The organism is Methylomarinovum tepidoasis, from assembly GCF_030294985.1.
GTDB lineage: Bacteria > Pseudomonadota > Gammaproteobacteria > Methylococcales > Methylothermaceae > Methylohalobius > Methylohalobius tepidoasis.
Genome location: NZ_AP024718.1, coordinates 1,279,527 through 1,389,792 on the forward strand (window position 1 = coordinate 1,279,527; position 110,266 = coordinate 1,389,792).

At 65.2% G+C, this 110,266-nt stretch carries 112 protein-coding genes and 2 pseudogenes (2 of these 114 only partly in view); 46 read left to right on the top strand and 68 right to left on the bottom strand.

All coding sequences use genetic code 11. The features are described from left to right. The 10 genes from ccmI to fchA form a co-directional block, all read right to left on the bottom strand. Window positions 1–1,066 carry the 5' portion of a c-type cytochrome biogenesis protein CcmI gene (ccmI, locus tag MIN45_RS06490; protein ID WP_286291079.1) on the bottom strand. The gene continues 143 nt to the left of window position 1, outside the view, so the window shows 1,066 of its 1,209 coding nt (coding positions 1–1,066); it begins with the start codon at window positions 1,064–1,066; the stop codon falls past the left edge of the window. Next, window positions 1,063–1,524 (bottom strand): cytochrome c-type biogenesis protein, encoded by a 462-nt coding sequence (locus MIN45_RS06495; protein WP_286291080.1) that lies wholly within the window; start codon window positions 1,522–1,524, stop codon window positions 1,063–1,065. The genes ccmI and MIN45_RS06495 overlap by 4 nt, the downstream gene beginning before the upstream one ends. Further along, window positions 1,521–2,048: a DsbE family thiol:disulfide interchange protein gene (locus MIN45_RS06500; protein WP_286291081.1), complete on the bottom strand. Its 528-nt coding sequence runs from the start codon at window positions 2,046–2,048 to the stop codon at window positions 1,521–1,523. The genes MIN45_RS06495 and MIN45_RS06500 overlap by 4 nt, the downstream gene beginning before the upstream one ends. Before the next feature lie 2 nt (window positions 2,049–2,050). Next, the gene (locus MIN45_RS06505) at window positions 2,051–4,015 is read right to left on the bottom strand and encodes a heme lyase CcmF/NrfE family subunit (RefSeq protein WP_286291082.1); all 1,965 of its coding nucleotides are present in this window, start codon (window positions 4,013–4,015) and stop codon (window positions 2,051–2,053) included. Next, a complete protein-coding gene (gene ccmE / locus MIN45_RS06510) occupies window positions 4,012–4,473 on the bottom strand; it encodes a cytochrome c maturation protein CcmE (protein WP_286291083.1) in 462 nt (153 codons plus the stop codon). Before ccmE ends, MIN45_RS06505 begins: the two co-directional genes overlap by 4 nt. Further along, window positions 4,470–4,637 carry a heme exporter protein CcmD gene (gene ccmD / locus MIN45_RS06515; protein WP_286291084.1) on the bottom strand — a complete coding sequence of 56 codons (168 nt, stop codon included), beginning with the start codon at window positions 4,635–4,637 and terminating at the stop codon, window positions 4,470–4,472. Before ccmD ends, ccmE begins: the two co-directional genes overlap by 4 nt. Further along, on the bottom strand, window positions 4,634–5,410 hold the full coding sequence (locus MIN45_RS06520) for a heme ABC transporter permease (RefSeq protein ID WP_286291085.1): 777 nt from the start codon (window positions 5,408–5,410) through the stop codon (window positions 4,634–4,636). Before MIN45_RS06520 ends, ccmD begins: the two co-directional genes overlap by 4 nt. A gap of 73 nt (window positions 5,411–5,483) precedes the next feature. Further along, window positions 5,484–6,125, bottom strand: a complete 642-nt coding sequence (locus MIN45_RS06525) for a cupredoxin domain-containing protein (protein WP_286291086.1) — start codon at window positions 6,123–6,125, stop codon at window positions 5,484–5,486. Between the two features lie 122 nt (window positions 6,126–6,247). Continuing rightward, window positions 6,248–7,903 carry a multicopper oxidase domain-containing protein gene (locus MIN45_RS06530; RefSeq protein WP_286291087.1) on the bottom strand — a complete coding sequence of 552 codons (1,656 nt, stop codon included), beginning with the start codon at window positions 7,901–7,903 and terminating at the stop codon, window positions 6,248–6,250. Then, window positions 7,900–8,511: a methenyltetrahydrofolate cyclohydrolase gene (gene fchA, locus MIN45_RS06535; protein ID WP_286291088.1), complete on the bottom strand. Its 612-nt coding sequence runs from the start codon at window positions 8,509–8,511 to the stop codon at window positions 7,900–7,902. The genes MIN45_RS06530 and fchA overlap by 4 nt, the downstream gene beginning before the upstream one ends. A gap of 77 nt (window positions 8,512–8,588) precedes the next feature. On the opposite strand from fchA, the gene MIN45_RS06540 reads away from it, so the two are divergent. The 5 genes from MIN45_RS06540 (at window position 8,589) to MIN45_RS06560 (ending at window position 13,624) form a co-directional block, all read left to right on the top strand. Then, a complete protein-coding gene (locus MIN45_RS06540) occupies window positions 8,589–9,452 on the top strand; it encodes an NADP-dependent methylenetetrahydromethanopterin/methylenetetrahydrofolate dehydrogenase (protein ID WP_286291089.1) in 864 nt (287 codons plus the stop codon). Window positions 9,453–9,599: 147 nt separating this feature from the next. Then, window positions 9,600–9,767 (top strand): hypothetical protein, encoded by a 168-nt coding sequence (locus tag MIN45_RS06545; RefSeq protein ID WP_286291090.1) that lies wholly within the window; start codon window positions 9,600–9,602, stop codon window positions 9,765–9,767. Then, window positions 9,764–10,063, top strand: a complete 300-nt coding sequence (locus MIN45_RS06550) for a c-type cytochrome (RefSeq protein ID WP_286291091.1) — start codon at window positions 9,764–9,766, stop codon at window positions 10,061–10,063. Before MIN45_RS06545 ends, MIN45_RS06550 begins: the two co-directional genes overlap by 4 nt. Window positions 10,064–10,119: 56 nt before the next feature. Then, on the top strand, window positions 10,120–12,486 hold the full coding sequence (locus MIN45_RS06555) for a hypothetical protein (protein ID WP_286291092.1): 2,367 nt from the start codon (window positions 10,120–10,122) through the stop codon (window positions 12,484–12,486). Window positions 12,487–12,538: 52 nt separating this feature from the next. Continuing rightward, window positions 12,539–13,624, top strand: coding sequence for a peptidylprolyl isomerase (locus MIN45_RS06560; RefSeq protein WP_286291093.1), 1,086 nt, complete (start codon window positions 12,539–12,541; stop codon window positions 13,622–13,624). Here MIN45_RS06560 and MIN45_RS06565 read toward each other — a convergent pair. Continuing rightward, window positions 13,609–14,655: an AI-2E family transporter gene (locus tag MIN45_RS06565; protein WP_286291094.1), complete on the bottom strand. Its 1,047-nt coding sequence runs from the start codon at window positions 14,653–14,655 to the stop codon at window positions 13,609–13,611. The genes MIN45_RS06560 and MIN45_RS06565 overlap by 16 nt on opposite strands. Before the next feature lie 26 nt (window positions 14,656–14,681). Here MIN45_RS06565 and MIN45_RS06570 point away from each other — a divergent pair, with 26 nt between their 5' ends. Continuing rightward, the gene (locus MIN45_RS06570; protein WP_286291096.1) at window positions 14,682–15,137 is read left to right on the top strand and encodes a hypothetical protein; all 456 of its coding nucleotides are present in this window, start codon (window positions 14,682–14,684) and stop codon (window positions 15,135–15,137) included. A gap of 16 nt (window positions 15,138–15,153) precedes the next feature. After that, entirely contained in the window at window positions 15,154–15,759 is a 606-nt protein-coding gene (locus MIN45_RS06575; protein WP_286291097.1) for a hypothetical protein, read from the top strand. Between the two features lie 8 nt (window positions 15,760–15,767). Here the strand turns inward: MIN45_RS06575 and MIN45_RS06580 are convergent, their stop codons facing one another. Genes MIN45_RS06580 through MIN45_RS06625 form a run of 10 tightly spaced genes read right to left on the bottom strand, consistent with a single transcriptional unit; the run spans window position 15,768 to window position 24,711 of the window. After that, window positions 15,768–17,912: a cation:dicarboxylate symporter family transporter gene (locus MIN45_RS06580; protein WP_286291098.1), complete on the bottom strand. Its 2,145-nt coding sequence runs from the start codon at window positions 17,910–17,912 to the stop codon at window positions 15,768–15,770. Between the two features lie 5 nt (window positions 17,913–17,917). Next, a complete protein-coding gene (locus MIN45_RS06585; protein WP_286291099.1) occupies window positions 17,918–18,064 on the bottom strand; it encodes a hypothetical protein in 147 nt (48 codons plus the stop codon). Beyond that, window positions 18,061–19,161 carry a histidinol-phosphate transaminase gene (gene hisC, locus MIN45_RS06590; protein WP_286291102.1) on the bottom strand — a complete coding sequence of 367 codons (1,101 nt, stop codon included), beginning with the start codon at window positions 19,159–19,161 and terminating at the stop codon, window positions 18,061–18,063. The genes MIN45_RS06585 and hisC overlap by 4 nt, the downstream gene beginning before the upstream one ends. After that, on the bottom strand, window positions 19,151–20,464 hold the full coding sequence (gene hisD, locus MIN45_RS06595; protein WP_286294138.1) for a histidinol dehydrogenase: 1,314 nt from the start codon (window positions 20,462–20,464) through the stop codon (window positions 19,151–19,153). Before hisD ends, hisC begins: the two co-directional genes overlap by 11 nt. Beyond that, a complete protein-coding gene (hisG, locus tag MIN45_RS06600) occupies window positions 20,461–21,096 on the bottom strand; it encodes an ATP phosphoribosyltransferase (RefSeq protein ID WP_286291103.1) in 636 nt (211 codons plus the stop codon). The genes hisD and hisG overlap by 4 nt, the downstream gene beginning before the upstream one ends. 7 nt (window positions 21,097–21,103) lie before the next feature. After that, a complete protein-coding gene (gene murA, locus MIN45_RS06605) occupies window positions 21,104–22,357 on the bottom strand; it encodes a UDP-N-acetylglucosamine 1-carboxyvinyltransferase (RefSeq protein WP_286291104.1) in 1,254 nt (417 codons plus the stop codon). Then, entirely contained in the window at window positions 22,350–22,652 is a 303-nt protein-coding gene (locus MIN45_RS06610) for an STAS domain-containing protein (protein ID WP_286291105.1), read from the bottom strand. The genes murA and MIN45_RS06610 overlap by 8 nt, the downstream gene beginning before the upstream one ends. Then, complete coding sequence (mlaD, locus tag MIN45_RS06615; RefSeq protein WP_286291106.1) at window positions 22,652–23,125, bottom strand: outer membrane lipid asymmetry maintenance protein MlaD; 474 nt, start codon at window positions 23,123–23,125, stop codon at window positions 22,652–22,654. Before mlaD ends, MIN45_RS06610 begins: the two co-directional genes overlap by 1 nt. A 6-nt stretch (window positions 23,126–23,131) precedes the next feature. Beyond that, window positions 23,132–23,911: a lipid asymmetry maintenance ABC transporter permease subunit MlaE gene (gene mlaE, locus MIN45_RS06620; protein ID WP_286291107.1), complete on the bottom strand. Its 780-nt coding sequence runs from the start codon at window positions 23,909–23,911 to the stop codon at window positions 23,132–23,134. Further along, window positions 23,905–24,711, bottom strand: a complete 807-nt coding sequence (locus MIN45_RS06625) for an ABC transporter ATP-binding protein (protein ID WP_286291109.1) — start codon at window positions 24,709–24,711, stop codon at window positions 23,905–23,907. The genes mlaE and MIN45_RS06625 overlap by 7 nt, the downstream gene beginning before the upstream one ends. 48 nt (window positions 24,712–24,759) lie before the next feature. Between MIN45_RS06625 and MIN45_RS06630 the strand changes: the two genes are divergently transcribed. Together MIN45_RS06630 and panD are read left to right on the top strand one after the other, a co-directional pair. Further along, window positions 24,760–25,344 carry a sugar transferase gene (locus tag MIN45_RS06630; protein ID WP_286291111.1) on the top strand — a complete coding sequence of 195 codons (585 nt, stop codon included), beginning with the start codon at window positions 24,760–24,762 and terminating at the stop codon, window positions 25,342–25,344. A 55-nt stretch (window positions 25,345–25,399) separates the two neighbouring features. After that, window positions 25,400–25,780: an aspartate 1-decarboxylase gene (gene panD / locus MIN45_RS06635; RefSeq protein WP_286291112.1), complete on the top strand. Its 381-nt coding sequence runs from the start codon at window positions 25,400–25,402 to the stop codon at window positions 25,778–25,780. Between the two features lie 12 nt (window positions 25,781–25,792). Here the strand turns inward: panD and MIN45_RS06640 are convergent, their stop codons facing one another. The 3 genes from MIN45_RS06640 to ccmA all read right to left on the bottom strand — a co-directional run bounded on the left by MIN45_RS06640 (window position 25,793) and on the right by ccmA (window position 27,674). Next, a complete protein-coding gene (locus tag MIN45_RS06640) occupies window positions 25,793–26,695 on the bottom strand; it encodes a bile acid:sodium symporter family protein (protein WP_286291113.1) in 903 nt (300 codons plus the stop codon). Then, window positions 26,692–26,907: a DUF2905 domain-containing protein gene (locus MIN45_RS06645; protein ID WP_286291115.1), complete on the bottom strand. Its 216-nt coding sequence runs from the start codon at window positions 26,905–26,907 to the stop codon at window positions 26,692–26,694. Before MIN45_RS06645 ends, MIN45_RS06640 begins: the two co-directional genes overlap by 4 nt. A 137-nt stretch (window positions 26,908–27,044) precedes the next feature. Continuing rightward, window positions 27,045–27,674 (bottom strand): cytochrome c biogenesis heme-transporting ATPase CcmA, encoded by a 630-nt coding sequence (gene ccmA, locus MIN45_RS06650; RefSeq protein WP_286291117.1) that lies wholly within the window; start codon window positions 27,672–27,674, stop codon window positions 27,045–27,047. Window positions 27,675–27,727: 53 nt separating this feature from the next. Here ccmA and MIN45_RS06655 point away from each other — a divergent pair, with 53 nt between their 5' ends. Continuing rightward, entirely contained in the window at window positions 27,728–28,702 is a 975-nt protein-coding gene (locus MIN45_RS06655; protein WP_286291118.1) for an ABC transporter substrate-binding protein, read from the top strand. After that, a complete protein-coding gene (locus MIN45_RS06660; protein ID WP_286291120.1) occupies window positions 28,699–32,097 on the top strand; it encodes an EAL domain-containing protein in 3,399 nt (1,132 codons plus the stop codon). The genes MIN45_RS06655 and MIN45_RS06660 overlap by 4 nt, the downstream gene beginning before the upstream one ends. Here MIN45_RS06660 and MIN45_RS06665 read toward each other — a convergent pair. Beyond that, window positions 31,994–33,103, bottom strand: a complete 1,110-nt coding sequence (locus tag MIN45_RS06665) for a quinone-dependent dihydroorotate dehydrogenase (RefSeq protein WP_286291122.1) — start codon at window positions 33,101–33,103, stop codon at window positions 31,994–31,996. The genes MIN45_RS06660 and MIN45_RS06665 overlap by 104 nt on opposite strands. 52 nt (window positions 33,104–33,155) lie before the next feature. Between MIN45_RS06665 and MIN45_RS06670 the strand changes: the two genes are divergently transcribed. Then, window positions 33,156–33,593, top strand: coding sequence for a DUF29 domain-containing protein (locus MIN45_RS06670; protein ID WP_286291123.1), 438 nt, complete (start codon window positions 33,156–33,158; stop codon window positions 33,591–33,593). A gap of 3 nt (window positions 33,594–33,596) precedes the next feature. Here MIN45_RS06670 and MIN45_RS06675 read toward each other — a convergent pair whose 3' ends face one another. Genes MIN45_RS06675 through MIN45_RS06685 form a run of 3 tightly spaced genes read right to left on the bottom strand, consistent with a single transcriptional unit; the run spans window position 33,597 to window position 36,222 of the window. Beyond that, window positions 33,597–34,265 (bottom strand): (5-formylfuran-3-yl)methyl phosphate synthase, encoded by a 669-nt coding sequence (locus MIN45_RS06675; RefSeq protein WP_286291124.1) that lies wholly within the window; start codon window positions 34,263–34,265, stop codon window positions 33,597–33,599. Then, complete coding sequence (locus MIN45_RS06680; protein WP_286291125.1) at window positions 34,262–34,825, bottom strand: DUF447 domain-containing protein; 564 nt, start codon at window positions 34,823–34,825, stop codon at window positions 34,262–34,264. Before MIN45_RS06680 ends, MIN45_RS06675 begins: the two co-directional genes overlap by 4 nt. Beyond that, the gene (locus MIN45_RS06685; protein WP_286291126.1) at window positions 34,822–36,222 is read right to left on the bottom strand and encodes a DUF6513 domain-containing protein; all 1,401 of its coding nucleotides are present in this window, start codon (window positions 36,220–36,222) and stop codon (window positions 34,822–34,824) included. The genes MIN45_RS06680 and MIN45_RS06685 overlap by 4 nt, the downstream gene beginning before the upstream one ends. On the opposite strand from MIN45_RS06685, the gene MIN45_RS06690 reads away from it, so the two are divergent. The 5 genes from MIN45_RS06690 (at window position 36,202) to MIN45_RS06710 (ending at window position 39,322) form a co-directional block, all read left to right on the top strand. Next, window positions 36,202–36,696, top strand: a complete 495-nt coding sequence (locus MIN45_RS06690; RefSeq protein WP_286291127.1) for a putative toxin-antitoxin system toxin component, PIN family — start codon at window positions 36,202–36,204, stop codon at window positions 36,694–36,696. The genes MIN45_RS06685 and MIN45_RS06690 overlap by 21 nt on opposite strands. A gap of 4 nt (window positions 36,697–36,700) precedes the next feature. Continuing rightward, window positions 36,701–36,919, top strand: coding sequence for a toxin-antitoxin system HicB family antitoxin (locus MIN45_RS06695; RefSeq protein WP_286291128.1), 219 nt, complete (start codon window positions 36,701–36,703; stop codon window positions 36,917–36,919). Beyond that, window positions 36,916–37,752: a dihydropteroate synthase gene (gene folP / locus MIN45_RS06700; RefSeq protein WP_286291129.1), complete on the top strand. Its 837-nt coding sequence runs from the start codon at window positions 36,916–36,918 to the stop codon at window positions 37,750–37,752. Before MIN45_RS06695 ends, folP begins: the two co-directional genes overlap by 4 nt. Window positions 37,753–37,913: 161 nt before the next feature. Continuing rightward, window positions 37,914–38,903: an IS481 family transposase gene (locus MIN45_RS06705; RefSeq protein ID WP_286291131.1), complete on the top strand. Its 990-nt coding sequence runs from the start codon at window positions 37,914–37,916 to the stop codon at window positions 38,901–38,903. A gap of 38 nt (window positions 38,904–38,941) precedes the next feature. Next, window positions 38,942–39,322: a 4a-hydroxytetrahydrobiopterin dehydratase gene (locus MIN45_RS06710; RefSeq protein WP_286291132.1), complete on the top strand. Its 381-nt coding sequence runs from the start codon at window positions 38,942–38,944 to the stop codon at window positions 39,320–39,322. A 9-nt stretch (window positions 39,323–39,331) separates the two neighbouring features. On the opposite strand, the gene cysS is transcribed toward MIN45_RS06710, so the two are convergent. Beyond that, entirely contained in the window at window positions 39,332–40,711 is a 1,380-nt protein-coding gene (gene cysS, locus MIN45_RS06715; RefSeq protein WP_286291133.1) for a cysteine--tRNA ligase, read from the bottom strand. After that, window positions 40,705–42,102: a glutamate--tRNA ligase gene (gene gltX, locus MIN45_RS06720; RefSeq protein WP_286291134.1), complete on the bottom strand. Its 1,398-nt coding sequence runs from the start codon at window positions 42,100–42,102 to the stop codon at window positions 40,705–40,707. The genes cysS and gltX overlap by 7 nt, the downstream gene beginning before the upstream one ends. A gap of 205 nt (window positions 42,103–42,307) precedes the next feature. On the opposite strand from gltX, the gene MIN45_RS06725 reads away from it, so the two are divergent. Both MIN45_RS06725 and MIN45_RS06730 read left to right on the top strand, forming a co-directional pair. Further along, a complete protein-coding gene (locus MIN45_RS06725) occupies window positions 42,308–42,445 on the top strand; it encodes a hypothetical protein (RefSeq protein ID WP_286291135.1) in 138 nt (45 codons plus the stop codon). Window positions 42,446–42,580: 135 nt separating this feature from the next. Then, window positions 42,581–42,907 carry a DUF2782 domain-containing protein gene (locus tag MIN45_RS06730; protein ID WP_286291136.1) on the top strand — a complete coding sequence of 109 codons (327 nt, stop codon included), beginning with the start codon at window positions 42,581–42,583 and terminating at the stop codon, window positions 42,905–42,907. Window positions 42,908–42,911: 4 nt separating this feature from the next. On the opposite strand, the gene MIN45_RS06735 is transcribed toward MIN45_RS06730, so the two are convergent. Genes MIN45_RS06735 through MIN45_RS06750 form a run of 4 tightly spaced genes read right to left on the bottom strand, consistent with a single transcriptional unit; the run spans window position 42,912 to window position 48,181 of the window. Next, complete coding sequence (locus tag MIN45_RS06735) at window positions 42,912–43,343, bottom strand: YcgN family cysteine cluster protein (RefSeq protein WP_286291138.1); 432 nt, start codon at window positions 43,341–43,343, stop codon at window positions 42,912–42,914. 4 nt (window positions 43,344–43,347) lie between these two features. After that, a complete protein-coding gene (locus MIN45_RS06740) occupies window positions 43,348–44,103 on the bottom strand; it encodes a rhomboid family intramembrane serine protease (RefSeq protein WP_286291139.1) in 756 nt (251 codons plus the stop codon). 56 nt (window positions 44,104–44,159) lie between these two features. Next, window positions 44,160–45,341 (bottom strand): 2-oxoglutarate dehydrogenase complex dihydrolipoyllysine-residue succinyltransferase, encoded by a 1,182-nt coding sequence (odhB, locus tag MIN45_RS06745; RefSeq protein WP_286291141.1) that lies wholly within the window; start codon window positions 45,339–45,341, stop codon window positions 44,160–44,162. Beyond that, the gene (locus tag MIN45_RS06750) at window positions 45,341–48,181 is read right to left on the bottom strand and encodes a 2-oxoglutarate dehydrogenase E1 component (RefSeq protein ID WP_286291143.1); all 2,841 of its coding nucleotides are present in this window, start codon (window positions 48,179–48,181) and stop codon (window positions 45,341–45,343) included. The genes odhB and MIN45_RS06750 overlap by 1 nt, the downstream gene beginning before the upstream one ends. 164 nt (window positions 48,182–48,345) lie before the next feature. Between MIN45_RS06750 and lptF the strand changes: the two genes are divergently transcribed. Both lptF and lptG read left to right on the top strand, forming a co-directional pair. After that, entirely contained in the window at window positions 48,346–49,470 is a 1,125-nt protein-coding gene (lptF, locus tag MIN45_RS06755; RefSeq protein WP_286291145.1) for an LPS export ABC transporter permease LptF, read from the top strand. Continuing rightward, complete coding sequence (lptG, locus tag MIN45_RS06760; protein ID WP_286291146.1) at window positions 49,470–50,540, top strand: LPS export ABC transporter permease LptG; 1,071 nt, start codon at window positions 49,470–49,472, stop codon at window positions 50,538–50,540. The genes lptF and lptG overlap by 1 nt, the downstream gene beginning before the upstream one ends. On the opposite strand, the gene MIN45_RS06765 is transcribed toward lptG, so the two are convergent. After that, complete coding sequence (locus MIN45_RS06765; RefSeq protein ID WP_286291148.1) at window positions 50,525–51,403, bottom strand: metallophosphoesterase family protein; 879 nt, start codon at window positions 51,401–51,403, stop codon at window positions 50,525–50,527. The genes lptG and MIN45_RS06765 overlap by 16 nt on opposite strands. 24 nt (window positions 51,404–51,427) lie before the next feature. Between MIN45_RS06765 and MIN45_RS06770 the strand changes: the two genes are divergently transcribed. Continuing rightward, complete coding sequence (locus MIN45_RS06770) at window positions 51,428–52,327, top strand: hypothetical protein (protein ID WP_286291150.1); 900 nt, start codon at window positions 51,428–51,430, stop codon at window positions 52,325–52,327. Here the strand turns inward: MIN45_RS06770 and MIN45_RS06775 are convergent. The 4 genes from MIN45_RS06775 to csx2 form a co-directional block, all read right to left on the bottom strand. After that, complete coding sequence (locus MIN45_RS06775) at window positions 52,324–53,298, bottom strand: sulfotransferase family protein (RefSeq protein ID WP_286291151.1); 975 nt, start codon at window positions 53,296–53,298, stop codon at window positions 52,324–52,326. The genes MIN45_RS06770 and MIN45_RS06775 overlap by 4 nt on opposite strands. Beyond that, entirely contained in the window at window positions 53,291–54,070 is a 780-nt protein-coding gene (locus MIN45_RS06780) for an aspartyl/asparaginyl beta-hydroxylase domain-containing protein (RefSeq protein ID WP_286291153.1), read from the bottom strand. Before MIN45_RS06780 ends, MIN45_RS06775 begins: the two co-directional genes overlap by 8 nt. Window positions 54,071–54,392: 322 nt before the next feature. Then, entirely contained in the window at window positions 54,393–55,418 is a 1,026-nt protein-coding gene (locus MIN45_RS06785; RefSeq protein WP_286291155.1) for an IS481 family transposase, read from the bottom strand. 410 nt (window positions 55,419–55,828) lie between these two features. After that, window positions 55,829–56,983 carry a TIGR02221 family CRISPR-associated protein gene (csx2, locus tag MIN45_RS06790; RefSeq protein WP_286291156.1) on the bottom strand — a complete coding sequence of 385 codons (1,155 nt, stop codon included), beginning with the start codon at window positions 56,981–56,983 and terminating at the stop codon, window positions 55,829–55,831. Window positions 56,984–57,040: 57 nt separating this feature from the next. Between csx2 and MIN45_RS06795 the strand changes: the two genes are divergently transcribed. After that, the gene (locus MIN45_RS06795) at window positions 57,041–57,610 is read left to right on the top strand and encodes a Uma2 family endonuclease (RefSeq protein ID WP_286294139.1); all 570 of its coding nucleotides are present in this window, start codon (window positions 57,041–57,043) and stop codon (window positions 57,608–57,610) included. 12 nt (window positions 57,611–57,622) lie between these two features. Here the strand turns inward: MIN45_RS06795 and MIN45_RS06800 are convergent, their stop codons facing one another. The 7 genes from MIN45_RS06800 to cas10 all read right to left on the bottom strand — a co-directional run bounded on the left by MIN45_RS06800 (window position 57,623) and on the right by cas10 (window position 65,098). Further along, a complete protein-coding gene (locus MIN45_RS06800; protein ID WP_286291157.1) occupies window positions 57,623–59,278 on the bottom strand; it encodes an RAMP superfamily CRISPR-associated protein in 1,656 nt (551 codons plus the stop codon). Beyond that, window positions 59,275–60,162 carry a type III-A CRISPR-associated RAMP protein Csm4 gene (csm4, locus tag MIN45_RS06805; RefSeq protein WP_286291158.1) on the bottom strand — a complete coding sequence of 296 codons (888 nt, stop codon included), beginning with the start codon at window positions 60,160–60,162 and terminating at the stop codon, window positions 59,275–59,277. Before csm4 ends, MIN45_RS06800 begins: the two co-directional genes overlap by 4 nt. 112 nt (window positions 60,163–60,274) lie before the next feature. After that, a complete protein-coding gene (locus MIN45_RS06810) occupies window positions 60,275–60,667 on the bottom strand; it encodes a type II toxin-antitoxin system VapC family toxin (protein ID WP_286291160.1) in 393 nt (130 codons plus the stop codon). Continuing rightward, on the bottom strand, window positions 60,664–60,897 hold the full coding sequence (locus tag MIN45_RS06815; protein ID WP_286291162.1) for a DUF2281 domain-containing protein: 234 nt from the start codon (window positions 60,895–60,897) through the stop codon (window positions 60,664–60,666). The genes MIN45_RS06810 and MIN45_RS06815 overlap by 4 nt, the downstream gene beginning before the upstream one ends. An 11-nt stretch (window positions 60,898–60,908) precedes the next feature. Then, window positions 60,909–61,625 (bottom strand): type III-A CRISPR-associated RAMP protein Csm3, encoded by a 717-nt coding sequence (gene csm3, locus MIN45_RS06820; RefSeq protein ID WP_286291163.1) that lies wholly within the window; start codon window positions 61,623–61,625, stop codon window positions 60,909–60,911. Between the two features lie 381 nt (window positions 61,626–62,006). Next, window positions 62,007–62,441 (bottom strand): type III-A CRISPR-associated protein Csm2, encoded by a 435-nt coding sequence (gene csm2, locus MIN45_RS06825; protein WP_286291164.1) that lies wholly within the window; start codon window positions 62,439–62,441, stop codon window positions 62,007–62,009. Window positions 62,442–62,452: 11 nt separating this feature from the next. Next, window positions 62,453–65,098, bottom strand: coding sequence for a type III-A CRISPR-associated protein Cas10/Csm1 (gene cas10, locus MIN45_RS06830; RefSeq protein ID WP_286291165.1), 2,646 nt, complete (start codon window positions 65,096–65,098; stop codon window positions 62,453–62,455). Between the two features lie 114 nt (window positions 65,099–65,212). Here cas10 and MIN45_RS06835 point away from each other — a divergent pair, with 114 nt between their 5' ends. Together MIN45_RS06835 and MIN45_RS06840 are read left to right on the top strand one after the other, a co-directional pair. Beyond that, a complete protein-coding gene (locus MIN45_RS06835) occupies window positions 65,213–65,506 on the top strand; it encodes a type II toxin-antitoxin system Phd/YefM family antitoxin (protein WP_286291166.1) in 294 nt (97 codons plus the stop codon). Further along, complete coding sequence (locus MIN45_RS06840; protein WP_286291167.1) at window positions 65,503–65,898, top strand: type II toxin-antitoxin system VapC family toxin; 396 nt, start codon at window positions 65,503–65,505, stop codon at window positions 65,896–65,898. Before MIN45_RS06835 ends, MIN45_RS06840 begins: the two co-directional genes overlap by 4 nt. Window positions 65,899–65,939: 41 nt before the next feature. Here MIN45_RS06840 and csx16 read toward each other — a convergent pair whose 3' ends face one another. Together csx16 and csm6 are read right to left on the bottom strand one after the other, a co-directional pair. Then, on the bottom strand, window positions 65,940–66,266 hold the full coding sequence (gene csx16 / locus MIN45_RS06845; RefSeq protein WP_286291168.1) for a CRISPR-associated protein Csx16: 327 nt from the start codon (window positions 66,264–66,266) through the stop codon (window positions 65,940–65,942). Between the two features lie 31 nt (window positions 66,267–66,297). Next, window positions 66,298–67,482, bottom strand: coding sequence for a CRISPR-associated ring nuclease Csm6 (gene csm6, locus MIN45_RS06850; protein ID WP_286291169.1), 1,185 nt, complete (start codon window positions 67,480–67,482; stop codon window positions 66,298–66,300). A 142-nt stretch (window positions 67,483–67,624) separates the two neighbouring features. Here csm6 and MIN45_RS06855 point away from each other — a divergent pair, with 142 nt between their 5' ends. The 10 genes from MIN45_RS06855 to MIN45_RS06900 all read left to right on the top strand — a co-directional run bounded on the left by MIN45_RS06855 (window position 67,625) and on the right by MIN45_RS06900 (window position 75,171). Beyond that, window positions 67,625–68,248 (top strand): dual OB domain-containing protein, encoded by a 624-nt coding sequence (locus tag MIN45_RS06855; protein ID WP_286291170.1) that lies wholly within the window; start codon window positions 67,625–67,627, stop codon window positions 68,246–68,248. Further along, window positions 68,245–68,835, top strand: a complete 591-nt coding sequence (locus tag MIN45_RS06860; protein WP_286291171.1) for a DUF488 domain-containing protein — start codon at window positions 68,245–68,247, stop codon at window positions 68,833–68,835. Before MIN45_RS06855 ends, MIN45_RS06860 begins: the two co-directional genes overlap by 4 nt. Continuing rightward, window positions 68,832–69,266 (top strand): DUF488 domain-containing protein, encoded by a 435-nt coding sequence (locus MIN45_RS06865; protein WP_286291172.1) that lies wholly within the window; start codon window positions 68,832–68,834, stop codon window positions 69,264–69,266. The genes MIN45_RS06860 and MIN45_RS06865 overlap by 4 nt, the downstream gene beginning before the upstream one ends. Before the next feature lie 33 nt (window positions 69,267–69,299). Next, on the top strand, window positions 69,300–69,821 hold the full coding sequence (locus MIN45_RS06870; protein WP_286291173.1) for a hypothetical protein: 522 nt from the start codon (window positions 69,300–69,302) through the stop codon (window positions 69,819–69,821). Further along, window positions 69,818–70,105, top strand: a complete 288-nt coding sequence (gene cas2 / locus MIN45_RS06875) for a CRISPR-associated endonuclease Cas2 (protein ID WP_286291174.1) — start codon at window positions 69,818–69,820, stop codon at window positions 70,103–70,105. The genes MIN45_RS06870 and cas2 (MIN45_RS06875) overlap by 4 nt, the downstream gene beginning before the upstream one ends. Window positions 70,106–70,119: 14 nt before the next feature. Beyond that, window positions 70,120–71,070, top strand: a complete 951-nt coding sequence (gene cas6, locus MIN45_RS06880; protein ID WP_286291175.1) for a CRISPR system precrRNA processing endoribonuclease RAMP protein Cas6 — start codon at window positions 70,120–70,122, stop codon at window positions 71,068–71,070. A 58-nt stretch (window positions 71,071–71,128) separates the two neighbouring features. Then, window positions 71,129–72,043 carry a CRISPR-associated endonuclease Cas1 gene (cas1, locus tag MIN45_RS06885; protein WP_286291176.1) on the top strand — a complete coding sequence of 305 codons (915 nt, stop codon included), beginning with the start codon at window positions 71,129–71,131 and terminating at the stop codon, window positions 72,041–72,043. After that, complete coding sequence (locus tag MIN45_RS06890) at window positions 72,043–72,798, top strand: CRISPR-associated endonuclease Cas1 (RefSeq protein ID WP_286291177.1); 756 nt, start codon at window positions 72,043–72,045, stop codon at window positions 72,796–72,798. Before cas1 ends, MIN45_RS06890 begins: the two co-directional genes overlap by 1 nt. Then, window positions 72,795–73,121 (top strand): CRISPR-associated endonuclease Cas2, encoded by a 327-nt coding sequence (gene cas2, locus MIN45_RS06895; protein WP_286291179.1) that lies wholly within the window; start codon window positions 72,795–72,797, stop codon window positions 73,119–73,121. The genes MIN45_RS06890 and cas2 (MIN45_RS06895) overlap by 4 nt, the downstream gene beginning before the upstream one ends. Window positions 73,122–73,725: 604 nt before the next feature. Beyond that, a complete protein-coding gene (locus MIN45_RS06900) occupies window positions 73,726–75,171 on the top strand; it encodes a zinc ribbon domain-containing protein (protein WP_286291180.1) in 1,446 nt (481 codons plus the stop codon). A gap of 25 nt (window positions 75,172–75,196) precedes the next feature. On the opposite strand, the gene recD is transcribed toward MIN45_RS06900, so the two are convergent. Genes recD through recC form a run of 3 tightly spaced genes read right to left on the bottom strand, consistent with a single transcriptional unit; the run spans window position 75,197 to window position 83,573 of the window. Beyond that, window positions 75,197–76,900 (bottom strand): exodeoxyribonuclease V subunit alpha, encoded by a 1,704-nt coding sequence (gene recD / locus MIN45_RS06905; protein WP_286291182.1) that lies wholly within the window; start codon window positions 76,898–76,900, stop codon window positions 75,197–75,199. Between the two features lie 5 nt (window positions 76,901–76,905). Then, a complete protein-coding gene (recB, locus tag MIN45_RS06910) occupies window positions 76,906–80,382 on the bottom strand; it encodes an exodeoxyribonuclease V subunit beta (protein ID WP_286291183.1) in 3,477 nt (1,158 codons plus the stop codon). Further along, window positions 80,379–83,573 carry an exodeoxyribonuclease V subunit gamma gene (gene recC, locus MIN45_RS06915; RefSeq protein WP_286291184.1) on the bottom strand — a complete coding sequence of 1,065 codons (3,195 nt, stop codon included), beginning with the start codon at window positions 83,571–83,573 and terminating at the stop codon, window positions 80,379–80,381. Before recC ends, recB begins: the two co-directional genes overlap by 4 nt. Window positions 83,574–83,606: 33 nt before the next feature. On the opposite strand from recC, the gene MIN45_RS06920 reads away from it, so the two are divergent. After that, window positions 83,607–84,317 carry a hypothetical protein gene (locus MIN45_RS06920; protein ID WP_286291185.1) on the top strand — a complete coding sequence of 237 codons (711 nt, stop codon included), beginning with the start codon at window positions 83,607–83,609 and terminating at the stop codon, window positions 84,315–84,317. Between the two features lie 94 nt (window positions 84,318–84,411). Continuing rightward, window positions 84,412–84,585, top strand: a pseudogene (locus MIN45_RS06925) (transposase); the annotation flags it as partial. Window positions 84,586–84,685: 100 nt separating this feature from the next. On the opposite strand, the gene MIN45_RS06930 reads toward MIN45_RS06925, so the two are convergent. The 5 genes from MIN45_RS06930 to MIN45_RS06950 all read right to left on the bottom strand — a co-directional run bounded on the left by MIN45_RS06930 (window position 84,686) and on the right by MIN45_RS06950 (window position 89,619). Beyond that, window positions 84,686–85,771 carry a mitochondrial fission ELM1 family protein gene (locus tag MIN45_RS06930; protein WP_286291186.1) on the bottom strand — a complete coding sequence of 362 codons (1,086 nt, stop codon included), beginning with the start codon at window positions 85,769–85,771 and terminating at the stop codon, window positions 84,686–84,688. Beyond that, window positions 85,749–86,408 (bottom strand): HAD family hydrolase, encoded by a 660-nt coding sequence (locus MIN45_RS06935; RefSeq protein WP_286291187.1) that lies wholly within the window; start codon window positions 86,406–86,408, stop codon window positions 85,749–85,751. Before MIN45_RS06935 ends, MIN45_RS06930 begins: the two co-directional genes overlap by 23 nt. A gap of 141 nt (window positions 86,409–86,549) precedes the next feature. Beyond that, on the bottom strand, window positions 86,550–87,038 hold the full coding sequence (locus MIN45_RS06940) for a flavin reductase family protein (RefSeq protein ID WP_286291188.1): 489 nt from the start codon (window positions 87,036–87,038) through the stop codon (window positions 86,550–86,552). Next, on the bottom strand, window positions 87,035–88,642 hold the full coding sequence (locus tag MIN45_RS06945) for a MutS-related protein (RefSeq protein ID WP_286291189.1): 1,608 nt from the start codon (window positions 88,640–88,642) through the stop codon (window positions 87,035–87,037). Before MIN45_RS06945 ends, MIN45_RS06940 begins: the two co-directional genes overlap by 4 nt. 5 nt (window positions 88,643–88,647) lie before the next feature. After that, a complete protein-coding gene (locus tag MIN45_RS06950; RefSeq protein WP_286291191.1) occupies window positions 88,648–89,619 on the bottom strand; it encodes a hypothetical protein in 972 nt (323 codons plus the stop codon). A gap of 142 nt (window positions 89,620–89,761) precedes the next feature. On the opposite strand from MIN45_RS06950, the gene MIN45_RS06955 reads away from it, so the two are divergent. Continuing rightward, window positions 89,762–89,941 carry a hypothetical protein gene (locus MIN45_RS06955; RefSeq protein WP_286291193.1) on the top strand — a complete coding sequence of 60 codons (180 nt, stop codon included), beginning with the start codon at window positions 89,762–89,764 and terminating at the stop codon, window positions 89,939–89,941. Between the two features lie 49 nt (window positions 89,942–89,990). Here the strand turns inward: MIN45_RS06955 and MIN45_RS06960 are convergent, their stop codons facing one another. The 4 genes from MIN45_RS06960 to fae form a co-directional block, all read right to left on the bottom strand. Next, a complete protein-coding gene (locus tag MIN45_RS06960) occupies window positions 89,991–90,710 on the bottom strand; it encodes a protein-L-isoaspartate(D-aspartate) O-methyltransferase (RefSeq protein WP_286291194.1) in 720 nt (239 codons plus the stop codon). After that, window positions 90,707–91,519, bottom strand: a complete 813-nt coding sequence (locus MIN45_RS06965; RefSeq protein WP_286291195.1) for a lipase family protein — start codon at window positions 91,517–91,519, stop codon at window positions 90,707–90,709. Before MIN45_RS06965 ends, MIN45_RS06960 begins: the two co-directional genes overlap by 4 nt. 85 nt (window positions 91,520–91,604) lie before the next feature. After that, entirely contained in the window at window positions 91,605–92,624 is a 1,020-nt protein-coding gene (locus tag MIN45_RS06970; RefSeq protein ID WP_286291196.1) for an isocitrate/isopropylmalate dehydrogenase family protein, read from the bottom strand. A gap of 5 nt (window positions 92,625–92,629) precedes the next feature. Further along, a complete protein-coding gene (gene fae / locus MIN45_RS06975; RefSeq protein WP_286291198.1) occupies window positions 92,630–93,181 on the bottom strand; it encodes a formaldehyde-activating enzyme in 552 nt (183 codons plus the stop codon). 120 nt (window positions 93,182–93,301) lie between these two features. On the opposite strand from fae, the gene MIN45_RS06980 reads away from it, so the two are divergent. Then, complete coding sequence (locus MIN45_RS06980; RefSeq protein WP_286291200.1) at window positions 93,302–94,081, top strand: TIGR01458 family HAD-type hydrolase; 780 nt, start codon at window positions 93,302–93,304, stop codon at window positions 94,079–94,081. Further along, entirely contained in the window at window positions 94,078–95,355 is a 1,278-nt protein-coding gene (gene guaD / locus MIN45_RS06985) for a guanine deaminase (protein ID WP_286291202.1), read from the top strand. Before MIN45_RS06980 ends, guaD begins: the two co-directional genes overlap by 4 nt. On the opposite strand, the gene MIN45_RS06990 is transcribed toward guaD, so the two are convergent. From MIN45_RS06990 to glgB, 3 genes are read right to left on the bottom strand one after another with little or no spacing between them, the layout of a single operon-like run. Beyond that, entirely contained in the window at window positions 95,347–97,110 is a 1,764-nt protein-coding gene (locus tag MIN45_RS06990; protein ID WP_286291205.1) for an SLC13 family permease, read from the bottom strand. The two genes, guaD and MIN45_RS06990, sit on opposite strands and share 9 nt — an antisense overlap. Before the next feature lie 2 nt (window positions 97,111–97,112). Beyond that, complete coding sequence (gene glgA, locus MIN45_RS06995) at window positions 97,113–98,561, bottom strand: glycogen synthase GlgA (RefSeq protein ID WP_286291207.1); 1,449 nt, start codon at window positions 98,559–98,561, stop codon at window positions 97,113–97,115. A 7-nt stretch (window positions 98,562–98,568) separates the two neighbouring features. Continuing rightward, the gene (gene glgB / locus MIN45_RS07000) at window positions 98,569–100,758 is read right to left on the bottom strand and encodes a 1,4-alpha-glucan branching protein GlgB (protein WP_337250339.1); all 2,190 of its coding nucleotides are present in this window, start codon (window positions 100,756–100,758) and stop codon (window positions 98,569–98,571) included. 88 nt (window positions 100,759–100,846) lie between these two features. Between glgB and glgC the strand changes: the two genes are divergently transcribed. Genes glgC through MIN45_RS07015 form a run of 3 tightly spaced genes read left to right on the top strand, consistent with a single transcriptional unit; the run spans window position 100,847 to window position 104,329 of the window. After that, the gene (gene glgC, locus MIN45_RS07005) at window positions 100,847–102,112 is read left to right on the top strand and encodes a glucose-1-phosphate adenylyltransferase (RefSeq protein WP_286291210.1); all 1,266 of its coding nucleotides are present in this window, start codon (window positions 100,847–100,849) and stop codon (window positions 102,110–102,112) included. After that, window positions 102,112–103,593, top strand: a complete 1,482-nt coding sequence (gene malQ / locus MIN45_RS07010) for a 4-alpha-glucanotransferase (RefSeq protein ID WP_286291213.1) — start codon at window positions 102,112–102,114, stop codon at window positions 103,591–103,593. The genes glgC and malQ overlap by 1 nt, the downstream gene beginning before the upstream one ends. 4 nt (window positions 103,594–103,597) lie before the next feature. Continuing rightward, window positions 103,598–104,329: a DUF72 domain-containing protein gene (locus tag MIN45_RS07015; RefSeq protein WP_286291215.1), complete on the top strand. Its 732-nt coding sequence runs from the start codon at window positions 103,598–103,600 to the stop codon at window positions 104,327–104,329. Here MIN45_RS07015 and MIN45_RS07020 read toward each other — a convergent pair. The 3 genes from MIN45_RS07020 to amrB are packed head-to-tail and all read right to left on the bottom strand — an operon-like array spanning window position 104,295 to window position 106,186. Continuing rightward, window positions 104,295–104,822, bottom strand: coding sequence for a 2'-5' RNA ligase family protein (locus MIN45_RS07020; RefSeq protein ID WP_286291217.1), 528 nt, complete (start codon window positions 104,820–104,822; stop codon window positions 104,295–104,297). The two genes, MIN45_RS07015 and MIN45_RS07020, sit on opposite strands and share 35 nt — an antisense overlap. A gap of 19 nt (window positions 104,823–104,841) precedes the next feature. Beyond that, the gene (gene amrA / locus MIN45_RS07025; protein WP_286291218.1) at window positions 104,842–105,414 is read right to left on the bottom strand and encodes an AmmeMemoRadiSam system protein A; all 573 of its coding nucleotides are present in this window, start codon (window positions 105,412–105,414) and stop codon (window positions 104,842–104,844) included. After that, window positions 105,401–106,186, bottom strand: coding sequence for an AmmeMemoRadiSam system protein B (gene amrB, locus MIN45_RS07030; RefSeq protein ID WP_286291221.1), 786 nt, complete (start codon window positions 106,184–106,186; stop codon window positions 105,401–105,403). Before amrB ends, amrA begins: the two co-directional genes overlap by 14 nt. A gap of 79 nt (window positions 106,187–106,265) precedes the next feature. On the opposite strand from amrB, the pseudogene MIN45_RS07035 reads away from it, so the two are divergent. From MIN45_RS07035 to MIN45_RS07050, 3 genes and pseudogenes are all read left to right on the top strand, one after another. After that, window positions 106,266–106,571 (top strand): annotated as a pseudogene (locus MIN45_RS07035) (hypothetical protein); the annotation flags it as partial. Further along, the gene (gene amrS, locus MIN45_RS12400) at window positions 106,554–108,734 is read left to right on the top strand and encodes an AmmeMemoRadiSam system radical SAM enzyme (RefSeq protein ID WP_337250368.1); all 2,181 of its coding nucleotides are present in this window, start codon (window positions 106,554–106,556) and stop codon (window positions 108,732–108,734) included. The pseudogene MIN45_RS07035 and the gene amrS, both read left to right, overlap by 18 nt. Then, entirely contained in the window at window positions 108,641–108,862 is a 222-nt protein-coding gene (locus MIN45_RS07050) for an H-NS histone family protein (RefSeq protein WP_286291223.1), read from the top strand. Before amrS ends, MIN45_RS07050 begins: the two co-directional genes overlap by 94 nt. Window positions 108,863–108,868: 6 nt before the next feature. Here MIN45_RS07050 and MIN45_RS07055 read toward each other — a convergent pair whose 3' ends face one another. Together MIN45_RS07055 and MIN45_RS07060 are read right to left on the bottom strand one after the other, a co-directional pair. Beyond that, window positions 108,869–109,048, bottom strand: a complete 180-nt coding sequence (locus tag MIN45_RS07055) for a hypothetical protein (protein ID WP_286291225.1) — start codon at window positions 109,046–109,048, stop codon at window positions 108,869–108,871. Between the two features lie 19 nt (window positions 109,049–109,067). Beyond that, on the bottom strand, window positions 109,068–110,266 hold the 3' portion of the coding sequence (locus MIN45_RS07060) for an IS4 family transposase (RefSeq protein ID WP_337250361.1). Its footprint extends 136 nt past the window's final position; the window shows 1,199 of its 1,335 coding nt (coding positions 137–1,335); its start codon lies beyond the right edge, outside the window; the stop codon is at window positions 109,068–109,070.

The window sequence follows — 110,266 nt, forward strand, 5'->3', positions numbered from 1 at the left end:
AGTGCGACAGTTTCAGCTGCGGCATCATCGCCATCGAGTCGTCCAGGGTGACGGTGAGCGGCAAGTCTTTGACCTGCTTGCGGACGATGGCCAACGGCATGGGCGGCCCGGAGGCGGCTTTGGCGAAGACGTAGACCGGATCGTCGGGTTTGGCCCGGGCGGCCAGTTCAGGGGAAAGGCGCACTGTCACCTGGACCGAAGCGCCGTCGGCCGCCGGTTGCGGCGCGGTGGACTGCGGCACCTGCAGCCCGGCCTTTTGCATCATCGTCGTCAACTGGCGATACGGTTTGCTGCCGGGAGGCATTTGTGCCAGCAGCTGGTTCCAATACCGCTGGGCGCTGTCGCGGTCACCGTCGTGGAGGGCGGCCATGCCGGCCAGCCACAGGGCGTAGGGGTGATCCGGCCGGGTTTCGAGGACCTTACGGACGATGGCCAGCGGTTCGCCGCTCAGGTCTCCCCCTTTGGACTGGGCCAGGGCTTCGGCGTAGCGGACTTCCAGATCGGGGTCGTCCGGCGCCAGTTGCAACGCCTTGCGGTAGGCGTCCAAGGCCTTGTCGATCCGGCCGGTGGCCTGGTAGGAGCGGGCCAGCAGCACCCAGCCTTCCAGATCGTTCGGATTGTCCTGGAGGCGACGTTCGATCTTGGCGATCGCCTCTTCCAGCGAAGGGGGGGCGTTCTTCTGTGCCTGGGGTGTGGTGCGAGGATTGAGCAGATCCGGGCGGCCGAGGCTGAAATACAGCATCATCGCCGCCAGGGGGATCAGACCCAGCGCCAGGAACAGCGGCACAATGCCCTGGTAGGGCGGGCGGGTTTCCCCGCCGTCGCGCTTTGCGCTCAGATCGAGGAGATCACGGTCCAGTTCCGCCAGCAGCTGTTCGTACTGAGCCTGGTCGATCTTGCCTTCGGCCCGTTCCTGTTCCAGTTCCCGCCGCCGCTGGCGGTGGGCGGCCAGGTTGGCCTGAAGGTCGATTCGCGTGTCCAGGCGCGGCGGGCGGCGCAGGGTCCACCAGAACAGCAGGTAGGCCGCCAGAATCAGCGCGGCGGCGATGAGCCAGAAGACGATCATGAGGATTTTTCCTCGTCCTTGAGCAATCGTTGCAGGCGTTCCCGTTCGGCGGGGGTCAGGGCCGTCGGCGCTTCGGGGCGGCGGGTCCGGCCGATGCGCCACAGCAGCAGGCCGCCTGCGGCCAGGGCGGCGAAGGGGCCGAACCAGAGCAGGGCGGTGGTCTTTTTCACCGGCGGCTTGTAGAGCACGAAATCGCCGTAGCGCTGCACCAGGAAATCGACGATCTCGGCATCGCTCTTGCCCGCCAGCAGCATGGCATAGACCTCGGATCGCAGGTCTTCGGCCAGATCGGCGTTGGAGTCGGCCAGGGACTGGTTCTGGCACACCAGACAGCGCAACTGTTCGATCAGGTTCTGGTAGCGGCTTTCCAGGGCCGGATTGGGAAACTGGCGCACTTCGATGCCGGCCAGTGCCGGCAGGGCCAGCGTCAACCACAGGGCGGCGATCAGGGCTTTCATGACTGTTTCTCCAAATAGGCCACCAGCGGCCCCAGTTTCTCCTCCCAGTCCCTGGGGGTGATGGGGCCGATGTGCTTGTAGCGGATGACGCCCTGCTTGTCGATGACGAAGGTTTCCGGGACGCCGTAGACGCCCCAGTCGATGGCCACCTTGCCGGCGGCGTCGAAGGCGACGGCTTGGTACGGGTTTCCCAGGCGTTCGATCCACTGCAGACCGGCCTCGCGGGTGTCCTTGTAGTCGAGACCGTAGATCGTCACCCCCTGGCGGGCCAGCTGCATCAAGAAGGCGTGCTCCTGGCGGCAGGCCACGCACCACGAGGCCCAGACGTTGAACAGGCTGACCTTGCCTTGGAACCGGGCGCTGTCGAAGCTCGCCTGGGGATCGTCGAGACGGGGCAGGTTGAACTGCGGCGCCGGTTTGCCGATCAGGGGGGAGGGGACCTCCCGGGGATTGAGGGTCAGGCCGACCCCCAGCAGAATCAGCAGGCCGACGAACAGTCCCAGGGGCAACAGATACTTGAGCATGGCTAAACCGTGGCGTTGACGGCGGCGGTGGTCTGGGCGGTCACCTTGACGCTGCGGTAACGGCGGTCGGCCGCCGCCAGCAGGCCGCCGGCCATCATCAGCAGGCCGCCGAGCCAGATCCAGCGCACCGCCGGCTTGACATACAGGCGCACGCTCCAGGCGTCTCCTTCCAGCGGTTCGCCCAGGGCGACGTAGAGATCACGGCGCAGGTCCGGATCGATGGCGGCCTCGGTCATGACGTTGCGCTGCACCCGGTAGAAGCGTTTCTGGGGGGTGAGGCGGGCGATCCGTTCCCCGTCCCGGAAAACCTCGAAGATGCCTTCGTCGGCGCCGTAGTTGGGACCGTCGAACGCCCGTATCCCTTTGAAAGTGAAACGGTATCCCCCCAGCTCGGCGGTTTCCCCCGGCGTCAGGCGCACGGTGCGTTCGATGCTGTAGTGGTTGGAAATGCCGACGCCGATCAGAAACACCGCCAGGCCGAAGTGGGCCAGAGTCATGCCGTAGAAGCCGGCAGGCTGGCGCAACCCCCGCAGCCCCTTACGGTGACGCAGCCGCTGCCACAGGGGCAGCAGCGAAGTGGTACCGAGCCAGAAGGCGGTGGCGAGGAAGGCGAGGGTGACGATGTCCTTGGGATCGAACCACAGGGCACTGACGACGATGGCCGCGGTCAGAGTGGCCGGGATCAGCCAGCGCACCTGCCGCCACAGCTTCGCCGGGTCTCCCTGGCGCCAGGCCACCAGGGGGCCGATGCCGGCGAGCAGGAACAGCGGTGCGGTCACCGGCGTGAACACGCTGCTGAAATAGGGGGGGCCGACGGAAATCTTGCCCAGCCCCAGGGCGTCGAGCACCAGAGGGTAGAGGGTGCCCAGCAAGACGCTGGCGGCGGCCACCACCAGCAGCACGTTGTTGACCAGCAGCAGGGCTTCGCGCGAGAACCAGTGGAAGCGGGCGTGGTCCTTCACCGCCGGGGCCCTGAGGGCGTAAAGCAGCAGGGAGCTGCCGATCACCAGCCCCAGGAACACCAGGATGAACAGGCCGCGTTCGGGATCGTTGGCGAAGGCGTGCACCGACACCAGCACCCCGGAGCGTACCAGGAACATCCCCAGGAGGCTCAGGGAAAAGGCGAAAATCGCTAGCAATACGGTCCAGGATTTGAAGGCTCCACGTTTTTCCGTCACCGCCAGGGAATGGATCAGGGCGGTGGCCATGAGCCAGGGCATGAAGGAGGCGTTCTCCACCGGATCCCAGAACCACCAGCCGCCCCAGCCCAGCTCGTAGTAGGCCCACCACGAGCCCAGGGTGATGCCCAGGGTCAGGAAGGCCCAGGCCACCAGGGTCCAGGGGCGGGACCAGCGGGCCCAAGCGATGTCCAGGGAGCCGGACAGCAGGGCGGCGATGGCGAAGGCGAACGGCACCGCCAGGCCGACGTAGCCCATATACAGCATCGGCGGGTGGACAGCGAGGCCGAAGTCCTGCAGCAGCGGGTTGAGGTCGTTGCCGTCGAGGGGTGCCGGGGTCAGCCGTTCGAAAGGGTTGGAGGTGAACAGGATGAAGGCGAGGATGCCGACGCTGATCAGTCCCAGGACGCCGAGAACCCGGGCCACGAACAGATCCGACAGGCCGCGGTTGAAAATGCTGACCGCGAAGGTCCACAGCCCCAGAATCAGGGCCCACAGCAGCACCGAGCCCTCGTGAGCGCCCCAGGCGGCGGCGATGCGGTAGAACAGAGGCAGGGCGGAGTTGGAATGCTCGGCCACGTAGCGGACCGAGAAGTCGTTGACCACGAAGCTCTGCACCAGACAATAGAACGACACCGCCAAAAACAGCGCCTGGGCGCGGGCGGCCGGTTTGGCCACCGCCACCCAGGCCGGCAGCCGCAGGGCGGTGCCGGCGAGGGGGAAGGTCGCCTGCACCACGGCCATCAGCAAGGCGAAGATCAAGGCCAGCTGGCCCAGTTCCGCAGTCATCGGCTCGTTCCCTCGAAATCGTCCACCGGCGGCAGCTTGCCGGATTTCTTCAGGGCATCGGCCACTTCCGGCGGCATGTAATTCTCATCATGCTTGGCCAGCACCTGGGTGGCCTTGAACAGGCCGTCTTGCTGCAGTTGGCCGATGGCGATGATGCCCTGGCCCTCGCGGAACAGGTCCGGCAGGATGCCCTCGTAGAACACCGTCACCTCGGCGGCGCCGTCGGTGAGGGTGAAGCGCACCGCCAGGCTGTCCGGGTCGCGGTGGACGCTGCCCTCCTTCACCAGGCCGCCGACCCGGAAGGCGTAGTTCGTCGGCGCCTCGCCGGCGGCGATCTGCGAGGGGGTGTAGAAGTAGAGCAGGTTCTTCTGAAACGCTGCAAGGGCCAGGAAGGTGGCGATGCTGACGCCGAGCACGATGACCGTGACCCAGAGCATGCGGCGCTGGCGCGGGGTCATCGGCCGGTCTCCTGGTCGTACCAGCGCCGAAGCCGCGCCAGCACCTCCCGGCGGCGGCGCAAAGGAACGATCAGGTTCCAGATCAGCACCACGGCGGTCAGGGCGTAGGCGCTCCAGACGTAGGCGCCGTAACCGCCCATGTGGATGAATTCCTGCCAGGTCATGAGGCGATCTCCTCGGAATCGGATACCGGTTCGATTCGTTCGCGCGCTAGCAGTTCCCGCACCCAGCGGCTGCGGCGCTCGCGCCAGAGGATTTCGCTGCGGGCTCGCAGCAGCAGCACGGTGAAGAAATACAGCTGGAAAGCGAAGGCCATCAGCAAAAGCGGCCACAGCATGCTAGGGTGGATCGCCGGCTTGTCGAAGCGGGTCACCGTCGGCCCCTGGTGCAGGGTGTTCCACCATTCCACCGAGTAATGGATGATCGGGATGTTGACGCTGCCGACGATGGCCAGGATCGCCCCGGCGCGGGCGGCGGTGCGCGGATCCTCGATGGCGCTCTGGAGGGCGATGTAGCCCAGATACAGGAACAGCAGGATCAGCTCAGAGGTCAGTCGCGCGTCCCACACCCACCAGGTGCCCCACATGGGCTTGCCCCAGATGGAACCGGTGGCCAGTGCCAGAAAGGTGAAGGACGCACCGACGGGGGCCGAGCACACCGCCATCACGTCGGCCATCTTCATGTTCCAGATCAGCCCGATGCCCCCGGCCACCGCCATGAAGACGTAGATGAACAGCGACAGCCACGCTGCCGGTACGTGCACGTACATGATGCGGAAGCTGTCGCCCTGCTGGTAGTCGGGCGGGGCGACCCACAGCCCCAGATACAGGCCGGCCGCCATGCAAAGGAGCGTGGCCCCGCCGAGCCAGGGAATCCAACGGCCGGTCAGATGATAGAAATGCCGGGGGGAGGCGAGTCGGTGCAGAAAGGCCCACATGCTATGATGCTTAATGGAAAATTTTGATGATCATACCAGATTCCATTAATTTACCCAGCGTTGTCATCATCCCTCAATCTTCCGCCAGACTCCGGAGTATCCAGCGCCCGGCCCACACCAGCAGGATGCCGCCGGCCAATGCCAGCGCGAGGAAGACGATGCGCCCGCCGGTCCAGCGGGTGGGATAACGGTCCGGGCGGACCGGTTTGGTCAGCCCCGGCAGGCTGGCCAGGTCGCGGTCGCCGCCGGCCACTTTGATCTGGGCCTTCATGCCGTGTTCGGTGTGCTGGGCGATGTCGCAGTGGACCAGATAGGTCTTTTTGTAGGGCGGCAGAATGAAACTGGCGGTTTCTTCGCCGGGACCGGAGACCTCGATGGTGAACATGCCCATGGGGTAGAGGTCCTGCGGCAGGCCGTGGACCATGAACTGGTGGCGGATGTTGTCTTCGTTGACGAAGCGCACGGTGAGGCGGGCGCAGGGTGGCACCTCCCAGCTCTGCCGGTCGTAGGCGAACACCAGCCCGGAGAACTTTTTGGCGTATTTGCGCCCGGCGTGGACGGTGATCTTGACGTCCTCGGAGATCTGGGCACAGCCCTGGGGCAGGCGGGTCGGGTTCTCGTTCATCACCATGCTGTCCATGTCCATGCGGTGGCCGGCATGGGCCGGGCCGGTGAGGGAGAACAGGAGAAGCAAGACGACGGCAAGGCTGGGCAAGGCGGGGCCGTTCGCAGGGTGTACCCGGCCTGGACGGCCGGGTTTCAAGCCTCCAGGGATGGATTCACGGCGTCCCGGAGAACGGCCCCGCCTTGCCCACCCACGGCATTGCAATACCTGGATCATGACGCTTTCCTCCATTCCCGCCAAGCGAAGAAGGCCAATCCCAACGCCAGCCCCAGGCTCAGGCCCGCCAGCAGCACCCGCACCGGATCGGGCGGCAGGGGCGCCGGATCGCTGTAGATTTCCCAGTCCTTGCTGCGGGCCCAGACCGGCACCTGCTTCTGGTAGAACCAGCGGTTGAAGAACGGCACCAGATCCATGCCCTGCAGCTTGGGGAGACCGTTTTCGTCCAGGAAGCGGCGGTAGACGACGAGGCTGATGTCGCCGCCGGGGCCGACGCCATCGGAGGTGACGCTCTTTTCCGCATGGTCGTGCATCAGCCAGGCGCCCTGGCCGAAGCTGTGCAGGCCGTCGTCGTGGGTGTCGAGCACTAGGTCGAGGCGCTGGGCCGGGGCCAGATCCTGGACGTCGCGGGTGATCGGTCGTTTCAGGGGAACGCCATCGACGGCGACGGCGGTGGTTTTGTGGCCGTGGAGGTGCAGCCCCAGGGTGTGCGGGTGGCCGTTGACCACCCGCAGCAGCACTTGCTGATCCGGTTCCACCACGATCAGGCTGTCGCGCAGGGTGTAGGGAAAGGACCGGCCGTTGACCAGGAAGAAATCCTCGTCGGCGTCGGTGATGTCGTAATCCCGGTTCATGGCCTTGGCCACCAGGCGCGGATCGTTGTATTGCTGGATGGGCCGGTAGCGTTCCTTGTCCAGCGTCTGGTAGTGGAGGTCGTATTCCTGGGCGTATTTTTTCCGCACCGCCTGCGAGGGATGGCGGACCTTGCCGGCGCCGACGTTGAAGGTCTGTAACCAGTTGTCCGGGCGGTTCTCCTCGACGATGAACAGCCCCTGCAGCCCCATGAGCATGTGCTTGTCGGTCTGTACGTGGCAGTGGTAGAGCATGGTGCCGGGTTGGCGTGGCTGGATCTGATAAGTGCGGCGCTCGCCCGGCATCAGCATCTGCTCGCTGGTGATGGGGACGCCGTCGTTGCCCTCGCCGTTGGGTTTGAGGTAGGGATGATCGACGCCGTGCAGATGAATGGTGTGGGGCAGATAATGGGTGTTCTCCAGGGTGAGATAGACGGTGTCGCCCTGTTCCACCCGGATCGGCGGCGAGGGGGCGCGCAGCAGGGGGGTGGCGTCGAGGTTGACGGCATCGACGGTGGCCATGCCGCGCATCTTGGGCACGAACACCCAGATGCCCGGGGTCAGGCCCGGGGCGATGCGGTAGCCGGGGATGAGGAAGTCGCCGTCGGGGGTGCTGCCGTTCAGTTCCCCCACCTCCAGGTGGATGTGGATGACGTCGGGGTCGCCGTCACCGTCGCGGTCGTTTTCCTTCACCACCGCATCGGCTGCCAGACGGGTCTTCATCAGGGTGGGCATGGTGACGTTGTTGGTGCCTTTGACCACGCTGGCGATCAGGTAGGGGTTGTCCGGCTTACACTGGGGGTCCTCGTCGATCTCGACGTCTTCGATGGTCTGGGCCTGGCGCCATTCGGGATGGGTGAAACTGCAAAGTGGTTCGGTCTCGGAGATCGAGGGCACCCATTTCATCGTCGGCGGCGCTTCGAGACCGGCCTGGGTGGCGTTGCCGGGAAACAGCAGCCAGGCCGCTCCCAGGCTCAGCACGATACCGAGGAGATAGGCGGACAGACGCAGAGGCTTCATAGCTTGGCCAGAATGTGGTTGTACAGCTGCTCGACTTCCCGGTCCTTGCCGGCGAGCAGGGCTTCCAGTTCTTCGCGGCGCTCGGCCACGAAGGCCGGATCGCGGATGGCGTTGAGGTTGACGGTCACGTTGATGGCGCAGCTCTTGAGCGCCGCCTGGGCCGCCAGCACCCCGACGCCGGCATCGGACAGCACGTTGGGATTGCCTTTTGCCGCTGCCTCATGGCAGAGATCGATGACCGCCACACACAGCCGGGCGCAGGCGAGGGGCACGTCGGTGGCGCCCTTGAGGGCGGCTTGGATCGCCTCGCTGCGGTTCGGATCGTCCTTGGGAAGACGGTAGGCGGCCATGACCCGGTCGAAGGCAGCCACATCCGCCTCGATGGCGGCCAGCAGCCGCTGGCGCAGTTCCGCGGCTTGTGCCTGCAGGGCCTGCATTTCGGCCTCCACCGCCCGATAGCGGGGCTTGCCCACGGTGAGGCTGGCGACCATGCCGGCCAGCGCCGCGCCCATCGCTCCCATCACCGCCGCCGCGCTGCCGCCGCCGGGGGTGGGGTCGGCGCTGGCCAGCCGGTCGAGGAAAGTATCGAGGGATTGGTCTTTGAGCATGGTGGAACCCTGGTGGCGGAATCGGCCCGCTATTATAATCGATCGATTGTTTTCTTAGGACTTCCAAGGTGTAGGCGGTGAAGAAACTCCTGTTCCAGTTCGATACCGACAGCCATCCGGCCTCTTTCGATACCGTGGTCGCCTACGATGGCGGCGCCGACCACGTCATCGGTCATGCCAACCTGACGCCGGACAACGTGGGCCCTTTGGTGGACGGCACCATCTTCACCCGCGCCCCCAAGGACAAGAAGAACACCGCCATCTTCATCGGCGGCAGCGACCTCCAGGCCGGCGAGGCGCTGCTGGCGGCGGTCACGGCCCGGTTCTTCGCCAATTTCCGGGTGTCGGTGATGCTCGACAGCAACGGCAGCAATACCACCGCGGCCGCCGGGGTGGCGCGGATCGTCGCCAGCACCGAGGTGCGGGGCAAGAAGGCGGTGGTGCTCGCCGGCACCGGCCCTGTCGGCCAGCGCGCCGCCGCTCTGCTGGCCAAGGAGGGGGCGCAGGTGGTGCTGACCTCGCGCTCCCTGGCACGGGCCCGGGCCGCCTGCGAGGCGATGAGGCGGCGTTTCGGGGTGGAGATCACCCCGGTGGAGGCCATCGACGCCGCCGCCCGTGCCGCCGTCATCGAAGACGCCCAGATCGTGTTCGCCACCGGCGCCGCCGGCGTTCGGCTGTTGGAGGAATTCCAGTGGCGGGATCTGTCCCGGCTGGAGGTTCTCGTCGACGCCAACGCCACCCCGCCTTTGGGCATCGAAGGGGTGGACATGATGGACCGCGGCACGGAACGCCACGGCAAGATCTGCTGGGGGGCCATCGGTTTCGGCGCCCTGAAACTAGCCGTGCACCGGGCCTGCATCGCCAAACTGTTCGAACGCAACGATCTGGTGCTGGACGCCGAGGAAATCTACGCCATCGCCAGAGAGATGGTGCATACGTAACCGACCGGGTTTTGGTAATTTGCTTATTCAATAAATGAATATAAGCTTATAGTTATATAATTATTTCATTTTTAAATAAGGCGCCGAGCTCCTTACAATGTAGTCATCCCGCTTGATTGAGAGTAACTCGTTCCGGATGACTGTAGCATGAATCAGAAAACCCATCGTCATCATCAGGTCGTCATCATCGGTGGTGGTACCGCCAGGTGGCGGACCAGCTTAAATGTTAGGGTGAAAAATCTATTAGAAAAACCTGATTGCTGGCGTTATGATGAGACCTTCCATCTATCTGAAGAAATAAGGAGGACGCCATGAAGAAACTGATGACGATTGTGGCCCTGGCCGGGATCACCGCCACCGCCGGTGCAGCTGATGTCGCCGCCGGCAAGGCCAAGGCGGCTGCCTGCGGCGGCTGTCATGGGGCCGACGGCATCGCCACCAATCCGGCCTATCCCAATCTCGCCGGCCAGCACGCCCAGTATCTGGTGGCGGCGATGAAGGCCTACAAGACCGGTGCCCGCGACCACGCGGTCATGAAAGCCATGGTGAGCAGTCTCTCCGACGAGGACATGGAAAACATCGCCGCCTACTACGAAAGCCTGAAAAAATAACATTCCGCCGCCGTGCCGGAAGGGCTGCAGGCGGTCCATCGTGAAGGAGGTTTGTCATGATTCGCCATTCTCTTTTGTGGGGCGTCCTGCTGCTCTCCGGCGTGGCGGCGGCCGCCACCGATCCCACCAAACCCAAGAACGACTACAACATCACCATCAATTACGAGCTGGGCATGCATTGCACCGGCTTCGACTTTTCCTACTGCTGCATCCTGCCCCCCTACAACTCGATCCAGAGCCAGGTGGTCAAGACCGCCCGGGGGCCCCACGACAAGCCGAGGCTGCTCGGTGCCGATCCCAAGGATCCGATGATCCTGGTGGACGGCGACAAGCGTTTCAAGCTCGAATACGGTCACGTGGACAACACCTACTCGGAAGGGGCCAAGCTGTACTACTGGACCGTTCCCTACGACGTGGACGGCGACGGCAAGTACGAGGCCAACGAGAATGTCGCCAATGCCTACTGGCCTCATTTGTACGTTTACAAAGACCTGAAGGGTAGCAATCCCAAGCACACCAGCAAGGACAGCGAGAAGCAGCGGGTCGGTATCGAGATTCCGGTGCCGGTGGACAACGGTCCGGCAGGGGCGGTGGTGCCCAGTCCCTTGAAAGGCGGCCACCTGCACTATACCGGCGAGGAGGGAACCATCGTCTTCACCAAGTCGCCGGTGCTGGAGAACGTCCCCATCATGCTCACCCATCCCGGCATCTGGGACGCCCTGGGATTGCCGCTGACCCCGTTCTGGGACAGCACCGTCACCAAGAATCCTATCACCATCGTCGAGAGCGACATCCGCCCCTACCAGGAGGCTTGGGTGCGGATGGTGGACGCCGAGACCGGCGAGCCGGTGCTCGACAGCCACACGGGCAAGCCCATCGAATTCCACGGCACCAACCCCATCGACGTGCCCAACTGCTCCAACTGCCATTCCAACGAGAACGCCAACGGCGATCGCTACACGCTTTACAAGCGTGAGTTCGCCTTCTGGAAGGGGCTGGGGGCCAGCGACTACATCGCCGGCCTCAAGGCCACCTCCATCTCCATCCTGCAGATCCACGACGCCAAGCACGGCACCAAGTTCACCGCCAACTACGATCCCGACAGCCGCTCGCTTTCCAACCGTCTCGGGCGCGACCCGGTGCTGTGCCAGAAATGCCACGCCGACAACGTCATCGGCGTGCTGGCGTCGAAAGGCGTGGTCGAGGCGCTGACCGGTCAGCAGGTGCCCGGCGACGTGCGCATCCCGCCCCTGAGCGAAGCGCTGCACCGGGCCCACCAGACCGTCCGCCCGCTGCCCGACAGCCAGGGCCGCACCGGTACCTGCGCTGGCTGTCATCCGGCCCACCGCCAGGACGGTTCCCTGGACGGCTATCCCATCACCCCCGACGGCCGCAACCATTACGCCAACGCCGACAACCGCGACACCAAGGGCGGCTGTTTCGCCGGCCGCGACGTTCACTCCAACCCCGACAAGGACAAGGACGGCGTGGAAACCCCCGAGCACCTCAACGCCATCGGCAAGTGGCTGCAGGCCAACGTCTCCAAGATCGGCAACGGCCAGCACGGCAAGGGGTTGTGGTGCACCAACTGCCACAACCAGCTGTCGCGGGAGCTGTACCAGCGTGACCACATCACTCACGCCTTCCGCCAGGAAGGGGAAACCCTGCGCAACAAGTCCCTGGAAGCCATCGCCCTGGCCATCGGCGTGACCGAAAAGGAACTGATCGAGCGCTATCTCGATCCCAAGGTGATGCTGGACAAGAACGGTCACGATGACCCAGCAAAATCCGGCATCCTGCTCAACTGGGCCAAGGAACGCACCGAGGCCGACATCGCCGTAATCGCCATGCAGGGCGGCAAGCCCCTGATCCACAAGGACGAGGACGGCGATCCCAGCGTCACCATCCTGTCCGCCGATCCCATGGTCGATCCCGACACCCTCAAGCTGCCCAAGGGGGCCGACGACGCCATCGCCGTGCCTTACCGTGCCGCCGATCACGGACGCGACTACTGGCTGGCGCCGGGCGAGCCCCACTGCGCCGATTGTCATGAGGCGCCTTACGTGGAAGGGCAGGGCGGCATCGCCTATCCCATCAACCAGCCGGGCAAGTACAGTCTGATGCGCTACTCCAAGGGCCATGCCGGGCTGGCGTGCCAGGCGTGCCACCAGTCGATCCACGGCTTGTATCCGGTGACGCCGCGGGTGGACACCACCACCTACAAGCAGGCGCCCCAGTACAATCCGGACGGCAGCCACGGGCCGCTCAAATGCGCCGCCTGTCACGAAACCAACAGGTACGGCGTGCCGCTGATCGCCGAAGGCAAGACCTGGAAGGGCAAGAAGATCGACAAGGACTTCGATGCCGCGGTGACCTGGATGCACGCCAGCGCTCCCGATCTGGGCGGGCGCAATCCCCGTTGATCCTGACCGGACGCCGGCTTCCGGCCGGCGTCCCTTTTCCCGGAGAATGCCCATGCGAACCCTGATTTTCGCCGCGTTGCTGGCAAGTACGACGCTGCAGGCCAAGGTGCTGGTCACCGTCGACGGGACACCGGTCACTTCCGAGCAACTGGAACAGACCCTGCGCTCCTCACCCTTCGCCACCCAGTATCCCGGCCTCGACGCCGACGAACAGGCCGTCCTGCGCCGCGATCTGTTGCAGCGCTTGGTGCAGGCGGAGGTGCTGTATCAGGAGGCCAGACGCCTGGGGTTGGAACAAGACGAAACCGTGCGTCGTGACGTGGCCGAATTCGAGACCGGCCTGCTGGCACAGAAATACCTGCAATACCTGCGCGACCGGATCGAAATCCCGGCGCCAAAACAGGCCGAATGGCGCCGCCGCCTGGGTACCGATCTCGACGCCCTAGCCGCGGTCCGTTCGGTTTACGTCGCCGACCGCTACCGTCAGGCCAAGGCCACGACTCTGGACCGGCTGCGGCAGCGGTACGGCGATCTGCCCGAAACCGAGCTTTTGGCCCGGGGCGCCAGGGAGGCGGGGATCGACGTTTCCGCCCAGGTGGCCGGCTTCCGGCGGGAACGCCTGATCCAGCGCCTCTTGGAACGGAAGGAAAAGGAATGGATTCCCGACCAGAGCGTGTTACGCGACTACTACCAGCGTCATCCGGAAATCGGCCGGGTGCCGGAGCGGCGCCACGTCGGCCAGATCGTGGTGGCCGACCGCGATACGGCCTGGGCCCTGCGCCGCCGGATTCTGCAAGGCGAGAGCCTGTTCCGGCTCGCCAAACAGTACAGCATCGACCCTTACGGCAGGCAACACGCCGGCGACATGGGTTGGTTGCCGGAAGGCAGCGCCATGCCCGCGATCGAAGCGGCGCTGGCCACCTTGAAGGATGGCGAGATCAGCGAGGTGATCGAAACCCCGAAGGGGTTCCATCTCGTCACCATCATCGAACGCAAGCCCGGTGAACAAAAGCCTTTCGCCGCCATCGGCGACCGGGTACGGCGGGCGTTGCTGCTGGAGCGGATGCCCGCTTGGCTGGCTGAAGTCACGGCCCGCCACCGCATCGTCTGGACGGCAGCGGATCAGGCTTCCAGATAGACCCAGCCACGGAACAGTTCGTAACCCAGCGCCAGTACCACGGCTCCCACGAACAGGCCTATCAGGCCGGACAACATCATCCCGCCGATGGCTCCCAGAAAGATGACCAGCATGGGGATGTCCACCCCCCGGCCCATCAACAGGGGTTTGAGAACGTTGTCGAGCAGGGCGACCACCACGCACCAGACCGTGAAGGCGGTCGCCACCATCCCACCTTGGGTGGAAAACACATAGATCGCTGCAGGCACCAGCACCAGCGCCGGTCCCAACTGGATGACCGCCAGGAACAGGCACAGGACCGCCAGCAGCCCCGCACCAGGCAGACCGACGGCCACGAATCCCAGGCCGGCCAGCAACGCCTGAAGCAGCGCCACACCGACGACCCCGGTGGCGACCCCGCGAATGGTGGATTCCGCCAGCCGTACCAGCTCCGGTCCCCGCTCGCCTGCCAGGCGGAGGGCGATCCGACGGGCTGTACGTGCCGCCGCCGGTGCGTTGGCCAACAGGAGGCCAGCGATGATGATCGCCAACACGAACTGCAGGATCGCCATCCCGGTGGCTGCGGTCGCCGACAGCAGCCAGCCGGCCAGTTGTCGGATCTGGGGACGAAGGAGTCTGAAAGTATCCTCCAGATTGTGGCCCAGCAGTTCCCAGAACCGTTGGAGCGGGCGTCCGATCAGAGGCCAGTCGGCGATCCGCGATGGCAGTTCCGGCAGGCTCACCATGTCGCCGGCCAAGCTGGCGGCGGTGCTCTGGAAGTTACGAACGGCGATTTCCGCCAGCTGGATCATCGGCAGGATCAGTCCTGTCAGCATCAGAACCGTCAGCAGCAAAGCCGTCCAGCCTTGCCGGTCTCCCAGCCAGCGGTTGAGGAGGCGGAAAGGGGAATGGAGGCTTACGGCGATGACGATCCCCCAGATGACCACATCGACGAAAGGACGGACGATCAAGAAGCACCAGGCGGCCAGCAGCGTGATCGTGCCGAGGCGGATGGCGGTTTCGATTGCGATTTTGTTAAAGTCCGTATTCATGGTTTTTTTGCGTCTTGGGGGTTTTCATGCGACATGTTACCTGGTTTCTGCTCGGTCTGTTCCTGTCACTGCCAGTGCGTGGGGGCGAGCTTCCCAGAGGGACGATCCTCGCTTTTCTGCCGGATCCCGGAGCTTCCGAGTATCATGACGATGCCAGCCTGAGACGGTGGTTGAAGGCGCAGGGATGGGCGATTTGTGACGGTCGTGACGGCACTCCCGACCTCAATTATCGGATGCTGTTGGGGGCCACCCGGATGCAGATGGCAGGGAAACGGCAGGGAAGCCGCCGTCATCGCCACCGTTTTCAAGGCCAGACCCGGTCGTTCCAGGGACGACAGGTGAGTCTGATGGAAGGGCGGGGCCCGGGACGCTGGCTCCAGGTGCCGGTGGGCGGTCACAAACATCGGCTGGAGGGGGCCACCGATGCCGCCGAGCATCTGCCGCTCAGCGTAGGAGTACTATTCATCATGAAAATTCGTTGATCGGAAGGGGATGACGATGTTGCGATTCTGGTTAGGGTTTCTGGCGGTAGTGCTCGTCGGTGGTTGTGGAACGGCCACCCAGGTAGAAAGTTGGATCAGCGGGGAAACGAAACGGCCGATTCGGCATTTGTTGGTGATCGCAGTGGTGCCGGACGAGCCCGGTCGGGTGATTTTCGAGGACAAGTTGGTCAAGGCACTGGCGCGGGCCGGTGTCGAAGTCATGCCGAGCTATGAGGTGGCCACCGTTTCCCACTGGCGTGACCACGAGGCCCTGCGGTTCCTGGTCCGGCGACTGGGTGTCGATAGCGTGCTGATCGTCACGCTGAAAGGTGTCGAGGAACGGGAAATCCGCCATCCGCCCCGGAGCTATAGGGTGCCCCGGACTTATGGCTGGGGTTATTACGGCTATTACCACACCGTCTGGGAAGAAGTGCACCAACCGGGCTATACCGTGCGCCAGACGGTAGTGCGGTTGGAAACCAATCTATACGATGCCGAAAGTGAAAAATTACTGTGGTCGGCCCGTTCAGCGACCATCGATCCCAAATCAGCGCTGGACGCGATGGATTCTTTCATCGGTGCTTTGATCGACGATCTGCAGGACAAGGGTCTGTTGCCCTGAAGCGGCGCTCAGGCGCCATCGTCGTCCAGCAGGGTGTCGAGGATGGACCAGCGTTTGGTTGTTTCCTTGACGCCCTTGCCCAGAATCCAGCGGTCGTAGAGTTGCCGGGGAATGCCGAGCGTTTTCTCCAATGTCATCCAGGTGTCGAGGAAGGTGCGCCATTCCAAGTCTCCCCGGGGCAGGGCGAAGGCCACCGGCGTGGCGATGTGGGGTTCGGGAATCACCACCGCGTATTCGGGATGCAGCGTGGTCCAGGCGGATCCGGCTTCGGCGCTGATGATGAGTCCGTCCAAATCGCTACGCTGGAAGAACGTTTGGTTCGAAGGCAGTTTCACGATATGGGCCCCGGGGAGATATTCGGCCGCGGCGCTGGCTAGGGTTTTGCCGGAAATCCCTAGCCGCAGACCGGCATGGCTGATCGCTTCCCAGGTGTCGAAATCGTGGCGTCGGTAGTCGGGAAGCAGCACGCCGAGGGTGACGGTCATGTAGGGTGTGGAGAACAGCAGCTTGGGCAGCCGTGCCGGAGTCACGAGAAGGCCGCCGACCGCCAGATCGATCTGGCCATTGTGCAGTTGTGTGACTAGGGTTTTGTAAGTCCAGGGGACGAAGATCAGTTTCAGTTTCAGATCCTGGGCGAAGCGGTGGCAGAGGGCGATGTCGTAGCCTGCCAGCTCGCCTTGGTCGTTGAAGAAACTGAAAGGAAGCTGTCCCGGATGATAACCTACCCGCAAGGTCCGGGTTCGCAGAATCCGTTGCAACCGTGACTGCTGCGGTGGCGGGGATTTGACGGCGGGAATGTGTTTCATGACCCGGGCCGGTGCTGGCGATTCGATCCTCAACTGCAGCAATGTGGTGGTCGTCTGCTGTTCGTGGGTCAACAATTCGGTCAGAAACAGGCGGACACCCAGGACGACACCCCCCGTCACGACCGCCATCCCGACGATGAAATAGCCCAGTTTCCGCAAATCAAGACGCAGCATCCCGGTAGCGGCGGCCGTGGCCAGCAACGTGAAGGTGAAAAGATTCATGACCGCCAGCAGGGTGGCGAACCAGCCGTTGAGGATGCCGGTGACCAGGTAAAGTTGATACAGGTCCGCGGGGATTCGCATCTGATCGAGCAGGAACGGCAATGCCAGGTCGACGCCACCGAACAGAGTGAACAGTCCCAGCAATGAGAAGGCGGGGTACTGGGACAGGGCGATTTCGGTGCCGCTGAACCAGCCGGCGAACAGTACGAACAGCAGGGTAATCAGTTTGCCGATGTTGGGAAAATTGAATGACGTCGGGATCAGAACTTCGATGAAGCGTTCCTTGTCCTGGTCGAGGGAACCGTGACTCTGGAACAACGCCTTGGCCTGTTCGATCAGCATCGGCAGGACGATGAACAGATTGCCGGTGGCGAAACCGGTGATGAGGGAGGCGCGACAGGCGCGCAGGATGGCCCGGTAGGAAAACGGAGTCAGGAGGGCGGTCAGGCCCGGCAGGATCAGAAAGGTCAGCAGCAGCGAGGCGAGGATGAAGACCGTCACATACACCTGGAGCCGGCCGAAATCGGCGAAAGACAAGGTGCCGGCGGCATTGGCGGCGATGGCGAAAATGCCGAAGGGGCTGAGCTGGATCACCATCATGGCGATCCGGGTCAGCGTCTTCTGGACGGTATCCAGAAGGTGCAGGAGAGAGTGTTTGTCCTCGATACCGATCAGGGCGATACCGAAGATCACGCTGAAAACCGCCGAGGCGGGCACGATGGTGCGGGCCAGGGAACGGAACGGGTTGACCGGAATGTAGAGATCGATGAAATCGACCTGGCGTTGTTCCACCATGCTGGGGCTGTAGAAAGTGCCGGCGGGCATATCCGGGAAGGCCAGGGGCATCACGTAGATGACCAGAAAGGCCAGGAGCCAGGAACCGAGCAGCACGATCCCGGCAGTCAGGGCCAGGCGCTTGGCCTTGGTGTAATCCAATCCGCCGATGCCGGCAATCAGCGAAACCACCATGTAAGGCAGGATGGACATTTGCAGCAGGCCGATGTAGGCCCGCCCGATCAGGTTTAGCGGTGCGGCCCGCTCCCCTAGGAACAGACCGGTGACGATGCCCAGCAGCAAACCGATGAGGATGCGCTGGGACAGGCTGGTGCGGTTGTCTTTTCCCATGGGTTTCAGTGTAGCGCCCGGTCACAGCCGTACAGGATGCCTGCGCCCAGCCGCAGCACACCCCGGGTCTCAAAGCGTTCCCTGCTCACGGAATTGCAGCAGGGAGCGGGAATCAGCTCCGGCGACGGATCGTCACCGCGCCAGCGGGTCATGCCCGCTCGCTACCGTCGGCTGGGATCTGGCGCAACAGAACGGTGCGCAGGGCGTCCAGAAACGCCTGGTTTTCCTCCGGCGTTCCCACCGTGACCCGCAGACAGTCGCTGAGCGGCCCGCCGGCGGGTGATAGGTTCTTGACCAGGATACCGCGGCGTTTCAGGGCTTCGAAGACCTTGCCCGCGCCGGGAACCTGCAGCAGGATGAAATTGGCCGCGCTCGGGAAGGCTTGCACGCCGGGCAGTAGGGACAGGGCCTGGAACAGGCGGTCGCGCTCGGCGCGGATGGCGGCGGTCTGGCGCTCGAAGACCTCGGCGTGATCGAGGGCGAACTCGGCGCTGAGCTGGGTGAGGATGTTGATGTTGTAGGGCAGGCGCAGCTTGTCGAAGTGTCTCAGCCATTCCGGCCGGCCGGTCAGGAATCCCAGGCGCAGCCCGGCCAGCCCCAGCTTCGACAGGGTGCGCATCACCAGCAGGTTGTCGAACGTCTCCAGGCGGTCCATGAAGGTGGCCTGGGCGAAGGGGGCGTAGGCTTCGTCCACCACCACCAGCCCCGGCGTGCGGCGGATGATTTCCTCCATCAGCGCGGCGTCGAACAGGTTGCCGGTGGGATTGTTGGGATAGGCGAGGAAGATGATCTCCGGCCGGTGGCGCGCGATGGCCTCCAGCATCGCCGCGCGGTCGAGGCCGAAGTCCGCCTGCAGGGGGACGCCGACGAAGTCCAGGTTCAGCCAGCGGGCGATTTCCTGATACATGACGAAAGTGGGCTGGGGCGCCAGCACGGTGGCGTGATTCCGTCCCACCAAGGCCATGAGCAGGATCTGGATGATCTCGTCGGAGCCGTTGCCCAGGAGGATTTCCATGCCCTCCGGTACCTGCGCATGGCGGCGCAGGGCCTGTTTCAGGGCCGGGGCCTGGGGATCGGGGTAACGGTTGGGGTGGGCCCGGCGCAGGTGGTCGAGCCATGCTTCGACCATCTCCGGCGGCCAGTCGTAGGGGTTTTCCATGGCGTCGAGCTTGATGAAGCCCGTGGCGTCCGGCACGTGATAGGCGGAGGCCGCCAGGATGTCGGGACGGAAGAAGTCTTCAGGTCTCATGGCGGATCCGGTAGCCGGCGGAACGGGCGTGGGCGGTCAGTCCTTCCCCCTCGGCCAGCACTTTGGCGGTTTCGGCCAGGGGGGAGGCGCCGTCCTCGGTGCATTCGATCACCGAGGTGCGCTTCTGGAAGTCGTAGACCCCCAGCGGCGAGGAAAAGCGGGCGGTACCGGAAGTGGGCAGGACGTGGTTGGGACCGGCGCAGTAGTCGCCCAGGGCCTCGGCGGTGTAAGGGCCCATGAACACGGCGCCGGCGTGGCGGATCTCCAGCAGCAGCGCCTCGGGCTCGGCCACCGACAGTTCCAGGTGCTCGGGGGCGATGCGGTTGGCGATGGCGCAGGCTTCCTGCAGATTCTGCACCTGGATCAATGCTCCGCGCTTCTGCAGCGAGGCGGCGATGACCTCGCGCCGTTCCAGAGTCGGCAGCAGCTTTTCGATGCTGGCGGCGACGCGGTCCAGATAGGCCGGATCGGGACACAGCAGGATGGCCTGGGCGTCCTCATCGTGCTCGGCCTGGGAGAACAGGTCCATGGCGATCCAGTCGGGATCGGTGCTGCCGTCGGCGATGATGAGGATTTCCGAGGGACCGGCGATCATGTCGATGCCCACCTGACCGAACACCAGCTTCTTTGCGGTGGCCACGTAGATGTTGCCGGGGCCGACGATCTTGTTTACCTGCGGGATGGTTTCGGTGCCGTAGGCGAGCGCGGCCACGGCCTGGGCGCCGCCGATGCGGAAGATGCGGTCGACGCCGGCGATGCGGGCCGCCGCCAGCACCAGGTCGTTGATTTCGCCGTCCGGGGTGGGGACGGTCATGACCAGTTCGCCGACGCCAGCCACCCGGGCGGGGATGGCGTTCATCAGCACCGAGGAGGGATAGGCGGCCTTGCCGCCGGGAACGTAGAGGCCGACCCGGTCCAGGGGGGTGATCTTCTGTCCCAACCGGTTGCCCCGTTCGTCGCGGTATTCCCACGATGTCAGCTTCTGGTGCTCGGCATAGGTGCGGATGCGCGCGGCGGCGGCTTCCAGGGCTTGTCTTTGTTCGGCGGGAATGGTGGCCAGGGCCAGTTCCTGGCGGGCGGCGTCCAGTTCCAGTTCCGCCACGCTGGCCGCTTCCAGGCGATCGAAGCGACGGGTGTAGTCGAGCACCGCGGCGTCGCCTTCGCGCCGCACACTTTTGAGGATTTCCACCACGGTACGGTGGACGTTGTCGTCGAATGCCTCGTGCCAGGCCAGAAGTTGTTCCAGTTGAGCGGAAAAATCGGGATTGCGGCTGTCGAGCCTGGGGATTTGGATGGACATCAGGCGGCCTCCTGCGGTTGGGCGGCGGTTTCCAGATCGGCGATCAGGCGTTTGATGGCGGCGTGTTTCATCTTCATCGCCGCCTTGTTGACCACCAGGCGCGAGGAAATCTCCATGATCAGATCGCGCGGTTCCAGGCCGTTGGCCCGGAGGGTGTTGCCGGTGTCCACCAGATCGACGATGCACTCGGCCAGGCCCACCAGAGGCGCCAGCTCCATGGAGCCATAGAGCTTGATGACCTCGGCCTGGATGCCGCGTTCGGCGAAGAAGCGTTTGGCGGTGCGCACATACTTGGTGGCCACCCGCACCCGGCGCCCGTTCCAGGTTTCCCCGACGCGCCCGGCGGTCATCATGCGGCAGCGGGCGATGCCGAGATCCAAGGGTTCGTAGAGTCCTTCGGCGCCGTGTTCCACCAGTACGTCCTTGCCGGCGATGCCAAGGTCGGCGGCGCCGTATTCCACGTAGGTGGGCACGTCGGTGGCGCGGATGATGAGCAGGCGGACGTCGTCGCGGTGGGTGGGCAGGATCAGCTTGCGCGAGGTGTCCGGATCCTCGGCCGGGACGATGCTGGCGGCGGCCAGCAGCGGCAGGGCTTCCTTGTAGATGCGGCCTTTGGAGACAGCGATGGTGAGCATGGTGGTCCTAGATACGTTGAATGTCGGCGCCCAGGCGGGCGAGCTTGGTTTCGATGCGTTCGTAACCGCGGTCGATATGATAAATCCGATCGATGACGGTTTCACCCTCGGCCGCCAGGGCGGCGAGCACCAGGCTGGCCGAGGCGCGCAGGTCGGTGGCCATCACCGGGGCGCCGGTGAGGCGCTCGACGCCGGTGCAGACGGCGGTGTGCCCCTCGATGGCGATCTGGGCGCCGAGGCGGCGCAGTTCCAGCACGTGCATGAAACGGTTCTCAAAGATGGTTTCAGTGACGATGCCGACGCCTTCGGCGATGCAGTTGAGGGCCATGAGCTGGGCCTGCATGTCGGTGGGAAAGCCGGGGTAGGGGGCGGTGTGGAAGGACACCGCCTTGGGACGGCCAGGCATGGCCAGCTCGATCCAGTCGGGGCCGAGCTCGATGCGGCCCCCGGCCTCGGCCAGTTTCAGCAGCACCGCCTCCAGCAGTTTCGGATCGGTACGGGTGGTGCGAATGCGGCCGCCGGTGATGGCCGCGGCGGTCAGGTAGGTGCCGGTTTCGATGCGGTCGGGCAGCACCGGATAGTGGACGCTGTGGCCGTCCAGGGCGGTCACCCCCTCGATGGTGAGAACGTCGGTGCCGATGCCGTCGATTCGGGCTCCCAGTTTGACCAGGAAACGGGCCAGGTCGGTCACTTCCGGTTCGCGGGCGGCGTTTTCGATCACCGTGGTGCCTTCCGCCAGCACCGCCGCCATCAGCAGGTTTTCGGTTCCGGTGACGGTGACCTGGTCCAGCACCAGGCGGCAGCCCCGCAGGCGCGGGGCGCGGGCGTGGATGTCGCCGCCCTCGACCCGGATGTCAGCGCCCATGGCCGTCAATCCCTTCAGGTGCAGGTCCACCGGGCGGGCGCCGATGGCGCAGCCGCCGGGTAGGGACACCACCGCCTCGCCGCAGCGGGCCAGCAGCGGGCCGAGCACCAGGATGGAGGCGCGCATGGTGCGCACCAGCTCGTAGGGCGCCACTGGACGGTTGATGTGGCCGGCGTCGGTGCTGACGGTGTCGCCGGCGCGCGCGCACTGCACCCCCATGCCCTGCAGCAGGGCGATGAGGGTGGTGATGTCCCGCAGGTCCGGCACGTTGCTGAGGGTGACCGGGTGTTCGGTCAGCAGGGTGGCGGCGAGGATGGGCAGGGCGGCGTTTTTGGCGCCGGAGATGGCGACTTCCCCTTCCAGCGGGGTGCCGCCGCGGATACGCAGCTTATCCATGAAGAGGCAGGATCGCGTCGAGGTCGTAGGCGCGGGCCATGGTCCGCAGGCGCTCGGGCGGATGAACGAGGCGCAGCTCGAAGCCCTGGCGCCGGGCCAGGCGCAGCCATTCCAACAACAGGGCGAAGGCGGCGCTGTCGGCGTGTTCGATGCCGCCGAGGTCGAGGGTCACGCTGCCGCGGCAGCGCGCCAGCTGGGGCCGGCTGCGTTTCCACAGCCGGGTTACGGTGGCGAAGGTCACCTCACCGGCGAGCTCGAAGCGGCCGGGAGCGGTTTCCGTCAGGGTCGGGGGCATTATTGGGTGCCGCTCTTTTCCGAGGATTTCACCAGAAACTTGCCGATCAGCTCCTCCAGCACCAGGGCGGACTGGGTGATCTCGATCTCGTCGCCGTCTTCGAAGTAATCGGGACTGCCGCCGGCGTCGATGCCGACGTATTGTTCCCCCAGCAACCCGGAAGTGTAGATGCTGGCGATGCTGTCGTCAGGCAGTTTGTACGCCGGCTGGATGCGCATTTCCACCACCGCCTCGTACCGCTCCGGGTCCAGGGAGATCCGGGAGACCCGTCCGATCGGCACCCCGGCGAGTTTGACCGGGGCCCTGACCTTGAGGGTGCCGATGTTCTGGAACCGGGCGTAGAGGCGATAGCCCTGGTTCTGGTCGCGGAACTCGGTCAGGTTGCTGACCTCCATCGCCAGCAGGAACAGGGCTCCCAGGCCGATGGCGACGAAGATCCCGACCCAGATTTCGATGAGACGGCTTTTTTCCATGGACGCTTATTCTCCAAACATCAGGGCGGTCAAAATGAAGTCCGATCCCAGGACGGCGAAGGCGGAATAGACCACCGAGCGGGTGGTGGCGCGGCTGACCCCTTCCGAGGTGGGGACGGCGTCGTAGCCTTCGAACACCGCGATCCAGGTGACGAGAAGGCCGAACACCAGGCTCTTGATGACGCTGTTGACGATGTCCTCGCGGAAGTCGATGGTGGCCTGCATCTGCGACCAGAACGAACCCTCGTCCACCCCCAGCATGGGCACCCCGACCAGATAGCCGCCGTAGATGCCGATGTAGGTGAACAGCTCGGCCAGCAGCGGCATCGACAGGATGCCGGCCAGAAGGCGGGGGGTGATGACCCGCTTCATGGGATCGACCGCCATCATTTCCATCCCCGAGAGCTGTTCGGTGGCTTTCATCAGCCCGATTTCCGCCGTCAGGGCCGAGCCGGCGCGGCCCGAGAACAGCAGGGCGGTGACCACCGGACCCAGCTCCCGCACCAGGGAGGCAGCCACCATGACCCCCAGGGATTCCTCGGCGCCGAAGTCCGACAGCACGTTGTAACCCTGCAATCCCAGCACCATGCCGACGAAGAAGCCGGACAGCGAAATCAGCAGGATGCTAAGCGCCCCCACCATATACATCTGCCGGATCAGCAACCCCGGCCGGCGCAGGACTTCGGGGATACCGGTCAGGGCCAGCAGGAAGAACAGGTTGGCCCGTCCCAGCTTGGCGAAGGCACCGAGGGAGGTGGCGCCGAGCCGTTGTAACGCCCCTAGCATCGCAGCAGGTCCTCGTGGTAGTCGGGCGCCGGATAGTGGAACGGCACCGGGCCGTCGGGCAGCCCTTCGAGAAACTGGCGTACCCAGGGGGAGTCGGTCCCCTTGAGGTCGTCCGGGGTGCCTTCGCCCACCACCTTGCCGTTGGAGATCAGGTAGACGTAGTCCGAGATCGAAGCGGTTTCGGCCACGTCGTGGGAAACCACGATGCTGGTCAGCCCCAGGGCGTCGTTGAGGGTACGGATCAGCTTCACCAGCACACCCATGGAGATCGGGTCCTGGCCGGTGAAGGGCTCGTCGTACATGATCATCATCGGGTCGAGGGCGATGGCCCGCGCCAGCGCCACCCGCCGGGCCATGCCGCCGGACAGCTGCGACGGCATCAGGTCGCGGGCCCCGCGCAGCCCCACCGCCTCCAGCTTCATCAGCACCAGGGAACGGATCATCGATTCCGGCAGATCGGTGTGTTCGCGCAGGGGAAAGGCGACGTTCTCGAACACGTTCAGGTCGGTGAGCAGGGCGCCGGACTGGAACAGCATTCCCATGCGCTTGCGAAGCTGGTACAGTTGCCGCCGCGACAGCCGGTGGACGTTCTCGCCGTCCACCTCGATGGTGCCGGCCTGGGGCCTGAGCTGGCCGCCGATGAGTTTGAGCAGGGTGGTCTTGCCGGTGCCCGAGGGGCCCATGATGGCGGTCACCGAGCCGCGGCGGATGTCCATGTCGACGCCGTCGAAGATCCGGCGCCGGCCGCGGGCGAATACCAGACCACGGATTTTGACCAGAACCTTGGAGGATGCAGCCATCGTGCTGATACCGTGGAAAAAGGCGATCATTGTCCTTGAGGGAAGCGGGTGAAGTCAAACGCGCCGTGGGACAGCCCGCTGCTCCGGGCCTGCGATCTGATCCTGGCCGGTGGCGCGCTGTTGGCGGGCTGGCCGCTGCTGCTGGTGCTGCTGGGCCTGGGGTGGCTGGATACCGGCGCGCCGCTGTTCCGGCAGGTCCGGGTGGGACGGCAGGGCCGCCCTTTCGTGCTCTATAAGCTGCGCACCATGCGCCTGGAAACGCCCTCGGTGGCCACCCACCTGGCCGACCCGAACGCCGTGACCCGCTTCGGCCGCTTCTTGCGCCGCACCAAGCTCGACGAGCTGCCTCAGCTCTGGAACGTGATCCGGGGTGAAATGAGCCTGGTGGGGCCGCGCCCCTGCCTGCCGAATCAGAAGGAGCTGATCGAGGCCCGCGACCGCCTCGGCGTGCTGGCGGCCCGTCCCGGCATCACCGGTCTGGCGCAGATCCGCGGCATCGACATGTCGCAGCCGCAGCAGCTTGCCCGGGTCGATGCGGAAATGCTTCGGGATTTCTCTCTCCGGGCCTACTTCCGCTATCTGTGGCTGACGCTGCGGGGGCGGGGACAGGGAGATCGGGTCCGCCCGACTTGAAGCGTTCCCGAGAATCCAGGATAATTCACTCCCTTTTCACAGCCGGGTTGTCAAGATGCATACAACCATGCTCAAAGCCAAGCTCCACCAGGCCCGGGTGACCCATTCCGAACTGCTGTACGAGGGGTCCTGCGCCATCGATGGGGACCTGCTCGACCGGGCCGGGATCCACGAGTACGAACAGATCCACATCTACAACGTCAACAACGGCGAGCGCTTCACCACCTATGCCATCCGCGCCGAGGCCGGATCCGGCATCGTTTCCGTCAACGGTGCCGCCGCCCGCCTGGCCGCTCCCGGTGATATGGTCATCATCTGCGCCTATGCCAGCCTCGACGAAAAGGAGCTGGCGGATTACCAGCCCACCCTCATCTATCTGGACGAGCGCAACCGCATCGTCCGCACCGGCCACGCCATCCCGGTTCAGGCCGCCTGATTCCCGGCTGCATCATCGTCGGCGCCACCAGCCGGCCAGCAGCGAGCCGGACAGATTGTGCCACAGGCTGAACAGCGCCCCCGGCAGGGCGGCGGCGGGGGAGAAGTATTCGACCGCCAGGGCCACGCTCAGACCGGAATTCTGCATTCCAACCTCGATGGCGAGGGTCCGGCGGGTGACCGGGTCGAGCCCGAACAGGGCCGGAATCCAGTAACCCAGCGCCAGACCGGTGAGGTTGTGGAGCACCACCGCCAGCATGACCGGAGCGCCAGCCTGCAGCAGCGTCTCCCGGTTGAGGGCGACGATGATGGCGATGATGACGGCGATGGCCAGGCTCGCCACCAAGGGGCCGCTTCTGCGCAGGGGGGCGATGTGCCGTCCCATCCAGGTGTTGCAGGCCACGCCGGCGGCCAGGGGCAGCACCACGATCTGGCCGATGCTAAGGAGCATGGAGGTTGCCGGGACCGGCACCTGCTGGTGCAGATAGACCCAGGTCAGCAACGGGGTGGCCGCCACCGCCGCCAGGGTCGAGGTCAGGGTCATCAGTACCGACAGGGCGACGTTGCCCCGAGCCAGGTAGCAGATGACGTTGGAGGCGGTGCCGCCGGCGCTGCTGCCCACCAGCACCAGCCCTGCCAGGTGGGCGGTCGCAAGCCCCAGCCCCTGGCCGATCAGATAAGCCGCGGCGGGCATGATCAGAAACTGGAGTCCCACACCCAGCAGGACGATGCCCGGCCGGGCCAGGATCGCGCGAAAGTGTCCCCAAGTGAGCGACAGTCCCATGGCGAACATCACCAGGGCCAGCAGGGGGACGATGGCGACTTTGGCCGGCGCCCACCACTGAGGCTGCCACAGGGCGCAGGCGGCCAGCGCCGCCGCCCACAGGGGGAAAAGGCGCGTCAGCCGTTCGCTCACCGGCGCAGGAACAGGTTCACGAGCAGGGTCAGGATCAGGCTGACGATGATCATCGAGGTGATGGGGATGAAAATGAACTTGTTTTCGTCCTGAATCCGGATATCCCCTGGCAGCCGCCCGAACCAGCTCAGCAGATTGGGGACGTAGGTCAGGATCAGTCCCATCGCCAGCAGGAAGATTCCCAGGTAGATGAAGAATTTACCACCTTCCATATTGCACTCCATCAACGGTTGTCGGTTTTTGTCGCTCTGGCAACGATCGTGCGTAACCAAACATCTGTTCAAGTTGTTGATTCATAATGGCGAACGATTTTGGATAAGAGCGACCGGAGTGATTATAGAAGCACAACCTAACAGGAGGTAAGGCACAGGGTACGGACGTTGGCCACCCGCTGCAGAGACTGGTGGGAGGTCAGCACCGCAAGCCCGCCCGTCTGCAAATGGGCTTCGAGCAGCCCTTCCACCCAAGCGACGCCTTCCACGTCCAGGGAGGTGAAGGGTTCGTCGAGGATCCACAGCCGGGCCTGTTGCAGCCTCAGGCGGGTGAGGCCGATGCGCTGGCGCTGGCCGGCGGACAGGGTGCGGGCGGGAACGTCCAGGTGCCGTCCCAGACCGGCCTCAGTGAGCAGGGCCGCCGGATCGGCGTCCGGGCGGATGCGGTACAGATGGCGAAGCAGATGGAGATTCTCCAGCGGCGTCAGCTCTCCCTTGATGCCGGGGTGGTGGCCCAGGTAGGCCAGATCCTGAAGATAGGCGGCGCGCTGTTCCGCCACCGGCCGGCCGCACCAGCGGATCTCGCCGTTTTCCGCCGGCAGCAGGCCACAGAGAATGCGCAGCAGACTGGTCTTGCCGCTGCCGTTGGTGCCCAGGACGTGCAGCAGCTCGCCGGCATGCAGTTCAAAGTCAAGGCCGCTGAACAGCAGGCGGTCGCCGCGGATGCATTCCAGCTCGTGAACCGCCAGACAGGCCATGTCGTTCATCGAAAATAAACCTATAATTGCTGCTTGAATGAACATTTTAACCGTTGTGAACGGTGTCTAGATTTCTCTTGATCGTGCTGCTGGCGGCCGTCGTCGTGCCGGCGATTTTTCTGACGTCGGATTTCGGAGAGCGCCCTCCTTCCCCCCTGCGGGTCGGCACCAACGTCTGGCCCGGTTATGAACCGTTGTATCTGGCCCGTAGCCTGGGGCATCTCGATCCGGACGACATCCAGCTGGTGGAGCTGCGTTCCTCCACCGATACCATGCAGCTGTTGCGCAGCGGCGATCTGGAAGCGGCCGCCCTGACCCTGGACGAGGCGCTGGACGTGGCCCAGGACGGCTTCGATCTGGGGGTCGTGCTGATCATGGACCTGTCCCAGGGAGGGGACGTGCTGATGGCGCGGCCCGGAATCGACTCCCTGTCGGCGCTGCGGGGCAAACGCATCGGGGTGGAAAGTTCGGCGGTCGGTGCCATACTCCTCGACGGTGCCTTGGAAGCGGCTGCCCTCCCGGTGGAGGCGGTGGACATCGTCCCCCTCAAGGTGGACGAGCATGAGCAGGCTTACCGCCAGGGACTGATCGATGCCGTGGTGACGTTCGAGCCGGTCGCCACCCGCCTGCGTCAGGCAGGGGCGGTGACTTTGTTCACCAGTGCCGCGATCCCGGAGCGCATCGTGGACGTGCTCGTGGTGCGTCGTGACTTGGTCGCCGGCCGGACGGCAGCGCTGAGACGGTTGCTAACCGGCTATTTCGAGGCCCTGGCCTATCTGCACGACCATCCCGAGGCGGCCGCCCGGCGCATTGCCCCGCGGATGAGCGTAACGCCGGCGCAAGCCTTGCGGGCGTATCGCGGCCTTCATCTCCCCGATCTGGCGGAAAACCGCGTCTGGCTGGAGGGTCCCACACCCAAGCTGGTCGAGGCGGCCACGAAAATCAAGGCCATCATGCTGGCCCATGGCTTGCTGCGACGTGAAGTTCGCATCGAACCCCTGCCCGAGGCGGCCTATTTGCCCGGGGCGGCGCCATGACGCAGCTCAAAGCGTACCGTCTGCGCTGGGTGCTGGGTGCGGTATTGAGCGGCCTTTTGTTGACGCTGTGGCTCGGGCTGTCGGGATGGTTCTATCTTCGTTCCCTGGACGACACCGCCGCCGAAGTCCGTAAAGGACTGCGGTACGAGTTGGGGCGTCTGGCGTTGCAGATGCAGCATGAGCTGCAGGAAGGGCGGCCCGGCGAGGCGGAGCGGTTGCTGACCTTCTTGGGGGCCGAGCCCGGTATCGAGGCGGTGGCGCTGCTGGATGAGACCGGCCGGGTGTGGATGGCCAATCATTTCGCCTGGAAGGGCAAGCCGTTGACGGCCTGGCTGCCCGATGCGAACCGGCAGGCGCTGGAACGGACCCGGCGGCAGCGCCGTCCCGAAGTGATTTTCGACTGGCGCACCTTGTGGATCGAGGCGTTCTATCCCGTGATCTGGCAGTCGCGCGACACGGAGCGGCTCCGCGAGGAACGCGTGGCGGTGCTATATGTCCGCCGCGATCTGCGTCCGATGCAGGTGGTCATTCTCCGCGAGGTAGGGCTGTCCAGCCTGCTGTTGGCAGGTGCCTTGCTGATCGCCTGGGCGGGGTTGTGGTGGATTCTCAAACGGCTGTTGCTGGAACCGCTGGACCGCATCGGTGACACCATGCGCCGTTTCGCCCAGGGCGATCGTCAGGCCCATCTGGAGGTGGAGGGACGCGGCGAGCTGGCCCATGTGGCTGTCGCCTTCAACGATGTGGCCGCCAAGCTGCGCCGCAGCGAAGCGGAACTGTTGCAGGCGCAGGCCCTGTACGACACCCTGTCCGAGATCAATCAACAGATCGTCCGCAGCCAGTCTCCTGAACAACTGTTGGAGCGGGTGTGCCGGGTGCTGGTGGAGCGGGCGGGTTTCGCTTTGGTGTGGGTGGGCGAGACGGATCCCTGGGGGCGGGTCCGTGCGGTTTACATGCAGGCGGAAGACCCGGCTTTACTGACCTATTTGGCCGAACTGGAGATCGGTCTCGATCCTAGGCGGGCCAGCGGCCGGGGGCCGACCGCCACCGCCATCCGCGAGGGGCGGGTCGTCATCGTCAACGATTTCCAGGCCAGCGCGATGACCACGAAGTGGAGGCAACGGGCACGCCGCCACGGCATCGCCGCCAGCGCCGCCATTCCGGTTGGCCGGCCGCAGGGGCCGCCTCTGGTGCTGAACGTCTATGCGCGCCAGGCGGGGTTCTTCACCCTACAAATCCGTCGCCTGCTGGAAGAGCTCGGCGAAGATCTTACCTTCGCCCTGGGCCACTTCGAGAACCAAGCCCGGCGCCGGGCGGCCGAGGCCGCTTTGCGCGCCAATGAGAAACGGCTTCAGGTCACCTTCGACTCCATCGGCGATGCGGTCATCGTCACCGATGCCGCAGGGCGGGTCGAACGCATGAACGCGGTCGCCGAACAGCTGACCGGCTGGCCGCCCGCCGAAGCGGAGGGGAAGCCGATGACCGAGGTGTTCCACATCGTCAGCGCCCGTACCGGCGAACCGGTTCCCAATCCAGTGGCCGAGGTGTTGCGGGAAGGAAAAGTGATCGGTCTTGCCAACGATACCACGCTGATTTCCCGTGACGGCCGGCGCTATCAGATCGCCGACAGCGCCGCCCCGATCCGGGACGAGTCGGGGGCGGTCAGCGGGGTGGTGCTGGTGTTTCACGATGTCAGCGAGCAGTACGCCATGCGCCGCGCGCTGGAGGAAAGCGAGGCCCGCTACCGGCGCATCTTCGAGGAGGGCATGTTGCCGGAGCTGCTGCTGGATCCGCAGACCGGAGCCATCGTCGATGCCAATGCGACTGCCTGCCGGTTCTACGGTTTTGCGCGCGAGACCCTGTGCCAAATGTCCCTGGCCCAGCTCAACAGCCGCGGTGAGGAGGAAAGCCAGCGCATGTTGCGTGAACCACAGGGATGTTTCCAGCTGTCCCAGAGACTGGTTTCTGGTGAAATCCGGGAAGTGGAATGGTATTGCGCGCCGATGGAAATCGGCGGCCGCAGACTGCTTCATGCCATCGTGGTGGACGTGACCGAGCGCCAGCGGATGGAGGAGGAAATTCGCCAGCTGGCCTTCTACGATCCCTTGACCGGGCTCCCCAACCGCCGCCTGTTCCTGGACCACCTGTCCCGGGAACTGGCGGCGGCCCGGCGTCACCGGGACTGGGGCGGGCTGTTGTTTCTCGATCTCGACAATTTCAAGCATCTGAACGACGCCTGGGGGCATCAGCTGGGTGACGCACTGCTGGTTCAGGTGGCCGGACGCCTGCAGCGGCACCTGCGCAGCGAGGATTCAGTGGCCCGGCTCGGTGGGGACGAGTTCGTCGTGCTGTTGCCCCGTCTCGGTGAAGACGAGCCCAGTGCCGCCGACCACCTGCGGACGGTGGCCGAGAAGATCCGCCTCCACGTGGCGGCGGAGTTCGATCTCGGCAGCCGCAGTTACCACACTTCGGTCAGTATCGGTGTGACCTTGTTCCACGGCGGGGAGTCGGTGGAGGAACTGCTCAAACAGGCGGATGCGGCGATGTACCGGGCCAAGGCGGCCGGGCGCAACGCCATTCGTTTCTATCATCCGGCCATGCAGCGCAGCGTCGATGCCCGCCTGGAGCTGGAAAAGGAACTGCGCCGGGCGCTGGAGAGAGGTGGCCTGGAACTGCATTATCAGCCCCAGCACTGCGCCGCCGGCCGGCTGGCGGGCGCCGAGGCCCTGCTGCGCTGGCCACATCCGCAGCATGGTTTCGTGCCCCCCAACGAGTTCATTCCCATCGCCGAGGAGAGCGGTCTGATCCTGCCGCTGGGACGTTGGGTGCTGGAAACCGCCTGCCGTCAGATCAGCCGCTGGTATCGGGAGGGGCTGTTGGCCGGCATCGACCACATCGCGGTCAACATCAGTCCGCGTCAGTTCCACCAGCCCGAGTTCGTCGCCGAAGTCGAGGCGGTGCTGGCCGCCACCGGGGCTCCGCCGCAGAAGCTGATGCTGGAGCTGACCGAGGGCATCGTCATCGAGGACGTCACCGACACCATCGCCAAGATGGAGGCCCTGCGGGAGGTGGGCGTGCGCTTTTCCATCGACGATTTCGGCACCGGTTATTCCTCACTGTTGTATCTGAAACGCCTGCCGCTGGACGAGATCAAGATCGACCGCTCCTTCGTCAGCGATCTGGAAACCGATCCCAACGACCGCGCCATCGTCGAGACCATCCTCTCTATGGCCCGTCACTTGGATTTGGCGGTGGTGGCGGAAGGGGTGGAGACCGAAACCCAGCGCGATTTTCTCAAGCGCCACGGTTGCCGCTTCTATCAGGGTTGGTTCTACAGCAAGCCCCTGCCGGCGGCCGAATTCCGCGAGCGTCTCCGCCGCCGGCGGCTTTCAGCGTGAGCAGGATCTCCCGCACCAGTGCCGGACCCCGGTAGATCAGCCCGGTATAGAGTTGGATCAGTCTCGCCCCGGCCTCGAATTTTTCCAGCCCGTCTTGGGGGCTGAGGATGCCGCCGCAGGCGATGATGGGAATCCCATCGCCCAGATGGCGGTGCAGCCGGCGCACGACTTCGGTCGCCTTCTCCTTGAGCGGACGGCCGCTAAGGCCGCCTGTTTCCTGGCCGTGGGGCAGATGGGCCACGGGGCTGTGGTCCAGGGTGGTGTTGGTGGCGATCACCGCATCCATGCGGTAGCGTCGAAACAGCTCCGCCTGGGCGCCCAGTTGCGCTTCGCTCAGGTCCGGGGCGATCTTGACCGCGATCGGCAAGCGCTTGCCGTGACGCCGGCTCAGCCGTTCCCGCTGGCGGTCGAGCGCCGCCAGCAGCCCTTCCAGGGCCTGGCCGTGCTGCAGGTCGCGCAGGCCCGGGGTGTTGGGGGAGGAGATGTTGATGGTGACGTAGTCGGCCAGACAGTAGACTTTTTCCAGGCCGATGCGGTAATCGTCGGCGGCCTGTTCCTGGGGAGTGTCCTTGTTCTTGCCCAGGTTGACCCCGAGGACGAAGTCCCGCGCTCCCAGGTGCTGCAGGTTGGCCACCAGATGATCCACCCCCAGATTGTTGAAGCCCATGCGGTTGATGAGGGCCTCGGCCTCGGGGAGGCGGAACAGCCGCGGCGGCGGATTGCCGGGCTGGGGCCGCGGGGTGACGGTGCCCACCTCGATGAAGCCGAACCCGAGGCTCGCCAGGCCGCGGATATGGTCGCCGTTCTTGTCCAGCCCCGCCGCCAGACCCACCGGATTGGGGAAGCGCAGCCCCATGACCTCGACCGGTAGTTCGATCCGCGGCTGGCGTAGGGGATTGAGCGGTCCCAGGGCGGCGAGCCGGTCGAGGGCGGCCAGAGTGAGGCGGTGGGCGGTTTCCGGATCGAGGCGGAACAAAAGCGGTTTTAGCAGCGTATAAAGATCCATGACGGTATGATGATGTCCCTAAGATCGGGAACGCTATTGTAACGGGATTGCTATGAGCGAGCGGCAACACGAGCGGGATTTCTATGCTTGGAGCCGGGAACAGGCCGCGTTACTTCGGGCTGGCGCCTTTGACCGACTGGATACCGAACATCTGATCGAGGAACTGGAGAACATGGGGGCACGGGAGCGGCGGGAACTGGTCAGTCGCTTGGCGGTGCTGTTGGCGCATCTTCTGAAATGGCGTTACCAGCCGGAACGCCGGAGTCGCAGCTGGCAGGCGACCATCGAGGTCCAAAGGCTCGACTTGGCGGATTTGCTGGCGGAAAACCCCAGTCTGAAGGCGTTGTTGCCGGAACTGTTCGTCAAGGCTTGGCGCCGGGCGGTGATTTTGGCAGTCGCGGAAACCGGTTTGCCGAAATCCACGTTTCCGCCGGCACCGGAGATTTCCCCCGAACAGGCGCTGGATGAGGATTTCTGGCCGGAGGTTTGAGCGTCAGCCGGGGATTTTCTCCCGTATGGCCTGCAGGCGCCGAGGGTCCAGCCGACTCTGGCGTCCCTTCCGGCACAGCGCGCCACGGAAACCGAGGTAGTCGGGCCGCAGGGGCAACAGCTGATCGATGTCCTCCAGCTGCAGGGAGCCGGCCAAGCCGGTGAGCAGGCCCCGCTCCCTGGCTTGGTTGACGAAACGTTCGAGGAAGGGGCGGGGGCGGATGGCCGTCAGCGGGCCCTTGGCCTTGTCGGCGGTGTCCAGCATCGCGCCGGCAAAGCCATATTCGGCCAGGATGTCCAGCAGCGGCAGGGCGATCAGGTAATCGGCCAGCAGTACGGCGATCAGGCGGCAGTCGGCGGTCAACGGCCGCAGGGCCTTCAGGGTGGCGTCGAGATCGCCGCCGGGAAAGAAGCCGATCTTGACGTAATCCACCCCACAGGCGGCGGTGCTGCGGACCGCCTCCAGAACCGGGCCGGGTTGTGGCGGCAGATCGCCGATGGTGGCGCTCAGGGTGGCCTTGGGCAGAATGGCGCGGATTTCGCGGATCGTGGCGGCCGGCAAGGCCCCCAAGGCCCCTTCGGCCGGGTTCTTGATATCGACGATGTCGGCCCCGCCTGCGGCGGCGAGCCGGGCCTCGTCAGGATCGGTGACGCTGGCGAGCAGACGGGTCACAGGCCGTGTTCCTTGCGGTACTGGTTCAATCTCTCCTCCAGCCATCCCCAGGCCGTTTCCTCCCGCGGGCCGGCGGTCTTTTCCAGGGCGAGCTTGTGGATGGCCCATTCGGCTTCGATCTTGTCCCAGGGCAGGCGGTCGAGGCGGCTGATCAGGATCGCCGCCTCCAGCACCGCGTGCTGGGCGCGGTTGAAGCCGCGGAAGGGACGGTGCATGGCGGTGTACAGCGGGCGGCAGAGCAGACGCGGGCGCACCGGGTCGTCCTCCACCTGTTCCAGGGTGACTTCGGTATGGCTGAGGCTTTCGGCCAGCCGGGGACAGTCGATGCGTTCCGCCCGGGTCAGCGGCCAGTCGCGCCGGCCGGTGAGGCAGCCGGCGAAGATGCGCACGTCGTCGCTGGCGTTGACGACCGCCACTTCGGTGGCCAGGAGATTGTCGAGGGTGCGCGAGGGGCGGAAGGGGAGGATGACCAGCTTCTCTCCTTCCATGTGAACGCCCATGGGGGCGATGTGCGGGTCGCCCGCCCGATCGCGGGTGGTGACGAGGGTTTCCAGAATCATGTGCGTTTCAGGGTGGTGCCGGCCGGTTTGTAGGCGTGGGGATCGACCGTCTCGTCCCCGGAGGTTTCGACGGCCACGCCCCAGTCCAAAGGTTCGTCCTGGGCGTAGCGCTTGCCCAGCTGCCAGGCGATCTGGGCGCGCGCCAGCTCCACCCCCAGATAGAAGGCGTGTCCGCCGTCGTTTTCCACCCCCAGTTTGGGGAACAGCTCGAACGGGTCGGTGGCGCTGTGGAGGCCGTCGCGGTTGAAGATGTGGATGCCTTCCCGGGTGATCTGGATACGGTAGCTGGGATCGCGGATCATCGCCGCCAGTTCCTGGACTTCGGCGAAATTATACGGGAACGGCTTGGGATCGTGGAGACACATCAGCCCCGGATGGACGTGCTTGGGCAACATGTTGTGCTCGCGGGCGTAAAACAGGACCCGCCGGGCCAGGTCGGCCTCGGGGACGGCGCGGCAGGCGTGGCCGCTCACCTGGGTGGCGAGGATGTGACGAATGCGCAGTTCGGAGCAGATTCCCAGCAGGATGGCGTTGATGCCGACGGTGTCGGCATGGGTCAGTTCGGTGAGGTTGCCCACGCCCATCAGCATCTCCGCCTCCGGATAACGGCGGCGCACTTCGTGGTAGCGGACGATGGAGGCGGTAAGGCCGAAATGGATCGGCTCCAGAATGGGATCGAGGATGTACGGGCGGGCGAGCCGTTCCATTCCTTCGATGGCGGTGTCCAGGGTCGCCAGGTCGGTGGGTGGCTGGGGAATGAGGACGGGAACGGCGTCCACCTCCTCGGCGATCCACAGGGTGCCCTGATGGAGGCTGAGCATGAAGTCGGCGCCGGCCTTGCCGCCGCGCAGCAGGTCGTCGGGATCGAGGGAGTCGATGCTGGTGACGAAGCCTTCCGCCTTCAGGGCCTGGAAGGTTTCCTCCAGATGGGGGAAGTCGGTGTCCGGCAGGCAGCCGACGTCGATGACGTCGGCGCCGTGGTCCCGGTACCAACGCGCCTGGGCCAGGATTTCCGCCACCGACATGCGCGGGGCGTCGGTGATTTCGGCGAAGATGCGGATGTCGTAGCGCGACAGATCCGGCTTTACCTGTGTGTGGCCGAAGAAGGCCGGCAGGTCCTTGAGCTCGTCCGGCCCCCGCTGCACCGGAATGCCCAGTTCCTGCGACAGGGCCTCCAGATCGCCGCGGCAGCGCCCTGGCACCAGGATGCGGTCGGCGCCGAAGGTGTCCTTGAGGCGGCGGCGGATCATGTCGGCGGTCATCAGCGCCGCCACCGTCAGCCCCAGCTGGTGGACGGTGTAGTCGAAATCCGGCCGCATCGCCTCGAGAATCTGCCTGAGCTGCTTTTCCGCCAGCTTGCCGGTGAGGAAGAGGATGTGTTCGCGTTTGTCGGTCATGGCGAGATCGGGATGACTGCGTATATGCTATCATCCTTCCCCATGATTCGGGCAGTCGTGGATACTTCCGTCATCGTTGCCGCCTTGCTTGGCCCCAAGGGGGCCAGCAGAGCGGTGTTGCGGGCGTGTCTGCAGCGGACGCTCACGCCACTCATGGGCACCGCGCTGTTTTTGGAGTACGAATCCTTGTTGCAGCGGGAGGAGGTTTTTGCCGCCTGCCCGCTGGAGCCAGGTGAACGTGAAGCGCTGATCGATGCATTTCTGAGTGTGTGCGAATGGGTGGATGTCTATTATTTGTGGCGTCCCAACCTGGTCGATGAGGCCGACAACCACGTGCTGGAATTGGCGGTGGCAGGACAGGCGGAGGTGATCGTCACTAAAAACAGCCGTGATTTCCGGGGAGAGTTGCGTTTCCCTGAACTGTCACTGTCCATTATGACACCGGATGCGTTTTTGTTGGATCGCCTGAGGTAGCTTTATGGGAACTTTGACATTGCGATTGCCGGACGACAAACACGAACGCTTGCGCCGTTTGGCAAGGCAGCGCGGAATCAGCCTGAATCGCTTGATCGACGAGTTGGCGACCGCCGCCCTGATGGAGGCCGATGCCGAATTCCGGTTTCGGATGCGGGCCGCCAGAGGCCGGCCGGAGGAGGGCTTGCGTCTTCTCGACAAACTGGACGCCCTGGAGCGATGATGAGTCTGCTCGAACGCCTGCACCGCCCCGAGCCTCTGATCATGGGCATTCTCAACGTCACTCCCGACAGTTTCTCCGACGGCGGCCGCTACACCGCGGTGGAGGCCGCCGTCAAGCGGGGGCTGGAAATGGCCGGGGCGGGGGCCGAAATCATCGACGTCGGCGGCGAGTCCACCCGTCCCGGCTCCGAACCGGTGCCGGCGGCGGAGCAGGTCCGCCGGGTGGTGCCGGTGATCGAGGCGCTGAGCGCCCGTCTGCCCCAAGGGGTCTTCATCAGCATCGACACCACCCGGGCGGCGGTGGCCGAGGCCGCCCTCGATGCGGGGGCCGGGCTGGTCAACGACGTCTCCGCCGGCCGCGACGACCCGAAGATGTTCGCGCTGGTGGCGCAGCGCCGGGTGCCCATCGTCCTCATGCACATGCAGGGCACCCCCAAGACCATGCAGGACAATCCCTGTTACGCCGACGTGGTGGCCGAAGTGCGGCGGTTCTTGTGGCAGCGGGCCGAGGCCGCCCAGGCCGCCGGCATCGACGGCAGGGCCATCGTCCTCGATCCGGGAATCGGTTTCGGCAAGCGCCGCCGCGACAACCTGCAGCTGATGGCCCATCTGGAGACGTTCACCGTCAGCGGTTTCCCGGTGCTGCTCGGGGCCAGCCGTAAGCGTTTCATGGGATCGATCCTCGAGGTTTCCGACCCCACCGAACTGGTGGCCGCCACCGTGGCCACCACCACCATCGGGACGATGGCCGGGGTGCGGATCTTCCGGGTCCACGACGTGGCCGAGAATTTTCAGGCCATGCAGGTGGCCTGGGCGATCCGCCAGGCCCGGTAAACCTTCCCCATTGTTGACGAAAGTGGTAGGTGTTGGGTCCCGTGTGATCATATTCCCAAGAGGAGCTATCCTTTGTTCCGTGCTTGGGATGTTCTGAGCGAGCTGATGGCAGAGTCCCAGGCCGGAAAGACGACTCAAGCTTGATGGACGAGGAGGAAGTCATGGTCATCCGTCTCCACAAGAAAGCCCGCACCACGCCCGAGATCCGCCGGGAGATCCAGAACTCCAAGCTGCCGGCCACGGTTCTGGCCAGGAAATACGGGGTTCATCGTCATACCATCCGCAAGTGGCGCCAGCGCGATTCGGTCGAGGACGCCTCGCACCGGCCCCATCGCATCCATGCCACCCTGACCCCGCAGCAGGAAGCGATCGTCGTCTGTCTGCGCGAAACCCTGCTGTTGCCCCTGGATGACCTGCTGGCGGTCGTTCATCGCTTCATCTATCCCGAGATGTCCCGCTCGGCTCTGGACCGGCTGCTGCGCCGCCATGGGGTTTCCAACCTCAAAGAACTGATCGCCGCCAAGGAAGGAGAGAACGCCCCTTCCAAGGGCAAGAAGAAGGGCTTCAAGGACTACGAGCCCGGGTTTGTCCACATCGACATCAAGTACCTGCCTAAGATGCCCGACGAGAGCCGGGGCCGTTACCTCTTCGTCGCCATCGATCGGGCCACCCGCTGGGTCTACCTGGAAATCCATCCCACCAAGGAAGCCAGGGTCGCCGCCGCCTTCCTCGAGCGCCTGATCGCCAAGGCCCCCTTCACAATCACCAAGGTCCTGACCGACAACGGCAAAGAGTTCACCGACCGCTTCTGCGCCACCGGGGAGCGCGAACCGACCGGCCGTCACCTTTTCGACCAGGGCTGCCAACGCCATGGCATCGAGCACCGCCTCATCCCGCCCAAACACCCCCAGACCAACGGCATGGTAGAACGCTTCAACGGTCGGATCGCCGAAATCCTCAAAACCACTCGCTTCCAAAGCAGCCAGGATCTGGATCGGGCCCTGATGCAGTATGCCAGCGTCTACAACCATCAGATCCCCCAGAAGGCCCTGGGACACATCTCACCAGTACAGGCCCTCAAAGACTGGCAGAAGAAGCGGCCGGAGCTCTTCAAAAAACGTGTATATAATCTCACGGGGCTTGACAGGTAGGTTTTACCTGTGTTCGAGACGATACGGGGAGGTGTGTCATGGGCTGGCGCAAACGCGGACCGGAACCAACCTATTCCGACGCGGAGATCGAGGCGCGGCTCGCCGAGGAGCTGCCCTGCTGGTACTACGAGAAGGGCTGGATCCGGCGCAAGTACAGAACCGCCGGCTGGAAGGCGACCCTGATGGTGGTCAACACCATCGGCCATCTGGCCGAAGCGGCCTTCCACCATCCGGACCTGACGGTGTCCTATGCCTTCGTCATCGTCAAACTGATGACCCACTCGGCCAAGGGCATCACCGACAAAGACTTCGAGCTGGCGCGGAAGATCGAGGAAGTGGTGATGTGGCGTCCGGGTGAGGACAGCGCCCTGGAGGGAACGCCGGACGACCCGCGCTTCAAGTACCTCAAGTACGACTGAGCCGCGGCGTCATACCCGCCGCCACAGGGTTCCCTGGGGCGTATCCTCCAGGACGATGCCCTTCTTCTTGAGCTGGTCGCGGATGCGGTCGGCGCTGGCCCAGTCGCGCCGTTTGCGGGCCTGATCGCGCTGTTCGATCAGGCGCTCGATCTCCTCGTCGGAAAGATCCGCCGTCTCTCCTTTGAGGAAGGCTTCCGGGTCCTGGGTCAAAATCCCCAGCACCTTGCCCAGGGTCTTGAGCGTCGCCCCGAGGCGGGCCGCCTTTTCCGGGTCACAGTCACGCAGGCGGTTGATCTCCTTGGCCAGGTCGAACAGCACCGCCAGGGCCTCCGGGGTACCCAGGTCGTCGTCCATGGCGGCCTCGAAACGCTGGCGCCAGATTCTGCCTTCCTCGCCTTCCTCGCCTTTCGGCAAACCGCGCAGGGCGGTGTAGAGACGGGTGAGAGCGGCTTGGGCAGCCTTCAGGGAATCCTCGGAGAAGTCCAGCGGGCTGCGGTAATGGCTGGAGAGGAGACACAAGCGGATCACCTCGCCCGGATATTTCTGCAGGACATCGCGTAGGCGGATGAAGTTGCCCAGGGACTTGGACATCTTCTCCTGATTGACGCGTACGAAGCCGGCGTGCACCCAGTAGTTGACGAAGGGGTGGCCGGTGGCCGCCTCGCTTTGGGCGATCTCGTTTTCGTGGTGGGGGAACTGGAGGTCGGCGCCGCCGCCGTGGATGTCGAAATGGGCCCCCAGGCAGGCGGTGGACATGGCCGAGCATTCGATGTGCCAGCCGGGCCGGCCCGGTCCCCAGGGGGAATCCCAGGCAGGCTCCCCCGGCTTGGCCCGTTTCCAGAGGACGAAATCGAGAGGATCGCGCTTGGCCTCGCTGACCTCGACCCGGGCGCCGGCACGCAGTTCCTCCGGCTTTTTGCCCGACAGCTTGCCGTAATCCTCGAAACGGCTGACGGCGTAATAGACGTCGCCGTTTTCCCCCACGTAGGCATAACCCTTGTCGATCAGGGTCTGAATCATGGCGATGATCTGCGGGATCGACTGGGTGGCGCGCGGTTCCTGGTCCGGCGGCAGGCAGCCGAGGGCCTTTTCGTCCTCGTGCATGGCCTGGATGAAACGTTCGGTCAGTTCCCCGATGGGGACGCCTTCCTCGGCGGCGCGGCGGATGATCTTGTCGTCGATGTCGGTGATGTTGCGCACGTAGGTGACCTCAAAGCCCTTCCAGCGCAGGTAGCGGGCCAGCACGTCGAACACCACCATCACCCGGGCGTGGCCCAGGTGGCAGTAGTCGTACACGGTCATGCCGCATACGTACATGCGGACCTTGCCGGCTTGCAGGGGTTTGAATGGTTCCTTGCGGCGGGTGAGGCTGTTGTACAGTTTCAGCATCGGTGCGTGATCCATCGGGCCAGTCGGGTTTGTACCCGCCCAGGGCCGGGCAGGCGGTAGAGACGTTCCAGTTCCGGGCCGTCGAGGCGGCCGCTGAGGGCGGCGCGCAGCGGCTGGAACAGCCGTTTGCCTTTGACGCCGGTGAGCGTTTTCAATTCCGTCACGAAAGCCTGATAGTCCTCCGGGTGGCGGCGGGCCGCTTCCAGGGCGGCCTGGAAGAATTCCGCCGGGGTCTGTTCCAGGACCCGGCGGGCGTCTGGGTCAGGCTTCCCGGCGTCGCCGAACAGGATTTCGGCCCAGTGGCGGGCCTCCTTTGGAAACAGGCAATTGCTGCGCACCAAACTCAAGAATTCGCTGCGGCAGGGGGCGGGGATCAGGGTACGGGTGGCCTCGTCGAGCCAGTCCCACAGGATGGCGTCGTCAGCGGCGTGGACTGCCTGCTTCTGCCAGTAATCGAGCTGCTGGGGGTCGAAGCGGGCCGGGGACTTGCCGATGGCGGCCAGATCGAAGCCTTCGCTCAGTTCCGCCAAGGTCAACAGCGCCTCCTCGCGGTAATGATGACCGAGACGGGCGAGCAGGTTGACCACCGCGAGGGGCAGATAGCCCTGCTGGCGCAGCTCGCGGATACTGCGGCTGCCGTTGCGCTTGGACAGGGGGGCGCCGTCGTCGCCGAGAATCAGGGGCAGATGGCCGTAGCGCGGCGGAGTCAGCCGCAAAGCTTCGAGGATGAGCAGCTGGCGCGGGGTGTTGGCCAGGTGGTCCTCGCCGCGCAGCACGTGGGTGACCGCCATGAGGGCGTCGTCTACGGCGTTGCAGAACAGGAACGCCGGGGTGCCGTCGGCGCGGCGGATGATGAAATCGCCGATGTCGTCGCTGCGGAATGCCTGGGGGCCGCGGATCAGGTCGTCGAAGGTGATCTGACGTCCCGGCGGGACGCGGAAGCGCAGCGTCGATTTCAGGCCCCGGGCCAGGCGGGCTTCGACCTCCTCCGGGGAAAGCCGCGCGCAGGTGCCCGGATAACGGGGAGGCTGACCGGCGGCGCGTTGGCGGGCGCGGATTTGCGCCAGTTCTTCAGGGGAGCAGAAGCAGGGATAGGCGCTTCCTGCTTGTTCCAGACAGGCGTAATAGCGGTCGTAGATCGCCTGGCGCCGGGATTGGAAATAATCGTCCGGTGCGGCCGAATGGGGGCCTTCGTCCCAGTCGATGCCGAGCCACTGCAAGTCCTCGATCAACGCGGCGACATACTCGGTGCGGCAGCGCTCCCGGTCGGTGTCCTCGATGCGCAGCAGGAAGCGCTCGCCGGCGAGGCGGTTGAACAGGGCGGTGCGGGCGTTGCCGAGATGGATGAAGCCGGTGGGGCTGGGCGCAAAGCGCGTCTTGCCTGGGCGCATGTCGTTTCATCTGTCAGGGAAACGAGTATTTTATTGAATTTCCACGGAGAACGAAAACAGAGCAGCCCCGGTAAACGAAATCGACAGGCGCCCAGGGAGAAAACATACCCCTTTGCTTGACAGGATGAGGGCAATTCGTAAAAATGAGACTGCTTGCATTTTGCGTAGCACGACCGATTAAAACAAATTTTCAAGGTAGGATCTCATGGGAGCTATACTCGACTTAGTGGAAAAGATGCGCACCCCGGGCGGCATCGTCGTGACCATCCTCGTCATCGTGGCCGCTTATTTCTTCTATAAGTGGGTGATGGCCGAGCCTGAAGATCAGGACAAGGGCGAGTAATCCACGTCTCGGACCTGAATTTCCCCCCGGGGAAAGCACGAAAAAAGCGGGATGTTTCCATCCCGCTTTTTTCGTGCCTGAAAACAGCGCCGCCACCGTTATAATGGGGCCATGCAAGCCACCAGGAGAACAGTGATGCGCCGGCTTTTACCCGTTTTGCTTCAGGTCCTGATCGGCGGTGTAACCTGGGCCGCTGACGATGATGCGCCGCCGCCACTGGAACCGCTGCCGCAAGTGGAAGAGGACCGGGAGCTGCAGCCGGAGGTGACGATTCGCCGCCGCGGCAAGAGTGTGATCGAGGAATACCGCATCGGTGGGCAGCTTTATATGATCAAGGTCATTCCGCCCATCGGTCCGCCCTATTATCTGGTGGATACCGATGCCGACGGCACCCTCGACACCCGCCGCAGCGATCTGGAGGAGGGAGTCCGGGTGCACCAGTGGCGCATCCTGGAATGGTAGGATCTCAGCGCAGCCCTTCGACCACGTGGTCGTGAACGTCTTCCACCTCCGTCTCCGGAATCGCGAAGCTGCGGATGGAAATGCCGGCTTCGTGCACCGTTTCCGGGTCACCGCTCACCAGGGGATGCCACCAGGGTAAGGGTTTGCTCTCCGCCAGCAGGCGATAGGCGCAGGTTTGCGGCAGCCAGTGCAGCGGCGGCAGACCTTCCTTGAGGTCGAGGCAGTCGGGCACCAGCTGGCGGCGGATGCGGTACCGGGTGCAGCGGCCGCCGGCCAGGTCGAACAGGGCGCAGACCACGTTGGTGAACAGGATTTCACCGGTGTCGATGTCCTCGATCTTGTGCAGGCAGCAGCGGCCGCAGCGGTCGCACAGGCTTTCCCACTCCGCCTCGGTCATCTCCGCCAATGATTTGCGCCGCCAGAACGGTTCGGTCATGCCGTCACCAGCGGTAGTCGCTGCGTTGCCGCGGGGTCTGGGCGATATGTTCGGCCAGATAGTCGGGCCGGTGCAGCGGGCCGGCCAGCAGCAACCCGGCGAGGAAACCGCCGGCATGGGCCCAGAAGGCCACTCCGCCCGCTGCGGTGTCGGTCGCCAGGCCGGCGATGATCTGGATCAGGAACCAGTAGCCGAGCATGAAATAGGCCGGCACCGACACGATGGCCAGATAGAAACCCATCGGCACCAGATTCTCCACCCGGGCGTTGGGATACAGGCGGGCGTAAGCGCCCATCACCCCGCCGATGGCCCCGGAGGCGCCGACCATCGGCACCGGGCTGGACGGATCGGCCAGTACCTGGGCCGCAGCCGCCGCCAGGCCGCACAGCAGGTAGAAGAGCAGGAAACGGCCGGATCCCATCGCGTCCTCGACGTTGTCTCCGAAGATCCATAGAAACCACATGTTGGAGATCAGGTGGAACCAGCTGCCGTGCATGAACATGGACATGAACACGGTCAGCCAGGGAGAACGGTTCTCCAGCACGCATTCCACCTCCGGCCCCAGTGGAATGCTGTCTCCAGGTTTGAGATGGCCGAACAGTTCGGCGGGAATCATGGCCCAGTCGCACAGGGCCTGCAGCACCGTCATCGGCTGGCCGAAACCTTCCAGCCCGGCCCAGACCAGCACGTTGAGGGCGATGATGGCCCAGGTGGCGATGGGGGTATGGAGCGTCGGGTTCTCGTCGCGTAAAGGGAACATGGCTCGACCTCGTCGTTATTGGTTTTGGCCTTGAACTACCAGATTCGCCGCCCTGGTCAAACGCCCAGGAACAGCCGCTCCGGCGCCTCCAGGATTTCCTTGACGGTACGCAGGAACAGCACCGCTTCGCGGCCGTCGATGAGGCGGTGGTCGTAGGTCAGGGCCAGATACATCATCGGCCGGATCACCACCTCGCCGTCCACCGCCACCGGCCGTTCCTTGATGGCGTGCATGCCGAGAATGGCGCTCTGGGGCGGGTTGAGCAGCGGGGTGGAGAGCAGGGAACCGAAGATGCCGCCGTTGGTGATGGTGAAGGTGCCGCCCTGCAGGTCCTCCAGCGCCAGGGTCCCCTCCCGGGCCTTGCGGGCGAATTCGTCGATCCGTTTTTCGATGTCGGCCAGGCCCAGCCGGTCGGCATCGCGCAGGATCGGCACCACCAGGCCGCGGTCGGTGGAGACGGCGATGCCGATATCGAAATAACCGTGATAGACGACGTCCTCCCCGTCGATGCTGGCGTTGACGATGGGAAAGGCTTTCAGCGCCTCCACCGAGGCCTTGACGAAGAAGCTCATGAAGCCGAGCTTGATGCCGTGTTTCTTCCGGAACGCCTCGCCGTGGCGTTTACGGATCTGCATGACCTGAAGGAGGTCCACCTCGTTGAAGGTGGTGAGCATCGCGGTGTTGCGCTGCACCTCCAGCAGCCTTTGGGCGATGCGGGCGCGGATACGGGTCATGGGAACCCGTTGTTCGGGACGCTCGCCGGCAGCCGGCGCCGGTGCGGCGGCCTTGTGGCGTTCCAGATAGGCGAGCACGTCTTCCCGGGTCAGACGGCCGTCTTTGCCGGTGGCGGGAATCTGGCTGGCGTCAAGATCGTGTTCGGTCAGCAGGCGGCGCACCGAAGGACTGAGCGCCGGCGGCTGCGCTTCCGGTTTGGCCGGCGCCAGCGGCGGCGGAGCCTGGGGGGCGCCGGTGGGCGGTTTCTCGGCCGGGGCCTCCGCGGCGACTTCACCAGGTTCGAGAACCGCCAGTACCTCGCCGCTGGTGACGGTGTCGCCTTCCGGGTGCTGGATTTCCTTCAGGGTGCCGTCGGCAGGCGCGGGCACCTCCAAAACCACCTTGTCGGTTTCCAAATCCACCAACTTTTCATCGCGGCGGACTGTCTCGCCGGGTTTTTTGTGCCAGGCGGCGACGGTGGCGTCGGTGACCGATTCCGGCAAAGGAGGAACGCGTATTTCCATCAGCCTGCTGCCCGTTTGAGTTCGTCGATTTGGGGATGCAACGCGGCCTCAATGATAGCGTGTTGCCGTTCCACGTGCATGGCGAAAGTGCCTTCGGCGGGGGCGGCCGCCGGCGGGCGGCCCACGTAGCGCAGTTCCACCCCGGAAGGCAGGGTTTCCAGGAAGCGGTGGCGGATTTGGTACCAGGCGCCCTGATTCTTGGGCTCCTCCTGGCACCATACCAGCTCGCGCAACTTGGGATAGCCCTCCAAGGCTTGTTGCAGTGCCTGGACGGGAAAGGGGTAGAGCTGTTCCAGGCGGAGGATGGCGATGTCGTCGATTTGCGCCTGGCGCCGGGCTTCCAGCAGTTCGTAGTAGAGCTTGCCGCAGCACAGGATCACCCGCCGTACCCGGTCGCGGTCGATGGGATCGGTTTCGTCGATCACCAGCTGGAAGCGGCCTTCGGCCAGTTCCTCCAGGGTGGAGACGGCCAGGCGGTGGCGCAACAGGCTCTTGGGGGTGAAGGTGATGAGGGGCTTGCGGTAAGGCCGCAGCATCTGCCGCCGCAGCAGGTGGAAAATCTGGGCCGGTGTGGTGGGGACGCAGGCCTGCATGTTGTCCTCGGCGCACAGTTGCAGGAAGCGTTCGAGGCGGGCGGAGGAATGTTCCGGCCCCTGGCCTTCGTAGCCGTGGGGCAGAAACAGGGTCAGCCCCGACAGCCGCCCCCACTTGGCTTCGCCGGAGCTGATGAACTGGTCGATCACCACCTGGGCGACGTTGGCGAAGTCGCCGAACTGGGCCTCCCAGATCACCAGGGTTTCCGGATCGGCGGTGCTGTAACCGTATTCGAACCCCAGCACCCCTTCCTCGGACAGCAGCGAGTCGTAGAGGTAGAAGCGGGTATCGAAGCGGTAGGCGATCTTCTTCAGGGGAATGAAGGGCTCGCCGGTCTTGTAGTGATAGACGATGCCATGGCGGTGAAAGAAAGTGCCGCGGCCCGAATCCTGGCCGGTCAGTCTTACCGCCTTGCCGTCCGCCAGCAGGGTGGCGTAGGCCATGTTTTCGGCATAGCCCCAGTCCACCGGCAGCTCGCCTTCGGTCATCTTGCGCCGGTCCTCCCAGATCTTGGCGACCCGGGGATGAAGCTCGAAACCTTCCGGCAGCTTGAGCCACTCGTAGGCCAGTTCCCGGAGTTTCTCCAGCGGGAAGCGGGAGTCGTAGGGCGCGTCCCAGCGTTTGCCCACGTAGGGATGCCAGGCGACCCGGTTGCGGAAGGTGGTCTTGGGCAGGGGTTGGCGCAGCAGCGGTCCGCCCTGTTCCAGGGCCTGGGTGTATTCGCGCTCGAAACGTTCAGGGGTGGCCGGATCGATCACGCCTTCCTCGATCAGCCGGCGGGCGTAGAGGAAGGCGGCGCTGGGATGCCGGCGGATGTGGCGGTACATCACCGGCTGGGTCACCGCCGGCTCGTCGGCCTCGTTGTGGCCGTGGCGGCGGTAGCAGACCAGGTCGATGACCACGTCGCGGTTGAAGGTCATGCGGAATTCCAGCGCCAGGCGGATGACGTAGATCACCGCTTCGGGATCGTCACCGTTGACGTGGAAGACCGGCGCCTCGATCATCTTGGCCACGTCGGTGGGATAGGTGGTGGAGCGGGCGTCGAAGGGATTGCTGATGGTGAAGCCGATCTGATTGTTCACCACCACATGGACGGTGCCGCCGGTGTGAAAGGCGCGGGTCTGGGCCATCTGCAGGGTCTCCATCACCACCCCCTGGGCGGCGAAAGCGGCATCGCCGTGAATCAGCAGCGGCAGCACCCGGTCGGGGCCGGTCTTGCCGATGCGGTCCTGGCGTGCCCGGGTCGAACCTTCGGCGACCGGGTCGATGATCTCCAGATGGGAAGGGTTGAAAGCCAGGGCCAGATGCAAAGGGCCGCCCGGGGTGGGGATGTCGGAGGAAAAGCCCAGGTGATACTTGACGTCGCCGGTGGTCCCCCCGCTGGGCTTGGCCTTGCCCTCGAATTCCTGGAACAGCGATTCCGGCTGCTTGCCGAGGATGTTGACCAGCACGTTGAGGCGGCCGCGGTGGGCCATGCCCATGACCATCTCCTCGATCCCCTTCTCTCCGGCGCTCTGGATGAGCTCGTCCAGGAGAGGGATGAGGCTCTCGCCGCCTTCCAGGGAAAAGCGTTTCTGGCCCACGTAGCGGCGGTGAAGGTATTTCTCGATGCCTTCGGCGGCGATCAGCAGTTTCAGGATCCAGCGCTTCTCCTCCGGCGTCAGCCGCGGTTGGCATTCGCGGGTTTCCAGTTGCCGCTGGACCCAGTGACGCACGTCGCGGGAGAGAATGTGCATGGTTTCGCTGCCCACCTTGCCGCAGTAGATGCGCTTGAGCTTGGCGAGAATCTCGCGCAGGGTCAGGCGGTCTGCGCCGTGGATCAAGGAGGCGTCGAATTCCCGGTCCAGGTCGGCCTCGGTGAGGCCGTAGAAGCCTGGGTCAAGCTCCGGCAGGTAGGGCCTGGGGCGCAGCGGCAGGGGATTGGTGTCGGCCACCAGGTGGCCCAGAAGGCGGTACTGGACGATGAGGCGGTTGACCGCGATCTGCTTGGCGCAGGCGGTTTCCCCGCCGGTCGTCGCCACCGCTTTCGCTTCCCGGACCAGGGCGGCGAAACGCTGACGCACCGGCCGGTGGGGGATGTCCGGATGATCGGGCAGCTGCCGCTGCAACTGGCGGAAACGCTCGCGCCAGTGGGGCGGGACGCTGTCGGGATCTTCCAGGAAGCGCTCGTAGAGGGTCTCCAGATATTGGACGTTGCCCCCGTAGAAGGGGGAGGACTGGCGCCAGCGTTCGAAGGATTCGCTCATAGGCCCTCGTCGGGGTTGCGGGTGTTGATGGCGGGGGCAATTGGTACAATGGCCGAATGACCGGTTTTCACGATCGCCGTTCCCCCCCCAAGCTTTGGAATGAAATTATAGGGAGATTGACGCAAGATGCAGGCACTTTCTCACTTTCGGGGTGCGCCGCGCCGATGATCGCCTGGTTGCGCTGGTCCTTGCTCGACCGCTACCTGGCTCTGGAAGTCATGCGCCCGCTGCTGGCTACCGGCGGATTCTTCGTCCTGCTGTTCGGGGGCTACAGCAGCGCCCAACTGCTCGCCGATGCGGTGGCCGGCATCCTCCCCATGGACATCGTCTGGCAGCTGGTGGGTCTCAAGATTCTCATCGCCTTGGAAGTGCTGTTGCCCATCGCCCTGTATCTGTCGGTGGTGCTGGGGCTGGGCCGGCTCTACAACGATGCCGAGATGACGGCGATGTTCGCCTGCGGCTACAGCGAGCTGCGGGTGACCTGGGCGGTCTTGCGTCTGGGGATGCTCGTCGCGCTGGGGGTGGCGCTGCTTTCCTGGTACGTGCGTCCCTGGGCCTATGCACGCAGTTACGTGCTCCAGGATCGGGCCAAGGCCCAGTTCGACATCGACAAGCTGGAGCCGGGCCGTTTCCACAGCAGCGAGAGCGGCCACTACGTGCTGTTCGCGGAAGGCATCGACCGCAGGCAGGCGCGCCTGGAGCGGGTGTTCTTCACCCGTCCCAAGGACAACGGCCGCCGCCAGACCGTCCATGCCCGTTACCTGACCCAGGAGACCACCGAAGACCTGCGCACCGCGCTGGTCTTCCACCAGGGATATGCTTACGATCTGAATCCCGGCGGCCGTGACGATGTGGTGCTGCATTTTCAGACCTTCACCCTGACGCTGGCGGGAGCGCCCAAACCGCTGGGTTACAAAGCCAAGGCCGCCGGTCTGGAAGCGCTCTGGCGCCACGCCGACGACGATCCCAAGAATCTGGCCGAACTCCAGTGGCGCCTGCTGCGGCCCGTCTCGGCCCTGCTGCTGGCGCTGCTGGCGGTCCCTTTGAGCCGCAGCGCGCCGCGCCGCGGCCGCTTCGCCCGGACGATACTCGCCATCGTCCTGTTCGCGGTCTATTACAACCTGTCGGGAATCGCCAAGACCTGGGTCAAGGAAGGCCAGGTGGGGGCCATGCCCGGCCTGTGGTGGGTGGATGCGCTGCTGGCCGTCATCGTCGTGATCTGGTACGCCCCCCTGTTGCTCGCCGCCTGGCGCTCGCGGCATCTCAGGGCGCGTTGGAGGGCCGCCTGATGGGCATCCTCGAGCGCTATCTGGCCGGCCACTTCCTGCGATTCTACCTGATCGTGATCCTGGTGCTGCTGGCCCTGTTCGGCTTCCTGGATCTGGTGGACGAGCTCGGCGAGGTGGGCGAGGGCAACTACCGCCTGCGGCACGCATTGTGGTACGTGGCTTCCTCCTTTCCCACCAAACTGCTGGAATTCTCCGCCATCGCCACCCTGATGGGCGGCAGCCTGGCGCTGGCGGCGCTGGTGGGAAGCCGCGAGATTCTGGCCATGCGCGCGGCCGGGCTGTCGCTGGCGAAGCTGGCCTGGGGGCTGCTCAAGGCTGTGTCGCTCCTGGCCGCCCTGTTGATGCTCGACGCCCAGTTCATCGCTCCCAGAACCTCCCAGTGGGGTTTCGTCATGCGCCAACAGGCCCTGGCGGGGCAGGGAACCCTGCGGACCGAGTACGGTTTCTGGTCCCGGGACGGCCGGCGTTTCGTCAACGTCCACGCCATCCGCCACGGCCGTCTGCCCCAGGACGTGGACATCTACGAATTCGATGCCCAGGGCCGTCTGCTGACCTATCTCCACGCCCGTCAGGCCCAGGTGCTCGACGAGAGAACCTGGCAGCTGCAGCAGGTGACCGAGAAACGCTGGCGGGGCGGCATGCTCCAGACCGAATTTTTGCCCCGGTTGCAATGGCGCGCGTTCCTGTCCCCGAGGCAGCTGGCGACCCTGGAACTGCCGCCGGAAACCCTGGCGCTGGCCGATCTGTGGGGTTACGTCCAGTATCTCAAGGCCACCCGTCAGAAGGCGGAAGGCTACGAACTGCTGTTCTGGCAGCGCCTGCTGCTGCCCCTGAACATGGCGGTGATGGTGCTGTTCCTGCTGCCGGTGGCGGCGACCAATCCCCGCGGCGGTGGATTCGGCTGGCAGGTGGTGGCGGCCATCGTGATCGGGGTGTTGTATTTCCTCGCCACCCAGGTGATCGCCAATCTGGGGCTGTTGTGGAATCTGCCGCCGCTGCTCACGGCGTTGGCGCCGACGGGACTGATTCTGGCGCTGAGCCTGGGGTGGGTGCGTCAGTTGCGGCAGTGAAGCTGGAAGCCACCCTCGTGGCGGAAAGTCCCGCTTGCCGGATCGAGCCCGCGGATTTCCACCGCGATGCGCCAGCCGTCTGCGGCCGCTTCGATGTCGTAGAGGTGATAACGGGCCCGGTAGCCGCGCCGGCGGCCGAGGGCGGAAGCCGAGGGGACGCCGAGGCAGGGGATGGGGCCGGCGGGCCCTTCGAGCCAGTGCAGCTGCCAGTGGTGGGTGTGGCCATGCAGCAGCAGTTCGCAGCCGTGGCGGCGCAGCGCCGCCAGCAGCCGGTCGCGGTCGGTGAGGCGCTTGCGGGCCTTGGCGGCTTCCGGGTGGGGCGGGTGATGGATGGCTACGATGCGGCAGCCTTGGGTTTCCGCCAGCAGGGTCTCGAGACGACGGCACTGGGCGGCTCCGAGCGCCCCGGTGGCCAGAAAGGGGGCGGTGGGTGGCGCCGAATCGAGGCCGATCAGGCGGACCGGACCCAGGATCTTGACGAAGGGAAACCGCCCCCCCTGGCAATAGGGGGCCCACCGGGCCACGGTATCGGCTTCGTTTTCGGTGACGTAGCGGTCGTGGTTGCCGGGGATGACGCTGACCTGTGCCGGCGGGCCAAGGCTTGCCAGCCAGGCGGCCGCCTCCCGGCATTCGTGGGGCAGGCCGATCTGGGTCAGATCGCCGGTGACCACGGTATGGTCGGGGGCCTGCCGCCTCAGATCGGCCACCAGCGCGGCCAGCACCTCGGGGCGGTGTTCGCGGCGGCGGCGCAGGCGCCAGGACAGCCACCCCAGCAGGCGCTTGCTGCACAACTGCCGCAGGCGGGGACGGGGATCGGTGAGATGAGGATCGGAAAGATGGGCGAGACGGAAGCGATGGGACATGAATTATCGGCCTGGATGCGGCAAGTGATCGAAACTCCCGTGCCCGAGGCGGTGCGGGTGCTGGCGGAACGCCTGGCGGCGCGTCATCCGGGTGCGGCGGCGGTGCTGATGTACGGTTCCTGTTTGCGCAGCGGCGATCCCTACGACGGCCTGGTGGATCTGTACGTGCTGGTGGACGATTATACCAGGGCTTACGAACGCCGCTGGCTGGCCTGGGCCAATCGGCTGCTGCCGCCCAACGTCTTCTACGCCGAAATCCGCCACGACGGCAGAACGGTGCGCAGCAAGTACGCCGTGCTCACCCTTGCCGACTTCCAACGGGGCACCCAGGGTTGGTTTCATTCCTATCTTTGGGGGCGCTTCTCCCAGCCCTGCCGTCTGGTCTGGCGCCGTGACGGGGCGGTGGCCGAGCGTATCGCCGCCTGTCTTGTCGCCGCCGCCGCCCGTTTCGTCAGCGAGACCGTGCCTCTGTTGCCCCCCTGTTTCGACACCGCCACCCTGTGGCAGACGGGCCTGCGCTACAGTTACGGGGCCGAGCTGCGGGCCGAGAAAGCGGCGGAGCGGGCCCGGCAGCTGTATCGGTGGGCGCAAGATGATTATCAGCGCCTGACGCCCTTCCTGTTGGCCGGGTTGCCCTATCGGCTGCGGCGCCGGCAGGCGCTTTGGTGTCTCGACATCCCAACGCCGGTGAGGCGCTGGTATCGCTGGCGTTGGCGAGTGCGCGGCATCCAGGGCAAGGTGTTGTCGCTGCTGCGGCTGATCAAGGCCCTGTTCACCTTCCAGGGCGGGGTCGATTACATCCTCTGGAAGCTGACCCGCCACACCGGCCGCACCATCGAAGTCCCCGCGCGCGTCCGCCGCCACCCCTTGATTTACGGCTGGGGGCTGTTGTGGCGCCTGTACCGGGAAGGCGTGTTCCGTTAGATCCGCTTCCAGTGACTCAGGTCCCGTTCCAGCAGGGTCCCGAGGCGGTCGATGTCGGCAGCGAAGGTCTCCACCAGTTCGGCGCGCAGTTCCCGCGGCAGCGGGGGGCGGGGGCGATAGACCGTGTTCCATTTCAACAGCCGCTTGCGCAGGCGTTTGACGGCGGACTTGCGTTTCCCCTGTTTGCGGCGGCGCTGGTGCTCCAGGGTGGCGGCGAAGCTGGCCACCTGTGTCGGCGGCCGCTTGAGCCAGCGCTGCAACCATTTGATGCGGGCGACCTTGTTGCTCTCCCGCGGCGGAAATTCGGCACGGCCGTCGTCCTCGACGCCGATGAAGTCGAGGATGTTCCGATAGACCCGGCGCGGATCGGCGATGAAATCGTCGAATACCTGCACCAGACAGCGTTCCCTGCCGGCCTGGTTCCACAGCCTTTCCAGGTATTTGCCCAGCTGGCCGATCTCGGCGTACTGGAGCAGGAAGGGGTTGCGGCAGGTTTTGGGGATGCGCTCGCCGCGGGCGCGGGTTTTCTGCAGGCGCCAGGCGCTGGCAAAATCTTCCTCGTCCTCGTCGAGCAGGGCCACCAGGCGGGCATGGTAGGAATAGACCAAATCCACCGGATTGCGCACCATGACGATGAAGCGGGCGTCGGGATTGTGACGCAGGATGGTGGCGATGGCGGTGTCGTCATAAAGGTAGGACACCGAGCCTTCCCCCACGGCCCGGTGCCGCTGCGGGTCGTAGTGGGGGAAGCAGTGGGCCAGGTAGTCGGCCACCGTCATCTGCGGCATCAATTGCCGCAGCAGGCTGAAGAAGTGGGGTTCCTTGGGTTTGGAAAAGCAGACCTGCGGATGGTGGCCGAGATAGTGGCTCATGGCCGTGGTGCCGCAGCGGGGGGCGCCGACCAGGAAAAAGTCCGGAAAGCGCGCGCTCCCTGTCGCTTCCGTGCCGACCGATGGCCCCGGTTCAGGCATCGGTGGTGACCGGTTGATTCTCCATGCGCTTGAGGGCGGCCGCATAACGGTCTTCCCACTTGCGCATGTTTTTGACTCCGTCCTTGAAATAGGGCGACGCCTTGATGAGGGCGAGCATGGCGCGGCTGACCCATTGCCCCAGGGGCTTCATGGGGCGGGCGACGTGCACCAGCAACACCACCCGGGTCTCGTCGGTGTCGTTACGGACTTCGTGATCGAAGGTGTCGTCGAACACGAAACACTTGCCTTCCTCCCAGTGGAGTTTGCGATCGGCCACCCGCAGATAGCATTTGTCCCTTTCTTTGGGGATGATGAGCCCCAGATGACAGACCACAAAGCTCTTGCTCGGGCCGCGGTGGGGCGGAATGTGATAGCCGGGGTCGATGATCGAGAACCAAGCGGTCATCATGCCGGGGATCTGTTCCAGTACCCGGGCGGTTTCCGGGCAGCGCCGGCAGTTGGTCTCGATGCGGCGGCCGAAGCCGTAAAGGATGTGGGTTTTCCAGTGATCGCCCTTGGAGATGCGTTTCTGATCCGGTGACACCTCGTGGAAGGCCGGGATCAGCTCCCGCTCTTTGAGCAGCTGCTCGGCCTCGCGGCGGATCGGTTCGTAGTTCTGTTCCAGAATCCGGACCCAGTCGAACCGGGCCGGGTCGAACACCGGGGCATCGCCGATCAGCGACTGGGCGGCGAGGATACGGTCAACCATGCGGGTGAGGAATTTGCCGGTTTTGATGATGGCGCGGCGTTTGATCTGCTGCAGACGCTCCATGAGGACCTCGTAGTTTGCTGATAATTGCCGATGGACAACAAATAATAGCATTTTTGCAACGAGTAGCACATGGAGGATAAGACGGCTGGGCAAAGGTGGGGGGGCTGATGAGAACCACCGCAGCCTCTCTGCCATCCCTGTACAGGATGGAAGCCTCGGCTTTGGCTGTCCCAGCTTCTCCGGACGACCCGCTCCGCCTCCGAAAAGCCCCGAAGGATGCGCCGGCACCCGGTAACCGCATCCGGCAATCTTTTATCGCCCGATGCGCTGCGCTTATCGGGCCTACGACTGGCCCACATCGCCGCCAGGTCTTAATCCCTTTTCAAACAGGTCGCTTTCTAGACTCCGCGAGTCTTTGGTAGCTGTCAAGCCCCGTGAGATTATATACACGTTTTTTGAAGAGCTCCGGCCGCTTCTTCTGCCAGTCTTTGAGGGCCTGTACTGGTGAGATGTGTCCCAGGGCCTTCTGGGGGATCTGATGGTTGTAGACGCTGGCATACTGCATCAGGGCCCGATCCAGATCCTGGCTGCTTTGGAAGCGAGTGGTTTTGAGGATTTCGGCGATCCGACCGTTGAAGCGTTCTACCATGCCGTTGGTCTGGGGGTGTTTGGGCGGGATGAGGCGGTGCTCGATGCCATGGCATTGGCAGACCTGGTCGAAAAGGTGTCGGCCGGTCGGTTCGCGCTCCCCGGTGGCACAGAAGCGGTCGGTAAACTCTTTGCCGTTATCGGTCAGGACCTTGGTGATTGTGAAGGGGGCCTTGGCGATCAGGCGCTCGAGGAAGGCGGCGGCGACCCTGGCTTCCTTGGTGGGATGGATTTCCAGGTAGACCCAGCGGGTGGCCCGATCGATGGCGACGAAGAGGTAACGGCCCCGGCTCTCGTCGGGCATCTTAGGCAGGTACTTGATGTCGATGTGGACAAACCCGGGCTCGTAGTCCTTGAAGCCCTTCTTCTTGCCCTTGGAAGGGGCGTTCTCTCCTTCCTTGGCGGCGATCAGTTCTTTGAGGTTGGAAACCCCATGGCGGCGCAGCAGCCGGTCCAGAGCCGAGCGGGACATCTCGGGATAGATGAAGCGATGAACGACCGCCAGCAGGTCATCCAGGGGCAACAGCAGGGTTTCGCGCAGACAGACGACGATCGCTTCCTGCTGCGGGGTCAGGGTGGCATGGATGCGATGGGGCCGGTGCGAGGCGTCCTCGACCGAATCGCGCTGGCGCCACTTGCGGATGGTATGACGATGAACCCCGTATTTCCTGGCCAGAACCGTGGCCGGCAGCTTGGAGTTCTGGATCTCCCGGCGGATCTCGGGCGTGGTGCGGGCTTTCTTGTGGAGACGGATGACCATGACTTCCTCCTCGTCCATCAAGCTTGAGTCGTCTTTCCGGCCTGGGACTCTGCCATCAGCTCGCTCAGAACATCCCAAGCACGGAACAAAGGATAGCTCCTCTTGGGAATATGATCACACGGGACCCAACAGGTAGCTTCAGTCCGGGCCTTGTCTTAATCCCTTTTCAAACAGGTCGCTTTCTAGACCACCGCAGACAAGTACAATCAGAATCCGGGTCCCGTCTTAATCCCTTTTCAAACAGGTCGCTTTCTAGACTGCACCCTCCTTTTTTCTTCAATGAAATCAAATCGTTACAGAGCCACTTCGAGAGAATCATTCTCATTTGGGCCGAGCAATGGTTATAAGGGATGCAATATCGGTTATATAGTCGTCCCTTTCCACCATTTCGGTTATGTATAGCACGAAAATCATGGCTCTGGAAGCAAATCATCGAACAGGCGTTGCAGGGCGCCGCTGAGACGCTGCGCGTCGGTGAGGTAGTCCAGGACCTTGGCGTTGCGGCTGCGGACGCCGTGGGCCATGGCGTTGCGTAGCTGGGTCAACAGACGGAACGCTTCCGATTCGGCACGCAGGGCCTCGGCGGCCCGGGTGCGGTCGCCGTAGTCGTTCAGATTGCCGCCTTCCGCTGCAATCCTCAGGGATTTGACCGCCTCCAGGCCATAGATGGCGGCACGCAGCCAGTCACCGTGGGTCAGGTAGCGGCGCGCCAGTTCGGCCTCCCACTGGGGGCGGCGGCCCTGTTTCCACCAGCCGATGCGGTGGTGCAGATCGTCGCGGAACAGGTCATAGGCCGGGTTCCCGTCGATGCGGTCTTTCCAGCCGGCCAGCTTTTCCCGGGCCTTGACCGGATTGGTGGTGCGTTCGTAAAAGGCCGCCTGGCGCAGCGCTTTGCCGCTTTCCCCCAGCAACGGGGCGAAGACGCCGTAGTCGCCGTTCCGGTCGTAAACGGCCAGGGCCTGGAGCCAATCCGCCAGGTGCAGCAGGCCGGACAGTTCCAGCACTTGAGCCTTGCCGCTGTCGGGATCGAAACTGCCGTACCAGATGCCGCCGATGTCGGCGTCCTTGACCAGGCGCAGGTGCAGGGCGGCGAGCAGGGCCAGCATCGGCAGGTGGCGGAAACCGTGGGTCACGTCCAGATGCACCGTGTCGCCGCGGCGCACCTGGCCGGCAAGGGTGCGCAGCAGCGCGACTTGTCCCGGTTCGTCACGCGCTTCGGGAATCAGCGCCAGGCGAACGTCGCAGCCCAGCTTTGCGGCCAGCAGCGGCGCCAGGGGCCGCAGGTGATCTTCCCCGACCGCCTTGCCTTCCACCGCTTCGACCAGCTTCAGGCGGGTGGCCTCCGCTTCATTTCCCAGATCGAGATCCCCCTCGAACAGGTGATCCCACATGCTGCCGGCGGTGCCGAGGATGACCAGCCGCTCGGCCTGCAAACGCTCCTGCAACGGCCAGCCGAAGAAGGCCACCGACCCGGTGCGGCTGCCATCCGGAAACTCATAGACGGTGGTGCGGTAGCCGTTTTCCCCTTTGGGAACCCAGCCGAGGAAGGTGATCAGCGTGATCATGGCACGGTTTCCGGTTTTGTTAAACTATCGGGAAATTAAAGCATGGCGCGGATGTCCATGGCCGAACCTGCCCACAAGCCTGCCCGCTACGAGGATCTGTTCGACCTGCCGGAAAACCGGGTGGGAGAGATCATTCACGGCGTGCTGCACACCCATCCCCGTCCGGCGCCCAGACATGCCAGGGCTTATTCCGCCTTGGGCCATCATGTCGGCGGCCCGTTCGACTTTGATCCAAACGGTCCCGGCGGCTGGTGGATTCTGGATGAACCGGAACTGCATTTGGGAGAAGATGTTCTGGTGCCGGATCTGGCCGGGTGGCGGCGGGAGCGGCTGCCGGAGTTGCCCCGGACTGCCTGGTTCGAGCTGGCGCCGGACTGGGTGTGCGAGATTCTGTCGCCCTCGACGGCGCGGCTGGACCGGGCGGTGAAGATGCCGCTGTACGCCCGGGAGGGCGTGGCGCATCTGTGGCTGGTGGACCCGGACCTGCAAACCCTGGAGGTGTACGTGCTCGACACGGCGCACCAACGGCCCGGCTGGCTGCTGCTGGCCATCCTGGAAGGCGATGCCGAGGTGCGCCAGCCGCCCTTCGAGGCGGTGGCGTTTTCGCTGGGGAGTCTTTGGGGCTGAACGCATTGCTGATCACGCCTGGCGCAATGCCGACAGCTTTTCCCTAATCGCCTTCTTTCGTTTCTTCGCCCACGGCAGAAAACGGGCGGTTTCCTCCAGCAGATCGGCGGCCTGGCGGCGGAGTTCCGCGTCCTCCCATTGCAACGCCGCCTCCAGGAGTTTCAGGCGCTGTTCGTTGAGCTCCCCGCCGGGTTCCTTGCAGTTCGCCTGACGGTCGCGTTCCAGCAGGGCGCGCACCGCCTCGATCCGGCGTTCCTCCTCGCTCATGGCGGCCAGCCTGCGGGCCTGTTCCTCCTCGCGGCGGCGGCGTTCTGCCTCGGCCCGGGCCCTTTCCTGCTCCTTCTGGCGTATCGCTTCCAGTTGTCCGGCCAGTCGCCGCCGGCGATCCAAAACTTTTTCCAGCCAGGCGGCCTGTTCCCGATGGATCGCTTCGGTCAGGGATTCGGCCGTGGGCCAGTCCGGCGCCTGGCCCATTTCCACCAGCAGCCAGCCGAAGGGCATCAGGCCATGCCGGTCGTCTTTCTCACGGGCCGCAAGCCACCAGGTCCTGGCTTCCGGTTCCCGGGCAGGCGGTTGTCCCTTGCCCTGCATGATTTTGATATTGCGCACCCCGTTCAACGTCACCGATTCGGCGCCGCTGTGGCGACCCACCCGCAGCAGGAAGGCGCAGTTTTCCTCCAGGCGCTTTTGGAGGCCGGGGTCGTCCAGCAGAGTTTGGACGGTCTGGTGCCAGGAGGCGTCCAGAAAGCTACGGGCCTGGAGTCGTTCGAGTTCGCGATCGAAGATCGGGCGATAAAAAGCGTTGCAGGCGGCGGCGATGGCCTCGAAATCGAAGCGTAGCTTCGGCAGGGCGGGGTGGTCGTCTGCGGCATGGACGTCGCTCACCGCCAGGCTGCTTCGGAAGGCGCGCAGGCGCAAAGGTGCGGCGCATTCGAGGAGCAAGGGCAAATTACCCTGTTTGGCTTGGGAGCGGACTTCTTTGCCGTTTCGGGTCACCGGCTGCTTCTTGCGGTTGACGGCGAACAGGATCTCGGCGCTGTTGAGGGATTCCGGCCCGCACCAGCGGGCGTCGCTCACCTGGACCAGGCGCATGGGATCCTTGTGGAGTTCGCGCATGCTATAGCCGAACAGCCGTTCCTGGAGTTTCTGATTGGCGCGCCGGTCCCCTTTCAGATCGGGTGGCAAAGGGCGGCCCTGGTTGATCTGATCCAACAGCGCGGTGCGGATCGCCCCCTTGAGGCCACTGCCCGGCAGCAGCAGGCGGCGGTCTCCCGGGTTGTAGGCGGCCCGTTCGATGGCCAGTTGATTGATTGCTTCCTTGCCGCTGGCCTCCACGTTGGCGGCCTTGCCCACCCGGGCCCGGTAGAGGGCGGCGACCCCCCGGCAGGTCCTGACCAGATTGACGGCATGGGGAATGAGCCTTTCGCGGCGCTCGTGGAAGAAAGCTTGGACCTGCCTGATCATCCGCGTTTCCGGTTTGCCGTTCAGGATGCGGTCAAGCGCCCGGCGGTCCGCCTCCGGGAGGTTGGTCAGCGCTTCGACATCGAACTCGAACAGCGCCTCGTCCTCGATGACGTAGTTGGTGGGTACGTAATCCTCGCCGGTGCCCATGTGCACCGGCGACAGGGGGGTGATCCACAGGGTTCGGGTGCGCGGCAGTCCACTCATGCTTGTCTCTCCAAACGAATGGCCAGCACCGGGGCGTAGCCCTGGTGGACGGTTTGCGGGATGGCCTTGGACAGGCCGCCGTCGCCGCCCAGTCCCCGGCCGGTGAAGCACCTTCCGGAATCGAAATGGAGCGGGGTGAGGACGGCGCCGGTGTCGGCCAAAAGCACCGGGGTCTTGAACGGGCGGCCGCTGTGGACGGCCGCATCGCCGTGGCGGCCGAAGCGGGTGAATGGCTGATACCAGCAGCCGGATGGGTTCCATTCCAACCCCTGAGGCGCGCAGGGGGCCAGGGTGAGCCAGGCGTTGGCATGTTCCTGGGCCGGCCAGGGGCTGCCGTCCACGGCATCCACCTCGAATTTTCCCAGGCCGATGCTGGCGTCGCGGCCGAAACCGGTCTGGCCGATGTCCCGCAGCAGCGTCGTGAGATCGTCCACCGCGATACGGCCAGGATCGTGGGCCAGATAGACCGCCAGCTTCATCCCCCGGCAGTGCCAGTACTGGGTCATGGCGTAGGGGGCGAATTCCCCGCTGGCGGTGGTGCCGGTCAGGCGGTGGATGGTGTTGTGGGGCTGGGCGCGGGTGGCGATGAGATCCGAGCCGCCGTCAGCGGGTGACCTGGTCGTCCGGCGCCGGCAAGCCTCCGCGGCGAAGTGCTCCACCAGTTCCCGGTCGCTTTTGGCCAGGGCAAGCCAGTCGGCGACGGGCCGCCCGAAATCCGCGCCGGCGATCCAGCGGTTTTTTTTGACCTGCTTGCGCTCGGCGGCGTCCACCTCGCCGAAATGGTGCAGGGGAAGTGCCGGCCGGGGCAGGAAGCCGGCGGGGAAGGCGTCGGAAACCACTGCGAAGGGACGGCCTTCGGTATAACCTTCGAGCAGCTCGGTCACCGCGCCTGACCGAAACGGTTCCGCACCGCCCAGCACAATTGCCCGAAGAGGGTGTCGCCCTTGAGGGGGGTGCCGAAGGGGGACAGGGGGGTGAGGGTGAGTTTGATGGTGTTCATGCAGCGACCCTCGCTAGAGTCAACCCAGCAATATAATGAAAATCACGCCGGTTTCGGGTAGCAAGCATCGCCTGATGAATCAACGCAGTGGCGGCGATCAATGCGTCCGCGATCAACAGGCCGTGACTCAATCGGTATTGCCGGATCAGGTCAACGGCCTTCGTGGAAACGGGTTCAGTAACGGGCAATCGATAAAATCGCCGCAGACAATGCTCGATGGCTTGCAAGTCCTGCTTGTTGCGTGCGCCGACCATCATTTCCATCCAGGTGATGTCGCTGACCATTACAAGATCGTTTTTCTCCCAGGCAGCCAATTGTTCAGCAACCGCCTCATTCCCGCGGGAAAATTCGATCAGCACATCGGTATCCAGCAGAATGCGGTCGTTCACGTTTCAGGTCCCCATTCCTTTTCGCGCAGTCGCCGGACGTATTCCACACTGTCCTTCATGTCTTCGCGCGCCTTCCAGAGACCAAAGAGCGCTTCATTGACCAAGGGGGTGGAAGGCGGTGGCCGGTGCGCCTGTTTTTTACTCAAAAATTCCACGAAGTCGGCCACCTCCTCTTGCTTGTCGGGAGGCAATTGAGCGATCAGTTCGATGATTTTCTCCAGTTCCCTCATGATTTGTTTCCTCACAGCTGGATGTCGTTCAAGCGGTCCTGGATCGGTTGGCCGTCCAGATGCAGATCCCTGAAGGCGATCTTGCCGTAACCGCGCGAGACCGACCCGCCCAGCCCCGAAAGCTCCACCAGCTTGAGGCCGCGCAGCACCGGCGGCAAAAGGTCCTCGCCGTCGATCACCTTGAGGGTGAGGCGGAAATTGAACCGGGCCCCGGCCGGCACCCGCTCGGTGTTGCGGGGATGTTCGGCCACGCCGCGGATACGGTCGATCATGTTCTCCATCTTGGTTTCGGTCAAAAGCAGGTTCTTTTCCTGCATCTCCTCGACCCAGGCCGGATCGAGCCCGCAGTCCCAGAACGACAGGCGGGTGGGGCCGATTTCGGTGACCAGCGCCTCCATGTCGCGGTCCATGCCGCCGCCGGTAGGTGCATAGCCGAACAGCTTGAGAATGGTCAGGCCGGCCTCGCGGTTGCCATCGAGCTGGTCGAGATGCTGGATTCCGAGCGGCTTGCCCCGGGCCACTGCCACCACCCCGGCGTGCCATTCCATCAGACTGCGCATCTTGCCCTTGAGGCTGGAGCCGGGAATGTAGGGCTGACCGGTGACCGGGTTCTTGATCACCGGGCTGTCGGTGCCGCCGATGTGCATCTCGGCGTTGCCGGAGCCGATGTGCAGGCCGGTGACCAATTCGATGGTGCCTTCGAGATTGGCGATTTTGTCGAGCTTCATCTATTTCCCGCGCAGGTTTCCCCCGCCGAAAGGCGAAGGAGGAAAGCGCGGCCTCCTTCAAGTTGTTAAACACGAAACAGGTGCCGGGCTTTTCACCCGGCCGGGCCTTGCGGCTCTGCCCTTACGGGCCTGGTAACGCACCCATTTCAGGGTGTCTCCCTTCGGGAATGTTGCAAGCCGGCCGTCTGTCCCGATCCATTTCGTGGGTACCCGGCCCTTGTCTGCAACCGGGACTTCCAGAGCCTGGGACTGAGGAAGCATCCCAGGGTGGGTCTTTTGGCCTTACCTGCAACGTAGCGGGTTGGTTACCGCTTTCCCTGTTCAACCCCGGGCTTGCAGGTTTCCCCGCAAGCCCCTCCCTTCAGGGAGGGGTGGTTGACGTCAGTCTCCTTTCTCCAGCTTGTAGAAGCCCAGGAAGGCTTCGAGAAACAGTTTGGCGATGCGCAGGTCGTCGGCGGTCCGGACGAAGTCGATGGTCTGGTCAAGCAGATCGACGAAGCGACCGTCCACCAGCTTGCGCCCCTGGGCGTAGGCGGCCTTGGCTTTGAGCATGCGGATAAAGGGCAGGTAATCTTCGAACTTGTCCCGGTTCTGGGTCGTCTTCTCCTCCCACATCACCAGCTCGTCATAGAAGCGGCGCAGCTGGGTGGACTTGTTCACTTCCTTTTTACAGTCAGCCACGGTTTCGGCGGCTTTATGGGCGGTCTTGTCAAACAGCTCCGGGTGGATTTTGCCGTCTTCGGTGCGGAATTGGACGGTGAATCCCAAGGTGCGGTCCTCCCTGCGGTGCGAGGATTTTCGTTGTTGATGGTTCATGGCATGGCTCCTCAGTGACGCTGCTGATACAGATGGATGAACAGGGGAATGACGAAGCGGCTGCCGAAGCGCTCGATGGGCTCTCCCAGGACTTTCCAAAGCTCGGCCATCCGGCGGCGGCGTTCCTGGTCACTCAACCCGCGCATCCGCTCCAGCATCCTGAAGGTGCGGTAGCTGAACCAGGATTTCCAGATGGCGTTCTCGGGCCGCTCGTGCACGTTTCCAGCCAGGTGAGCCAGTTCCTGGAGGCGGTACAGATAGGCGGTGCTGAGGTCGAGATCGCAGTGTTCGATCCCTTCCTTGACCTGCCACAGCTGTTCGAACTCGTCCCAGGAGACGCTCTGGTGGAACAGGGTGACGGCGTTCTTTCCCGGAAGGGCCTTGGCGTCTTCCAGGGCGTCTTCGGCCGTCTTTCCCAGTTGCCGCACCGGCTGGCCGGGTTTGGTCATGGACAGCCCGGCGGAAAAATGCAGCCCGGGATTTTTCGCCACGTAACGATGGAAGCGGTCGCGCATGTCGCGGGCCAGGCGGATGGTGCTGTACCACGGGCCGATGAGGAAAAAGTCGTCGCCGCCGGCGAATACGGTGTAGGTGTCTCGATAGTGTTCCCGGCAGTACCAGGGCAGCCATACGGCGAAAAAGGCGTTCATCTGCCGCGACAGGCTGGCCCATTTGGCAAAGCTCGGCTGTTCCAGGCCCTTCTGGAAGATCAGTCCCAGATTGTCCACGTCCCCCTTGAGCACCGTCAGCGCCTCGGTGCCGACCCAGCCGTCGCCTTCCGGGCGCAGGTCGTCGCGGGCCAGGTGCTCAAAGGTCTTGGGGGCCCTGGGGTCCCAGTCTCCAGGGAGCTCGATGTCCCGGTAGCGGTCACGGTCGTACTGGTTCAAATCGCCGAGCAGGGGGACATAGGCGTTGATGAAACGGCGGGCGTAACCGGAAAACAGCGGTGTCCGTTTGCCCTGCGGCAGGCTGAAATCCCAGGCCCGCCGCAGCGCCCCCTCCCTCACCAGGGGGCCGAACCTGCCGCTGGCCTCCTCGGGACCGGTGAAGCTGATGTGGTAACCGAACAAGTCGAGCCGCAGGGTATGGTGATCGATGGCGCGGGTCGTCACCAGCAGGCGGTCGTGGTGGGCCAGCCATTTGCCGGTATCGATCTGGTCGGCGGCCAGGGGGCTGATGTACCGGTTTTCGGCGCCTTCCAGCTTTTCGCTGGCCGGCGAGCGGCCGTCGATGGCGCAGACGCCCTTTTCGTTGTCGAAGGCATCAAGAAAACCCTTGAACACCGCTTCCGGCGCCTGCGGGGCGCACAGGTTCAGACGCTGGGACTTTTTGTCCTCCAGGCGATCGAACAGGCGCTTTAAGAGCCTTGCGAACGGGCGCTCCGTCTCGCCGCGGCGGTGGAGGAAATCGTTGCAGCAGGCCGCCTGCCAGGCGATGCCGATGCCGGAGGCGGCGTAGGTCCGCTCCAGGAACCAGCGGTCGAATTGCCGCTGGATGGCCGCCAGCCGCCGGCGCACCGCCTCGGTGTTGGGGGCGACGATGAGGAATTTGCCGGCGGCGTTTATCACCTGACTGGTGGGCGGCAGGCCCAATTCTTCGAGAATCCTTAAGGCGGCGCATTCGCACAGCAGGGAAACGTAGAAGGAACGCCCCCGCAGCAATTTGGCCGCCTGGCGCTGGGTTTCGCCGCCGCTGGTGAAGATGAAGTCCTGGATGCCGTAGAAATCGCCGAGCACCAGCAGGAACTTGTTCTCGTCCCAGTCGCTGCGGGTGCGCATCGCTTCCGCTGCGGCCTTCGGGTCGTCGCCGCGGTCGTCGTGCCAGCGCCACAGCGCCGTGGCCAGGGCCGAGGCGGTGCGGGAATGGTCGTAGAGGGACACCTCCGGGCGCACCTTGCCGGCGGTGGCGGCGGGAACGGCATGGGCGAAGGCGGCCCACAGGGAATCGAAATGGTCCAGCCACAGGGCCCAGTCGTCTCGGTGGCTGGCCGGAATCTCCTTCAGGGCCCGGCGGAAGCCGTCCCACAGGCGGCGGTATTCCGCCTGGGCGGCCTGGCGGTCGTTGCCTTCGCAGGCGTCCGCCGGCTGGGGGAACAGGGCCGCGACGCTCAGGGGCTCGAGGGGATAACGCCAGCGGAAATCGGCCCGGTTCCGAGGGGCCTCGCCGTCCAGGCGGATCTGCTCGAACAGGGTCAGAAGGCGGGCGGTGTAGTGGTCGCGGCCGGTGCTGGCGCCTTCCTCGGCCTGGTTGTAACGGTCGAATTCCTCCCGTTCGAAACCGGAGGCCACCCGGTCGGCGGTGGCGACGATCCATTGCAGGAAGGTTTGCGGTTTGTGATGCATCGCCGCGGCGTTGATGAGGGAATCGTCCACGTTCCTTTCCCCCCAGGCGGCGAAGGGAGAGACGTCGCGCCCTTTGAGCGGTGGCAGATCGTCCTCGATCAAATCCAGGGCGATGGCCGTATAGGCGGCGTGGACGTGGGACCAGCGCCCGTTCCAGCCCGGGCAGTACTGCTGCTTGTTGCGATCGGCTACCGAGTTTCCCTCGGCGTCTTTGGCCTCGGCCTCCCCGATCCGCGCCCGCTCGGCCAGTTTGCCCAGGTCGTGGACGTAGGCGGCAAAGGCCACCCGGCAGCTTGGTTCCAGCTTGGTTTTCATGGCGCCAGTCCTTCGCCCCCATGCCTGGGGCTGACGGCGTTGAGAAACATCATTGCCTTGCTTTGAAACATGGTCTAGTATCCCCTCGGTTGGTCAATTAGGAGGTCATTGTCAATGAAAATCGTCAACGTGCACGAGGCCAAGGCGCATCTGTCCGAATATCTTGCCGCCGTGGAGCGGGGCGAGGAAATCGTCATCGCCCGGCGCAACAGGCCGGTGGCGCGGTTGGTGGCGGTGGCGCCCGAGCAGCCGAAGAAGTGCCGTCCCTTTGGTCTGGCCAGAGGCATGGGCCATGTGCCCGAGGATTTCAATGACCCGCTGGACGACGAAGACCTGGCCCTGTTCACCGGTGAAAAGATGCTGCCCGGCGACCCGCTCAATCCTGCCTGGAAGCCGGAGAAACCGTGAATTTGTTGCTCGATACCTGCACCTTTCTCTGGATGATCTGGGACGAACCCAAGATTCGTCCCGCGATACGCAAGCTGCTTATCGACCCAGACAATACGCTGTTTCTCAGCACTATTTCGTTGTGGGAGGCCACTGCGAAATATGCCGCAGGGCGGCTGGAAATTCGGGCGCCGGGTCCAGCCTGGCGTCACTTGGTTGAACAACGTGATGCCCATGACATCAGGCCTCTGTTGCTTGATGAAACCAGCGTGGCGCACGTGGAAACCCTGCCATTCGTACACAAAGATCCCTTCGACCGCCTGCTCATCTGTCAGGCCATCGAACATGGCCTGGCCATCGTCACGCCGGACGATCACATCCGCCGCTATCCGATCAAAACCGTCTGGGAGTAACCCGGACATCGCCACCTGCCCCGCTCGAAACGGTTGCAACCTTACGCCGTTCCTTGGATTTTGCGAATCTCATATTCCTCCAGCCTGGCCCCATATTTGTCCAGCTCCTCGGCGCTCAGCTCCCGCCCCCGGGCCTCGGGGGGAATCTCCAATGACAAGTGTAGATACCTCGCCCCGCGGCGGCACACTTGGGCGGCCAGATGGACCGGCAGGGTGCCGATGACGGTGTCGCCCGGCTGGATCTCTTCCACATCCAGATGATCCACCTGGCGGTCGATCCGAAGCCCCTGCCGCCGGGCCCATTCCACCGCCCCCGGATGGCGGGAGACGAAAAAGGTGGTGCGGCAGTTTGGCTGGGTTTCGCGCATGACCGGCTTTCCTTGGATGATGGTGATGGAGTCAATGGTGGCCTGCCGGCGGCGGCCTGTCAGCGGTGGCAGGCTTGCCGTCCAGGGTCTGGTAACAGATGGCCTCAGGCGGCAGCCTGAGGCGGTAACGGCGGGGGCGGGCGCCGCCGTCGTGGATGAGATAGGGCCCGGCCGCCGGTCCCAGGGCCTTTCTCAAGGCCCGGTGCAGCTTGGCCTTGCGCTGGGAAAAGTAGTCCCCGTCCATGCCGTTTGCCAGCGCCCTTTCGGTGCTTTCCCGGTCTTCCAGCTCGCCCCCGCGGATCAGCCGGTATTCCGCCAGGAAAAGCCGGCCCCATTCGGGATCGGGCACGCCCTTGGGCGGCGCCTGCAGCGGGGATTCTTCGGCCAGGGCGCGGCGGGCGAAAACGCTCAGCAATGCCAGGTCCGCCGGGCGCAGAGGAACGATCCGGCCGGCAGCCTGAATGCGTTGGCCGGCCAGGTCGATGACCAGCCGGGGCGGCGCCAGCGCCCTGCGGGCGGCCGTCACCGCCTCGCAAAAGCGGACTTCCCCGTGCAGCAGCCGCTCATCGAAGCCGTGGCGCAGGCTGACGAAGGGAATCTCCGCCAGGGTCACCTCGGCCTGCTTGCAGTCCAGGGGGATCTGCCGCTTGTCGAGGGAATGGACGATGCGCTGGCAGGGGGTGGGATAGAAGAACTGGGGGTGGGACTCGAACGGCGGCGACACCAGCACGTGGCTGAGCCGGTCCTGGGGACGGCCGAACAGGGATAGGGCGTAACCGGCGTAATAGCCCAGGGTCTTGCGGCCGCCGGCGATGGAGACGTGGAGGGCGGCATCGGGATCGGCGCTCAGTTCCCTGACCGTGTTGGCGAGAAAATCGGCGGCGCTTTCGTTGTCGGCGGGGGTGCGGATGTCCTCCAGGGGCCGGCCGTCGGGGCCGGGAATGACGCGGATCCGGCCGCCGTCGAAGGCGATGTCCGGCAGGTCGTAGTCCCGCCGCAGGCGGTGGAACCAGCCGGGCTCCTCGGAGAGCAGGTCGAGGCGGACGTACTCGGCCCCGGCGCTGGTGGTGACGACCACGATTTCCGTGGGCACGAAGGCAGGCCGGCGGCGGACCGCCAGGGCATACAGGGTCTCGGTGACCACCTGGGGGGACAGGCCCGTGACCGCCAGCAGAATGCGGCGGGGATAGGTTTCGGGACGGTTCGGGTCGGGCAAGGCGGGCCTCCGGCTGAAATCGCTTCGCCGGCTAGCGTAAAGGATGCGGGGCCGGTCTGACAACGCCGGCAAGCCTGCCGCTTCTGACAAATGGCGCCCGCTTTTCCAAAATGCCCTCCGTTCTCACTGCAACGGGGGCGTTATGTTGCGCGTTTCGATCGTCTGTCTGGCCAATTCCTACAAGCACCAAGGTTCCTGCATCGCCGGGAAAATCTGGGACGGAAGCCGGCCCGGCCAGTGGGTCCGTCCGGTCGCTGACGCCGGCGGCGGGGCGCTGCCACGGCGGGCGCTTCAGCCCGGCGCCGTCGTCGAAATGCCTTTGGCCGGCCGGGTTCCTCTTGGGCATCAACGGGAAAATTACCTGCTCGGAGAAGGCCATTGGCGTATGTTAGGCCACCTGCCCTGGTCCGGGTTGACGGATTTTCTCGATCCTCCGGCGCCTTTGTGGCAGTCCGGCCATCACAGCAGCTGTGGCCTGAATGACCGGGTGCCTGCCGGAACCGCCTCCGAGTCCCTGCGTCTGATCGCCGTGGACCGGCTGGATCTGACCGTCACCGACGAAGGCAAACTGCGCGGCCAATTCCGCTACCAGGGCATGGACTACGATCTTTGCGTCACGGACCGCCGCTGGCGGTGCTGCCATGTCCGCTATCTGTGCGGGCGGCCTTTGCAGAACGTAATCCTCTGCATCAGTTTGGGGGAGGACTTCAAGGGTTATTGTTATAAACTCATCGCTGCCATCCTATGGGAACGACGTTACCGATGATTTACACGATCGGCCACTCCAGCCACGAACCGGACGCCCTGTTGACGTTGTTGCGCCGCCATGGCGTCACTGCGGTCGCCGATGTGCGCTCCCAGCCCTACAGCCGGCGCTTCCCCCATTACAGCCGGAAGGCGTTGAAGGGCTGGCTGCAGGAACAGGGCATCGCCTACGTCTTTCTGGGCAGGGAACTGGGCGGCCGTAGCGCTGATCCGGACCATTACGACGAAACCGGCCGGGTGGATTACGGGAAACTCGCCGCCAGTGAGCCTTTCCGTAGCGGCATCGACCGCCTGCGCCAGGGGATGGCGGCCTACCGGATCGCCCTGCTGTGCGCCGAACGCGACCCGCTGGACTGCCACCGCGGCCTGCTGATCGCCCCCCGGCTGCAGGAGGCGGGCGTCGAGGTGGGGCACATTCTGGCCGACGGCGGGCTGGAACCGCATCGGCAGACGGAAGAGCGGCTGCTGTCCCTTTTGGGTCTGGCCGACGATCTGTTCGGGGAGCCGCGCGCGCAGCGGCTCATGCTCGCCTACCGCCGCCGGGCGGAGGAAGCCGCCTACCGGAAACCCACAGGAGGCCGCCCGTGAAAGTGTTCACCATCGGTTTCACCCAAAAAAGCGCCGAGGCATTCTTCGGCCGGTTGCAGCAGGCCGGCGTCAAGCGCCTGCTCGACATCCGCCTCAATCCCGGCTCCCAGCTGGCCGGTTTCGCCAAGCAGCGCGATCTGCCGTTCTTTCTCCGCGCCCTGGCCGGCATCGACTACCGCCATCTGCCGGAGCTGGCCCCGACCCGCGCCATTCTGGACGCCTACAAGAAGCACGGCGGCGCTTGGGCCGAGTATGAGCGCCGCTTTCTGGCCCTGCTGCGGGAGCGGCAGGTGGAGTCGCGTTTCGCCCCGGCGCTGTTCGAATCGGCCTGCCTGCTCTGCAGCGAGCCCACCCCGCAGCACTGCCACCGGCGGCTGGTGGCGGAATACCTGCAACGGCACTGGTCCGGCCTGGAAATCGTTCACCTTTGACCGTTCCACCTTTTCTGGAGAGGCAGCAAGCGCATGTGGTCCGTTTTCGCCGATTTCGTCGTGACCTGGCTCGATCCTGTCGGCGTGGTGCTGGGGCTGATCGCCACCCTGCCGGTGTTCTGGACCTGGTACGAGGTCGTCTTCGGCGAACGCCGCCGCCGGAAGCGCTGGTTCGACGAGGTGCGCCGTCAGCCGGGCCGGCGCCCGGCGATCCTGGTGCTGGATCTGCTGCCGGGAAAGGAGATCCGCACCCAGGTGGAGCACTTTCGCGCCCACAGCGACGCCCTCAAGGACATCCCCGAAGAGCGGGTCTTCGTCATCAGCCGCGAAAAGGCGCTGACGCCGGCGGAGGTTCCCGCCCTGCAGGACGAAATACGCTGCACCGCCAGGCGCATCCTGGCCAGCGGGGCCGACCGGGTCCACTATTTCCACGCCGGTCCCGCCTTCGCCGCCGCCCTGGTGGGAGCGGAATTCGCCAACGCCGCGCCGTTGTTGCTCTATCATTACCAGGGCGGCGCCTACCGAAACTTCGGTCCCCTGAGGATGATGCCGTGAAAATCCACCGCCGTCTGCATCTGGCCGCCTACGACGTCAGCGACGCCAAACGCCTGCGCGCCGCGCTCCATATCACCCGCCGTTACGCCACCGGGGGCCAGAAGTCGGTGCACGAATGCTGGGTGACGGCGGCGGAGAAAGGCCATCTGATCGCCGATCTGAGCCAGGTGCTCGACGAGGCCCGCGACCGTCTTCTGATCCTGCGGCTGGATCCCCGCCAGACGGTGACCGCCCTGGGCCGGGCCGTGCCGCCCGCCGATCCCGAGTGGTTCTACATCGGCTGACGACGGAGGCCGCCATGCAATCGCCCCGCATCCCGCTGGTCCGGTACCGCTTCCACTGCCGCGCCCTCGACCCGATCCGCCTGCCGCACTATGCCGGTTCCACCTGGCGCGGAGCCTTCGGCCACGCCCTCAAGCGCACCGTCTGCGTCACCCGGATGCGCGACTGCCGTCAATGCCTGCTGTGGCGCCAGTGCGCCTACAGCGACATCTTCGAGACCCCGCCGCCGGAAGACACCCCGCTGCTGGCCGATTATCCCGCCGCCCCGCATCCCTTCATCATCCACCCGGAGGCGACCGGTGGCGGCAGTTACGCGCCGGGCCAGCCGTTCCAGGTGGACCTGACCCTGATCGGCCGCGCCAACGCCCAGTTGCCCTATATCGTCCATGCCTGGCGGGTGATGGGGCGGCAGGGCGTGGGAAAGACGCGCAGCCGCTTCAAACTGGAAGCGGTGGCGCAGGCCGATGATGCCGGCTGGCGGGCGATCCACCGCGAGGGAGAACCGCTCACCCCCCGGCCGCCCGCCGTCCCCGTCCTGCCGCCGCCACCGGCGGAGCGCTGCCGGATGGTGCTGGAAACCCCGCTGCGCATCAAACACCAGGGCCGGCTGATGGGCGCCGCCGGCTTCTCCTTCCGCGGCCTGATCGCCAGCCTGTTGCGGCGGCTGTCGCTGTTGCAGCATTTCCACGGCGACGGGCCGCTCGAGGCCGACTTCCGCGCCCTGGTGGCGCGGGCCGGCGCGGTCCGCCCCCTCGAATGCGATCTGCGCTGGTACGACTGGACCCGCTATTCCGCCCGCCAGCGCACCAGGATGCAGATGGGCGGGCTGCTGGGGTGGATCGATTTCCGCGCCGAAGATCTGGAACCTTTCTGGCCCTGGCTCGCCGCCGGCCAATGGCTCCACGCCGGCAAAGGGGCCAGCATGGGGCTGGGGCGCTACCGCCTGGACGGCAAGCCTGCCGCCTGAGTTTTTTCCGCCCGCCTGGGGTAGATTTCCTCCATCGCCGAGCCGATGGAGGGCTTTCATGGCCACCGTGTACGTGGATCACAGCGGCACCCGCATCCGCCTGCAAAGCGGCAGTCTGGTGCTGGAATCCCCCGCCGGCCGCCGCACCGTACCGGCCCGCCTGCTGCGCCGCCTGGTCATCACCGCCAAAAGCGAGCTCGACAGCGGCACCCTGAACCGGCTGGCGGAAGCCGGCATCGCCGTGGTCCTGCTCGATCCCCACCGCTGCCGCCGCCGCGCCCTGGTGCTGGGCGGTCACCAGCCCGACGCCGGGCTGCGCCTGGCGCAGTACCGCGCCGCTCAGGACACCGCCTTCCGGCTCGAAATCGCCCGCGCCCTGGTGCGGGCCAAACTGCAGCGCCAGCTGCGCTGGCTGGCCTCGTCGTCCTGCCCCTCCTGCGATGCCGCCCGCCGGCGCTTGCAAGGGATCCTGACGCGCCTGGACGGGATGGCCGACCCGGCCGGCCTGCGCGGTCTGGAAGGCAGCGCGGGACGGGCGTTCTTCGCCGCCTACCGGCGCCTGTTTCCGGACCACCTGGGCTTCGACGGCCGGCGCCGCCGCCCGCCGCCCGATCCGGTCAACGCCTGCCTGTCCCTGGGGTATGCCTTGCTGCACAGCCGCGCCGTCCAGGCCGCATGGAGCGCCGGCCTGGACCCGATGATCGGCTTCTACCACGAACCGGCCTGGGGGCGCGAATCCCTCGCCTGCGACCTGATCGAACCCTGGCGCCCCTGCATCGAACGGTGGGTGGCCGGGTGGTTCGGGCAGCGCTGGCTGGAAGCTGGTCATTTCTCCCGCCAGGGGGACAGCGTCCGCCTCGGCAAGGCCGGCCGCCAGCGCTTCTTCGGCGCTTTCGAAAAAGGCATGCCGCCGGTCGAGCGCAGCCTGCGCCGTCAAATCCGCCACCTGATCCAGCGTCTGGAGAGGCTGTGATGCTGCAACCCGTCTATCTCAACAGTCCCGGCGTCGTCCGGGTCACCCTCGAAGGCCCGGCCCTGCGCATTCACAGCCGCCACGAAGCGGACCGCTTCCTGCCGCTCGCCCGCCTGGCGCGCATCGTCAGCCGCGGCCGGATTCAATGGAGCACCGCCGCCCTGCTGCAATGCCTCCAGACCGGCGTGCCCGTCACCTTCCTCGACTCGGAGGGGCGGGCCGTCGGCCTCTGCATCAGCGCCTGGCCCCACTACAGCCCTCTGAACGAATTGCTCGAAGGGGTCGTCGCCAGCCCCGAAGGCCCGGCGCGGCTGGTGGACTGGTTCCGCAGCCAGAGCCGCTGCCGCCTGCTGAAGCTGCTGCGTCGCCACCGGCTCGATCCCCCGGACCTGCGCATCCGCACCGTGCGCCGGTATCTGCGTCAAGGGTGGCGGCAGCGCCACGACACCCCCGAACCGGTCACGCCGCTCAAGCCGCTGTTGCTGGCCCAGCTGGTCGAGGTGCTCACCAGCTACCGTATCGACCCGTCCCTGCTGGAAGCCGGCCCCGGTTGGGCCGGGCTGGCCGCCTATCTGGGCGGCGTTCTGGAATGGGAATTGTGGCGCCTGGCCCTGAACGGGCGGCTGGCGGACGCCGACACGCCCCGTCGCCGGGTGGCCGCCTATCAGCGCCACGCCGACCTCCTCGACACCCGAATGCGTCAACTCGTCGGCCAGCTGTGGCGCTGGCTGGAACAGGAGGGCCCGATTTCATGAGCCTGCACGCCAAGCACCCCCATCTGGTTTGCTACGATATCGCCGATCCCCGCCGCCTGCAGCGGGTCCACCGCTATCTGAAGAAATTGGGGCTGCCGTTGCAGTATTCGGTGTTCCTGCTTTTCCTCGACGCCCCGGGACGCCAGCGGCTCGCCGCCGCCCTGCTGGAAATGATCGATCCCCGCCACGACGACGTGCGCATCTATCCGCTGCCCCGCCGTCCCGATTGGCAATGGTGGGGCAAGCCTCTGTGGCCGGACGGCATCCTGCTGCCCGGCCTGGACTTGCCAACACCGCTGAATGGGGCTAAATTTGACCAATGAGCGAGGGAGTGTCCTCATTACCAGTAGTTATCGGCATATAACCATTGCTCGACCCAAATGAGAATGATTCTCTCGAACTGGCTCTGTAACGATTTGATTTCATTGAGGAAAAAAGGAGGGTGCAGTCTAGAAAGCGACCTGTTTGAAAAGGGATTAAGACTTCAGTTCTTCGGCAAACGTTATCAGCTCATTCGTCTAGAAAGCGACCTGTTTGAAAAGGGATTAAGACCCAGCACCAGCAAGTTCCTCAAGCGCCCCCGGGTGTCTAGAAAGCGACCTGTTTGAAAAGGGATTAAGACTCAAACCCGAAAAAGGTTCCGATGCGGCGACCATAGTCTAGAAAGCGACCTGTTTGAAAAGGGATTAAGACGACACGGTGGTGTCACTTTTCACGCAGCCAATGCGCTATCGCCAGGCTGATCGTGTGCCTCATCGTCCTGCGCCGGGTTGACCGAATAGCGCCGCGCAAGCCCCTGCCGGAAGGCTAGGGATAAGCGGCGCCCTGTAGCTGGTTGTATACTATCGCCATGTCCAAGCGCAGCCCATCGCCCTCGTTCGTTCTGGAACTGCCCTTCGGGTCGATAGGGCGGCAGAGCGTGTTTTGATGGCCCGCTTCGAGGCGGCAAGGCAGCTGTACAACGCCTGCCTGGGGGAGGCCCTGCGGCGGTTGGACCGGATGCGGTCCTCCAGGGATTGGCAGGCGGCCCAGCAGATACCCAGGGAGCAGAAGCAGGCAAGGCGGGCGGCGTTCGACGGGCTGCAACAGCGTTTCGGTTTCAGCGCCCATGCCATCGAGGCGTATGGCACGGCCTGCAAGAATGCCTGCTGGATTGGCGATCATCTCGACGCTCACGTCACCCAGAAGACAGCCCTCCGGGCCTTCAACGCGGTGGAGCAGTACCGCTTAGGCAAGCGGGGCCGGCCCCGGTTCAAGGGCCGGATCAAGGCGCTGCAATCGGTCGAAGGCAAGAGCAACGCGGCAGGCATCCGCTGGCGCGGCGACCGGGTGGAATGGAAGGGAGTGGTGCTGCGCCCCCTGTTCGACCGTAAGGACAAGCATGGTGTGCAAACCTTCGCCCTGCAATGCCGGGTCAAGTACGTCCGGCTGGTGTGGCGCCAGCTTCGGGGGCGGCGGCGCTGGTACGTCCAGCTGGTGCTGGAAGGCCGGCCCAAGTGGAAGGACAAGCACCCCATCGGCGAAGGCGACGTGGGCCTGGACATCGGCCCCTCCACCATCGCCGCGGTGGGGGAAGAAGAAGCCCTGCTGGAACCCTTCTGCCCCTCGGTCGAATATCTGGGCAGGAAGATCCGGCGGATTCAACGGGCCATGGACCGCTCCCGGCGGGCCACCAACCCCGACAACTACCACCCGGATGGGACGGTCAAGAAAGGCCCCCAGCGCTGGGTCCATTCCCACGGCTATCTGAGGCTCCAGGCCGAGCTTCGGGAATTGCAGCGCCGTATGGCAGAAGCCCGCAAGACCGAACACGGCCGGCTGGCCAATAGGCTCATGGCTATGGGACGGGTCTTCAAGACCGAAGCCGTCTCCATCCGGGCCTGGCAAAAGCGCTTCGGGCGCAGTATCCGCGACCGGGCGCCGTCCCTGTTTCTGAACCGGCTGAACCGCAAGGCTGAAAGCGCCGGCGGGAGGCTGGAAACCTTTCCGACCCGCACCACCCGGTTGAGCCAGGTGTGCCACCACTGCGGGTCGGTCGAGAAAAAGCCCCTCTCCCAACGCATCCACGCCTGCGGGTGTGGTGTTGTCATGCAACGCGACCTCTACAGCGCGTTTCTGGCCCGCTGCGTTGAAGGAGAGGCCCTCCACGTGGGGCTGGCGCGCGAGCGCTGGCCGGGTGCGGAACCGCTCCTTCGGGCGGCGTGGAGGCGAGCAACCTGCGATGGCAAGGGCAAGGTTCCTGCCACCTTCGGGGCTTTTCGGAGGCAGAGCGGGTCGTCCGGAGAAGGCGGGACAGCCAAACCCAAGGCTTTCATGCCCGGAAGGGATGGAAGAGAGGCGGCGGCGGTTTCCGCCAGAACCCCCTGCCTTTAGGCGTGGGGAGGTTCAGGCAGAACATCTATTCCCACCCCAACCGCTCGGCTAGGCCGGAGGCGCGCTCGACCTGCCTTTTTAATCCTGTCTCCAGCGCGTTTTTCGGCCCGGCCAGGATGCAGCGTTTTCGGGCCCGGGTGATTCCCGTGTAGATCAGTTCCCGGGTCAGCACCGGCGTTTCCGGCGGCGGCAGGAGCAGCAGCACCGCATCGAACTCCGAGCCCTGGGCGCGGTGGACGGTCATGGCCCAGGCCTTTTGCCAGTGGGGGAGCTGGCGCAGAGGAATGCGGCGGATTTCATCGCCGCTGGGGAAGCAGGCGCGGAGATGGCCTTCCTCTTGCCAGAGAATGCCGATGTCGCCGTTGAACAGTCCGGTTTCGTAATCGTTGCGGGTGATGAGGATCGGCAAGCCGTGATAGGGGCGGGCGGGATCGGCGATCTTCCCCCACCGGGAGAGGCCGGTCTCGAACCGGGTCGTCAGTCCCTCCTCCCCCCAGGGACCTGCGTGCACGGCGGTCAGGACCCGGGATTTGGCCAGCGCCGCCAGGGCTTCTCCCACCGTGGACGCCTCGAGCACCGGGCGGTAATGGCGGTCCATCCATTTGAGCACGTGCCGGTCCGGCGCTTCATCGGCCTGCGGCCAGAAATCCACCTCTTTCTCCTCTTTCAGGCAGGCTTTCGCGGCGGCGGTTTTGCCTTCCCGCACCGCCTGCGCCAGGCGCCCGATTCCCTGGTCGCTGGAAAAGCGGTGGCTGCGGCGCAGCTCCACGATGGCGTCGTGAATGCCCCCGAACAGCTCGGGATCGTCGCCCGGATCGGCCTCCAGCCGTTCGAGCCAGGCGGCCATCTCCTGGCTGTAGGCCAGACGCCGGCCCCGGCCGGTGATGTCTCCCAGCACGCTGCCGGCTTCCACCGAGGCCAGCTGATGACGGTCGCCCAGCAGGATCAGCCGGGATTGCGGCGGCAGCGCGGCCATCAGGCGGGCCATCAGCTCCTGGTCCACCATCGAGGCCTCATCGACGATCAGGGCGTCGAGGGGGAGGGGATGGTCCGGCCCGTGGGGATCGGCGCGGCCGATGCCCAGCAGCCGGTGCAGGGTGGCCGCCCGCTCCGGAATCCCGGCCCCGAATCCCGGCGGCAGGCCCGCCCTGCCGGCCGCCAGCGACTCGGCCAGGCGGCCGGCGGCCTTGCCCGTGGGGGCCGCCAGTCCCAGGCGCAGCCCCGGGCGCAGATGTTGCCACAGGGCGATCAGGCGCAGCACCGTGGTGGTCTTGCCGGTGCCGGGACCGCCGGTGATGACCGCAAAACGGCGGGCGCAGGCCACGGCCACGGCGGTCTTCTGCTCGCCGCTTTCGGGAAACAGCTTTTTGAGGGTGGGACGGATCTTGTCAGTCTCGGCCAGAGAATCGAATTCCAGCCGTGCGAGAATGCCCTCGGCGATGGTTTTCTCCGCCTCGTGGTGGCGGGCCAGATACAGGCGGTGGCCGTCGAGGACCAGGGGTTTTCCCGGCCCGATGTGGGGATGGGCCAGCAGTTGCTCACGCCAGGCATTTATATCCGGACAAAGGGGGCCGTCCTCCCCCAAAGGACGCCCGGCCCAGGCGTTGAGATCCAGACAGGTTTCCCCGGCCTGACAGCGTTCCACCAGCCAGGCCACGGTGCGTTCCACCAGGCCTTCGGCCCCGAGGAAACGGGGAAAATGGCGGGCCAGGGGAGAAAGATCGGTCATGCCGCTCATCGTGGAAACACCTCGGTATCGAGCCGTTCGATCAGGGCGCGGGGCGGGCGGGTGGAAAAGATGCCGTAGCGGCGCTTTCCAGGGCGCATCCCGCGCAGGAAGAGGTAGAACACCCCGCCAAAGTGAGTGGCGTAATCGTAGTCCCTCAGGCGCACCCTCAGATAGCGGTGCAGGGCCAGGGTGTAGAGGGCGTACTGGAGATCGTAACGGCGCTGGCGGATCTCCTCGCCCATCCGCTTCGGGCCGTAGTCCCTCAGGCGGGCGCCGAGAAAATCGCTTTTGAAGTCGGCGATCCAGTATCGGCCTTCGTGTTCGAACACCAGGTCGATGACACCGGTGACCAGACCTTCGAACGCCTCCAGGCTCAGGGGCGGGCGCTCGCCTTTGGGTTCCAGTTCATTAAGACAGGCTTCCAGGGTTTTCGGATCGACCGGCCCGGTGGCGAAATCGAACGACAGCTCCCGCAGCTGCCGCTCCAGGGGGATGCCGGCCAGGGTCAGGCCGGGTTGCAGCGGCGTTTGGGCGACCTTCTCGAGCCAGTCCAGCAGGCCGGGCTCCATGTCTTCAGGATCGAGGCCGTGACGGGGGGCCAGGCGTTGGACCAGCGCCGGGATCTGCGCCGCCAGGGAGCCGGCGAAATCGAGGTGCTCCAGCAGTTCGTGGAGAAAGGCCCCGACCAGGGGACCTGCCGGATAGGCCAGGGCCGGATCGGTGACCGCCTCGTCGCGCGGTACCGACGGCGGCCGCGGCAGCCCTTCGCTCATGGCGGTGTAGGACTGGACCTGCCAGATGCGTTCCAGCCGGCGCTGGAACCGGGCCGGCTCCAGATCCTGCGGCGGCGGACGCCGCTGCCGGGTTGCCGCGGCGTCCCCTTCAGGCTCCGGCAGGGGCAGAACCCGGATGTGCTCGGATACGGCCAGCTTCTCCAGCCAGGCCGGATCGACCTTGCCGGGCTTGATCTCCCGGTCGCTGCCCGACAGCAGCCGGGCCAGGGCGGTTCTGCCGGCATGGCCTTCCCGGGTGCCGGCCGGGCCGAAGGCCAGGTAGAGGGCGCTTTCGGCGCGGGTGAGGGCGACGTACAGCAGGCGGATGTCCTCGGCAAGCCGTTCGGCCTCGGCCCGCCGCATGGCCTCGCTGTCCTTGTCCGGCTCGAAGGTGGCCCGCCGGATTCCTTTCTCGTCGTGCCACAATACCAGTCCCTCGGCCTTGCGGGGGCGGCAGGAAAACAGGAAGGGAACGAAAACGATGGGATACTGCAGGCCCTTGGCGGCATGGATGGTGGCGATGCGCACCAGTTTTTCGTCGTCTTCCAGGCGCAGCTCGTTGGCCTCCCCGTGCCGTTCCGCCCGGGTCCGGCGCACCCAGGTCAGACAGGCGTCGATGCCGGCATGGGTGCGGGCCGCCTGATGGATGAGCTCTCCCAGATGGATGAGATTGGTCAGCCGCCGGGCCGGATCGCCGCTGCGGTTGAGGCGCCCGGGCAGCCCGATGCGGCCGAGCAGATGCCAGAACGCCGGCAGAAAGCCCTGTTCCAGCCAGCGGCTGCGGGTCGTCTCCAGGGTTTCCACCCATTCGGCCCAGCCGCGCTCGTCGGCCAGGCGCCGGCCGATTTCCTCCAGGGTCAGCCCCAGCAGGGGCGAGGCCAGGGCCCGGCGGGCCAGCCGACGGTCCTCGGGGGCGGCGACCGCCTCGAGCAGTTGCACCAGGCCCTCGGCTTCCTCGCTCTCCCAAACGCTGTCGCGGGAGATGAGCACCGCCGGAATACCCAGGGCGGCCAGCGCCCGTTTTATCCGGGCCCCTTCGCGGGAAGTCGGCACCAGTACCGCCACGTCGCCGGCCTGGACAGGATCGTCTCCCAGCTTGGTGGTTTTGGCTTCCCCCTCGGCCAGGAGGGCGGCGATTTCAGCGGCGACCGCCCGGGCCACCCTGTCCCGGGCCTCGTCCAGATTCAGCGGCTTGGGCTTTTCGGTCTCATCCCAGGGCAGTTGCCAGACGGTGACCGGCGGCTGGCCATTGCGTATCAGATGCCGGTGTCGTTGCGGCGCCGGCTCTGCCGCAATGAAGGGGATATTCTCGTCCAGGAAGGGATTTTCCGTGATTTGGAAGAAGCGGTTGACCGCCTCGATCAGGCCCGGGGTAGAGCGCCAGTTGGTGACCAGCGTCCAGCGGTTTTCCTTCGGGATCTCGGCCTTGGCGCGGAGATAGATGAACAGATCGGCATCGCGGAAGCTGTAGATGGCCTGCTTGGGATCGCCGATGAGCGTCAGGCAGATGTCGTCCCGATCCCGGTAGATCCGGCGGAAGATCCGGTACTGGATCGGATCGGTATCCTGGAACTCGTCCACCATGGCCACCGGGAACCGCTCGGCCAGGTGGCCGGCCAGCTGCGGCGCGTCGGCCAGGGCCTGGTCGAGGCCGGTCAGCAGGTCGTCGAAGGTGCGAAGGCCCTGGCGGCGCTTGGCCTCGGCGGTTTGCTCGCGGACGTATTGCAGGGCGTCGTGGAAACAGCTGTGGGCCAGATCGGCCTGGATTTCCTGATAGGTTTTCCAGAAGATGCCGCAGGCGTCGAGGAAGGGATCCTGAGGCGCCGGCCCTGCATTTTTCTTCAAGCTGCTCTTTAGTTTCTGCGGCGTCAGCAGTTCCAGCTTGTCCGGGACGCTGTCGATGCCGGGATTGCGGAAAAAGGCTTCGAGCTGTTCGAATGCCTGTTCCAAGGCGGCCTGTTTGTAGCCGCCATTGCGCTTGAGAGCCGGACAATCGCTGAGCTGGCGGCAAATCTTCCCTTTAACCCCGGGCCATTGCCCCGCCAACGTGGCAAGTTGCGCCCTCAGTTTGGGGAGGGTCTTCCGGATTTGCGCCAGGGGCTGTGGCGCCGGGTCCAGTTGTGGCGGTTCGGGACGGTCCAGGGCCTTCATGGTCTGGCAGAAGCGCTCGAAACCGCCGACGGCCCGTTCGATCAGGGCGGCGGTTTCCACCTCGAGGGGGTAGAGGGTGCGCCGCCACCAGTCGGCCAGGGCCTGCTGGCGCAGGGCTTCGTCCTCGCCAATTTCCATGGCGAAGAGCTGGCCGCTGAGGAAGGCGAATTCCTCCAGCGCCCGCTGGCAAAAGCCGTGGATGGTGTAGATGGCCGCCTCGTCCATGCTCTGCAGGGCCAGGGTCAGGCGGCGGATGGTCAGATCCCGGTCTTCGAGCCCGGCGGCGAAACGGGACAGGGCGGCATCGTCGTTCTCCTCGCCGTCGCGCAGCCAGGCCAGCGCCTGGTACAGACGCAGGCGGATGCGCCCGCGCAGTTCCTCGGTGGCGGCGTTGGTGAAGGTCACCACCAGGATGTCGCGGGGCTGGCGGCCGGCGGCGATGTGACGCAGATAGAGGTTGGCGAGGGTGTAGGTCTTGCCGGTGCCGGCGCTGGCCTCGATCAGGGTGGTGCCGGCCAGGGGCAGCTCGAACAGGGTGTCGGTGGTCAGCGGTTTCATTCCAGGACTCCTGCCTCCAAAGGGGGCTTGAACAGCCGCAGCGCCCAATCCTGAAAGTCGGCATCGGTGTAGACCGGATCGCTCCGGCCCCGCAGCGCCAGGGCGACGTAGGCGTCCCGTTCCCGTTCTCCCGAGTACTGCCAGCTGCCTTCGAGCGCCTGCCTGGCGGCCGTTTCCGGGTCCTTTTCCGCGGTGATCCAGGCCCAGGCGGTCTTGGGCGGCAGCGGCAGGGGCCGGTGCAGGGCCTGCCAGGCGATGTCGAGCAGCTCGGCCAGATGGCGGCGGGCCTGGGTTTGCGGCAGTTTCTTCTCGAGGCGGTAGCGCTGGATGCCGGCCTTGCTGCGTCCGTAGTGGCAGGCCTCGCCTTCCCCCGGCTCGGTCAGGGACCAGAGCAGGTGTTCGAGCCACAGGGTCACCACGTCCCGGCCGTCGATGGCGGCCGGGCGCAGCCGCAGCAACCGCTCGCCCCGCAGGGTCAGGCGGCCGTGCAACCGCCAGGGCCGCCCGCCGCTGTCTTGCAACTCGAGGGCGATCGGCAGGTGATGGGGCGCTTCCGGGTCGATTTCCGCCGTCAGGGATGCGATGGCTTCCTGCAGTTCGCGCAGCACCCGGGTTCCCGGGGCGCCGTGGGGCAGGCGGCCTTCGGCGCGAAGGTCCGCTTCCGTGACCGTCCGGCCTTCGAGCCAGGCCTGGAGGAGATGGTCCTCGAGACTGTAGCGCTCCAGCCCCTCGAGGCTGAAGATCTCGGTGTCGGGCGCCGCGTCCGGGTCGTCGAGGCGGAGGCCGAGGCGCCGCTGGATGAAGGCCCGCAGGGGATGGGTCAGAATCTGCCGCAACCGCGCCAGGGAAACGTCCCGGGCGCTGTCGTCGGGGGGCTCGGGATGCCAGGGTTCGGGTTCGCCGGGGGCGGCCGGCCGGGCCAGATGGCGGGCGATCTCGCACCACCAGGGATCGAAACTTGGGCCGTGCTTGAAATTGCGGGGGCTGAAGGGCTGCAGAGGGTGTTCGTGGACCAGGACCTTGCGGGGCTTTTGGCCGCCGATGCGGTAGCGGCGGTCGAGGTCGTCGAGCAGCTCGGACACCAGGGCCGAGGGCGGGATCTCCTCGTTGCTGCGAAGGTCGCGGCCGGTGTAGCTGATGATCAGGCGCTCGCGGGCGGCCAGCAGGGTTTCGAGCAGCAGGAAGCGGTCCTCGTGGCCGGGATGGGGGTCGCCCGGGCGGGGGTGGCCGGCCAGGGCGTCGAACTCGGCCCGGCCGGCCTGGCGGGGGAAGTCGCCGTCGTTCATGCCCAGAAGGACGATCACCCGGAAGGGAACCCCGCGCAGGGGCAGCATGCCGCAGAAGGTCACCCCGCCCCGGAACAGGCGGCCGGGGCGGGGGGTGTCGGCCAGGCAGGTCTGGAGCCAGTGGCGCACCAGGAGCCAGTCCAGGGTCCTGTCGCCTGCCAGTTCGCCCAGCTCGGCGCACGCCTCGCGGATGCGCTGCAGGTAGCCGTCCGGATCCCGGGCGGCCTCACCGAAGAAGGCGTCCAGCAATTGGTTGAGACGCCGTTGCCAGTCCGCTCCGGTGGCCGGGGTTTGCAGGATTTCGCGCCATTCCCGCAGGCGGTCGAGCAGGTCGGCCAGTTTTCCCACGGCGTCGGCGAGCGAACCGCTCACCGGCAGGGCGGCGATGCCGTCGTAATGGCTCGGGCGGCCCAGGGCGTAGCCGAGCAGCAGCCGCTCGAGCCCCTGCCGCCAGGTGTTTTCGTGGGTTTGCGGCAGGTCCAGATCCTGTTTCTGGGAGGCGTCCATTCCCCAGAAGATCCTCGCCTGGTCGCTCCAGTCGTGGATGGCCTCGATTTCGTCGTCGTCGAAGCCGAACTGCCGGGCGACCTGGGGGATGTCCAGCAAGGCGAGCACCTCGGGGCGGGTGAAGCGGCTTTCCGGCAGTGCCACCAGCTGCAGAAAGGCGGTCAGGAGGGGATGGGCGTCGGCGATGGAGACGTCGGCCAGGTGCCAGGGCAGGGCGGGGCGGTCCGGGTGGTCGTCACCGAAGACCGCCTCGATGTAGGGGGCGTAGCTGTTGATCTTCGGCACCAGCACCAGGATGTCCTCCGGTTCGAGGCTGGCATCGGCGTTCAGCAGCCCCAGCAGGGTGTCGTGCAAAACCTGGCATTCCCGCAGGGGGCTGTGGGCCACGTGGATCTGGAGGGAACCGTCGGCCCCGGACAAGTGGCGGATTTTCGGGGTATCCTCGCCGCCCTGAAGTTCGAAGATGTCGGCCTGCACATGCCTGAGCAGGGTGGTTCTCTCCGGCGGGCGCAGGTGCGAAGTTTCGAGGGGGGAGTCGAAGGCGTCGAGCAGCAGATCCTGGAAGGTCTGGCCCTCCCGCCCCCAGGATGCCAGCAGGGGGTGGCCGGTTTCCTGCAGTTCGGCCGCCTCCGGATCGTGCAGGCGGGTGCGGGCCCGGGCCTTGAGGGAGCGCAGGTCGGCCCAGTAGTGTTCGGTGGGGCTCAGCAGCCAGAAATGCAGCTCGGTGTGCCGGCTCAGGGCGGCGAGCAGGGGCATGAAGCCCGGCGGCAGGCTGTGAAGGGCGAAAAAGTCCACCCGTCCGGGCAGGCCGGCCGGCTGTCCGTCTGCCAGCGCCTGGCCCAGGCGGTCGAGGGCGATGACCCGGTGACTGGCGGCGTCCCGGCTGACATGCCGCCACAGTTCGCCCTGCCAGGCCGGCGGCCCCTTAGGGTGCTCGCCGGCGTCCCAGGTCCGGATCCAGTCCGGGCGGTAATACAGATAGCGGTCGTAGACGTCGGCCAGGCGCCCGGCCAGCTGGAAGCGGCCGATGCTGTCGCGGCAGCGCTCGAGATAGGCTTGGACGGTTTCGAATCCGGGCCGGGGGGCCAGTTCGGGCAAGGCTTCGTACAGGCGCCAGGTCAGGCGTTCCCGCGACAGCGGATCGTCGGCCGGCAGGTCCTGCAGCAGCCGCCGGGCCAGGGACCAGAGAAAGCCGCCGGGGAGGGGATAGTCGATGTGGGCAGCGATGCCAAGACGGCCGGCCAGCTGCCATTGCAGCCACAGGGCGAGGGCCGGGGCGCCGACGACCACGGTCTGGGGCGTCAGCGGCGGGGTGCGACTGGCCTCGAGCGCCCGGGACAGTTCAGCCGCCAGAGTCTCGAGGTGGTTGGCGCTGTGGATGTGAACGTGTTCAGGCATGTTTCAAATATAATCGCCGAAGAAGGTTTTTCCATGTACGAGGATCTGTTTTCCGGCCATCAGAGCGCGGTTTCCGTCGCCGTGGGCGATGCCCCTGGAGAATCGCCATGGATGCTTCCCTGGTGCGACGATCGTGGCCGCCCGTTGCCGCTGCCGGCCTTGGCCCGGGCGACGGTCCGTTTTCTGAGACAGGCCAGCCGGCAGCCTGGGCAGACCTTCGATCTGAGTTCCCTGACGTGCTGGGACGGCTATCCTGCCGCGCATGTGGCGCCGTTGTTTGCCGCAGCATCTGCCAATTGCCGGCTGCCTGCCGCCTGGCAGGACTTGTTGAAACCCTGGAACGGGATGGCCGCAAAAACCGTCCGCATCGCCTTGGTGGGGCGGGCGGGCGACAGCCACACTGTGGCGCAGGGGCTGAGCCGCCTGACGGCGCGTCTCGATGCCGCCCGTATGGCGCTGCTGCTACCGGAAGAGGGCGTCCTGGCCGAAGAGGCCAGGGTCTGGGCCGGCCGTCGGGGGATTGCCTGCTACCGCTTTCCCGCCTTCTGGCGGGAGGTGCGGGTGCCCCATGCCGAAATCCGCCACGGTTCGGTCGGCAAGCGCTACAACCTCCGCGCCGGCCGGGACCGGGACGCCAGAATCCTGGCGAACGCCACCCATGTGATCGGCTTTGGTGCTTGGCCCGGTGAGATCCGGGAATTGGTCCGGGCATTGGCGCTGCCCTCGCGCCTGGTCCGCTCATGAGCCGTCCGGTTCGATGCGGTGTTTTTTCAGCAGGTGGTAAGTGCTGTCGTCACGAGTTTATGGGATGCTGAAGTCTGTTTGGACTCGCTATGCCATGACGACACCTGCCCACCGTCGTCACGATATTTCCGGCTGGGTTTGGGGATTGTTGGAACCGCATCTTCCCGGGCGGGATCTGCCGCCGGATTGCGGGGATTGGAAGAACGTCCATCGAAGGTTCTGCCGCTGGCGAGACAAGGGGGTGTGGGAGAAGGTTCTCAAGCAGCTGAAAATACGGCTTCTTTCCTTGCCGCCGTGCACATCCGCTGTATCGCCATTTGGGCATCAATTTTGTGATGACATTATCTAGAGTCCAAACAGGCGCTGTCTTACATATCCAGAAGCGCCCGGATGCGTCGCGTTACCTTGGGCAATTCGTCTTCAAGCGATGGCGGTGACAGGGACAGGATGTCGCCCTGCCCCAAAGGCAGGGCGGCGCCGCTGTGGTAGAGGTGCTGATGGATGTTCTCCAGGCGGCGTTCGTAGCCGATCAGTCCCAGACCGAACAGCAGCTGGCCAAGCCGGGCCCGGATGCTGCCGGGGGGCGGGTGATAGAGCAGCTCTCGCCCCAGCATCCGGGCCCAGGTGTGTCGCCACGACTGCTGGACCGGTAGCGGAAAGATCGCCAGCGGTTTGCCCAGGCGTGCCACTTCCATCATCATGGAAATGCTGTCGCCGGTGACGACGAAGGCATCGCCGTGGGCCAGCAGGCCGAAGTAGGGATTGTCGCCGCCTTCATGCCAGTCGTAGTAGGGCAGGCCGCTGGCACGGACCGCCTCCCGGACCGGGGCCTTGGTGCGCCGGCTGGTGCATAAGAACGCCGTGCCCCTGCCTGCCAGGCGGCGGCTGCGTTCGATCAGGATCTCGGCTTCGGTCCGGCCGAAACGGTAGGGGCGGGTGCGGCCGCCGATCAGGACCGGAACCAATGGCCGCGGCAGGCCGGCGAGATGGTCGGCCCAGGCCGTGCGGGCTGCCTCGATCCTTTCCCGGTCGGGAAAAATGAGCGGAAACTTGAGTTCGAGCACCCGCGGATCGGGGGGCAGGGGATAGTGGGCGGCGGTGATGATGAGGTCATAAGGTGCCCACCCCCCTTTTGGCCGTCCCACCACGACGATCCGGCTGCGCCCGCCGCTCTGTCGTTTGATCCACAGGGCGGCGCTCATAGGACGGCGGCCGATGGTGAGGATCAGATCCGGCCAGGGGGGCGTCAGGGGATCCGAACGTTCAAGATCCAGATGGCTCAGGCTTGGGCGTATCTGCGGTTTGCCTTCCTGGTAGGCAGGTTTGCAGCGCAGGATCTTCCATTCGCACGGAAGCTCCAGGGCATTGGCGATGGCGCGCACCTGGGCGTTGTCGCCCGGCTTTTCTCCGACCACCAACCAGATGCGGGGATCAGACGGTTGTCGCGATGGCATCGGCAAGCTGTTGCAATGATTCGAAAGTATGGGCGGCCAGCTGCAGTGCTTCCGGGGGACGGTATTCGCCCGGGACCAAGACCGGCACGGCGCCGGCCCGGGCCGCCGCCAGCAGGCCGGTATGGGAATCTTCGACCGCCAGACAGTCGCCCGGTGCCTGCCCCAGCCGCTCACAAGCGAGCAGATAGATTTCCGGTGCGGGCTTGCCGGCCTCGACCTCGTCGCGGCAGACCAGTTCGGGGATCTCGGCGCGGATGCCGGCCAGCGCCAGGCATTTTTCCGCATAGGGGCGGCGGCTGTTGGTGGCGACCAGATAGGGGATCTCATGCCGCCGCAGCGCCGTCATCAGCGCCCCATAGCCGGGACGGGTGGCAATGCCTTCCGCTTCGACCTGACGGCGCCAGTGTTCGGCGCTCAAACGCTGGAAGCGCCCGAAATCGAAGCCGGGGCCAAAGGCTTCCGCCAAGATGTGGGCGATGCGGTCGATGCTCTGGCCGCTCAGGCGCCGGGCCAGGGGATCGTCGAGTTCGAATCCCAGCTCGGCGGCGGTCCGGCGCCAGGCGCGCAGATAACCGGCCTCGGTGTCGAGCAGCAGGCCGTCTAGGTCGAGGACGACGGCGCGGAAGGGCGGTAACATCGGGTCTGCCTCCCAAGGTTGGCGGATGCCGGTCATTCGTCCTCCGGGACGCTGTGAATCCTTCCCTGGACGCTCGGTGCTTGGCCATCCAGGCCAAGTACGCCCTGCGAACGAATGACCGGCATCCTCTCTCACGGGGGCCTAGAAGCGCTCGGGGAACAGCCGGCTGGCGCCGTCCATGTCGCCGGTGTCACGGTACAACAGCGGTTCTCCCAGGCGCTGGATCGCCCCGCCGACGACCCGCCCCATCACCACCCGGTGGTCGCCGGCAGGGCAGTCGTGATGGAAGTCGCAGTCGAGCCAGGCCAGGGCGTCGGTGAGGATCGGCGCGCCGCAGTGACCCGCCAGCCAGGGGACGCCGGCCAGCTTGTCGATGTCGCCGGGCTGGCCGAAGTGGCGCGCCAGTTCCAGTTGATCCTTCGCCAGCACGTTGACGGTGAAACCGTCCCCCTGCTTGAGGAGGGCGTAGGAGCGGTGGTCGGGATTGATGCTGAGGGCGACCAGCAGGGGGTCGAAGGAAACCTGCATCACCCAGGCGGCGGTGAAAGCGTTGCGGATCTCGCCCGCCGCCACACCGATGACATAGACGCCGCAGCTGATCAGCTTGAGCAGCTCCGCCGGGCGGGTCACGGGCTGTCCTCCCCGAGGTAGCGGTCGATGTCCTCCTTGGAAAAGCCGACTTCTCTGGCGACCCGGTCGGCATGGCTGACCCGGGAGATGCCGTCGATGAGGCGGTGGGTCGGGCGATCGCCTACGAATTCCACCTGTTTGGCCTGGCTGATGCCCTGTTCGATGAACTTGTCCACCAGCTGATGGTTGTGGGTCACCAGGAGGGTGGTGCAACCCTTTTTGTGGAAGCCTTCCATGATGTCGTAGGAGATCTTGAGGCGTTCCTCGTAGGTGGTGCCTTCGGCCAGTTCGTCGAGGATGACCAGGCTTCTCGGGGTGGCGGCGAGGAAGATTTCCTTGGTGTGGCGCAGCTCGGTGGCGAAGCGTCCCTCGCCGGAGGTGAGCTGGCTGACTTCCGGCACCTGATAGAAGATGCGGTCGGCCACGGTCATCCGGGCTTCGCGGGCCGGCACGTAGGCGCCGATCTGGGCCAGCAGCTGCGACTGGGCGATGGTCTTGCAGATGGCGGTCTTGCCGCCGCTGTTGGGGCCGGTGATGAAGGTGAGGCGGTGCCGATCCAGCTCGATGTCGTTGGGGACGTAGTCAGGATTGGCCTTGCCGAGAATGGGGTTGCGCAGCTCCCGGGCGACGAAGCGGTGGTGGCCGTCGTCGAGAATCTCCGGCAGGCAGGTGGGATGACCGAAGTCCTCCGAGAACCGGTGCAAGGCCAACAGCTCGTCCAGATAGCCGATCGTCTCCAGCAGTTGCTGAACATCCGGGTCTTCCCGGAACAGGCGGCGCAGGGGATAGATGAACTTGTCGCGGTCGAAGGTGCCCACCAGATGGGGGTAGAAGGCGCCCAGGGGCAGCAGGAACAGCCACAGCACCCCGATGGCCGGGCGGCTCATGTTCAGCAGCGCCGGCAGCCCGGCCCAGGCCGCCAGCAGGCCGCCGACCAGGCTGGCGATGAAGACCGGTTTGAACAGGGAAGGGCGGAAGCGGATCGCCGGCAGCCAGCCCTTTTCCTCCTGGGTCAGGAGGCGCTTTTCGGTGCGGTAGACCGGGCCGGTCATGAGGCGGTAGGCGCGGCTGCGGGCGAAGTCCCTCAGGCAGGCCAGAAGTTCCTGGAGATAGGGGCTTTGGGGCTCGGGCAGGTGTTGGGCTTGATCGACGCTTTCGAGCACGAAACGGGTGCCGTTGACGTAGGCTTCGTAGCCGTAGCCGCGCAAGTCGCGGCCGCTGACCGGGGCGCCGACGCCGCCGAGGAAGTTGCAGTAGAGCAGTTTGTAGAACTCGGGCTCGCGATCGCGGCGGGCGGCGTTGGCGAGCAGGTTCTCCAGTTGCCGGCGCAGCGCGGCGTTGTCCTGCAGTTCCCGCAGTGCGGCCTGCCTGGCGCGGATCAGCTCGGCATCGCGCAGGGGTCGGGCCAGGCTGCGGTGCAGCGTTGCCTTGCCCACCTGGGTCCGGGCGGTGTCCAGGGCTTGATACAGGGCCGGCACCTCCAGGACTTCGTAGGTGGGCGGGTCGATGACGCCGTCTTCCGCCGGTGTGACCGCCTCCGTTTCCGGCCCATCGCGCCACAGTTTCAGGAAGGGTGTGTATAGCTGACGCAGTCGTTCGAGCATCGGATTCACCTCATGACTTTGACGTATTCGCCGGGCGCTTCACGGCTGGCCCCTACGATAACACGGCGGTCGCCGGCCTCCGAGATTTCCAGCCGGCCGCGGATCTCCACCCGTTCCCCGCGCCGGGCCTGGCCCATATAGGTGGCGGTGAAACACAGCACTTCAGGGATTTGTGGGTGGTCAAGTCGGTAGCGGGTCGGGGTGGCGAAGGCGTCGGCGTCGTCGATCACGGTGGCCTGCAGGGTGAGATGACCCGCCTTGTGCCAGTGCTGCCCGGTTTCCGGCGCTGGATTTTCCTCCACCAGCATCAGATCGAACTTGGTGCCGTCGATGGCGCCCTTGTTGAACTTGCGGCGTTCGTGCCACAGCCAGGTGGGAAAATCCAGGGGACGGCCGCGCCGCTGCCAGGTGGTGCGCCACAGAGACTCGGACAAGGGTTGCAGCCGGCCGGCCGCGGTCAGGTCGCGCACCGCCTCCCGGGCTTGGTGGAAGGTGTCGCGGTGGTAGCAGACCAGGTCCAAGTCGGAATCGGGGCGGTGACAGCCCAGCAGGAGCGAGCCGGTTATCCCCAGGTGCTCCGTGGCGATGCCGCAATCGGAAAGGCGGGCGGTCAGGCGCTGCAGACGCCGGATCAGAGGATCGTCACGCTCCTGCGCCAAAAGTTCCCTCAGTCGCTCCCGGGGGCGCCGGTGGCGGCGGATTCGGTGGAGGGGAACCGCCTGCAGGATCGCATCGCGCCGCGGTGAATAGTGGAGGTATTGAGGGAAGCGCTCCTGCAACAGCCCGATCGCCTCCCGGCTGCCGACCTTGGTCCAGCCGCCGGCCCCGGGGCGGTAACGCAGGCAGGCGATGATCCGCCCGTCCTCGATGCCGCTCAGAGTCACGGCGAAGACCAGTCCTTCTGCAGTTTCGATGAAGTCACGGGCCAGATACATGGTGCCTATTATACCGGGAACGGGATCGGTCAAAATTGTCAAGAAGGTTTGACAAAAATGCCGCCGATGTCCGTGCCTTTCCATTGAAAAACAGGAAATAGTCTGAATTTCAATGGGTTTTCGAGAATGGCAGGTTTGTTGCTTGACTCATAGCAGAAATATCGTTCTTAAGGAGGATCGTCCCATGCAACATCAACTCAAACGCCTGGTTCAATCGTTTCACGGTTACACCTACGAAATGGCCGGCATGCTCGCCGCCTTCTTCGACGACCCCCAGGAGGCCCGCGCCTGTGCCGAACGCATCACCCGGGAGTGGCGGCGGCCGGTGGAGGTGAACGGTACCAGCATCGTCATTCTGCTGTGATTTCGGTCCGGGCAGCGCGCATCCAGGCGGAGCGGTCGGTGGTTTCGCCTCACGGAGTCGGATTATGGGTCGTTCCGGTATCGTCGCGGCCGTTTTTCTCCACCCCGTCGCCGGTCAGGGGGACGAAGGCGACGCCTAGCACGTCCCGGGTTTCCAGGCGGCCGCTGTTGTCCTTGTCGACCACCTTGAGCATCTGGTAACCGAACGGCTCGCCCACGGGAATCACCAGCCGCCCGCCGGGCTTGAGCTGCTCGATCAGGGGAGGCGGGATTTCGGGGGCGGCGGCCGTGACGATGATCTTGTCGTAGGGTGCGTGTTCCGGCCAGCCATAGTAACCGTCCCCCACCTTGATCTCGACGTTGTCGATACCCAGTTTGCGCAGGCGCTCGCAGGCTTGTTCCGCCAGGACGCCGATGATTTCTACGCTGTAAACTTTCTTGACGAGCCTGGCCAGAATGGCGGTCTGATAGCCGGAGCCGGTGCCGACCTCCAGCACTACATCCTTGGGTTTCGGTTCGAGCAGGTCGGTCATGAGGGCGACGATGAAGGGCTGGGAGACGGTCTGACCGAAACCGATCGGCAGCGGCCCGTCATCGTAGGCGTAGCGGCGCGATTCCTCGGGCACGAATTCGTGCCGCGGCACAGCGGTGATGGCTTCCATCACCCTCGGGTCGAAACGGTCCTTGCCGATCTCCTTTTTGGTCAGATCCAGCTCCCACTCGATGTCGCGGAGCAGCTTGTCGATTTCGGGCGGGCGTTCGCGGGTCACGGTGTGACGTTGACGTTTTGCCGCAGACATCGCAAATAGGCCGTCATGGCGTGATCCTTCATCCCGTCGGTTCCGGGTTTGCCCAGATCGTCAAGATGACCCCGGAGCCGATCCAAGAGCATTTCCCACCAGGACATGGAGAAACGCAGCCGCCCCCTGGCATCGAAATGACAGAGCCGGCCCACGTGGCGGTAATCCCAGCCGAAGATGCCAGGAACGGGGACGCGGGTGACCACGTCGTTGTTGTTGCGGAAGCGGAAGGTGATGCGCCGGCAGCGCTGGTTGAACCGATCGGCGAAAACTTCGTTTCCCACCCGCGGGGAGCCGAAGGTGTAAAGCCCCTGCAGGCGGAAGTCGAAAGCCGGGTCGAACGCCAGCCGGGCGGTGGCGAGCGTGGCCAGGGCCGCCCCGAGACTGTGGCCGCAGAGCCAGATCGGCTGGTCCCGATATACGCTTTGAAGCCACTGCTCGATCGGTTCCCAAACGCCGTTCAGAGCCCGCAAAAAGCCGTAGTGGACCTGGCCGACCGGGCCGGGTGTCAGGACGACGTTGACGTCGGTGAGGATGTCGCGCAGGTCGTGCGGCTCGGTGCCGCGGAAGGCGATGAGGACCATGTGGTCGTTGGCCGCCAGATAACCCTGGGTCCCGTTTTTGTCCAGCCACTGGGTTTGCGGGAAGCCCCAGCGGTCGAGGGTGTCGAGCACCTTGGGGCGGGTTTCGTAGGCCAGGTCGGCCGCCAGGCCGAGCGCCAAGGCATTGCGGCCATGATAGCCGGTGGCGTTGGGGTCGAAATCAAGGAAAGAACCCATGGCAGATCCCTCAGAATGACCAAGGAATCGCATGGTAGCACCGCTGACGGGGAAAGGAAACCGGCGGCCCGGACCGCCGGTTCGCTCAGGACTGCAGTCTGGCGACGATGGCGTCGGCCATTTCCTGGGTGGTGCAGGTCGATCCCGGTTTGAGGTCGGGGGTGACGTGCTTGCCTTCCTTGATGACGGCCCGGACCGCCTGTTCGATACGGCGGGCCGCGGCCTGTTCGCCCAGGTGTTCGAGCATCATCACCCCGGCCATGATGAGGGCGGTGGGATTGGCGATGCCCTTGCCTGCGATGTCCGGGGCGCTGCCGTGGACCGCCTCGAACATGGCCGCTTCCCTGCCGATGTTGGCGCCGGCGGTCAGTCCCAGGCCGCCGACGAGGCCGGAGGCCAGGTCCGAGAGGATGTCGCCGAACAGGTTGGTGGTGACGATGACGTCGAACTGGCCCGGGTCCATCACCATCTGCATGGCGCAGGCATCGACGATGCGGTCCTCGCATTCGATGTCGGGATAGCGCTTGGCCACCTCGCGGCCGATCTCCAAAAACAGCCCGGAGGTGCACTTGAGGATGTTGGCCTTGTGGACGATGGCCACCTTTTTGCGCCCGGTCTGGCGGGCGTAACGGAAGGCGTAATCGACGATGCGCTCGCAGCCGGTACGGGTCACCAGGGCGATGCTCTCGGCGGCAATGGTCTTGCCTTCGGCTTTGATGAAGTGCTCGATGCCGGCATACAGCCCTTCGGTGTTCTCACGCACCGTCACCAGGTTGACGTTATCGAAGCGGGCCTGGGTGCCTTCGAAGGACAGGGCTGGACGCACGTTGGCGAACAGATCGAATTCCTGGCGCAGGGTGACGTTGACGCTGCGGTAGCCGCCGCCCACCGGCGTGGTGAGCGGTGCCTTGAGAGCCACCTTGTTGCGGCGGAAGGATTCGAGGGTTTCCTCCGGCAGCGGGGTGCCGAACTTCTCCAGCGCCGCCATGCCGGCGAGCTGGCGGTCCCAGTGGATCGGCACCCCGCTGGTTTCGATGACCCTGACCGCCGCGGCGGTGATTTCCGGGCCGATGCCGTCGCCGGGAATGAGTGTGACGGTATGCATGGCGCTCACCATTTGGACTCGCCGGTGACCGGGTCGTACATTTCGTGGTGGATCTTGTTGCGGTTCTCGATCAGCTCGTCGATGGTGGGCTCCCCGGCGATGGCACGTTTGATGGCCAGTTTGGTGGCCTCGTAATTGGTGCGGTACAGGTCCTTCTTGTCGGGGTTTTCCTGCTCGGCGCACCAGGGATCGAGCCAGACGTTGACGATGAGGCAGACTTTCTCGGCCCAGTCCTTGGGGATGACGCCGTCGATGACCGAGTCCAGCACCGCGTCGGCGATGGCCGACTGCACCACGCCGAAGAACAGGTTGATGTACTGGGTGCTCTTCATGGTCACCTTGGGCACCATCAGGGTCGCCGGCTTGACCTGCTGATTGCAGGCGCGGATGGCGAACAGGCGGGTGTGGCCTTCGGTCTGGCCCATCAGGGTGGCGAAGGCGGTGCCGACCGGACCGTCCACCGCGCCCAGCACCACTTCGGGCATGGCGTCGGTGCCCTGGTCGTGGCTGGCGAAGACGGTGGCCTCTCCGGTTTTGAAGACGGGTACTTCGGACATGGGCATCCCTCTCGTGTTACGCTTCGAAAACTCGTCATTATACCAGTCCGGTGCCATGCCGCCGCCTGGGGAGCGGCGTGGTAAACTGAATGTTTCCAGGAACATCTCCCGGAGGCTGTCATGACCGATTTCAGCCGGATCCGCGGATTGTTGCTCGATCTGGACGGCGTGTTTTACGTCGGCGACCAGGTGATCGCAGGGACGCGAGAGGTATTGCCCTTGCTTCGCCGGCACTACATCTGCCGCTTCATCACTAACACCAGCACCCGCTCCCTGGACTCGCTTCACGCCAAACTGACCCGTCTGGGATTCGAGGTCGCCCGCGAGGAGATCTTCAGCGCCCCCCAGGCGGTGTTGCGTTTCCTGCAGGCGCAGGGGACGCCGGTGTGCCATCTGCTGCTGGCCAACGACGTACGCCGCGATTTCGCCTTCTTTCCCCAGTCGGATGCGCGCGCCGATTATGTGGTCGTCGGCGACATCGGCGAGCGTTGGAACTATGCGATTCTGAACCGGGCCTTCAACCTGCTGTTCGCAGGCGCCGAGCTGCTGGCGGTGCACAAGAATCGTTTCTGGCAGACGGAAACTGGGCTGAAGATGGACATCGGCGGTTTCGTCGCCGCCCTCGAGTACGCCAGCAACAAGGAGGCGCGGATCTTTGGCAAGCCGGCACCGGATTTCTTCCGCATGGCCCTTGAGGACATGGGACTGCCGCCGGAGGCGGCGGCGGTGGTCGGTGACGACATCGAAACCGACATTGGCGGTGGCCAGCAGGTGGGCCTGACCGGGATCCTGGTGAAGACCGGCAAGTACCGCGAGGCTTTCGTGCGCGCCTCCAGGGTGCGTCCGGATGCGGTCATCGACTCCATTCGCGAGCTGCCGGCATTGCTTGGCATCCGATGACCACCGTCTATCTGGGAACCCTGGCGCATCTGCGCGGCAATCCCTTCGTCCGCCCCGACGGTCTGGAAATCATCGCCGATGGGGCTCTGTGGGTGGACGGGGACGGCCGGATCGCCGGTTACGGCCGTGCCGCCGAGGCCCCCGAGGGTGCGGAACGGGTCGATTTCGGTGCCGCCTGGCTGCTTCCCGGCCTGATCGACGCCCATCTGCACTTCCCCCAATACTATGCCGTGGCGGCGGCCAACCGCGGTCTGCTGTCCTGGCTGCGGGAGACGGTGTATCCCGAGGAGGCCGCCTTCCGCGACGCCGGCTATGCGGCCGGGGTGGCCCGGGCGCTGGTGGCGCGGCTGCTGCACGGCGGAGTGACTTGCGCCTGCGTTTTCGGCTCCCAGTACCCGGAGGCCACCGGAGCCCTGTTCGAGGCGGCCGGGCAGGCGGGGCTGCGCCTGATCGCCGGCATCACCCTGATGGACCGCAACGGGCCCGACGAACTGCTGACCACCCCGGAACGGGCCTGGCGGGCCAACGAAGCCCTGCTGGAGCGGTACGGCGGCGATCCCCGCCTGCACCTGGCCCTCACGCCCCGCTTCGCGCTCTCCTGTTCGCCGCAGTTGCTGGCGATGTGCGGCGAGTTCCGCCGCCGCCATCCCCAGGTGTATCTCCAGACCCATATCAACGAGACCTTGGAGGAGATCGCCGCGGTCCAGCGCGTCTTCCCCGACGCCTGGAACTATCTCGACGTTTACGACCGCTACGGTCTGCTGGGGCCGCGCACCCTGCTGGCCCACGACATCCATCCCCAAAGCGCCGAGCTGAGACGGATGGCGGAGAGCGAGTGCCGCGTCATCCACTGTCCCAGCAGCAACCTGTTTTTGGGCAGCGGCCTGTTTCCCCTGCGCCGCCACGTGGAACACGGCATTCCCCTGGCGCTCGGCAGCGACATCGGCGCCGGGCTGCACCTTTCGGTCTGGGAAGAGCTGTCCGAAGCGTACAAGATCCAGCGGCTGCGGGGAGAGACGCCGACCGCCGCCCAGTTGCTGTACCTGGCGACCCTGGGAGCGGCCGAGGCTCTGGGGCTGGCCGGGGAGATCGGCAATTTCCTGCCGGGCAAGGTGGCGGACTTCTTCGTCCTCGATCCCGGCGGTGACGACTATCTCGATGCCCGTCTGCAGCGCTGCCCCACGCTCGCCGCCCGGCTGTTCGTGCTCATGCAGCTGGCCGGTTCCGGTCACGTCCGCCGGACCTTCGTCGCCGGCAGGCCGGTGTCAGTGTAGCGGCCAGATTTTCGGCACCAGCCACAGCCCCATCAGCCCGACCACGAGCGTCAGGCCGCCGCCGAAGCGCAGATAGTCGCGGAAGCGGTAGCCGCCGGGACCGTAGACCATCAGATTGGTCTGGTAGCCGATGGGAGTGGCGAAGCTGCTGGAGGCGGCCAGCATCAGCACCACCAGATAGGGCAGGGGATTGAGCCGAAAGTGTTCCACCACCGCCATCAGGATCGGGAACACCAGCACCGCCGCGGCGTTGTTGCTGATCAGCGAGGTCAGCAGCGTCACCAACCCGTAGGTCAGCGCCAGCAGCACATAAGGGTCGTCGCTGAGCCGCAACAGGTTGGCGGCGAGAAAGCTGCTGGCGCCGCTGGTTTCCAGGGCGCTGCCCAGGCCGAAGGCGGTGGCGATGGTCAGCAGCACCGAGGTATCGACGTTGCGCCGGGCCTTGGCGAAGGTGCAGCAGCCGGTGACCAGCATGGCCGCCGCCCCGGCCAGGGCCGCCTTGAAGAGATCCAGGATGCCGCTGGCGGCCAGCGCCACCACGGCGGCGAGGATCGACCAGGCCAGCCAAGCTTTCTCGTGCAGGGGCCGGGCAGGGCCGTCCACTTCGCTGACCAGCAGGAAATCGCGGGCGTGGCGGTACTGTTCCACGAAGCTGGGGCGGGTTTCCAGCAGCAGGGTGTCGGCCGGCTGCAGGCGAATCCGTCCCAGGTTGCCTTCCACCCGTTTGCCCTCGCGGCACACCGCCAGCACCGCGGCGCCATACAGGGTGCGGAAGCGGCCGTCGCGGATGGTCTGGCCCACCAGGGCGCAATCGGGAGACACCACCACCTCGACGATGCAGCGGTCCGGATGCTCTGCGAGGCCGAAGCGGCTGTGGGTGGAGGGACGCAGTCCCTTGATCTGCTGCAGATCGAGGGCGGCGTGGGTGCTGCCGGCGAACACCAGGCGGTCACCGCCCCGCAGCCGTTCGCCGGGTCCGACCGCCGCCAAGAGGGCCCCGTCGCGTTCGATTTCCACCAGATAGACATCGCCCAGATGACGCAGGCCGGCGGCTTCGATGGTCTTTCCCACCAGCGGGCCTGCGGGATCGACCTCCATCTCGATGGTGTATTCCTTGGGATCGGCGAACAGCCTGGCGCCGTTGCGGTCGGGAAGCAGCCAGCGGGCGGCCACCAGCAGGTAGGCGATGCCGGCAAGGCCCACCGGCACGCCGATCCAGGCCAGATCGAACAGCCCTAGCGCCAGTTCCGGGTGGCGCCGGGTCAGCAGGCCGTTGACCACCAGATTGGTGCTGGTGCCGATCAGGGTGCAGGTGCCGCCGAGCATGGCGGCATAGCTCAGGGGCAGCAGCAGCCGGGCCACCGGCAGCTTGAAGCGCCGGGCCCAGGTGAGGACCGCGGGAATGAAGGTGGCCACCACCGGGGTGTTGTTGAGGAAAGCGCTCAGCATCCATACCGGCAGCACCACCCGCAGCAGGGCGCCGGCCGGATGACGCGGCCGGCCGAGCAGATGACGGACGATGGTTTCCACCCCGCCGGTTTCGCGGATGCCCGCCACCAGCACGTACATCAGGGCCACGGTGGCCACGCTCGGCTGGCTCAGTCCCGCCAGGGCGATGGGAACGTCGATGACTCCGGCCAGCAGCAACAGGGTCAGGCCGCCGCTGAGAACCAGTTCCGGCGCCCAGCGGCCCCAAGCCAGCAGCAGAATGCACAACCCTGTGACCGCCAGGGCCAGCCAGGCGGAAAGCGGCATCGTCAGGTACGATCGCGGTCGCTCATGGCCTGCAAGTATAGCCGGCAGTAGGCTTCTGCGCTGCGGTGCCAGGAGAAATCCCGGGCCATGGCGTTGCGCTGCAGCCGCCGCCACACTTCCGGTTGCCCATAGAGCAGCCAGCCGCGCTTGACCGCTTCCTCCAGGGCACCGGTCTCGGGGTGATCGAAACTGAGGCCCGTGGCCTCCCCGAGCCGGCTGGGAAGGGCGTCGGTGACGGTATCGGCCAGCCCTCCGGTGCGGTGGACGATGGGAAGCGTGCCGTAGCGCTGGCTGTACATCTGGTTGAGCCCGCAGGGCTCGAAGCGCGATGGCATCAGGAACAGATCGGCGCCGGCCTCGATCCGGTGCGACAGGGCCTCATCGTAGCCGATGTGGACGGCGACCTGCTGCGGCTGGCGCCGGGACCAGTACAGCAGGCTGTGTTCGTAATCGCTGTCGCCGGAACCGAGGAACACGAACTGCAGGGGGTGTTGCAGCAGTCCCGGCAGGGCCTTGAGGATGAGATCGACGCCTTTCTGGGACACCAGCCGGCCGATGAAGGCGATCAGAGGGACGATGGCTTCCTGGGGCAACCCGAAGTGGGCCTGCAGGGCCTGCTTGTTGGCCTGTTTGGCCTCCAGGTGGTCGCTGTCGTAGTTCGCGGCGATCAGGGGGTCGGTGGCCGGATTCCACTTGTCGGTGTCGATGCCGTTGAGGATGCCGCTGAGGCGCCCGGCCCGGGCCCTGAGCACCCCTTCCAGGCCGCAGCCGAAACGCGGGGTCTGGATTTCCCGGGCATAGGTGGGGCTGACGGTGTTGACCCGGTCGGCATAGACGATCCCGCCCTTGATGAACGACAGCTGGTGGTGGAATTCCAGCCCTTCCGGATGCCACAGCACCTTGGGAAGCTGCAGTTTTTCCACCGACTCGGCCGGGAACACCCCCTGATAGGCCAGATTGTGGATGGTGAACACCGAGGCCGGCCGCTGCGGCTCCAGCGACAATAATGCCGGGATCAGGCCAGTCTGCCAGTCGTTGCAGTGGACCACGTCCGGGCGCCAGTCGATTCCGGCGCGGCCGCAGGCGAGCGCGAGCCCGGCCCGGCACAGGGCGCCGAAACGGACGTCGTTGTCGGGCCAGGGTTCTCCCTCCGGGGTCAGGTAGGGATTGCCGGGGCGGTCGAACCAACTTGGAGCGTCGAGGAGCCAGACGGGGGTCTCGCTGCCGGGGACGGTGTCGGCGAGCAGGCGCACCGGCTGGCCGAGGACGGTCAGTTCCGCCACCGGCCGGGCTTCGGGCAGTTTCTCCTTGACCGACTGGTAGCCGGGCAGCAGGACGCGCACGTCCTTGCCTAGTTCGGTCAGGGCCTTGGGCAGGCTGCCGGCCACGTCCGCAAGCCCCCCGGTCTTGATCAGGGGATACAGTTCACTGGCGACGAAAAGGATTTTCACAGGCGTCTTACTTTTCCGGTTGACGACACAGGACGATGCCGGCCAGGGGCGGCAGGGTCAGGCTGATGGAGTAGGGGCGGCCCATCCAGGGGATTTCCTCGGCCTCCACCCAACCGTTGCCGACGTTGCTGCCGCCGTAATAGCTCGAATCGGAATTGAAGATTTCCTGGTAGGTGCCGGCCTCGGGCACGCCGAGGCGGTAGTCGTAGCGGGGCACCGGGGTGAAATTGAGGGCGACGAGCAGGAAATCGTCGTCGCTCTTGCGCAGATAGGAGAGGGTGGACTGGGCCGAGTCGTGGCAGTCGATCCACTCGAAACCCTGGGATTCGAAGTCGTAGCGATGCAGTTCCGGATGGCTGCGGTAGAGGCGGTTGAGGTCCGCCAGCAGGCTCTGGATCCCCTTGTGCAACGGATACTGGAGCAGGTGCCACTCCAGTTCGGTGTCGAAGTTCCACTCCGCCGGCTGGGCCAGTTCGTTGCCCATGAACAGCAGTTTCTTGCCCGGATAGGTGAGCATGTAGGTGTAGAGCAGGCGCAGATTGGCGAAGCGCTGCCATTCGTCCCCCGGCATCTTGCCCAGCATGGAGCCTTTGCCGTGAACCACCTCGTCGTGGGAGAAGGGGAGGACGAAATTTTCGGTGAAGGCGTACAGCAGTCCGAAGGTGAGCTGGTCGTGGTGGTACTTGCGATAGATCGGGTCCTGCTGGAAATAGGCCAGGGTGTCGTGCATCCAGCCCATGTTCCACTTCATCGCGAAGCCGAGGCCGCCGACCCAGGGCGGCCGGGTCACCTGGGGCCAGGCGGTGGATTCCTCGGCGATCACCACGCTGCCGGGATGCTGTTCCTGGGTGACCGAATTGAGCTCGCGCAGGAAGGCGATGGCTTCCAGGTTTTCGTTGCCGCCATACTGGTTGGGGACCCAGTCGCCCGGTTCGCGGGAATAGTCCAGGTACAGCATGGAGGCGACCGCATCGACCCGCAGGCCGTCGATGTGGAATTCCTCCAGCCAGTACATGGCGCTGCCGAGGAGGAAGTTGCGCACCTCGTTGCGGCCGTAGTCGTAGATCAGGGTGCCCCAGTCGCGGTGCTCGCCGCGGCGGGGATCGGCGTGCTCGTACAGGGGTTCGCCGTCGAACCAGGCCAGGGCCCAGGCGTCCTTGGGGAAGTGGGCCGGCACCCAGTCGAGAATCACGCCGATGCCGTTCTGGTGGCAGTGGTCCACGAACCAGCGGAAGTCGTCCGGTTTGCCGAAGCGGCTGGTGGGGGCGTAGTAGCCGGTGGTCTGGTAGCCCCAGGAGGCGTCCAGGGGGTGTTCGGTGATCGGCAGCAGCTCGATGTGGGTGAAACCCTGTTCCTTGACGTAGGGCACCAGCTGACGGGCCAGCTCCCGATAGTCCAGGAAGCCGCCGTCCTCGGCCCGGCGCCACGAGCCCAGATGCACCTCGTAGATGGACATCGGCGTGTGTTGCCAGTCCCACTGGCGGCGTTTTTGCAGCCAGTCCCGGTCGCCCCACGGGTAGCCGCCTTCCTCGACCACGATGGCGGCGGTCTTGGGGCGCAGTTCGAAGAAGCGGCCGTAGGGGTCGGTCTTGACGAACACGTTGCCGGTGCGGCGGTTGCGGATCTCGAATTTGTACAGCTCGCCCGCCCCGATGCCGGGAATGAAGATTTCCCACACCCCGGCGTCGTAACGGCAGCGCATGGGATGGCGGCGGCCGTCCCAGGCGTTGAAGTCGCCGACCACGCTGACCCGCTCGGCGTTGGGGGCCCAGACCGCGAACAGGGTGCCGTCGATGCCGTCCACGGTGCGTCGTTGGGCGCCGAGCACCCGGTAGATGTGCCAGTGCTTGCCGGTACCGAACAGGTACAGGTCGAAGTCCGGGATCTGCGGCATGAAGGTATAGGGATCGACGTAGCGGTGGGTGTTGCCGGCTTTGTCGTTCCAGATCACGGTGTAATGCAGGGGGAGGTCCCAGTCGCCCACTTCGGCCTGAAACAGGTCGGTGCCTTCGATCCGCTGCAGTTCCGGGCCGTTCTCGATGCGGACGCTCTGGGCCCCGGGCAGGAACACGCGGACGATGTCGCGGCCCTGTTCGTGGTGGCGTCCGAGGACCGAGAACGGATCGTGATGGCGTGCCTGGACGATCAGTTCCAGAGCGGGCGGCAATGGTTCGGCAGGCGAAAGGGTTGTGTTCACTTTGGCGCTTCTCTGATAATGGATTGGACGTTTTTATTCTTGTGTGCGAAAAATAGTAACAAATTCTGCCTGGCCAGGGAGATCCAGTATGTCCGCAAACCGTTTCGTCAGCCGCCTGACCCGTCAAACCGTCGCCATGGTCCTCGCCGGAGGCCGGGGAACCCGCCTGCGCAAGCTCACCGAATGGCGCGCCAAGCCGGCGGTGCACTTCGGCGGCAAGTACCGTATCATCGACTTCACCCTCTCCAATTGCCTCAATTCCGGCATCCGCCGCATCGGCGTGCTGACCCAGTACAAGGCCGACTCCCTGATCCGCCACATCCAGAAAGGTTGGGGGTTCCTGCGCGGCGAGCTGGGCGAGTTCATCGACATCCTGCCGGCTCAGCAGCGCCTCCACGACGAGTGGTACAAGGGCACCGCCGACGCCATTTACCAGAATCTCGACATCGTCCGCAACTACGGCCCCGAATACGTGCTGGTGCTGGCCGGCGACCACGTGTACAAGATGGACTACGGCGCCATGCTGGCCTACCACGTGGAAAACGACGCTGATCTCACCATCGCCTGCATCGAGGTGCCGGTCAAGGACGCCAGCGCTTTCGGGGTGATGCAGGTGGACGAGAACAGCCGCATCGTCGATTTCATCGAAAAACCCGAATCTCCTCCCTGCATTCCCGGCCGGCCCGACATGGCCCTGGCCTCCATGGGGATCTACATCTTCAACGCCAGGTTCCTCTACGAACAGCTCATCAAGGACGCCGACGATCCTGGGTCCAGCCACGACTTCGGCAAGGACATCATCCCCAAGGTCATCAAAAGCCACCGGGTCTTCGCTTTTCCTTTCCTCAACGTCCAGACCGGGGTGCAGAACTACTGGCGTGACGTGGGAACCATCGATTCCTACTGGTCCGCCAACATGGAGCTGATCGGCGTCAATCCGGAACTGAACCTGTACGACCAGGAATGGCCCATCTGGACCTACCAGGAGCAGGTGCCGCCGGCCAAGTTCGTGTTCGAGGACCGTGAGCACGACCGGGTCGGCCAGGCTTTCGATTCCATGGTCTGCGGCGGCTGCATCATCTCCGGCTCCACCGTGCGCCATTCGATCCTGTCGCCCAACGTGCGGGTCAACTCCTGGGCCCTGGTGGAACATTCGGTGGTGCTGCCCCAGGTCAACATCGGGCGTCACGCCAAGGTGCGCCGCGCCATCATCGACCGCGGCTGCGCAATCCCCGAGGGGATGGAGATCGGCTACGATCTGGAAGCGGACAAGAAACGTTTCGACGTCAGTCCCGGTGGCATCGTCACCGTCACGCCCGACATGCTGGGACAGAAGATCCACTTCGTGCGCTGATGGCGGTGGAAAACAGCGTCCTGGAGCGGCGCCGGGCCGGGGTGCTGCTCCACATCACTTCTTTGCCGGGAGAGGGTGAGAACGGCGATCTGGGGGCCCATGCGTTCCGTTTCGTGGAATTTCTCGCCGATCAGGCCCTGAGCGTGTGGCAGACGCTGCCGGTCAATCCCACGGGCAGCGACGGCTCGCCCTACCAATGCCTGTCGGCCCATGCTGGCAATCCGCTGCTGATCGACCTCGACTGGCTGGCGGAAAAAGGGCTTTTGGCCGCGGAGCGGATTCCGGGGGCGAAAACAGCCGCCGCAGGTCGGCTGGCGGCGCTACGCGAAGCCCACGAGGCCTTCCGCCAGGACGACCGGGGCCTAGCGGAGGACTACCGCCATTTCCTCCAGTTTCATCACTACTGGCTGGAGGATTTTGCCCTGTTCATGGTTTTGAAGGCGCGCTTCGACCAGCGCGCCTGGTGGGACTGGCCCGGGCCTTACCGGGACCGCGATCCCGAAGCCCTGTCCTGGGCCCGCCGGGAGCTGGCGCATGAACTGGACCGGGTGCGTTTCGAGCAGTTCGTGTTTTTTCAGCAATGGCAGGCGCTGCGCCGTCACGCCCACCGCCACGGGGTGCTGCTGTTCGGCGACATGCCGATCTTCGTCGCCGCCGACAGCGCCGACGTCTGGGCCAGGTGCCGCTATTTCCAGCTGGACGAAAACGGCCATCCCAGAGTGGTCGCCGGGGTGCCGCCGGATTATTTCTCCGCCACCGGGCAGCGCTGGGGCAATCCCCACTACGATTGGGAGGCGCTGCAGCGCGACGGCTTCTCCTGGTGGATCGAGCGCATGCACACCCAGCTGGAGCTGTTCGACTGGATCCGCATCGACCACTTCCGTGGCTTCCAGGCCTACTGGGAAATTCCCGCCGAGGCCGAAACCGCCGCCGCCGGCCGTTGGGTCGAGGCGCCGGGGGAGGCGTTGCTGGAGGCGATTTTCAATCGTTTCGGCGTCCTGCCGCTGGTGGCTGAGGATCTGGGGATCATCACCCCGGAAGTGGAGGATCTGCGGCGCAAGTTCGCCATCCCCGGGATGCTGGTGCTGCAGTTCGCCTTCGACGGCGGGCCAGACAACCCCTACCTACCCCACAACCACAGCGCCGACCGGGTGGTCTATACCGGCACCCACGACAACGACACCACACTAGGTTGGTTCGAGGCGCTTCCGGATGAACGGAAAGGTCATGTCTACGACTATCTGGGCAATCCCCAGGAAGCGATGCCCTGGGCGCTGATGCGCTGCGCCTTCGCCTCGGTGGCCACGGTGGCCGTCGTGCCGATGCAGGATGTGCTCGGACTGGGCCGGGGCCACCGGATGAACACCCCCGGCACCACCGAGGGCAACTGGCGCTGGCGTTTTTCCTGGGAACAGCTGCGCCCCGAGCATGGCGACCGTCTGCGCCACTGGTCCCATCTTTACGGGCGTGCCGCTGGCTAGCCCTATGGGGGTGCGGGTGGGGACCTGCGGTTTCCCAGAGGTCCGCGCCCGGCTGTTCCGCGATCTCGACGTCGTCGAGGTGCAGCAGAGCTTCTATCAGCCGCCCCGTGCCGAAACCGTGGCCCGCTGGCGGGCCGAGGCGCCTGCCGATTTCGCCTTCAGCCTCAAGGTTTGGCAGCTGATCACCCACCCGCCTTCCAGCCCCACCTACCGCCGCCTGAAACGACCGCTGACCCCGGAGGAAAGGCGGCTGTGCGGTGGGTTCCAGCTCAACGGCCTGACCCTGGAAGCGTGGCGGACGATGGTGGAACTGGCCGAGGTCGCCCGCGCCGTGGCCCTGGTGTGCCAGACCCCGGCCAGCTTCCGCCCCGAGGCGGAGAATCTGGCCCGGCTGCGGCGTTTTTTCACCCGGGTGCCGCGCGGGGATTGGAAGATCGTGTTCGAGCCCCGGGGCGAGGCCTGGACGCCGGCCATCCTACGCTCGCTGTTGGCTGAGCTGGATCTGGTCCACGGCGTCGATCCCTTCCTCACCGCGCCTTTGAGCCGGGAGTGGCACTACTTCCGCCTCCACGGCCGTCCTGCCTACCACTACGACTACCGTTACACCGATGCAGATCTGGCGGCGCTGCGGGACAAGCTGCCGGCGGGGGAGGTGATGGTGATGTTCAACAACGTGCACATGGCCGCCGATGCCCGCCGTTTCAAGCGTCTGCTGGCTTCAGGGGAAAACGCCTGATTTCCCGGAACACGTCGTCGGGGGGATCGCCGCGACGGATCAGGCTCAAATGTGCGACGGCGAAGCGCAAGGGTCGCCACTGGTGCTGCCGCTCGGCGATGAACGCAAGCAGGGCGTCGTGGGAGCCGCTGAATTGGCCGATGCTCAGGTGCGGGGTGTAGCCGTGGGGGAAACGGTCCAGATCGTCGCACTGGGGGAAGGCCGTCACCAGATCGGCGTGCAGGCGCTGGATCGGCGCTGCAGGCTCTGGCGCCAGCCAGACGGTGTAACGCTGCTGGCGGTGGCGGAACCAGGCGAAACTTGCCAAGGTGAGAGTGAACGCGGGATGCCGGGCGCAGATTGCGGCCACGATGGGAAGCGCCGCCGCGAACGCCTGTGGCACCAGAAAGGGATACACCATGTTGATGTGGGGCATCCAGCGCCGCACCTGGCGGTCGTAGCGCCGCCTGAGCGCCTGGATCGGGGGCCAGACCGCCGCTGGCGGGATCACCACCAGGGCGGTCTTGTGGGTCTTACTCGATGACTTCGGTGGTATAGCGGTAGACCTTGAGGGTGTCGGACCAGTAATCCGGCGGCAGGCCCGCCTTCAGTTTCAGATGCCGCAGAAAGTCGCGCTTGTCCGGCAGCTGTTCCCACACCGCCGGCAGGAAGGTGCCGCGGTAGGGGCCGTCCTCCAGCACCAGGCCGTCGATGCCGGGACGGATCTGGCGCAGCAGGTCCGCCTCGGAGGTGAAGCGCATTTCCTCCAGCGGGCCGAGGACGGAAATGTGGATGTCGAGCCGGTCCACCTCGTCCTCGTGCACTGGTGGAAAGCGGGGATCGCCGAAGGCGGCGGCGAAGGCGTTGTGCACCACGTCCTCGGCCAGCGGGCGCCGGGCTTCCAGGGAACCGATGCAGCCGCGCAACCGCCCGTCTTCCTCCAGGGTGACGAAGGTGGCCCTCGGCACCTGCAGGGCTGCGGGCAGGGCTTCCAGGTTCACCGCCGGGGGGCGGCCGTGGCGGGCGCCGTAACGGATCGCCTCGCGCGCCAGTTCCAAGAGCAGTCGGCGTTCCTGTGGTGTCAGCTTGAGATCAGAAGAAGGCATAGGCGCCATACCCCACGACTTGGTCCTTGGGGCCTGCGGTATCCCCGGAGTTGCGCAGATCGACGGTTTTGGCCTTGAGGCCGTGCTTGCGTGCCGCCAGCAGCAGGCCGGCCACGGGAATGCGGCCACAGGCCGATTCCGGATGCAGCCGGGTCGGGTCCAGTTCCTCGATGGCCCGGGAAGTGGCCGAATCCAGGCGGCGGGCGGTTTCGTAATCGTAGTAGTGGCTGAGGTCGGAGCTGACCACGATCAGGGTTTCCGGCCCGCCCCACAGCCGCTCCAGCACCTGGGCCACCTCCTTCGGGGTGGCGTCGCCGACCACGATGGGCACTACCTTGAAATCCTCCAGCACCTCCTGCAGGAAGGGAAGGTGGACCTCCAGGCTATGCTCCGGCTCGTGGGGTAGGTCGGAGGCGTGCACGAAGGGCAGATCGGCGATTTTGGCGATCGCCGCCTTGTCCACCGCCACCGTGCCCAAGGGGGTGATGAAGAAGTCCACGCTCGGCACCGCCAGCCCGCGGAAGGGCACCCGGTGCGCAGGCCCGAGCAGCACCACGCGCTTGATCACGTCCTTGGCCGGGATCAGCAGGCGATAGACGCTCGCCGCCACCGGACCGGAGTAGATATAGCCGGCATGGGGGGCGACGATCGCCTTCGGCACAGGGCCCTCCACGGCGGCGGAGGCCAGAAAGGCGCGGATCATCTCGTCCAGCTCCACAGGGTCTTCGGGATAGAACATCCCGGCGACGGCGGGATAACGTACGCTGGTCATGGTCGTTCTCCGCAAGCTTGAAATAAGGACTCAAAGCCTATATATGAGCACCAAGACCTGAATTCAATGGGGAAATGCCATGTCCACCACAGCCGAAAGCCAGCCCAAAGACAAACACGTGGTGCCGACCAAGTACTGGCACAAGCTGCCGGATGGTCGGGTCCAGTGCGATCTGTGTCCCCGCTTCTGCAAACTCCACGAAGGCCAGCGGGGCCTGTGCTTCGTGCGTGCCTGCCAGAACGGCCAGATCGTTCTGACCACTTACGGCCGCGCCAGCGGCTTCTGCATCGATCCCATCGAGAAGAAGCCGCTGTATCACTTCCTACCGGGAACGCCGGTGCTGTCCTTCGGCACGGCCGGATGCAATCTGGCGTGCAAGTTTTGTTTCCCTCCGGAGACGCTGGTGGCGACGTCCCAGGGGTTACAGCCGATCGGTCGCCTTTTCGATGCCTGTACCGAACGGGTGGATTATGGTGCGGGGAAGATCGCCTTCCCCCGCGAGCTTGAGGTCTGGACCCGGACAGGGGGGCGGTCGCGGGTGACCAAGGTGTTCGGCCGGCCTTACCGGGGTGAGATGTTGACAGTCAAAGCAATGGCAGCCCCCCCGTTGCGCCTGACGCCCAATCATCAAGTGTTTGTTGCCCACCGCGACCATCCGGATCGGCTGTTCAAAATACCCGCGGCGGAACTGAGCGCCGACCATTATCTCGTCATACCCAAGCGGCGCTCCGGAAGCAGTGCTGATCTGGACGTCCTGAAGGTTCTGGCAGAGGTGGAACCTGGTTTCCATGCCCCAAGAACCCGCCGTGTGGCCTTGGATTCGTTACAGGTGGCTTTTGCCGGGCAGGCGACTTCGGCCGAAATCGCGGCGGAACTGGGATATCATCCTGCCTACGTTCGTCGGTTACGGGGACAGTGGCAGCGGGGTGAACTGACCGAAATGGCGCCGCGCCCAATCCGGACAAGGGTGGAAAACGGATGGGTCCGTTTTCTGGGGGAACGGGGGCGCGGGGTGCCCGTCACGATCCCGTGGACGCCGGAATTTGCCTGGTTGCTGGGCTTTTACTGTGCGGAGGGGCATGTCGGCGTTCATCCCCAGCGGCCGAATTCCCGGTATCTGGTTTTCTCCACTGGCCATCACGAAGCGCATCTGGCGGAAAGAACAGCGCAGCTGCTGGCGAAGTACTTTGACGTCAGGCCTCGGATCCGTCGGCGGCGTACCACCCTGACGGTGGAGTGCACCAGTACTTCCGTGGCGCATCTCTTCGTCGCGCTGTGCGGACGGGGGGCCAAGGGCAAACAGGTGCCGCCACCCTTGATCCAGACCTCCGAGCCGGTGATCCGGGGATTCCTGGAAGGCTACCTCGCCGGAGACGGGTATGAGGCCGAAACCCATCTCGTCGCCACGACGGTTTCCAGTCTGCTGGCATATGGACTCTATGAGTTAGGTTTGCATTTGAATCTGTTGCCGACTTTCTTCGTGCATCATCCAGCACCCCGGAAGCGGATCGAAGGGCGTGAGGTTGCCCAGGCCACGACCTACATCGTCAAATTCAAGCGCGATCGTTTCCACTGCGCCGACAGACGCTGCGAACGTGCTCCGTGGCGGGATGCCGGGGATCATTTTCTGGTGCCCTTGCAGCGGATCGAAAGGGAGGCTTATGACGGTTGGGTTTACAACCTGGAGGTTGATGATGCCGACCATGCCTATCTGGCGCCGTTCATCGCGGTTTCCAACTGCCAGAACTGGGACATCAGCAAGGCCCGCGAATTCGACATCCTGACGGTGGAGGCCCCGCCGAACGCCGTCGCCCGCGCCGCCCGCGAACTGGAGTGCAGGAGCGTGGCCTATACCTACAACGACCCGGTGATCTTCCACGAGTACGTCATCGACACCGCCAAGGCATGCCGCGAGTACGGCATCAAGAACGTGGCGGTCACCGCCGGTTACGTCACCGAAGAGCCGCGGCGGGAATTCTACCAGTATATGGATGCCGCCAACGTCGATCTCAAAGCCTTCACCGAGGATTTCTACCGCAAGATCTGCGGCGGCCATCTGCAGCCGGTGCTCGACACCCTGGAATACATCAAGCACGAAACCGACTGCTGGCTGGAGATCACCACCTTGCTGATTCCGGGGGAAAACGATTCCACCGAGGAGATCGACAAGATGACCCGCTGGGTGGTGGAGAAGCTCGGGCCCGACGTGCCCCATCACTTCACCGCCTTCCATCCCGACTGGAAGATGATGGACCATCCGCCGACCCCGCCGGAAACCCTGCTGCGCGCCCGCAAGATCGCCATGGAGAACGGCCTGCGCTACGTCTATACCGGAAACATCCATTACCCGGAAGGGGACAGCACCTGGTGCCATCACTGCGGCCAGCTGCTCATCGGCCGTGACTGGTACGTCCTCACCGACTGGAACCTGACCCCGGATGGACGCTGCTGCCAGTGCGGTACCCCGGTGCCGGGGGTGTTCGAACCCAAACCGGGGAACTGGGGGGCGAGGCGGTATGTGGTGGATATGGCGCGGTTTGTGGGATAACGCCTCCCAAATACCGCCATCCGGAAAATCCGGAATTGACCTGGAGCGGCCGGGGCCAGATGCCGCGCTGGTTGCGGGAGCTGGTGGATGCCGGCCACGACAAGGAAGCGTTCCGCATCCGCGACTGACCACGCTCAGTCATCCAGCCAGCGCCGGGCCAGGCCCTCGTAGGCGTCGATACGCCGGTCACGCAGATAGGGCCAGATCCGGCGTGTCTTTTCGGTGCGGGCAAGATCCACCCGGGCCGAAACGAGGGTTTCTTCGGTTTTGGCCCGGGCCAGATATTCCCCCTGAGGCCACCCTATTACCCACATCTCCTGCAACTCATAGAAATCAATGTCTTATCCGTTTTTTCTGCGGGAACTTGATCTCGGCCGTCTGGATGGCAGTCACGGCCTCCACGTAGGCGCTCAGTTTGGTCATGCCCTGCCACAAGGCTTTGGGGCCGGGCGGGGGATCGTTCTTGCGTCCCAGCCAGCCGCCAAAGCCAGCTACGAGACGGACGATCGTGCCCAAATCCGGCGGCTTCGAGGGTGGTGGGGTGCGATGGTGGATGGCCCAGGCGGTCTGCCATTCTTCGACAGAAAACACCACTTCACAACACCACTCGGGATGTTCCCGCCCGAGCGTCATCAGCATCAGGATGCGCCAGGCGACGATCAGATACAGCACCAGGGCCCGTTCCAGGCGTTCCCGGGTGCGAAGTTGCAAGGCTTCGATGCGGCAGCCGCTTTTGAGAATACGGAAGTAGACTTCGATCCACCAGCGTTTGCGGTACCATTCGATGCGCGCTCTGGCCTGTTCCAGGGTGGTGATTGGCTCATTGGTGATCAGACACCATTCGACCGCTTCCCGTCCTTCGGGGGGCGCCTCTTCCCAGGCCAGGATGACGGTGACTTTTGGACCTGGGCCGTTTCGGGTTTTCAGTTCGAGCCGGGCGACTCGGAGCGTCTGTGTGACCTGCCGGGCCGGGCGGTTGCCGCTGGCCGGAAGGTCGAAGGCGATCGTCCCCAGCACCGGCTGGGCTTCGACCGCGGCCCGCAGTTTGCCATCCAGGGGGTCGTTGAGCTTGCGGTCGTGTCGTACCCGGATCAGGTAATCGGCGGCAAAGCCCAGTTGTTCGGCCCGGTCGATCAGGGCCCGAAGGTCGCCTTCCCGGTCGGCGACATACACCAGCCGGGTCTCAGGCGCCAGGGCGGCCAGCTCGGCCACCCGCTCATAGCCTTCCACCCAACGCAGGCTCTCGGCCAGGTCCGGCTCCCCCTTGGGAAGACGCGCCCAGTGCCAGCAGTCGGTCACCCCCAGGGCCACCCCCGCCTCACTGATCACCAACGTCGGATGCAGGTACAACCCCTGGCGTTTCTCATAGTTCAACCGTCCCAACCCAGCCATTGACGGCCGCCCGGAATAATCCAGCTCGGTGGTATCCTGCAGGCACAGCACCCGCGACTGCTGCCGGATCCGTTCCAGGGTGGGCACGCTGTGGGCCCGCAACACCTCCCGAAAATCCAGCCTGGGATTGTCCAGCAACC

Bases quoted from the DNA above. Each gene is read 5' to 3' on its own strand.
- MIN45_RS06665 (WP_286291122.1), bottom strand. From the start codon at position 33,103: ATGGATCTTTATACGCTGCTAAAACCGCTTTTGTTCCGCCTCGATCCG.
- recC (WP_286291184.1), bottom strand. From the start codon at position 83,573: ATGCCTGAACACGTTCACATCCACAGCGCCAACCACCTCGAGACTCTG.
- MIN45_RS06505 (WP_286291082.1), bottom strand. From the start codon at position 4,015: ATGACTGCGGAACTGGGCCAGCTGGCCTTGATCTTCGCCTTGCTGATG.
- MIN45_RS06575 (WP_286291097.1), top strand. From the start codon at position 15,154: ATGTTGCGATTCTGGTTAGGGTTTCTGGCGGTAGTGCTCGTCGGTGGT.
- MIN45_RS06645 (WP_286291115.1), bottom strand. From the start codon at position 26,907: ATGGAAGGTGGTAAATTCTTCATCTACCTGGGAATCTTCCTGCTGGCG.
- gltX (WP_286291134.1), bottom strand. From the start codon at position 42,102: ATGCGCCCAGGCAAGACGCGCTTTGCGCCCAGCCCCACCGGCTTCATC.
- MIN45_RS06735 (WP_286291138.1), bottom strand. From the start codon at position 43,343: ATGACCGAACCGTTCTGGCGGCGCAAATCATTGGCGGAGATGACCGAG.
- MIN45_RS06990 (WP_286291205.1), bottom strand. From the start codon at position 97,110: ATGCCGCTTTCCGCCTGGCTGGCCCTGGCGGTCACAGGGTTGTGCATT.
- MIN45_RS06580 (WP_286291098.1), bottom strand. From the start codon at position 17,912: ATGGGAAAAGACAACCGCACCAGCCTGTCCCAGCGCATCCTCATCGGT.
- MIN45_RS06680 (WP_286291125.1), bottom strand. From the start codon at position 34,825: ATGATTCTGGAAACCCTCGTCACCACCCGCGATCGGGCGGGCGACCCG.
- MIN45_RS07055 (WP_286291225.1), bottom strand. From the start codon at position 109,048: ATGTGGGTAATAGGGTGGCCTCAGGGGGAATATCTGGCCCGGGCCAAA.
- MIN45_RS06500 (WP_286291081.1), bottom strand. From the start codon at position 2,048: ATGCTCAAGTATCTGTTGCCCCTGGGACTGTTCGTCGGCCTGCTGATT.
- amrB (WP_286291221.1), bottom strand. From the start codon at position 106,186: ATGACCAGCGTACGTTATCCCGCCGTCGCCGGGATGTTCTATCCCGAA.
- glgC (WP_286291210.1), top strand. From the start codon at position 100,847: ATGTCCGCAAACCGTTTCGTCAGCCGCCTGACCCGTCAAACCGTCGCC.
- MIN45_RS06710 (WP_286291132.1), top strand. From the start codon at position 38,942: ATGGGCTGGCGCAAACGCGGACCGGAACCAACCTATTCCGACGCGGAG.
- malQ (WP_286291213.1), top strand. From the start codon at position 102,112: ATGGCGGTGGAAAACAGCGTCCTGGAGCGGCGCCGGGCCGGGGTGCTG.
- MIN45_RS06920 (WP_286291185.1), top strand. From the start codon at position 83,607: ATGTACGAGGATCTGTTTTCCGGCCATCAGAGCGCGGTTTCCGTCGCC.
- MIN45_RS06935 (WP_286291187.1), bottom strand. From the start codon at position 86,408: ATGTTACCGCCCTTCCGCGCCGTCGTCCTCGACCTAGACGGCCTGCTG.
- MIN45_RS06725 (WP_286291135.1), top strand. From the start codon at position 42,308: ATGGGAGCTATACTCGACTTAGTGGAAAAGATGCGCACCCCGGGCGGC.
- MIN45_RS06565 (WP_286291094.1), bottom strand. From the start codon at position 14,655: ATGAATACGGACTTTAACAAAATCGCAATCGAAACCGCCATCCGCCTC.
- MIN45_RS06585 (WP_286291099.1), bottom strand. From the start codon at position 18,064: ATGACCCGCTGGCGCGGTGACGATCCGTCGCCGGAGCTGATTCCCGCT.
- MIN45_RS07015 (WP_286291215.1), top strand. From the start codon at position 103,598: ATGGGGGTGCGGGTGGGGACCTGCGGTTTCCCAGAGGTCCGCGCCCGG.
- recB (WP_286291183.1), bottom strand. From the start codon at position 80,382: ATGAAACCGCTGACCACCGACACCCTGTTCGAGCTGCCCCTGGCCGGC.
- folP (WP_286291129.1), top strand. From the start codon at position 36,916: ATGATGAGTCTGCTCGAACGCCTGCACCGCCCCGAGCCTCTGATCATG.
- MIN45_RS06550 (WP_286291091.1), top strand. From the start codon at position 9,764: ATGAAGAAACTGATGACGATTGTGGCCCTGGCCGGGATCACCGCCACC.
- MIN45_RS06900 (WP_286291180.1), top strand. From the start codon at position 73,726: ATGGCCCGCTTCGAGGCGGCAAGGCAGCTGTACAACGCCTGCCTGGGG.
- MIN45_RS06945 (WP_286291189.1), bottom strand. From the start codon at position 88,642: ATGCTCGAACGACTGCGTCAGCTATACACACCCTTCCTGAAACTGTGG.
- MIN45_RS06560 (WP_286291093.1), top strand. From the start codon at position 12,539: ATGCGAACCCTGATTTTCGCCGCGTTGCTGGCAAGTACGACGCTGCAG.
- csm2 (WP_286291164.1), bottom strand. From the start codon at position 62,441: ATGAACCATCAACAACGAAAATCCTCGCACCGCAGGGAGGACCGCACC.
- MIN45_RS06570 (WP_286291096.1), top strand. From the start codon at position 14,682: ATGCGACATGTTACCTGGTTTCTGCTCGGTCTGTTCCTGTCACTGCCA.
- csx2 (WP_286291156.1), bottom strand. From the start codon at position 56,983: ATGATCACGCTGATCACCTTCCTCGGCTGGGTTCCCAAAGGGGAAAAC.
- lptG (WP_286291146.1), top strand. From the start codon at position 49,470: ATGGGCATCCTCGAGCGCTATCTGGCCGGCCACTTCCTGCGATTCTAC.
- MIN45_RS06800 (WP_286291157.1), bottom strand. From the start codon at position 59,278: ATGAGTGGACTGCCGCGCACCCGAACCCTGTGGATCACCCCCCTGTCG.
- MIN45_RS06765 (WP_286291148.1), bottom strand. From the start codon at position 51,403: ATGTCCCATCGCTTCCGTCTCGCCCATCTTTCCGATCCTCATCTCACC.
- cas6 (WP_286291175.1), top strand. From the start codon at position 70,120: ATGCAATCGCCCCGCATCCCGCTGGTCCGGTACCGCTTCCACTGCCGC.
- MIN45_RS06625 (WP_286291109.1), bottom strand. From the start codon at position 24,711: ATGGCTGCATCCTCCAAGGTTCTGGTCAAAATCCGTGGTCTGGTATTC.
- csx16 (WP_286291168.1), bottom strand. From the start codon at position 66,266: ATGCGCGAAACCCAGCCAAACTGCCGCACCACCTTTTTCGTCTCCCGC.
- MIN45_RS06785 (WP_286291155.1), bottom strand. From the start codon at position 55,418: ATGGTCATCCGTCTCCACAAGAAAGCCCGCACCACGCCCGAGATCCGC.
- MIN45_RS06695 (WP_286291128.1), top strand. From the start codon at position 36,701: ATGGGAACTTTGACATTGCGATTGCCGGACGACAAACACGAACGCTTG.
- MIN45_RS06530 (WP_286291087.1), bottom strand. From the start codon at position 7,903: ATGAAGCCTCTGCGTCTGTCCGCCTATCTCCTCGGTATCGTGCTGAGC.
- MIN45_RS06730 (WP_286291136.1), top strand. From the start codon at position 42,581: ATGCGCCGGCTTTTACCCGTTTTGCTTCAGGTCCTGATCGGCGGTGTA.
- ccmD (WP_286291084.1), bottom strand. From the start codon at position 4,637: ATGACCTGGCAGGAATTCATCCACATGGGCGGTTACGGCGCCTACGTC.
- MIN45_RS06660 (WP_286291120.1), top strand. From the start codon at position 28,699: ATGACGCAGCTCAAAGCGTACCGTCTGCGCTGGGTGCTGGGTGCGGTA.
- hisC (WP_286291102.1), bottom strand. From the start codon at position 19,161: ATGAGACCTGAAGACTTCTTCCGTCCCGACATCCTGGCGGCCTCCGCC.
- MIN45_RS06835 (WP_286291166.1), top strand. From the start codon at position 65,213: ATGAAAATCGTCAACGTGCACGAGGCCAAGGCGCATCTGTCCGAATAT.
- cas10 (WP_286291165.1), bottom strand. From the start codon at position 65,098: ATGAAAACCAAGCTGGAACCAAGCTGCCGGGTGGCCTTTGCCGCCTAC.
- MIN45_RS06545 (WP_286291090.1), top strand. From the start codon at position 9,600: ATGAATCAGAAAACCCATCGTCATCATCAGGTCGTCATCATCGGTGGT.
- MIN45_RS06685 (WP_286291126.1), bottom strand. From the start codon at position 36,222: ATGACCGACAAACGCGAACACATCCTCTTCCTCACCGGCAAGCTGGCG.
- guaD (WP_286291202.1), top strand. From the start codon at position 94,078: ATGACCACCGTCTATCTGGGAACCCTGGCGCATCTGCGCGGCAATCCC.
- MIN45_RS06775 (WP_286291151.1), bottom strand. From the start codon at position 53,298: ATGCCTGAACCGGGGCCATCGGTCGGCACGGAAGCGACAGGGAGCGCG.
- ccmA (WP_286291117.1), bottom strand. From the start codon at position 27,674: ATGAACGACATGGCCTGTCTGGCGGTTCACGAGCTGGAATGCATCCGC.
- MIN45_RS06855 (WP_286291170.1), top strand. From the start codon at position 67,625: ATGTTGCGCGTTTCGATCGTCTGTCTGGCCAATTCCTACAAGCACCAA.
- ccmE (WP_286291083.1), bottom strand. From the start codon at position 4,473: ATGACCCCGCGCCAGCGCCGCATGCTCTGGGTCACGGTCATCGTGCTC.
- MIN45_RS06795 (WP_286294139.1), top strand. From the start codon at position 57,041: ATGGCCGAACCTGCCCACAAGCCTGCCCGCTACGAGGATCTGTTCGAC.
- panD (WP_286291112.1), top strand. From the start codon at position 25,400: ATGCATACAACCATGCTCAAAGCCAAGCTCCACCAGGCCCGGGTGACC.
- MIN45_RS06495 (WP_286291080.1), bottom strand. From the start codon at position 1,524: ATGAAAGCCCTGATCGCCGCCCTGTGGTTGACGCTGGCCCTGCCGGCA.
- MIN45_RS06860 (WP_286291171.1), top strand. From the start codon at position 68,245: ATGATTTACACGATCGGCCACTCCAGCCACGAACCGGACGCCCTGTTG.
- recD (WP_286291182.1), bottom strand. From the start codon at position 76,900: ATGACCGATCTTTCTCCCCTGGCCCGCCATTTTCCCCGTTTCCTCGGG.
- MIN45_RS06970 (WP_286291196.1), bottom strand. From the start codon at position 92,624: ATGCATACCGTCACACTCATTCCCGGCGACGGCATCGGCCCGGAAATC.
- MIN45_RS06520 (WP_286291085.1), bottom strand. From the start codon at position 5,410: ATGTGGGCCTTTCTGCACCGACTCGCCTCCCCCCGGCATTTCTATCAT.
- MIN45_RS06930 (WP_286291186.1), bottom strand. From the start codon at position 85,771: ATGCCATCGCGACAACCGTCTGATCCCCGCATCTGGTTGGTGGTCGGA.
- MIN45_RS06815 (WP_286291162.1), bottom strand. From the start codon at position 60,897: ATGAGGGAACTGGAGAAAATCATCGAACTGATCGCTCAATTGCCTCCC.
- MIN45_RS06980 (WP_286291200.1), top strand. From the start codon at position 93,302: ATGACCGATTTCAGCCGGATCCGCGGATTGTTGCTCGATCTGGACGGC.
- MIN45_RS06965 (WP_286291195.1), bottom strand. From the start codon at position 91,519: ATGGGTTCTTTCCTTGATTTCGACCCCAACGCCACCGGCTATCATGGC.
- amrA (WP_286291218.1), bottom strand. From the start codon at position 105,414: ATGCCTTCTTCTGATCTCAAGCTGACACCACAGGAACGCCGACTGCTC.
- MIN45_RS06955 (WP_286291193.1), top strand. From the start codon at position 89,762: ATGCAACATCAACTCAAACGCCTGGTTCAATCGTTTCACGGTTACACC.
- cas2 (WP_286291179.1), top strand. From the start codon at position 72,795: ATGAGCCTGCACGCCAAGCACCCCCATCTGGTTTGCTACGATATCGCC.
- csm3 (WP_286291163.1), bottom strand. From the start codon at position 61,625: ATGAAGCTCGACAAAATCGCCAATCTCGAAGGCACCATCGAATTGGTC.
- MIN45_RS06750 (WP_286291143.1), bottom strand. From the start codon at position 48,181: ATGAGCGAATCCTTCGAACGCTGGCGCCAGTCCTCCCCCTTCTACGGG.
- MIN45_RS06555 (WP_286291092.1), top strand. From the start codon at position 10,120: ATGATTCGCCATTCTCTTTTGTGGGGCGTCCTGCTGCTCTCCGGCGTG.
- cas1 (WP_286291176.1), top strand. From the start codon at position 71,129: ATGGCCACCGTGTACGTGGATCACAGCGGCACCCGCATCCGCCTGCAA.
- odhB (WP_286291141.1), bottom strand. From the start codon at position 45,341: ATGGAAATACGCGTTCCTCCTTTGCCGGAATCGGTCACCGACGCCACC.
- MIN45_RS06670 (WP_286291123.1), top strand. From the start codon at position 33,156: ATGAGCGAGCGGCAACACGAGCGGGATTTCTATGCTTGGAGCCGGGAA.
- lptF (WP_286291145.1), top strand. From the start codon at position 48,346: ATGATCGCCTGGTTGCGCTGGTCCTTGCTCGACCGCTACCTGGCTCTG.
- MIN45_RS06780 (WP_286291153.1), bottom strand. From the start codon at position 54,070: ATGGAGCGTCTGCAGCAGATCAAACGCCGCGCCATCATCAAAACCGGC.
- cysS (WP_286291133.1), bottom strand. From the start codon at position 40,711: ATGCTGAAACTGTACAACAGCCTCACCCGCCGCAAGGAACCATTCAAA.
- hisG (WP_286291103.1), bottom strand. From the start codon at position 21,096: ATGCTCACCATCGCTGTCTCCAAAGGCCGCATCTACAAGGAAGCCCTG.
- murA (WP_286291104.1), bottom strand. From the start codon at position 22,357: ATGGATAAGCTGCGTATCCGCGGCGGCACCCCGCTGGAAGGGGAAGTC.
- MIN45_RS06740 (WP_286291139.1), bottom strand. From the start codon at position 44,103: ATGTTCCCTTTACGCGACGAGAACCCGACGCTCCATACCCCCATCGCC.
- mlaD (WP_286291106.1), bottom strand. From the start codon at position 23,125: ATGGAAAAAAGCCGTCTCATCGAAATCTGGGTCGGGATCTTCGTCGCC.
- mlaE (WP_286291107.1), bottom strand. From the start codon at position 23,911: ATGCTAGGGGCGTTACAACGGCTCGGCGCCACCTCCCTCGGTGCCTTC.
- MIN45_RS06870 (WP_286291173.1), top strand. From the start codon at position 69,300: ATGTGGTCCGTTTTCGCCGATTTCGTCGTGACCTGGCTCGATCCTGTC.
- MIN45_RS06890 (WP_286291177.1), top strand. From the start codon at position 72,043: ATGCTGCAACCCGTCTATCTCAACAGTCCCGGCGTCGTCCGGGTCACC.
- fchA (WP_286291088.1), bottom strand. From the start codon at position 8,511: ATGCTCAAAGACCAATCCCTCGATACTTTCCTCGACCGGCTGGCCAGC.
- MIN45_RS06610 (WP_286291105.1), bottom strand. From the start codon at position 22,652: ATGCCCCCGACCCTGACGGAAACCGCTCCCGGCCGCTTCGAGCTCGCC.
- MIN45_RS06705 (WP_286291131.1), top strand. From the start codon at position 37,914: ATGGTCATCCGTCTCCACAAGAAAGCCCGCACCACGCCCGAGATCCGC.
- fae (WP_286291198.1), bottom strand. From the start codon at position 93,181: ATGTCCGAAGTACCCGTCTTCAAAACCGGAGAGGCCACCGTCTTCGCC.